Genomic DNA, 94772 nt, shown 5'->3' on the forward strand with positions numbered 1-94772 from the left:
ATTATAGACACGACGATTAATTTCTACAGGATCAGTAAGAGGCTCTAACGTAATTGGATCGGTACATTCCATTGGCAAATCCTCACCCAGTTTTTCTGTGATCTTCGCTGCTTTAGCTTTTAAAACTGCATCAGGAGAAGGGACATGACTTAAAGGACCAATTGGCGGTATAGGAAGTGCTGCCACCGGAATTTCAGGGCGATCTACTCGGATCACTTCCGGTTCTTGTTGAGGAGCTACTACTCTTGGTGGAAGTTGAGGATGTGGTTGGGGGGCAACAGGATTGGGGGCTGGTCGTACTTGTCTACCAGGGGGAAGCTGACGAGGTGCTACGGGCTTAGGATTTTTTCTTGGTAAGCTTGTATTCGATGGCTCATTTTTCTGGGCTACATTTTTTGGTGTGGATAGTGAACGGTAACGTGCTGCATAATCCAGATGGAGCATTTTTTGCATTTGTGGGGAAAGAGGATTCCTATTAAGTGGTTGTGGTGTATGTGGACGCTGCACTTCTTTAGTGGATTGTTTGGATTGATTTACCGTTAACGTTAAGGGTACAGAGCTTACCGGTTTTGCTATTTTCGGCAAAGCAATTGCTTGGTGAAAAGCGCCAAAGTAAAAATCTGCCTTGTGTATGGCATGGATAAATTCCATGCGTTGCTGAGGTATATCATAGCGATGGTTTCCTTCCATTTCTAATACAAGAAATCGTGAAGGTCGCTGCCCCGGTACATTTCTAATATACTCATTCACTTTTTCAGAATTGGTTTCGTAAGTAATGTAAGGGTTGAGTTCTTGTCTGGATTGATTTTTTGTTTGATGGAATATATCGAAGAGTTTGGGGGAAATAAAAGGATTAAACGACGTTCGTGCTGGTAAGTTTACGATGACGTATAGCATATTAAGCCCTCATTGTGATCAAAACTCGTAAATTGCCAACAGCCTAACAAAGAATTCTTAAGGTTTACTTAAAGGCGCGAACTTATTGGGCCAATTTTTTGCCCTGTTCAAAGATGCCAATTTGGATATGGCAAAATTTTTTGTCGTTGCGAACGAAGTGAAGCAAACTACAACAGATTTTTGTTCAAAGCGTGTACCTAGATTGCTGCGCTGACGCTCGTAATGGAGGCAATTTCGAAGTGTCTTTAAGGTAAGCTTGAAAATTAATTCATTGATCAATTAGATAATTTGTATTCAAATAATATTAACAGGTATTAGTGTTTGTTGATTATTAGATAAAATAACGTTCAATATGCTAGTAGTTTAGCAACTCAAAATCATCAACACAGGAGGTGTTTTGCAATGTGTGGTATAGCTGGTGAATTTCAATTCAATAAGAAAAGTATTCCTCTTCTTAATCTGGAAAACGCAATGCGAAGGCAGCATAGTCGTGGGCCTGATGATGGTCAAATATACCTTACCAAGGGGGTCGCGCTTGGCCATCGCCGACTAAAAATTTTTGATTTATCTGACCGGGGAATGCAACCCATGGTCGATTCAGAGTTAGGACTGGCCTTAGTATTTAATGGCGCTATCTATAATTTTCTCGAGTTGCGTCAGGAGTTGCAGGCGAAAGGCTATTCTTTTAATTCAGACAGTGATACCGAAGTGCTTCTTAAAGCTTACCATGCCTGGCGAAAAGACTGTGTTCATCGGCTAAAAGGGATGTTTGCTTTTGCAATCTGGGAGCAAGATACAGGGAACTTAATATTGGCCCGTGATCGTTTAGGTATTAAGCCACTTTATTATAGTACTGATACAATGAGTGGGTTTAAATTTGCCTCGACATTACCGGCCTTGATCGAGTTTGGCGATATTGACACAACGATTGATAAAATGGCGCTTCACTACTATCTGACTTTCCATGCTATCCCTGAGCCACTTACTATTTTATCAGGTGTAAAAAAACTTCCTGCGGGCTCGATCATGACTGTGCAGCCTGATGGAAAAATTAAAGAAGACATTTATTGGCAATTGCATGTAGATGATAGTAAAACCGAACAACAATATGATGAACAATATTGGATAAACCAAACTGGGAATGTATTAAAGTCCGTTACTCAACGCCAATTAGCCGCCGATGTGCCTGTGGGCATATTACTTTCTGGCGGTTTAGATTCCTCCCTGTTAGTAGCAGCGGCTTCGATGCTTGGACAACAAGAAATTCAAACGTTTTCCATCGGTTTTGAAAGTTCTAATGGTGAACAAGGGGATGAATTTTTTTATTCGAATCTGGTCGCATCAACATTTAAGACAAGGCATCAGGAAATTTTCATTTCCAATAAACAACTGGCTTATTCCCTGTCTGACTGTGTTTCTGCCATGTCAGAACCGATGTTAAGTCATGATAATATTGGTTTTTATTTGCTCTCTCAGGAGGTGGCCAAACAAGTGAAAGTAGTGCTTTCTGGGCAAGGAGCAGATGAGATTTTTGCCGGCTATCACTGGTTTCAAACTAGAAATATTGATCATCCACAGCATTCCCATGTCGCCCAGATCATTTTCGATAGAATAGCTGATCGCTCTTTTAAAGAATACCAGCAACTGGTAGCACCAGATTATCATACGACTTGTCATGCACTTTCATTTTTGGAAGAGCTTTGTCAAAAAAATGGTTCTGCTAACTTAATTGATAACATGCTTAACTACGAAAGTACTTTTGCATTGGCCAATGGGCCTCTAAGTCGGGTTGACAATATGACGATGGCCGCAAGCCTCGAAGCAAGGGTGCCTTTCTTGGATGAAGAAATGGTTAGCCATGCTTTTTCAATCCCTCTGGATTATAAATTACCTCAGGGTGGCAAATACATTTTAAAACAATTAGGACGGGCCATGCTTCCTCAACAAATTGTTGACCGCCCCAAGGGATATTTTCCTGTGCCAGCGTTAAAATACTTAGAGGGAAGCACTTTAGAGTTAATGCGAGAGGTACTTTCGCCTGAAAATATAAAGCAACGCGGTATTTTTAATAACAAAAGCATTGAGGGTTTATTTAGACAATCAGAAAATAATTTTACTCCTTCGGGAATTTCCAAATTATGGCAAGTCGGACTGCTCGAATACTGGCTGCAATGCCATAAGATATAAACAAGTCCATAAAAAGTTAGCGTAAAATAGCAATTTGGTGATTTTTGCACCATTTACGTATCTTTGTTAGAATGAAATCCAAATGAACAACAATGTGAGGGTAAGACCGGCATTTTTTATGTATGAAAAATTCTAATCTAACTATATGTGACGCAACAATACATCCTGGCGAAGTAGCTAATTTAGCCCTTCCGCTCCCAGAGTTATATTCATGTACTTCCTTTTATATGCCCATCAAGATAGTTCATGGTAAACAGGCTGGTCCCTGTATTCTTATCTTTTCTGCATTAAAAGGGGATGAGTTAAATGGCCTTGAAATCATTGACAGGTTGTTAAGCCCTGAAAAATTAAAAAATTTACACGGTACATTAATTGCGATTCCTGTATTAAATGTGCTGTCGTTAGTCAATCATTTAAAAACGTTGTCTTACGAAATTAATCTCGAGCGATGTTTTCCTGGTAAAGAATATGGAACCTACGGTGAAAGGATGGCCTATGTATTTACCAAGGAGATATTGTCTAAAGCGGATTATTGTATCGAATTGCAAAGCGGTTCATTGAACCATGACATTTTGCCGCAGATCTATTGCAATTTATCGGACCCAAAAAGTAAAGCGCTTGCGCAAGCTTTTGCTGCACCGGTAATTACCAATATGAAGCCCAAATCAAATTCTTTACGCCAAACTTCTGAAAAGCTCAATATTCCTTTGCTAATTTATCAAGCCGGGGAGGCTTTACGCTTTAACGAATCTGCAATATCTCTTGGATTGGATGGAATTGATAGAGTCATGCATGCACTTGATATGTTGCCTGCGTTTAGTCAACAAATCCCAGAGGGATTCAAACCTGTTTTTTCAGAAGATCAGGACTGGATTTATTCTCATATGAGTGGTGTACTAAAAAGTAAAGTAGAATTAGGACAGCGTATTCATAAAAAGCAAATTATAGGGTTAATTAATGATCCTTTTGGAGCAGGGAAAGTGGAATCAATCAAAGCACCATCGGATGGTATTGTGGTAGGTATCAATCGTCATCCTCTTATCCATGAGGGTCAATCTATTTTTAAGATCGCCTCTTTTATCGATAATAATCGCGCTGAAACTGCTTTAGAAGCATGGAGTGAAGCGTTAACTGACGAAATACTCTGAGAAATAGCATATGACGGTTCGCGGCACTATAATTTGGCTTATTTGTGCGTTTTTCTTTTTATATGAGTTTTTTCTGCGTACTGTATTAGGTACGTTTCAATCTTCTATCATCGAAGATTTGCACTTGTCTGCAGTACAATTTGCAATAATCAGTTCCACTGCTTATCAAATAATTTATGGATTGATGCAGTTACCGGTAGGGATTATTGCAGATCGCTATGGCTTAAAGAAAACCCTTTTATTCGCTGCCCTTATTTGTGCTTTATCCAATTTCGGGTTTGCTTTTGTCCATGAATATAGGATGGCATTAGTTTTCCGACTATCAATGGGGTTGGGTTCTTCTTTTGGGTTCGTTTGCTTATTACTAGCCGTTTATGATTGGCTACCACGGAAAAATATTGCTTTCTTTATAGGGTTATCTCAGTTTATTGGCACGTTGGGGCCAATGCTTGCTGCAGGCCCGCTAAATGCATTGCTGGAAACTAATTTTTTAGGGTGGCGGGAATTATTTTTAGCGCTTGCTTTAATCGGTGGGGTATTTGCCATTCTCGTGTTTTGCTTTGTTGATAAAAATAGAGAGGCAACCAATTCTTTTTATATTTTAGCAAGGCCGTCGTCGTTGCTTTCCAATTTGTATCAACTTATCCGGCAAAAACAAGTTTGGTGGATAGGTTTTTACTCCTCAAGTGTTTATTTTTCTCTGGAATATTTGTCGGAAAATGAAGGAACTTCTTTTTTAATGGCAAAGGGTCACTCTGCTACGTTCGCAGCTTATCTCATCACTATTGCCTGGTTGGGTTATGCAATTGGATGTCCTGTTTTGGGTTATTTGTCTGATAAATTAAAGCAGCGAAAACCCATTATGCTTTTTAGTATCTGTTTAGTGCTTTTAAATTTAAGCGCCATTATTTATTTTCCGCTTAACCAGTTAGGTATTCTGGGCTGTTTTTTTCTGCTTGGTATTGGTGCAAGCGGACAGAGCATAGGTTTTGCAATCATTAGTGAATATTGTCAATATAGTTATCTTACGATAGGACTTGCTTTTAACAATACCTTAATTATGTTTTTTGGCGCGATAAGTGCGCCATTAATTGGTGAAATGCTTGAAAGAGGCGCCACAACCTATTCGTTGCTTCTTAACTATCAAACGAATTTTTCAATCATGATAGCGTTCATTTTGATAGGATTTATTTTTAGCCTACTGTTAATTAAAGAAACTTTTTGTAAGCAGGTTCATGAGCTTACAATGTTGGCTTCCAAAGCTTGATTGACCAAGATTGAACTATTGCTTCTACCTTTTAAAGATGGTTTGTAGATAGGATTGAAGTTTGTCCCAGCGTAAAGGAATACTACGAAAACCAACAAACTGATCAGGACGGATTAAGTAAAGACATTCCCCAGCGGCACCATAGCGTTCATGAATTTTATTGTCCTTATCCACAATTATTTCAGCAAGCCCCGTATTTTCTATAGTAGACTCCTTATCCACTACTAAATAAGAGTTTATCCATGAGCCATATTGCATCTTGATATTCTCCAGGAGCTCATGAACTGTTTTCTTTAGGTCATCAGAAGGATTATTGCTGGTTAAAAAGATAAATAATCCATGTTTCCCTGCCAATCGTTTTTCAAAGAGCCACTGGGTAGTACCTTGTTGGCTAGTGGTTGCCGCATACATATTCGGAGCTCTTTCACCTGCGCGAGGCCCTTTCCCGAACTCTGCCCAAGCGAGCAAGCAAGAACTATTTTCTGATAAATGCTGCGTTGAAGACCAATGGATGGGTAGACCGATAAATTCATCCACGATAGGACTTTTAGTCATACGTATTTTAGTTTGCGATAATAAGCCACCGAAATATTTTTGGGCGGGTTCAAGTTGCATCATAAGCTCAGTAAGGTGATCTCGATATTCGCGTGAGATAATGCCTGTCATTGAAAATGATTGCTCATTCATATCAGATAACAGTTTCGCTGGTTTTATAGTTTGCTCCTGCTCCTTAGAGTAGCTCTCCAGTAATCCTTTAGCCGCCACCCCCTGACATTCCAAGGCCAGTTTCCAACCTAAATTCCGAGCATCAAGTAACCCTGAATTCATGCCTAAAGAGGTAAGGGGGCTTACTTGATGAGCGGCATCGCCGCACAAAATGACGCGTCCTTTTTGGCGGGTATTAACCGACTTTCTATAAGTATGAAAATGAGAAATCCAGCGTGGGTCGGATAGCTGGCCCGGAATGGGTGATAGTTCGTCAAAATACTGTTGCAACTCCTCAAGGGTAGGTTGTCGGCCTTTTTCATAGACTTCAGTTTTAGGCAATGAGACAAGCACTCCCCAACGGTTATCGGGTAATCCACTGATTGAGGCGAAGCCTGTTTTGGCCAAAAAGAAATACCAGTGTCCGGGATTAAAATCACCATGCACTACTATATCTGCCACCATATAATGCGAAGGATATTCTTTGCCTTTGCTTACAAAATTGCCTTTTTGGCGCACCACACTATGGGAGCCATCACAACCAATGAGGTAATTACAATGAATTAATTCGGTTTGTTGGCCTTGTACACTCGCCTCGATAAAATTCTCTTTATCGACATAATTTTTTAATTCTACTCCCCATTCAACATGGGCGCCTAATTGCTTTAATAACTGTTCTTGAAATTTTTCGACATAATTCTGACCTATTAGAAAATAACAAGGATATTTTGATTCAATACCTACCCACGGCGCATGAGTAATCAATTTATTTTCAGCATAGACGACAAGGGCATGTGTTGCATTACCTGTTTTTATAAAAGGCGTTGCATAATCAAAGTCATCAAAACCTTCAAGCGCGACAGACGAAATAGCAGTTGCTTTTATATGTTGGGAAGTCTCGCTTTTTTTATCAATAATGCGAAAGTTAATTTTTTGACGAGCAAGTTCTAAAGCTAGCATTAAACCCGTAGGACCTGCACCCACAATAAGCACCTCGGTAGCTGATTTCATCCTTTAACCTAATTAAGTAATCTAATACAAAGTTTAGATCATTTTGCTTTAACCAGAGCGAAGCAAAAAGAGCGCTAAATGCTATAATTGCAACAAACAAGGGATTGGATAGAAGCGATGACCAGCAAAGGAATGAAACCAATTGTTATTATCACCGGCTCCGCTGGTAATATTGGCTCTGCCTTAACAAGCCAGCTCAAAGATGATTATCACGTTGTAGGTTTCGATAGGGCCGGAAGTGGCAGTGACTTTGAAATTGATCTCACATCCAAACCTTCAATTGAATTAGCCTTTAAGAATTTCAGGGAAAAATATGGCAATCACATTGCCGCAGTGATCCATCTTGCTGCTTATTTTGATTTCACCGGCGAAAACTCTCCACTGTATGATGCAGTTAATGTCAAAGGGACACAAAAGCTTCTGGCCGTTTTGCAAGATTTTGAAGTGGAACGATTTATTTTTTCCAGCACGATGCTCGTGCATCAACCTGGTAAACCGGGTAAAACAATCAATGAAGATTCATCCATTGAACCTAAATGGGCTTATCCTAAATCCAAGTGGCGTACCGAGCAAATTGTTCAAAAAGAACATGGTCCTATTCCCTATCTCATTCTAAGGCTCGCTGGTGTTTATGATGATTCTAGCTGTATCCCCACTCTGGCTAATCAAATTACTAGGGTTTACGAGCGGGACTTTAAGAGTCATTTATTTTCTGGTGATATGGATGCCGGGCAATCGTTTATTCATCGTGAAGATATGATTAATCTTTTTAAGAAAGCGCTTGAATATCGCAATGAGCTACCAGCAGAGGAAATTGTGCTAGGAGGGGAGCCAGAGATATTTAGCTATGAAGAACTACAGGAGCGAATTACCTGTTTAATCCATGGCGAAAAAGGGGACATTTTAAATATACCTCCTCCCCTGGCTAAGGCAGCAGCAGCTATGCAGAACAAATTAGAGCCGCTAGTCCCCGATGATTTTGATGAAGGAGAAAAACCTTTTATACGACCTTTTATGATTGATAGGGCCTCGGATCATTATGATTTAAACATTGAAAAAGCACGAACAAAGCTGCACTGGGTGCCGAAGCATTCCATCTATGAAACATTACCGAAAATAATTAATGCGTTAAAAACAAATCCAAAGCAGTGGTATAAAAATAATGGTTTAAATTTACCGGATTGGTTGGAATCCTTACCACCGAAAATTGATGTTTCACGAGAACAATATGAAACACTTTTTCGCACCGAACATCAGCAAAATTTATGGGCTTATTTTATAATTATTGGTTTGGGTTTTTGGCTTATTGCCTCGCCTGTTAGTTTAGGTTATGAATCTAACGCCCTAATCATCAGTGACATTGTAAGTGGTGCGGCGGTTGCCATGCTCGCTTGTTTGGCATTATCGTGGCGACTTGCCTTTGCAAGGTGGTTATGCGCAGGCGTTGGCTGCTGGATAATCACGGCACCGCTAGTATTTTGGGCCCCCACGGCAGCTGCGTATTTGAATGATACATTAATAGGCTCATTTATCATTGGTTTTTCAGTGTGCCTGCGTCCATTTGTTGGTGTCGCCCCGAACGCTATGCTTACAGGCCCGGACATTCCGTCAGGTTGGGATTTTTCCCCTTCGAGCTATTTTCAACGTTTACCCATTATTGTCTTGGCTTTTATTGGATTATTTATTTCACGCTATTTGGCGGCTTACCAGCTTGGTCATATAGATAGGGTGTGGGATCCTTTTTTTGCAGGCGCATTGCCTGACAATAAAAATGGTACAGAAGAAATTATTACTTCTTCTGTTTCAGAAGCTTGGCCAGTCCCAGATGCAGGACTTGGAGCAATGGTTTATCTTCTTGAAATTGTAGCTGGAATAATAGGTGGCGTTAACCGTTGGCGTACCATGCCTTGGTTAGTCTTATTGTTTGGCATTTTAATCGTTCCGTTAGGTGTCGTCTCAATCACATTTATTATTATACAACCTATCGTGCTTGATACATGGTGTACACTCTGTCTCATTGCAGCCGTTGCTATGCTGATGCAAGTTCCCTATTCGTTTGATGAGCTGGTTGCAACGAGTGTTTTTTTATGGCGTCGATGGAAAGCAGGTCGCCCATTATTGCGCATTTTTTTAGTGGGTGATAGCGATGATAATCCAAATGATAAGAAGGAAATTCAGGATAATTTTGAGCAATCGCCCTGGAAAATAATTCGGCAAACGCTGGACGGGGGTGTCAGTTTACCCTGGAACCTTGTTCTATGTTTAATCATTGGGGTATGGCTAATGTTTACCAGGCTTACCCTGGATACCTCAGGAGGGATGGCCAATGCCGATCATTTAATAGGGGCATTAATTGTCACAGTAACCGTCACAGCCTTGGCGGAAGTAGCGCGGGCGATACGTTTCCTTAATTTAATTTTCGCCCTCGCTTTATTGATTACCCCTTTTGTATACGGGGCTAGTGGAATCGCAACCGTTGCTAGCTTAATGTGTGGCATATTGCTATTTGTTTTATGTATTCCACGTGGGAAAATTGTTTCATCTTATGGCGAATGGAATAAATTTATTGTTTAAAATCAATCTGGTTATCACATCTGTACTAACTAGATTGATTGAGAAGTTTTGAGGGGTTAAGGTTGTTTACCAACTAAATGTATAATGCGTTTCATTTCTAGGCCCCCAGCCGTTTATAACGCGGACTTCCAGTTTTTTTTCAGAGATTAAAGTAAACTCCAGCACTGAACCCCAATAAGGGTTATAAAAATTAAACTCCTTTGTGGGCTGCTCGGCAGCATAATCTAATTTGCAGTAAATGGTTCGTGGTTCTGGGGCACCGAGTCCATCGCCATAAGCCAAATCTAATTGAACGGACGCTAGGGAGTGCGTTGTCGCTGATATTCCGCTTAACCCGTTGCATTTAATGCTTGCAGATTGTGTGTATTGATTATTAAGTTTTAAGCAGCTTCTGTTGGGTTGGGTACAGGGTTTTGCAAAACTCATACTGGCAATGAATGTCATAGCAAAAAAAATATAAAATCGTGGCATAAGAAGTAGAATTTTTAGAGGTGGTTTTTTTTATATCATTTTTGTTAAGTTATTGTCAAACGTGCCGAATTTACTAAATAGAGTTTAGGGTAAATGCTGAGAAATGAATGAATAGATTATATACAGCGCTCTTTCTTGAGGGTTTCCAGTTTACTGAAGGTGTAAGATGGCATAACAATAACTTGTGGTTCTGTGATTTATGGGGGAATACGGTTTATTGTTTTTCTGAAAAAGCCGAGCTTATCGAAAAAATTGCTGTTGATACACCCGTTGGACTAGGCTGGTTATCTGATGGAAGCCTATTAATCACTTCTCTAAAAAATAGGGAGTTACTAAAATATAACAACAATGGTTTATCCCTTTATCAATCCCTGGCGATGGCTGCACCAGGCTATTGCCATGACTTTGTGGTTTCCAAAAATGATACCATTTATTTAAGCGCTTCAGGTTTTTATCCAGCACATCAAGTAAAACCAGTTAAATCAACTGTTTTAATGATTACGCCAGAGCATGAGGTTAAGGTTGCAGCCACAAATGTTGGCTATCCAAATGGCATTGTTATAACTCCGGATAACAAGCATCTCATTGTCGCCGAAACCTTTGCGGCCACCGTCTCAATTTTCGATATTGATAAAAATCATACCTTGGTCAACCAAAGGCCATGGGTGAAATTTGATAATTTGGGATTTCAAGTGAGCTTCGATGAAAATGGGGTTCCTGAAGATTTAAATCGCCATTACCCTGATGGCATCTCTTTTGATGAAAAACAAAATGCGGTCTGGATAGCATCACCTGGAAAAAATGAAGTGCTATGTATCGGTGCTAATAGCGACTGCCTCGCCAATATAAAAACGCTTTATGCCCCTTTCGATTGCGCTCTTGGTGGGAAAGATAATAAGACGATGTTCATTGCCTCTACGGATAACAGCCAAAAGCAGAAACCTGGAAAAATCGAGAAAGTGATCTTTGAGTAAAATATTTTTACTTGCCAAAATAATTTTACTCAATATAATTAAAAAAATTTCATTTTGAAAAACAATTAAACAACAAAGATTTTATAGGTCTAACAGGTAGGAGTTTTTATGTATCTTAATTTAAGCGGAACATTAAGAGATTTTTTTCAGACGCTTGAGCCTGGTACTTTAGAAAAGTATTTGGATAATCCTGAGATTACCGAGTTGGATTTAAGTAGAAATAACTTTGAGCAGTTTACAGAAGAAGAACTGCTATTTGTTTTTTCCAATGTTCGTCTGGATGTAACAGTTCTGTATCTAGGCCTTAATAATCTCCATTTACTACAGCCGAATCTGTTAAACGCTCTTAAGGATTCATTGCCTTCAATAAAACAGCTCTATGTGTGTGAAAATGAAATTTTAAAGATGCCTGAAACTAACAAAGAGGCATTCAATGCTATTTTCCCTAATCTTGAGAGGGTTTCTTTTTTAAATGATCTTCTAGAAGAACAGGATAGGGGCGCTGAGCTTGAACACCTAAATTATTGCCGCCATTTAGGATTTAAAACAGAAGTGCCTTCCTTACGTTATCAATGTGCTTTTTTTACAAAAGCAAACCAATCAAGCAGTGGCCTTGAAGGTTCACTTCCACAGGAATTAAGCACCTATATAGATAGTTTAAGTGTTTTCGAAACTGCAGAGATACTTGAAGCCAGTCGAACGTGTACCTTGTTCTAATAATTTTGCCGAATTTCCATGAGCTTTTGGATTAGACGCCAGATTAATCCACCAGGTGAAAATAAATCTTCGCCAGTGGGTGGCTGACGTCTCTATCTTTTTATTCTGCTTCTGCTGTAAGGGTATTCTTATTTATTATGGGAGAAGCATTAAGAAAATGTTGTAAATCTTCAGGAGTCCCTAACCCCCACATTTTATCCACCGCATACGCCTTAAATTTCATGCCATCAGCAATGCCTTCATTGTAAACGGGCGCAACATAAAACTCATTGTTCACGCGAATATTTTTGTCAATCATTTGCTTGGCGTAGCGGACATAATCTCTGCCGTGTGTCCAATAATAAATGCCTACGGTTGCTTGATTGGAGATGACTTCCTTTTCACGGAGCATATTTACATTACCATGTTCATCTAATCGAATGTAGCTCCATTTGGGATGAGTACTTTCAAACGTTAAAATGCCCCCGTCAATATTTGGTGAATTCATAGCATGGAAAAATGCGCCACTTTCCCATTCAATGTATTGATCAGAGTTGGCAATTAGCAAGGGAGCTTCATTGTCAATATACTCAGCGGCCAGTAGGGTGCTGCAACAAGCACCTTCTGTCACTTGATCGGTAATAATAATCTTACAGCCTGGTGCAATGATTTTTAGCATGGATTCCAAATTGTAGGTTTCATAATGATCTCGCCGCACAATAAAAATAAAATTGGCACGAACATTTAAATTTTCAACCACAAGCTGAATCATTGGCTTTTCATTAATGCTAATTAACGGCTTGGGAAAGGTAAAACCGGCATTCACAAAGCGACTACCTGCCCCTGACATTGGAATTAAAACGTTCAATGATTCGTCATGCCATTCCGCTGATTTAACTTGGCGTTGCATATCTTGATAAATTTTAGCAACAGTAACTTCTGCCGGGCTTTTAACTGCACACAAGTTTGCTCCCGAAGATATAGCAGCTGTACGACCAACATAAGAATCTTCAACAATCAATGTTTCTTTGGGCAAAACCTTCTCTTTAATCATTGCTAACCAATACATTTCAGGATGGGGCTTTGGAGAAATGACATCCTGATTTGATATAAAATAATCGACATATTTCATTAAATTCAGTTTTAACAAAATAAGCTTGACTGTTTCACGTATAGAGTTAGAACAGACATAAATCTTTAACCCATCCGCTTTAAGTTTTTTGAAAAGTTCTACAATACGCGGATTAGGTTCAAGTACTTCATCAATAACTTCAAACGTAAGTTGCTGTTTCTTTTCCCAGATAAAAGGATGTAACTGTCGGTCTAACCCACGCTGTGCTGTAAGGAGGTCTAATTTGCGCTGGGTACTCAACCCATCGAAGAGTTGTAAGTGTTCTTTAGGGGAAATGACATAACGATTGTCAACTTCAGCCAAGGCTCTGTTTAAAGCGAGGAAATGATGTTCTCTCGAATCAACCAACACACCATCCAAATCAAAAATTACTAGCTTTATATTCATCCTATTACCTCGTCAAGCACAGGAATTAATTCCCGGCAATGTTTCATTCGGCGTTCATGCTCAGGTGGTAAAGTCATATAATCGCCATACAATTGGCTTAAAATAACTTCGGCCTTATTAGGAATAAGAAATTCACCTGTCTCAAATGCTGCACGTTTTAACGGGTAAATGTCTTCACGAGTGACAAGATTAGCATTTACGCAATCATAGCCATAACCCAGATAGAGGCTATCACTAAGTTTTGCCTGCTCAATGAATTGCTGTAATTTAGCTTCCAGATAGGTCTTTGGAATTAGATTGGCGATCGCTGCATAAACCTTGGCATGATGCCCCATCTGAACAGCACTGTATTTGTGGGTTAATAAACGTAACACTCTTTTGGATAACCATTTCTCACGCTTGCGCTGTTGCGAATTTGCCGGCATGGCGTCATAAACGAATACATCGATAAAGATCCCTTGTTGATAAGGCTCCTTCCCTGTTTCATGAATTTCAATAAAACGACTGTTGCGATCCCTTATTTTAAGAGGCACAGACAGGTTAAAATAACCCGGATCACTTTTTGGGGTTTGTAAGTGCATATGGGATGGAATTTCAGAGGGAGCAAGCTTTAGGAATGCTTCAAAACTGGCCCGAGGCATAGAAATATCCAAATCATCATCCCAAGGAATAAAACCTTGATGACGAATTGCCCCTAAAAGGGTTCCCCCTTCAAGCCAATAGTCAAGTTTATACTTCTGGCAAACCTGGTCGATTACATGAAGCATATTAACCATTTTTAATTGGGCTTGTCTTAACCGGCCATCGCTTTGGGCGCGATGGATAAAGTTTGCATGTTTAGAATCTTGAGAAGCAGGCTGCACCTTACCCTTGCTTGTCATGAATATTCCTTTACCAATAAAAGAGGGGGAATTATAGCTTGAGTGAATTATTTGTAAAAGAATAGCTATAAAAACCTGTTATACGGCGTAGGGCCATGATCATTTTTTTTTCAGTTATGTTATACTGCTAGGCTTTCGGCTAAGTTAATCGCCGCAACAAACAATCGCCCCTGCACAATTTTAAAATCCTGCTAAACTTTAAAAAAAATTGGTGAACTATTATGTTTAGATTATTTGACAAAACAAACTCAAGAGAAGAACAAGAGCAACTTATTTTTGAATTGAGTGACTCTATTCAGGTAACGCTACATTTGGAAAACGCTCCCTTCTATTCGCGTCTTTATCTTTTGAAGGATGGGAAAGAGCTGACCAATGCCTCTATTTCTTATGAGGATACACAAAAAATAATGGCCTATCATAACCAGTCTCGAAATATGAAACAAAACAATGAGAGGTTGCTACAGGAATTAAATCAATTAGGACTGGGCAATTTTAATCGGGTACTTATTGAGCAAAGCACCGCAATCTCTGAAAATTCAAATCGATGTAGTTAATAGCTTAAGGGTTACTGCTACTGATTGTGCATGAGGAAATTTTATCGGCTATATATTATTAAAGACCCACAGGCAGGTTAAATGATGTTAAGCCCAAAAAAAACTCATATCGCAATTGTTGGTTCTGGTCCTATTGGACTATATACCGCCATTCTTTTAAAGGATAAGTATGGCGGTTCTATTGACGTTACTGTGCTTGATTCTCGCGTTAACAGCTATGAAAGACCAGGTATTATTGCCAAACAAGCGGTACAGATTATCAATTCTTCTTTTAAATCAAGAGAGATACCAGAAATATATGTACCGGATTCCAAGGGGGAGCCCGAAAATTCTGTTTTTATAGGGGACCTGCAACGCGTTTTACTTGAGTCAGCTAAAAGCTATGGTGTAAATCTGGTTGATAAATCATTTGCAGAACTGGAAAAAAACCAAATAAAAACAAAAGAAGGACTAACGCTTACTTGCGATTTGCTCATTGATTGTAGCGGTGAAAATAGGTCTGTTGCGCGATTTACCGCGGAAAAATTTGGTGGAGATTCTACGTTTGGGATTCAAAGGATTGCCGAAAATCCTATAAAAAATCATTTTATAGCCTATGTCCAGATGGATGAAGAAAACAGTGGGCGATGTAAAATATTGGATTTAAAAACGCGAGATCCACTTGTTTATGCCAAAACGATGGAAGATTTGCAACAAAAGTATGGATGGAAGGAATTTGCTGATCCCGAAATGGTCATTTCGAAGTGGACTACAAAAGGTGAAGGGGCTCGTTACTGTTTCTACTTTGAAATCCCAGAGAAAATAGCCCGAGAAGATAGTAGTGTACAAGAAGCCTATCTTAAGGACTTATTGCTGTTAAAAACAGGACAATCCATAGCGTTTACCAGAGAAGAAGGCCGGCTGAAATTTCTTCCCTTTGACGTGGACCCAAAATATGTACCTGATCCTGTTAATACTAAGAACTATGCCATTCCCGTGGTGCTATGTGGCGATGCGTTAATGAGCCCTGAGTATCGTTTTGGTACAGGTGTGGCCAATGGTGTGCGCTGTGCTACAGGGCTGGTGAATTCTATCCACATAACCCCATTGGAACTATCGGTTCATAAGGGGAAATTTGCGACAGAAACCGATCATATTGTCCAGGGTCACCTTAAAGAAGTAAGAGACAGCTATCAGTCTAAAAGAAATCAATTATCGGATAGAAATTTGCTGGAAGCGTACAGCATGTATCAAAAAGCGTTTACTCAAGCGAAAGAGGCTGGAGGTAAAGCGGTTGAAGATTTGGCAAAAGTAGAGCATGGATTATTTACTTTAGCTGACAGATTCAAGAAATCGGCTGATGAAAAATTTCGGGCAGCCATGGAGAAAAAACGACTGGGGCAGCATTTCAAGCCTGAGCTTGAGAAAGCGGAACTATTTTATAAATCTGCCTTGGAAATTTATGAAAATTACACACCCAATTATCAAGTCTTAACTGAATTACATGTGGAGAAATCGAAAATATATTCTAATTTGGCAAAAGTGTTTTTTAATACAGGAGGAATAAAGGAGACTATTCGGCATGCTGAAGTAGCATTAGAAACTGCGATAAAATATAAAGTCCCAACCGTAATTAAAAGTGCAGCAGTCACGCTTGAAACCGCTTACAAAAAGATTTTATCAGACTATGAGACCGATTTTCCTAATGATAAATATCTTGAAAAAATTGACCTTAATAAGAAGCTGGCAACTATTGCTACCAAATATCTTGAAAAAGATGCAACACCTTACCTAAAAGAAATAGAAAAATTTGGGCAAAAAGTAATCGAAGTGCAGGAAGCGATGAAACAACGAATGAGTGATCTAAAAATAGACACAAAAGAAAAAGATTCATCGCTGGATAAGGGATTGTAGTGTCTTATTTTAAACTTGCTAATGAAGATGAGATAACCTGAGTTATTTTTCCTCATAAGCACGTTTGAGCGCGGCAATATCCAATTTTTTCATGGACAAGAACGCCTTTGTTATCCGGTCAATTTGCTCACGCGTGCCATGTTTCATCATGTCATCAAGACTTTTAGGTGAAATTTGCCAAGAAAGTCCGTATTTGTCTTTTAGCCACCCGCATTGTTCTGCTTCGGGCACTGCAGAAAGCCTCTCCCAATAGTAATCTATCTCTCTCTGATTTTCACAGTTGACCATAAAAGACAGGGCTTCATTGAAAGAAAAATCATGCGCTTGAGCACTGTCCATGGCAGCAAACCATTGCCCTGCCAGCATGAAATCGGCAAACATGAGAGTCCCTTCTGTTTCCGATTTGTTGTCAGCGCCATAGCGAGTGATATTGCCATGCTTTGAATGTTCAAAAACAGAAGTGTAGAAGTTAATCGCTTCTTCTGCTTTGCCATTGATGCTACCTACGAACATGAAAAACGGGGTGATAAAAGGTCGTTTATCGGAATTGGAATCTGCAAGGAAGAGTTGCCAGGAAAGGCCGTATATGTCTTGTATCCAACCATAACATTTGCTGAAGGAGTATTCTTGAAGTGGCATAAGTACCGTTCCTTCTTGGCCCAACGCATCCCATAATTTGCGAAGATTTTCTTCAGAATGCTTTTCTTGCGAAGGATTAAAATTTAGAAGGAATGAGATTGAGGGATTAAATTTAAAAAAAGGACCCGCACTAATCGCCATAAACGATTGATTAGAAAGTTCAAAAGACACCACATCGCAATCTCCTGACGGAGTGTTGTGAAGGGTGGTGACATTGGTAACCCTGGAGTCAGGAAATAAGGAGGTGTAAAACTCGGCAGCTTCTTTTGCTTCCTTGTCGAACCATAAATGAGGGGTTATTTTTTGCATGATCTAAACTCCTTTCAATTCAACGGCAAGCCTTTAAATCTTTTGCCAATAATATCCTATTTTGATTACACAGAATATTACCGATCATCACAAGATCCATTTTTTTATTGAACAAAAAAAATTTTATTTGTTATTATAAATGACTTGTTTGGTTAAATGGTATACATGTATGACTGACATTATTTTTATTGGGGCTGGTCCTATTGGTCTTCTAGGTGCAATACAGTTAAAACTACGATGCCCAGAAAAAGAAATTCTCATGTTTGAGAAATATAACGATCCCATAAGAAATCATGCGATGTATGTTGAACAGAGCTCCTTTGCTGGAATGGATAGAAGTCAAGGCTTTGGGGAACTTCTTGATAATATTCCTACAAAAGTCATCATTAGTGATTTGGAAAAAACATTGAGAGAGTATGCAGCATTAATTGGCATCAAAATTGAATATCAAGAAATCAAAGACTTTAATGAACTAAAAGGGCGATATCCAGATACCAACTACTTTGTAGGCAGTGGAGGTTTGCGAGGTATTATTCATCCTCAGGTTTTTAATGCTGAGAATCAAGTGAATGAAACGTTGCGTTATGCTGTCGAAGTGAAATACAAGGTCTCTGGGGCAACACGTTCACTTAATAAAGTGACAGAACTGCCAGGCGTACTTGCTCATACCAAACATCTTGTCTCTGAGTATGTAGGTCGATTAAAAGAAGATCTTACACCGGTGTCTCTAAGAATTTTTATTGATGAATCTGCTTATGAAACCATGAAGCATGCGACCTTCAAGTCACCTTATACGTTGGTAGATAAAGATAAAATTCCAGCTGATTTATATCAGACTATTGCAACTTATTTGAAAGCAAGGGAGCATCTCGCCGGTGAAAACATCGATGAGGGTAGTTTAAAAATCTCTACTATCACCTTATCCATTTATGCGAGTAAAGATTTTTGTAGAGAAGTGGATGGGAAGGTTATTTTTCAAATCGGAGAGGAGGGCTTTGCCTGTCCTTTTTATCGAAGTTTTAATGACAATGCATCATGCATTCCCTTTTTCATTAAGGCGATGAAAGCATTGTTTGAACACAACAATGTTGAGTCGAATAAAATTGCGTCCAGCTCATTTTTTAGTGTTTCTGCTGTCGAAGAAACGCCTCTTGAATATTATCAGCGTAGTGTGCAACGATTAGTAAACAGTGAAATAAGGGTCATTCATTCCTTGAATTTTGGGATTAAAATGCTTGAAACCTCAGTTGCTTCATCCCAATCTATACCTAAACTGTCAGGGGCTAAATTGAACTTTAAAAAAGGAGGCAAAACCTTCCTGGATGAGGTAAAAAGGGAGGAAAAAGATAATAAAGCGCCTTCTTCATCAACATGCATCCTGATATAAAAAAATAGATTTAATCAGGAAAAATACCTTTACTCAGAACGAAATTTTTTATGGTTTTTGCCAACGACGTGAATTGGAGGAACCGAGATTTATTGCAGGAGATCAACTTTGTTAAAAAAAAATGTTAGACATAGTTGATTCTTCTGAACGGGGCTCTACGAATTCTCCCTTTAAATTCTTTGCCGATTATTTAGTTAGACTAAAAGAGCTTTCTCTGGTAGTAATGTGTAATATTGAATCGTCGTCGTTTTTTTCAACAAACTGCAATTCGTAGGTTGAAACAAATTTAGCAATAGTCAATTTAAATAAAATTTCAGTGACTGCGAAGGCTGGGCAATTGCGCTGGCCTACAGAAAAGGGGACGAATGGAAATTTACCCAATGTATGACTTTTATAGTCCCCACTTCCTTCTGTATCTAGCTGTTGTTTAGGTTGTAAAAAACGGATAGGGTCAAATTTTTCCGGATTAACCCAATATTCTTTACCTTTAGCTAAGGCTTCCAAATCAAAGATAACCATGGTATTGGAAGGTATGGTCATTGAATCCGATAAATAACCACGTTCGGTATATCGCGGTATGGCAATGGGTGCATCAAACCTCATGGATTCTTTGTAAAAAGCATCCAATAGAGGTAAAGATTTAAGAGTACTAATAGATACGTCTTCTTTTAAAATCTGGTTATTACTATTAATTTCATCTTGGAGCATTTTCATTTTATCTGGATCTGATGCAATTTGTACCAGACACAAAACAATAGCATCAGTTAGGTTGTCTGCGGCTTTTAAAATCATCGGTATTGATTGGACAATGGGATTTTCAAAATACCTTCTAATCGTGGCAATAGATAAAGATCTCAAAGCAGATAATAGATCTTTATCTGACAAGGTCGGATGTTCTTCTTTAAATAAACTTATGACTGAAGCAGCTATTAAATTAGCATTTACTGGATCATTTTCTGTATGCAGTACTTTAACTAGTTTTTCGAATTCTTGCTCTAAAATCCCTTTTGAAAAAGCCCTGTATACCTCTTTTTTTTGTCTCAAGCTTGGCATTAAATTAAGCAATTCAGGAAAAGGAAATGCCCCCCAGCGTTTGACATCATTTCTATACGACTCCATTACTTGATAAGTATTGGTTGGTAATTTGTTAATCCCTAATAAACTTTCTACCATGGCTGTACGGATAATGCCGCAGACAGTATGTCTAACCTGGATATCTGTGTTCCGCTCAACACTTTTTTCTATTTCGGTGACAATTGAGTTAATAAATCTGGATGGAGTAAGAAAACGGGATAGATTTTTTCTGGCTACCATTGCGGTATGACCCGTTTCAGAAATAATGAAAAAATCATTACCAGAAAAAAATTTAAAAGAGGCATGTCCTCGCCGAGATAATTTTTCCTGATCAAATTGATTGAGTAATTCAATAAGTTGCGTGTGAGATTTTGGTGTAATTACTGCATAGTTCCCACCTAAATATCCCAGGCTCACAACGCTATAACCTGCTTTATTGCTTCGCGCTGCAGCGGTTAATGTTTGAATCATGACTTTAGGATCACGAATAAACTCTTGGGTAAAGCCAAACCCTAGTCTCTCTATCTGGCGTAAAAATTCTATCGCTACGTCATAGGCTTGAGTGGAGTAATAGCGGATACTTAATACGATTGAGCTTTCAAATAAATTGGCAAACATGAGATTTTCAAAAAATGAATCAATGTGTTGAATTTAAATCAAGAGTATTTCACTGTAAACTGATTTTTAGTTTATATGGATTTACCACTGGCAAGTATGCCTAACCTTAAATAATAACAGCAGTAACCCCCTTTGATAAAAGCCTAAATATCTTTTGCATTAGGTGCTATTTTAAATGAAGTGGGAGCTAACATTTTTGCAAGTAGCTCGTAAGCATCGTTACACGGGACAAAAATTTTTGAATTATGTCACTGCCGCACCATTCTCACTCCTTTTTGGAAGTCGTCGCTTTCCTGCCGCTTCTTCCCCTGCGATTTTAGCTATGAAATTATTTTCTCAACCAACATTTCCTTTGCCAATTTATTAGAGGCAATTGACGTTAGATGCCCATTATCAAACGTTGTGATACCTTGTTTTTTATCTTTGCCAATATAGGTTAAACAACCCTGCTGATTACAAAAGAAATGAATCAGGTCTATAAACAAAATATCTTTGCTTTGCTTAAAATGTATCACCAACTGATTATTCAGGTTAATAATTTCTTGATTGATGCCAACCATAGTTCGCCTAGGTGTATTTCTCCAAAGATTTTTGGCAATAATCTTATGAAGTGCAGGGGTCCATTGTGGAACGGGACCTGTAAAAATAATTTTTTTTACTCCCCTTTTTTTAAGTTGATTAGCCACAAGAATCATCTTTGATAGAGAGTGCCCTTTCGCCTGTCCAACAATAACTACATCAGGTTTTGTTTTTTTGATGGTTTGCAATGTTTTCCAGTTAGATTGATCGCAATAATTCGTGGTTGAAGGTTTTGTAACCTCTGGATTAGCAGCGCAACCCGAACTAACACCCAATAAAATTTGCCAATCTTTAGGCAGGTTATTGACTAACCCGTAATAAAGTTGCTGTACATGGGAGTCTCCCCACAGCAATACAGAATGGGAATAGGATGAGGAACGAGTAAAGCAACTCTTGCTAATCGTAGAGCGGGGAATAGACGTAGCTCGCCCCAACCTATATTTATCTACATCATAAAAATCACAATCCGCACGATATTTTTCTAATATTTTCTCCCTTGTATGATAACCCCACTCTGGAAGGGAGTCCTCAAAATAAGCTGAGTATTCAGTTCGTTCGTCACTTTGTTTAAAAATATTCGATTTATAATCAATTAAACCTAGGGCAAGGATTATTACTAAGGTAGTAGCTAACGAAGCAGAGATTTTTAGAGAACCCGCCCTAATCGGTTTTTCTATAAACCGGTAGGTTAACCAGGCTAGTAAAATCGAGCTGCCAACAGCAATAAGCCTTAAACTATTTGAAACGTTGCCTTTGAGGATATGTAAGAATGACAAAAGAGGCCAATGCCATAGATAAAGAGGGTAGCTAATCAAACCTACCCAAACCATCAGCCTATTCGCTAATAGTTTATTATTCAACCATGAAGCTGGACCTGCTGCGAGTATAAAAAAGGTGCCTGTGGTGGGCAGTAATGCCCACCATCCTGGGAAATTTTTTTCCTTATTTAAGAGTATAAAACCGGCAAATAGTAGGGCGAATCCTAAAAGTGATTGCGTATTTTTAGATGTTTTGATGAGTTTAGAACAATGTAAAGTAGCATACGCTAACACTCCCCCTATCATCAATTCCCAAAACCTTGAAAAAGGAAGATAGAATGCGGCCATCGGTCGGCCACTTGCTATCAAATGGAGGTTTGCAATAAAAGAAACGAGGGCGATCACCACGGTTATTCTGAAAAAATTCCAATGATGTCTCCACACGAATGCTAGTAAGAGTGGCCAAAAAATATAAAATTGCTCTTCAACAGCAAGACTCCAAAAATGCAAAAGCGGTTTAGTTTCAGCAGAATTATCGAAATACCCACTTTCACGCAAAAGAATAAAGTTTTGTATAAAACCTGCACTAGCAGAGGTATGTTTCCCAAGCTGGGTATATTCATCTGGAAAGAGGACAATCCAGCCGATGACCAGGCAAGCGGTGAGCACCACTATTAGGGCCGGAAATATTCGCCTGACGCGTCGGGCATAAAATTCAATGAGGCTGAAACAATCCTGTTCCAGGCTTGAAAAAACAATCGGTGAAATTAGGAATCCTGAGATAACAAAGAAGATATCAACGCCGATAAATCCCCCTGGTAATATCGCAGGAAACGCATGGAATATAACCACTGCAAGAATAGCAATGGCACGCAGCCCATCAATATCGGCACGATAGGCTGAATGTACTAAAGAAGAATGCTTTGGGGACGCAGGATTGAGTGGTTTTTTAGACATTATTTAAACCATAGTCGAGTATAGGGCTAGCAAACCGCACTATTTTATCCAGATTATTTAGAGAGGCAATTACATTTAAGGTATTAGTTATGCGTTATCTACGTTGAGCTCAAGCAGGGGCTTACAGTGCACCCTAGCACCTACTCAGTTTTTACTTTGGTGATGTTCACGCAATTTTTTATCAAAATTATACTGGGAGAGAGAATAGACAGCCCATAAAGCTGCAGGTATCCATCCAATAAGCGTAATTTGCAAAATTAAGCATATTATACCTGCTAGGGGCCTTCCAATGGTAAAAAAAACAAGAAATGGCAAAAAGATAGCTATAAGAAGTCGCATTGATGTTCCCACTTAATCAACATTATTTTAATAATAGTAAAGGATTCTGAAGATGTTAATCAAATGCAGAATCCATACACAAGACTATCATTCCACTGATTGACTTAAAATTATTTAAGAAAGTTTAGCCATGAAATAATTATCAGATAATGGAGTCTGATTTGACTGTCTCCTAAGCTTATTAGTTCCGAGACTTAACAACACTACGACACATTGTTAATAGTCCATTCTAAATCGGAATGTCGAGAAGAAATTTTTTCTCTGTCTTAATTTTAATCAATTTAATAACCTATCTTATTTATCGCTTAAGGGTAAAATATAAACTATTACATCAAGCGCTTATGAAGGTGAATCCTTATAAGCGAACAATTTGGAGTCTATATGTTTTTTGCATCACCGAAAATAAACCGTATTAGCAAACACTTAGAAACTACTCTAGCCGAAATCTGCCAAGATCGTTGGGCTTATTATTTGACTGTTGTAGGTTCTGCCGCCACGATCCAATATCGAGATCACTTACAGACACCAGTAGATAAAGAAGCAATTTTTAATACCTATGCCATTTTTCGTGAGAAGGAGCATTTTTCCTGGCGTATACCCGTAGATGATATGAATGAAATTTATTATTACAAAGTACGTAATGCACAAAAACAGTATGAGTTCTATAGCGGTCTTTTAAGAAAAGCACGGCTTATCAATAATGAATTACAAAAAAAAGATCCAGACTGTAAGCTCGTTATAAACACCGCACGAGAAATCGAGCGGAGTAAAATGACGGTTCCGTCTGTTTTTGGTGGGGATCCAATCGAACTAAATGTAGGTATGTCGCTTGGAGGAAATATCTTTATTGATTTCTTTGCCGGATTTGGGGGATTAATTTATGCCCCTATCATGGGGTTTGTAGGCCTATTATGCATTACCCCCTATTGCCTGGGTTACTCAGGCTATTGTGGAAGTCCGACATTTTTTCTAGATACGGCAAGTTATTTATGTAGCTCAGCATTTCAAGCCATGCGTTCTATAGTATTCCCAGCGGCGATGATGTATTCAGCGTACACCACTAATTCCTATAATCCTTTTACGAAAGGGGAAGTGAAGCGTTCTGTAGAGGGTATTATTTCCCTGGTTGAGGATTTACAAAAACAATCTGAGCTATGTGAACTTACAGTTTAAATTCTTTTAAAGTGTAGAAATAATAGAAAAAATTGCCAATCAAGAACCATATTCATCGCTTAACTGAAGGCACTTGCTGCCATCTATGATTTTAAACAGTAGCCCGTTGCTTGCAGCCGGGCTACTTGCTAGGACTAAATATTAACAGGATTTGATTGATTACAAAGATGAATAAAATCCGATAAACAAGTGAAGTTTTTTTGCCAAAGGGTGAGGAAAGAATGCGCCTCTTTTTGTTTTATTTCATTCTTTGATGCGACAATCACCTCTGCTGACTTGTCCAGAGAGGGTATAAAATTAGCGGAGATTTTCTCGAAAGCGGCATAATAATCGCAGTCGCTAAGTGTTTCGCCCATAGCAAACAAATAGCGATTTTTAGAACTTATTTTTTCAAGAATAAATTGCTTAAATGATGTATTTTGCTCCCCCTGCAGAATTGATTTATCTGTGCAATTGAAGTCCATTAAAGCAATTTTCGCTTTCTTTTGATTTGTGGTTTCACTTAAGACTATTCCTAAATTGGCATCACTAAGATCAGTTAAATTTAGAACCACACTTAGAATTAATAATCCTGCTGTTGCTAGCTGATCGACACGAAAAATCGCTTCTCTTTTTTTAAAAAAGCCTTGATGAATGGTATATAGGTCAAAATCACTATGCGACAAGTTATCAATATCTTGATAACTATAGCTTTTACCCGTCTTTTTTGAGTAATTCATATCTGTCGACAACAAATAGGCATAGTCGCTCGTAAAAACAAGTCTCACTTCCGGAGTCCGTACCCCACATTTTTTTGCCAGTTTAAAAATAATAAAATCAGTTAACTCATTATTATTGTAATCATGTGGGTCATAGCGTTTTACAAAGGTTTTTCTAAAGCTTTTATCAATGAGAATGACACCAGCTTGATTCCCTTTTTCCTTGGGCATCCAAATTTCTTCTGAAATTAAATTGTGTTTGAGTAAATCGTTAAAACAAGCTTCCGAAATTGATGTACCATTGCTTTGCGTTTGTCTGCCTCTTTTCATTAAGTATCTATTAATGATCTAAATGATCAAAATATTAACATTTAACTCAAAAATGATCAACATGAAGAAGAATATTTGGTTGCTTGCTGCGACTTAAACTAATTTTTGAACGCATTTATTATAAGGGGCAAACGACTAAACTATTTGCTATGGTAAAATTGCTTTTAAAGTGTTCTGATTCAAATACATTGATTAAAGACAGGATCTACGCTGGTTCAAATAAATGGCATGTTAACAGTTCAGATATCAAAAATGTGGGACAAGCATTGACTTTAGGGATTTGCGCTTGTGCTTTAGAAACAAAACCGTGTTTTTCCGCATGGGATATGAAAGAAAATAAATCATCAAAATAACCATCAATATTTAAGAAGCCAATAGGTTTGTTTAAAACCTCTATTTTAATAGCATTCCATGTATCAAAGGCTTCTTCTAAAGTACCTAAGCCCCCTGGCATCACAATAAATGCATCTGCTTTTTGTTGCATTAGTATTTTTCTTTCTTGCATGGTTTTTGTGATAATGAGTTCGTCCAATGAGGCTAAGGGCTTTTCCTGGGTTATAAGACTCTCAGGTATTATTCCTGTAACCTGTCCTCCTAAATCCATTACACGGGTTGCCAGTAGCCCCATCAAACCTAAACTAGAGCCCCCATAAATCAAGCGGATATTAGAACGACCCATTTGGCTTCCCAGCTGGATGACTACATCTTTAAAGCGCTCAGAGCTACCAGATTTTGCTCCCAGATAAACACATATGGATTTCACATGAATAACCAAAAATTAAAAAAGACATAATAAAAGCGGCTTGTTACTATTTTAATTGCTTTTGCTCCTCGCTAGCAAATAGATAACTCATTGAGGCCCTCCTCAATGATAGAAAGTCCAATTTCCAAATCGTTTACGTCAGTAGAAAGGGGCATGAGGAGACGTATTACATTTCCATACCCTCCGCAGCTAAGAATGACCAGTCCATGCTCTAAACAAAATCTTGTTAATTTATCCGCCGCTTCTTTATTGGGTATCTTCGTGCTTTTATCGTTCACCAGTTCTATCGCCTGCATAACACCCAAACCACGAAAATCACCCACTATTTTATATTTTTCTTTAAATCTAGAAAGCTTGGCGTGCAGTACTTTCGAAAGGGTAGCGACATTTTTCAAAAGCTCTCCTTCTTCAAAGATTTTGAATACTTCAAGCGCTGCTGCACAACTCAAGGGGTTTCCTCCAAAGGTTCCGCCCAACCCACCCACCATTGCAGCATCCATCATTTCCGCTTTCCCTGTTACAGCCGCGATGACTGTTCCACCACCAAGCCCTTTTGCTGATGCAGTAAGGTCAGGATCCACTCCCATGGCCTTCATCGCAAATAGATTTCCAGTACGTCCAAAACCAGATTGAATTTCATCCGCAATCAAAACAATGTTGTTTGCCGTACAAAACACACGAAGTTTTTGTAAAAAGGGGATTGGGAAGGGTATAAATCCTCCTTCCCCTAACACGGGTTCTAAAATCACTGCAGCGGTATTTTCAATGCCCACGCGAAAATTAACCAGTTCAGAAAAATCATTGAAACACTCTTCCACACAATTTTTTCCCTGCCAACGATACTCATACGGTAGGGGAGCACGATGAACTTCTGAGAGGAATGGGCCAAATCCATGCTTGTAAGGTTTATTCTTTGCTGTCAGTGCCATAGCCATGTAGGTGCGACCATGGTAAGCATGATCAAAACAAATTACGGCTTGCTTTCCTGTATAGGCACGAGCAATTTTAATCGCATTTTCTACAGCCTCAGCGCCTGAATTCAATAAGATTGATTTTTTTTCAAAATCCCCAGGGGTATGATAATTTAATTTTTCACACACTCTGATATAGCCTTCATAAGGAAGGATATTAAAACTGGTATGAAGGAATTTTTCAGCTTGAGCATGAATTGCATTGATTATCGCATGGGGACAGTGCCCTGTATTTACCACGCCAATTCCAGAGGAGAAATCCAAAAATACATTTCCATCGACATCCTCTATAAAGGACCCCTTTGCTCGTTCCACAAAGATGGGGGTAGTGTGAAATGGACCTCGCGCAACATGTTTATAACGCTCCTCCATCAATTTTTTTGATTTGGGTCCCGGTATTGGTGTTTTAATAGTAATTTGATCCATTAGTACCACCCAATTGGTGCATCATCTAGATTAATATTCACTTGCTTGATTTCAAGATAGCTTTCGATTCCATATAAACCTAACTCACGACCCGATCCACTTTGTTTGTATCCGCCCCAAGGCATTTCATTATGTGTTGGGTGGTAGTGGTTTACCCACAGAATGCCGGCACGGATTTGAGAGGTTACACGATGGGCACGGGTAAGATCTTTAGTCCACACAGCTGCTGCTAATCCGTACTCCGTATCGTTTGCAATTTGAATGGCTTCTTCTTCCGTGTCAAAAGGGATGACTGTGAGTACTGGGCCAAAAATTTCTTCTCGAGCGATTCGCATGGTGGGGTTTACTTCATCAAAAATAGTGGGTTCAAAAAAATACCCTTTTTCAAGCGCTTCACCGGTGGGGCGTTTCCCGCCACAGATCAATTTTGCACCTTCATCTATCCCTATCTTGATGTAATGCTCTACTTTTTCGAGGTGGGTGCGTGAAACCAGTGGACCCATTTTCACGTCCTTGTCTAAACCATGGCCTAGCTTGATGTTTGGAATTTTTTCCAACATTCCTTTCACTATTTTTTGGTGAATAGAACGCTCAACGATCAAACGCGAACCAGCAGAACATACTTCGCCTTGATTGGCAAAAGCGCCAAAAAGGGCGCCATCAATGGCCATTTCCAAATCACAGTCTGCAAAGACAATATTTGGGTTTTTGCCTCCCAGCTCTAATGATATTCGTTTCAAATTTCCCGTTGCGGCTTGCATTATTTTTTTCCCGGTAACGGTACCACCCGTAAATGCAACTTTATCCACCATCGAATTAGTTGATAATTCTTCACCTACTTCTACACCAGGACCAGTAACGAGATTCACTACACCTGCAGGAAACCCGCATTGATCGATCAGTTTGAATAACTCAAGCGCCGTTATTGGTGTCAGTTCTGAAGGTTTTAAGATGACGGTATTTCCTGCTGCAAGTGCTGGAGCAAGTTTCCAGGCTGCCATAAGAAGTGGGAAATTCCAGGGAATAATTTGTCCGCACACACCGATGGGCTCACGGACCACATAACTAAAGGAGTTTGCTGGAACCGACATCGTTTCGCCATGAATTTTAGTAGCGAGGCCGGCGTAAAATTCAAAACAATTGGCTGCATCGGTCACATCAAATTCTGCTTCTGCCAACGGTTTTCCACAGTTTCGTGTCTCAAGCTCTGCTAACATTTTTGCATTGGCACGAATCAAATCTGCAACTTTAAACAATAATTTACTTCTATCAAGCGCCGATACTTTTCTCCACTCCCCTTCATCAAAAGCCTTTCGTGCCGCCTTTATCGCAATCACCACATCTTCTTTGCTACTTTCGGGGACTGTTGCAATCAACTTACCATTACCGGGATCAATAATATCGCGAGTTGCCCCGTTTTGGGCTGAAGTAAATTTTCCATCAATATACATTTCATAACGTTTCATTTATTAAATCCCTTTTTATTGAATGCAATGAAGTTATTCTGGATAAATTTAAACTGTAAATCTTTAGACTGCTAGTTGCTTGTTTCATCAAATATAGTATAGAAAACTAAAGCAATAAACGCATTGGCCACACGCTGAATTATTGCAGCTCACGATCTTATTATTTTTGTGAACTATACTAAGGTGAGGGAGTTCAGTTTAAACCGATAAAACTCTGGAGTGTTAGTAATATTTATACTTTAAGTAATTATCAATAGAGCTTCTATTTCAAGGGTAATTATGGCTAAATCGGTCACTCAAACAGTTTATAAAAATAAAATTCTAATTCTTGGATTCGGCAGTATTGGCCAAGCAATTTTACCTCTTTTGTTCCAATATTTTAAATTAAAGCCCTCGCAAATTCACATTCTGGCCAAACATAGTTTTGGTGCTGATGTGGCAAAAGAGTATGGTGTTTCAGTCAAAGAAATGGCTGTTACAGAAAATAACTACCAAGAACTGTTATCCTCTATTCTTAAACCTGGTGATTTTTTGTTAAACTTATCCGTGGGAGTGTCCAGTATTGATTTAATAAAATATTGCCAATTCAATAAACTGTTGTATTTGGATGCAGCCGCTGAATGCTGGGAAGAACGGTATAGCGATAATAGCCAACTGCTTTCTAATTACGCGTTGCGTGATGCTACCTTGCAACTTGAAAAACAAGGGCCTACCGCAGTATTAAGGCATGGCGCCAACCCTGGGTTAGTATCCCATTTCCTTAAACAAGCCCTATGGAACATGGCAAACGATAATCATTTGGATTGTGCTCTTCCACAAAAAGCCGTGGAATGGGCGCAATTGGCCCACGATCTTGGCATAAAAACCATACATATTTCTGAACGTGATACGCAAATTTCTTCTCAACCTAAAAAAGAGAATGAGTTTATAAATACATGGTCAGTAGATGCTTTAATTTCTGAAGCGGTTCGGCCTGCAGAGCTAGGTTGGGGAAGTCATGAGGGCCATTGGCCCCCTGATGCGAATCATCACACATTTGGATCGAATTGTGGCATATACCTTAGCCGACCAGGAGCAGAGACCCAAGTCCGTACCTGGACCCCCCACTCGGGTCCCATTAACGGTTTTTTAATTACCCACACTGAGTCTATATCCCTTGCAGAGTATCTAACGCTACACCAAGACGGTAAAGTCTATTACAGGCCAACAGTTCATTATGCTTATCATCTCTGTCCTGATGCTATTTTATCTTTAAAAGAGCTCGTGCAAAGAAATTACATTACTCAAAAGGAAAAGCGTATTCTTTTGAAAGATATAGTTGATGGCTACGATGAGCTTGGGGTCTTATTAATGGGCAATAAAAAAGGCGCTTATTGGTATGGCTCTTATCTAACCATCCAAGAAGCTAGAAAATTAGTGGATCACAATAATGCGACAAGCTTACAAGTTGCCGCCGGGGTTTTAGCGGGTATGGCTTGGGCTATTAACAATCCAGAGCGTGGGATTACAGAACCTGAAGACATGGACCATGAGTATATCTTGAATATAGCCAACCCTTATCTTGGTCAAGTCGGGGGTTATTATACAGATTGGACTCCTTTACAGGATAGGGACAATTCAAATAATACTGATCAAAAGGACCCTTGGCAGTTTATAAATATTCGCATTGATGAAGCGGGATAGAACATTTTTGGAAAGATTCAAGTCTATCCTACAAGTTTAGAACAATTCAGGCGATTTAAAACGCTTTGAGTTTGCAATATAGCCTCCAGTTAAATTGCAAACTCCCATGAATTAAAGTTACCATGAATCAGAATTGTCATAGGCGTGTAACGCCATCGGTAATATTAAATGAGTTGATTCGAAACATCCCTTTCTACATTGACCCCATAAAATCAATAGTTGATAAATTGGAAATTTCATCTTCAACTTTCATGATTGATTTCGATTTATTAATCGCAAAACTACCTAAGAAGGTTAAGGGTAAAAGTCGTTGCTTATTGAGTGCCAAGTAAATCTCGGACTCGGGATTTTGCATCAGTACTTTCAAATCATCCCCATTATTTTTAATCTTTAATACGGCGTCGATTATACCCTGAAGTTTTGTAGCACTATTCATCCAATAGGGATTCGTACTCTTTTTTCCTTCTTGTAAGCGAGCCATAGTATCCATAATTTTTAGGCCAACATTTCCCTGTTTGCTTAAAAAAAGTATCGCTTGACTATAGGAAATATCTTCGGGGAAACGATTAATTATTGGAGGGGTAAAAACAAGTTCATCAGTTTCCAACAGACTTGTAAATTCTTGGTGAAGCATCCCATATAGATCGTTGAAACTCCCATCTAAAAAAGGAAAGTGTGCTACTAATTCATTGAATAGGTAAGGGGATGCACTAAAATTGGGGAATGGGGTTGTCGATGCTGATTTGAAGAGTTCATTTAATTTCTCTTTTATCTCAGGTATAGCTGCTTCTTTTCCACCTTTTTTTAATTGTTCAATAATCTCTTGGAAAGAGGATAAAAATCCTATATGGGTTAAGAGAGCGGTAAAATTATTGTAGGCATCGCGAGCGGATATTTGCTGGTTTCCCACCTTAATGTTAATCGATGGAGAGATATCAACAGGCTCATCTGGGTTACCGTTCAAAAAAGGCATCAAGTTGTTAACGAACTCGGTAAATAATGGCATCAATTTTGGAAGGTAATGATCCTCGTGTAATAGCGCGGATATGATATAGTTGTAAGCTTTAATTTGCTCTAGTAATATTTCTAGGGTCACTGTATCAGAATGGTCCTTAAATTCTTTTACAAGTTGGCGTTTTTGTTCTTTACTTAAATCTTCATCGTCAAAAAAATTTAAAAAAGTTATTAAGTTAGATTCAGTGACCGTTGCTGGTAAAATGAAATGGAAATGCTTATTTTCCGTTTGACTTGATTTTTTTGCAGTAAGGAACGACAAATGTTTGTTGTGAGTGTAATGGGCAAAATCGTGCATTAATCCTTGGCCAATCGATAAAATTGAATATTGGCCTAATAGCTTTCCATATTTATTTTTAAAATTTTTTAATTCTGTTTGAGGGACATAAACGCTAATAAAGGGACCACTAATTTTAATTTTTTTAATAAGGGAATTTTCGGGAAATTTTTTTAAAAACATAGTCTAAGGCCTTGTTCAACAATAATATTGCGCAATATTAATTCAATTAGCTCTTGAATGCAACATAAGGATTATAAAAATACTACTTGGACAATCTGTTAGTTCCCGATATACGAAGATCTTGATTTACTCATTTGGATTGTAAGCGTAGCCTGGTTGCTTGCAACTGTCTCTTGATCACATCTCTCTGCCGACGCCCCGCGGCTTTGTCCGCGGGGTCAAGTGTTTTAGCGCACAGCATCTTGGATCCCACGGACAAGCTGCGGGACGTCGGAAATTAGAGTTGGAATGCGTTTTCAGAGATGTGTATAAGATTCGGTTGCTTGCAACCAGGTAATTCTAAAAAAACATGACACTGAATTACGGTGTTAAAAATAAATTATGGGCTTACTACAAAATAACACGAATAGGACTAAGGCCTTATTCGTGTGGGAGTTAATTCTTCGGAAGAGGTATAGTTATGTGGGTGAGAAGAAAAATTAAATCGATTGGGATTATTACTCAGCCCGAGTTGCTTTGCTTTGTCCACACCTAAAGCGAACCCTATCAGAGAACCAATACAAACATTTCTTGCAATCGACCAGGCACTAAGGGGTGAAGGATATAAAGTAGAGTTCTCATAAATTTTAGCTGCTAATATTAGGGCTTTCTTGGAGATTGGAGACTCACAACAAATTTCAGAAAAATAGATAGAATAATCATCTTCTACCGTACAATTAAATTGCCCTGCTTGGTCTTTAATAAATTCTTCTATTTCACTACTGTTTAAAAAATTAACGACATCAGAGGCGATGAGTGTGTATACGAGGCCATTGAAACCACCTAATAAAGCATTTGCAATAAGAATAACAGGCCTCTCAGTTAAACTAAGTTGTGCATCCTTTAAAAATTGTTTCAACAACGTGCTCCCAAAGCATGATGATCACTTTAATTCGCAAATTACTAGGAAAATTATATACGCATAAGAATTAATTTATCTAGCTTTTTAGTTCATTATTATAGCTATCTTGATTTTCGTTCGACTCAAACGCTTCTCTTGGCTGGTTGAAAAAAACAAATGAAGAATACGCTTGATGATGAGTTTGTGCTAATTCTTGTACCCTTTCGTTAACCAAAACTGGCGAGTGCAATTCATGAATGTCTTGCAGTAGGTTTTCATAGTGTGAACGCAGATTTAAATCGCTATTTTGAGAAGGTTAACAATTTCCTCGAAGGATAAACCAAATTTTCGATAAATGTTTCATGATCTTGGGCAAGCCATGCCAGATTTCTTGCTCCGCAGTTTTGACTAGCTATAGTAATAATTTGATTTTTAGTAAAACCGAGTTTACTTAAGAAAGTAGACTGTTCAATATAGGCGACAAGATTATAATTGCCTCCATTATGACTAGCTAATTTTACTATTTCATCAATAGACAATTGATAATTTTCAATTAATGTCTGAATGTTTTCGTTCACCTCCAAAAGATTACGAAAACCGCCATCATGATTGACCATCATAATAATTTGATCTTTGGTAAAACCTAACTTGATGAAGGAAGTAAAAATCAGCAAAAAAATTTGAGTGTTAAGTTCTCCACTTTGATGATTGACTACCTTTAACATTTCTTCTTCATTAAGGCCTAACTGTTTGAATTCAGCATAGTTTTCAACAAGTGTTTCACAATTCTTTTTCCCGTTAGGATGGCTATTGATTGTTTGTAGTTGCTTTTTAGTAAAATGTGATTGGACTTTTGTAAATGGACTCGTAATTGCGACTGCTACACCCCAAGATCCACCATCCTTACTCACAAGTTTTACAATAGTATTATGGTCCAGCTGATTACTTAATTGCTTATATTTATCTATCACAGCTTTGAGTGTGTAAGGACCTCCATGAGCGCTGGCCATTTTTGCTATCTGTGCAGTCGTAAAACCAAGTTTAATTAAATCCTGGTAATGGTGTTTAACCCCTTCAAGATTACTGACACCGCCTCGTTTAATAATTTGAGTAAGTTGTTCATGATTAAATGTAGCAATTAATTCTTTATGCCAATTTTTTAGATGTTGAACGGTTTTTAAACTGGAATGATTTAATAAAATGCAACGAATTTGCTTTTCACTATACCCTAACTGGTTTAAATTGGTGGATTCAGTTAAGAAAAAATCAGGTTTTATACCAAACTGAATCAATTTATCTTTAATAGTTTTCGATAACTCTGCCGCGTCAATAGTCTGTAACAGTTCTGGGGATAATTTGCTTTTTTTATTTCTTCTATTCTTTTGATCATCAATAGGCTTTCTTTTTCGGTTTGAATTTATTGGCGGAGTAGAGTTAGCAACCGATGACTCTGGATTGAGTAATGTCGGGTTACTAGTCATAAAAGGATAACAATAAGGCGTCAATAGAATGTAAATTTGGTTGGCAAGATAAGACGGATAAGTAGCATTTTCATCGCTAGATGCCTCTTGCATTTGTGCAAGAATATCATTTTGCCAACTGCTACAAAGCGTAGATAGTAGCTCCTTTGAAACTTTAGCGTGTTGTAACCAATTAGATAAAAGGTTCAGTGAAAAATTATGCGCTTGGTTTAGTTTGGGAAACCAAAGTTTTTTCTGCTGAATATCTAGGATGAATTTCTGCAATAACTGCTCGTCTTGCAGGGCATTTTCTAATTGAACAATAAAGTTAGCCATGAATTGAAAAAATAGGGGGAAATTTGTGGCAAAAGTATAAATGGAAGTTTAACAGGTAACGATAGGTAATATTACCCATTTTAAAATTTCAAGCGTGCTACAACTTACCACCGTGAAATACTGTTACAAAGCGCTGTTAATTATCGAATAATCAACTCAAATTCAGATTAATCTCTCAGTGTTCGAAAAACGCATCCTGGTCAATTAGGTTCTTCTCCACTTAAAAGTAATTCATCTATGCAACAAACTGCAATAAATGAAAGGGTCTTGCCATCGCTAAACCAGGACTTACTTAATTCCTTTTGAAGGAAATCAATACAATCGAAATAATTATCAAAAATGAAATCCCTAGCTCGCTATTGAGGCAAAAAGCAAGATCTGACCCCTAGACTCTGTGCTTAGACTCTGTGGCAGCAAGTAAAGTACTTGGTCGCCTTTGGCAACAATACCATTTGATGGAAAAGGTGGAAGTGGACGCAATACTTATTATAAACCAACCCATTTGCTGATGAGCTATTATCCTTCTGAGCATCAAAATAGAGATGAGATAACCTCATGGCAAATGGTAATGACCTCAATGCAAATAGTAGTCACTTACCTGATGATTTGCGAGAGGAATTGATCGATTGACTCCAAAGTCTCGTCAGATAAAGCCCGTCATTTTGAAATTATGCCAACATCACTCGTATTCTGCCGATCAAATGGCGACTATTCTTAATAGAAACGCGCGTGCTTTAAAGACGAAGCAACTTGTACCTATGTGTGAAGAAGGTTTGATAACTTGAGCTACAAGGGTTTATGATGGTCTTTGGTGGGCGGGAATGGTTTTAATAATTGGTGGAGGCGGCGGGAATCGAACCCGCGTCCGCAAATCCTCTGCCATCGGTTCTACATGCGTAGCCTTGTCTTTTAAGTTAACCGTGGTCACTCCGACAGGCAGGATTGAACACGGCGATTCCCTTAATTTAACACCTTAACTCGGGACGGGCCAAGATGCGAGCTTATCTTCTATGACCGTTGATTCGATACCGATAAGCGAGCTCGGTCAACGGGGCGCTGGTTTTATGGCAGCGCACGGTGCGGTTACACTATCAAAGCTTACGCAGCGATAGCTTCACCTGCAAAGTTTTCATCGTTTGCATTTATATTTATTGAGACTGATTTACGAGAGTGCTCCTTCTCGGCATGCTCCTCAGGTTTCGCAACCCGCGTCGAAGCCAGGTCGCCCCCTTTGTACAACTTATAGTATAACACAAGTCACAATGATCAATATGGGAATGAATAAAATTTTTTCAATCCTTTGATAAATCCGTTATGCAGGTTGACAGGTGGTCTGAGTACATCGTATCGCGGGTAGAATTTCCAGGACATGAGCCAGCCATTGGCCATTCCCAGAATGATTCAAGGTATTTAACCGCCCATAAAGCGAACTGTTTAACTTGCAACGTATTAAGGTTGCTAATGGTGCCGTGCAAGGGAGTTTAAAATAAGCTCTATTGCTGGTTGTCGTTTTGATTTTATGTAAAGCGAGCAACTTGCCAAAAGGGGTATTGCTATGTAGCACCGCCTTAATAACAGGATCGGGCAGGGCATTAAAATTCATGGTAATCAATGCGAATTCAACCGTGATGGTTTCATTTCTTGCCTGGGCGACAGACACGTCATTCCGTTTTTTATTGTTATCCATCACCATCAGAATGGCGCGAGAATAAGTGTTCTTCTTGGCATTCTTTTGTGCATGAATCACTTTAATTTGGCCGTTACGTTGATAATACTTTTCCAATCCTAAAGTCATTAACGGCTGGGTTAATAAAAAATTAAAAGGTGCTGGCAGCTCTGATTGTTTTATATCAACTAAGGGCAGTTTTTCTTTACCGAAAATTGGAGGATAGACAAGCGGTTGGGAAGCAGTCGAATCAGTTAATGCAAAAGAAAGATTTACAAATGCAAAAGAAAGACAAAATAAAGCAAACCACTTTGCAAAAAAGGGCATTTCAATCCTGGGGTTAAAGGGCATAGATGCTATGCCCTGATTTAGCGAGCGATATCATTATGCCGCAACAAAGCATCCACTGTAGCTGCTCGGCCACGAAATGCTTCAAACGCCTCGGCTGCTTTTTTAGAACCACCTACCTCCAGGATAGTATGCAAGAAATCCCGTCCTGTTTGTTCATTAAAAATGCCTTCCTCTTCAAAACGTGCAAAGGCATCGCTGGAAAGGACTTCTGCCCATTTATAGCTATAATAGCCAGCGGCATAGCCGCCACCAAAAATATGGGAAAAGCTATGTTGAAAGCGATTGTAATCCACCAGTGGGATAACGGTTGTTTGTTGACGGACTTCGGCTAACACCTTAGCCACAAACTCTTTATGGGACGCATCAAATTCTTCATGAATGCGGAAATCAAACAGGGAAAATTCCAATTGCCGCATCATGGCCATCGCTGACTGAAAATTTTTAGCCGCTAATAATTTGTCAAATAACGCTTTGGGTAGAGGTTCTTTGGTATCCACATGTTCTGCCAGCAACTTCAAGGCATCCTCTTCCCAACACCAGTTTTCAAAAAACTGACTGGGCAACTCGACCGCATCCCATTCCACGCCATTAATTCCAGAGGCACTTAAATAATTAACGCGAGTTAGAATATGGTGTAAGCAGTGTCCAAATTCATGAAATAAGGTGAGCACTTCGTCATGGGACAAGGTTGCCTTTTTGTTGGCAGAGGGTTTGGCAAAATTACAGGTTAGTGTGGCGATGGGTACTTGGAAGCTCTCATCTGCAAGTTGCCGTCTAGTCTGGCAGGAATCCATCCAGGCACCACCGCGCTTGTGAGGTCGTGCAAATAAATCGGCATAAACATAACCACGAACTTGCTGGTTCTCATCCGAAATACGGTAACATTTGACATCAGGATGCCAAATATCAGCATGGTTAACTTCATCAAAACTCATGCCATAAAGTTTTCTCACAATGGCAAATAAACCTGACAATACTTTATCTTGGGGAAAATAAGGACGTAATTCTTCTTGCGAAATCGCATAAAGCGCTTGTCTTTTCTTCTCGGAAAAATAAGCAATATCCCAGGGTGCCAGTTCTTTAATCGAATAGTTTTTTTCAGCAAATTCTTGTAACTTGGCAAATTCTTCTTTGGCCTGAGGATAGGCTTTTGCCGCTAAGTCATTAAGAAAGTCGCGTACCTGTGTTGGAGACTCTGCCATTTTAGTGGCAAGTGATAACTCTGCAAAATTATCAAATCCCAATAGCTGTGCTTTTTCGTGGCGCAGGGTAAGTATCTCTTGCATCACTTCTGAATTATCAAATTTTCCAGCAGAAGGGCCTTTGTCGGAAGCTCTAGTCACGTAAGCATGATACATTTCCTCACGCAAGGCACGATCATCGGCATAACTGACAATGGCCAGATAACAGGGAAATTCCAGATTAAAAACCCATCCGTCCAATTTTTTTTCGACAGCCAATTCATGGGCTGTATGAATAGCATGGTCGGGTAAGCCGCTTAGGCGTTTTTCATCCGTAATATGGATACTAAACGCTTGTGTAGCATCAAGCACATTGTTTTCAAATTGGTTGGATAAGGCTGATAAACGTGTCTGAATCGTTTCAAAACGTTCTTTCTTTTCTTTTGAGAGTGCAACTCCCGATAATTCAAAATCACGCAACGTATCCTCGATAATTTTTTGCTGGGCGCTATCAAGTTTTTCCTTATTGATAGAGTTGATTGCATCATAGAGGGCATGATTATGGCCAATTGCGGCATCATAAGCAGATAGTTTAGGCAAGCAAGCCTGATAACATTCTCGTAAGGGTTTTGAATTCATTACCGCGTGTAAATGGGATAAAGGAGACCAAAAGCGTTCAAGTTTGTCATCCATTTCCTCCAAGGGATACATTAAATTATCCCAGGTATACTCGGTCGTATGATTAAGGATTGCATCAATTTGCTCTAAATTTGTTTGCAGCAGATTATCTAACCGCCCTACAAAATTGCTGAGATCAATGTTGGTAAAAGAAGGTAAAGTCATTGATTTAAGCTCCAAATGCGACAAAGGCCATAGCATAGCATTGAATCAGCAAAGGCTCCATCAACAGGTTAGTTCATTATTCGTTGTAACAATGGGGGAAAAAAGGTCTTCTACCGTCGCCTCTTCCTGTAGGGTTTGGCTGGATGGGGCAAGGTTCCTCGCCTTGAAAAATCCTTTATCTTTTAATAAATCAGCATACTGTGGTTCGGCCAATTTCATAATTGGATTGACTGGCCGTTCTTTTTCTAACAACTGAACTTTGATGTAGGTTAGTAGAGTGATGGTAATAACGAGCGAGGCACCAATAAAAGGAATGACAGGGTTGGTAATCAGAGGTATGGCCAAGCACATTGCAAAAAATAAGCAGGTTACACTGGTCACATTGAGTAGTAACCGTTGCCATTCAAAATCAATATATTGCTGCAACTGTTGTTGATATTCCTTTAATTCTTCTAACTCTGCTGCATGCTCGCCGCCGGTTAGTTCAGCTTCTTTTTTCCGATAAAAAAACTCCAATTCTTTTAATCGTCTTAACTCAATAAAGGCACGAAGCCCGACCCAAAGTGCATCGAAAAGAGCAAGTGAAATGGCTAAGTACATTCCAAAAGGCGCTAAAGTCCCGGTGAATACAAAACAGTTCAAAAGGCTCCCGGCAAACCAGATACTATCATTCCCCAATTCAAACCAGCGTCGTTGTAATTGAGCTTGCAAACGGGCCATAAACGATAATTTCTTTTCTTCCTCGTTCATCCACTTTCCCGGAATGAGATGTTTTAACAGCAGCGCTATATTGACAGTTAACCGTGGAATGTAAAATAACCAGGAAAAATAAGCGATAGCTGGGCGGGCATACTGATCAGCAACGCTTATAAAGTGATAAAAATAATTTAAATCCTTAACCATAGGGATGAGTATTGCAGTAGCAAATACCCGCCGCGTTCTGGTAGCAAATAACCTCAGCCAATTAACCTCGGCTGTTTTCTCCCTGATTTTTTGGGCAAAAAATCCAGCTGTCTTCGTGGTGGGCCTGGTAGGCTGCGGGAACCTAAAATAGCGGTTGTTGAGCCAATTGCGATAAATCGCTTGCTCCGCTTCTAAACGCGCCACCTCTCGTGGTACCGTCAAATAATGTCGATAGAGATGCGCTAACAACTCTGAGAGGATTAAAGCTGTTGCTATCTTCTCTACGAGAATTTCGTTTGTTAAATGGGGCGTGGGATCCCGCTCGAGGGCAAAAATATCATGAGCAAGCTTGGTACAAAAAACACTGTATTCGAAATTTAAAACAGGGTGGTGACGAACGAACGGCTCAAAATAACTTGTATCTTGCTTCGCTAAAAAATGACTGAATTCCCACTGTGGCAATTCCTGTCCGACCTTCTCTGTAATAGTATAGCCAATGTGAGACTGTAATCTACGCAGTACCGCCGTCATACATCCCTGGAAGTCAATTTAATAAAGGAGCAATAATCCCAAAAAATAGACAAAAAGTAAAATTTGCATATTTTTTGCGGCTGGCCTTCTTTTTTTGTGTATTAATAGTACACTAAGTAGTACACTAACTTGCTGATTAATGCCTTCTGAGCGACAATAGACGCCCAAATGAAATTGCATAAGAGTACGCATGAGCCTTACTAACGATTTAGCCAATGCCATTCGCTTTTTAAGTATCGACGCTGTTGAACAGGCACAATCCGGACACCCTGGCATGCCTTTGGGAATGGCCGAAATTGCTACGGTACTGTGGACAAAATTTTTAAAACATAACCCTAAAAATCCGAAATGGTTTAATCGTGATCGCTTTGTTTTGTCAAACGGTCATGGATCGATGCTGCTTTACTCCTTACTCCATTTAACAGGTTATAACTTGAGCCTGGAAGAATTAAAGCGCTTTCGTCAGTTAAATTCAAAAACACCCGGCCATCCGGAGCACGATACCCCAGGGGTGGAAACAACGACAGGACCATTAGGGCAAGGGCTGGCTAATTCAGTGGGTATGGCTATTGCCGAGAAAGTGTTAGCTACGCGATTTAATCGTCCCGGTCTAGAATTGATTAATCACTATACCTATACCTTTGTTGGTGATGGTTGCCTGATGGAAGGTATTTCCCATGAGGCGTGCTCTTTGGCAGGCACATTAGGGCTTGGCAAATTAATTGTTTTTTATGATGACAATGGCATTTCTATTGATGGCAAGGTGGAATCCTGGTTTACAGATGATACAGCGACTCGCTTTAAGGGATACAACTGGCAGGTGATTGGCCCTATTGATGGCCATGATGCACAAGCCGTTGAGCATGCTATTGAACAGGCTCGACAAGAAACAAAAAAGCCAAGTCTCATTATTTGCAAAACAATAATTGGCTACGGTTCGCCCCTTGCAGGCAGTGAAAAATGCCATGGTGCCCCATTAGGTGCAGAGGGTGTGGCCAAAGTGCGCGAAATCTTTAATTGGGCGCATCCCCCCTTTGTTGTACCGGATTCATTATATGCCAAATGGAATCATGAAGAACAAGGCCAACATGACGAAGCACGTTGGTTAGCCAGTTGTCATGCTTACCAGCAACAACATGAAAATGAGTATCATGAATTTTTGCGCCAGATTAATGGTGATTTACCCGACAACTGGGATAAAAGCACAGGGGCTTTTATTGAACAATGCCGACTTCATGATAAATCGCAAGCCACACGTAAAAGTTCCCAACAATGTATTGAGCAGTTTGCTAAATTATTGCCAGAGATGTTGGGTGGTTCGGCGGATTTGACGGGTTCAAATAATACGGATTGGTCAGGAAGTAAGGCAATTACTGCGAGCGATTTTTCAGGAAACTACCTGTTTTATGGCGTACGGGAATTTGCGATGGCTGCCATTATGAATGGCCTGGCACTGCATGGCGGCATCATACCCTATGGCGGCACTTTTTTAGTTTTTGCCGACTATGCACGCAATGCAATCCGTCTCAGCGCTTTGATGCAGCAACGCGTTATCTACGTGTTAACCCATGATTCAATTGGTTTAGGCGAAGATGGCCCCACCCATCAACCCATTGAACACGCAGCGATGTTGCGTATGACGCCAAATTTATTGGTTTGGCGGCCTGCCGATTTAATGGAAACAGCTGTTGCCTGGCAACAAGCGCTTGAACATCATAATGGCCCTTCCGCCTTATTGTTATCACGCCAGAATTTACCAGCCCTTCCCCATGACAAAGCGCATGCGGAATTAATAAAGCGTGGCGGCTACATTCTTCAAGATTGCCAGGGTACCCCCGATGCAATTTTATTAGCGACAGGTTCGGAAGTGCAATTAGCCGTAGCCGCAGCGCAGCAGATGCAGGCATTGGGTAAAAAGATTCGAGTGGTATCCATGCCATGTTGTGAACGCTTTATTGCACAAGAGGATGCTTATCAGGAGCATGTATTACCCAAGGCGGTGCGCAGGCGTGTTGCTATTGAAGCAGCAGCTGCTGATTATTGGTATCGATTTGTTGGTTTGGATGGTAAAGTTGTTGGCCTTAGGCGCTTTGGTGTATCTGCACCAGCAAAAGATGCTTTTGAATACCTAGGTATTACTGAAGAGCAAGTAATTTCTGCCTTAAACACATTATTTTAAAACAGATTCGCGTGGACGAATCACGGTAATTTTCGGAGAGTAGTATGACAATACGAGTCGCAATAAATGGTTATGGCCGCATTGGCCGCTGTATTTTGCGTGCCATTTATGAGTATAAGCGCCAGGATGAATTTAAGATTGTAGCCATTAATGATTTGGCGGGTATTGAAACTACCGCGCATTTGACCCGCTATGATTCCACCCATGGGCGTTTTTCCAGTCAGGTGCAAGTGGAGGGCAATAATTTAGTGATTGATGGGGATGCTATTCGTGTGATTGCCGAACGTGATCCTAATGCGTTGCCCTGGAAAGAATTGGAAGTGGACCTGGTGTTTGAATGTACTGGCCATTTTACGCAGCGTGATGCTGCCATGAAACACATTCATGCTGGCGCTAAAAAAGTCTTGATTTCAGCACCTGGTAAAAACGCTGATGCAACGATTGTCTATGGCGTTAATCATCAAACGTTACAGGCGACGGATGTCATTGTTTCCAACGCGTCTTGCACGACAAATTGCCTGGCTCCCGTCGTTAAGCCTCTGCATGAAACACTGGGGATAGAACACGGTTTGGTGAATACCGTACATGCCTATACCAAAGATCAGATGCTCCTTGATGGTAGCCACAGTGATTTACGTCGTGCCCGCTCTGCAACTCAATCCATTATTCCTACCAAAACGGGCGCAGCAGTTGCCGTTGGTCTGGTTCTTCCTGAGTTAGCGGGGAAGTTGGATGGCTTTGCAATGCGCGTACCTACCTTAAATGTTTCTGTCGTGGATTTAACTTTTACTGCCAAGCGTGAAACAACTGCTGAGGAAGTAAACAATATTATGCGTCAGGCAAAAAATAATATTTTGCACATTAGTGATGAACCGCTGGTTTCTTGTGATTTTAACCATTATCCCGCTTCAGCCGTATTTGATACCACGCAAACAAAGGTGCTCGGTAATTTAGTGAAAGTCGTCGCTTGGTATGATAATGAGTGGGGTTTCTCTAACCGTATGCTGGATACCGCTCAATATATGATGAATCGTTAAGGATGGATGAATGAATCTGCTTAAAATGTGCGAAACCAGCTTGAGTGGCAAACGCTTACTGATTCGCGAGGATTTAAATGTTCCTATTAAAGATGGCCTCATTACCAGTGATCAGCGCTTGCGAGCGGCTTTGCCTACTTTGCAGGCCGCTTTGGATGAAAATGCTGCCGTCATGGTTTTGTCTCATTTAGGACGGCCAGAAGAGGGCAAAGTAGAAAAGCGTTTTTCCCTGCAACCGGTTGCGGATTATATGGCTGCCAGTCTGGATTATCCCGTCCGCTTCGTTACCGATTACTTAGATGGCCTAGAGGTAAATCCAGGCGAACTCGTCATTTGTGAAAATGTACGTTTTAACGTGGGCGAAAAGGCAAATGATGATGTTTTGGCCAAAAAATTGGCTCGCCTTTGTGATATTTTTGTGATGGATGCCTTTGGCACCGCCCACCGTGCACAAGCTTCAACCCATGGCGTGGCAAAATATGCGCCAATTGCAGTAGCAGGTCCACTTTTAGTAAGTGAACTGGAAGCCTTGGAGCATGTGCTGAAAGAACCCGAAAAACCGATTGTTGCCATTGTTGGCGGGGCTAAAGTATCAAGTAAGCTCACCCTCCTAAAACAATTAGTGACGATGGTTGATTATTTAATCCCTGGAGGAGGTATTGCCAATACTTTTCTTAAAGCGCAAGGTTATGAGATTGGTGTGTCCCTTTATGAAGAAGACTTAATTGAAGAGGCGCGCACTATTTTAGCATTGGCAGCAGAAAAGGGTTGTGAAATTCCTTTGCCTATGGATGTAGTTGTCGGCAAGTCTTTCAGTGATAGCTGTCCTGCGTTTAACAAATCGTTAAACAGCGTGGCCAGTGATGACATGATTCTGGACATAGGGCCTGATACCGTAGGGCGTTATGTAGATATCATTGAGGAAGCAAAAACCATCATTTGGAACGGACCAGTAGGCGTTTTTGAATTTCCTCAATTTGCTTATGGCACACGGGCATTGGCCATTGCCATTGCCGACAGCGATGCCTTTTCTATCGCTGGTGGAGGGGATACTTTGGCTGCTATTGATCAATATGATTTAACGCAGCAAATTTCTTATATATCCACTGGTGGCGGGGCCTTTTTGGAGTTTCTTGAAGGGAAAAAATTACCTGCTGTAGCTATCTTGGAAGAGCGTGCCAATGCTTCGTCGAACTAAAATTGTTGCAACTTTGGGTCCTGCTTGTAGCGAGGCGTCAACACTACAAGCGATGCTCGCTGCAGGCGTAGACGTATTACGCATTAATTTCTCGCACGTTGACAGCAGCATTTTTCAAATTGTGGAAAAAGCCAGGACAATAGCCCATGAACTTAACCATCCTTTAGCGATTATGGCTGATTTGCAAGGTCCTAAGCTTCGCATTGGCCGATTCAAAGATAATCAAATAACCTTATTAAATGATCAACATTTTACCTTGAATTGTTCGAGCCAGGAGTTAGGCGATGAGCATTCCGTTTCTGTAGCTTACACGAACTTATGCTACGAATTAGCCGTTGGTGATCATCTGTTATTGGATGATGGGTTAATTGAACTGAAAGTAGATAGCATAGAGCCGCCCTATATTCACTGTGTGGTGGTTGAAGGTGGAGTGCTGCGTAATAATAAGGGTTTGAACCGCAAGGGTGGTGGGCTCGCTGCCAGGGCATTGACTGAAAAAGATAAAAAAGATCTGCAAACGGCGATTGATCTGGAGGTGGATTATCTAACGCTTTCTTTTGTAAAAGACGCACAAGATATTAAGGAAGCTAGAGATTTACTGAATGGGAAAGCTATTCCTATCATTGCCAAAATAGAACGTACGGAAGCATTGCATCACCTGATAGAAATTATTAATGCAACGGATGCAGTGATGGTTGCCCGTGGCGATTTGGGAGTGGAGATTGGTCCAGCTGAAGTCCCTGCTATTCAGAAAAAAATTATTGAGCAAAGCCGACGCCTGGATAAAGTTGTCATTACCGCGACCCAGATGATGGAATCAATGATTTATCAACCACAACCTACCCGAGCCGAAGTATCGGATGTAGCGAATGCCATTTTGGAAGGTACTGATGCAGTGATGTTATCCGCGGAAACTGCAACCGGCAAATTTCCGGTTAAAGTCATTAAAATGGTGGATAGTATTTGTCGAAGTGCGGAAAAGCATGCTGGGTTTTTTTATAATGTGGACAATGAAAGCTGTCATTATCAACGTGCCGATCAAGCTATTGCTATGGCCACGATGCATGCAGCCAACCATTTCCCGATTAAGGCCATTGTGGCACTGACTGAATCTGGAGCAACAGCCATTTGGATGTCTCGTCAACAAAGTATTGTGCCGATTTATGCGGTAACAGCCAACGCTCGAACAGTCGGCAAGTTAAGTTTGGTTAATAATGTCTTTCCCATTTATATGGATTATCATTGTTTAGAAGACAACACCGTTAATGAGCAAGTCCTCAACTATCTGATACAACAAGGTTTTCTTGAAAAGAATGCCTTTGTTTTACTCACTCGCGGGCACACAATAGGTAAGCCAGGGGGTACCAATTGTATGGAAATTGTAAGAGCCTAAAATAGGCTCTTAGTCCTCTTAGTCGGTAGTCTCTTGTTGTGCTTTACGCGATAACCCTAATTTTTCTTTTAACCTGGCAACGGCATCTGGATCAAACTGCCTTGATGGTTTATGTTTTACCACAACAGCAGCCCTAGGGGGTGGAGTAACTGGATTTTGTGCGCTGAAAGCAGGTGCACGTTCGGGAAAATAGGGCAAATTCGTCTCTTGTGATTGCACGGAAGGTCTTGCATTTGAGTATGTAGTTGGCTTGATAGAAGAAAATTGTTTTCGCGAATTGCGTACACTTTTTTCGACCCGTTTTTTAATTTTTGCAGCGGCTTTTTCCGCCTCTTCTTCAGTAACCATACTAACAGGGTTACCTTGCAAATCAACACGCATTTCGCGTGCTTTAAGGCAGGTTAAATAATCTATCCGTCGGGTGAAAATAACGACTGCTTCACGTAATTTGCTTTTGGAAATTCCGCACGCTGCCGCTTTATCAGCTAAAGCTAAAATGTCATCCATAATCCCTATTTTTAATGGACGAATACGCAGTGTATTATCAAACGCTTGCGGAAAAGTGGTAGCAAGCCATGATAATGCGTCATTACGGTTTTTTTTAGATTGATTTTTTTGTGTCTTATTAATTATTACTGTGCGTGGATGAAGTTCTTGCCTTCTCATGCTGTTACCTTTTTTCTAAAAATTCAAAGTGGGCGTGAAGACGACACTGTTTTAAGCTATAGGTAAAATGATTATACGAGTTGTATCTTGCCATATATTAAGAAAACAGGTTCTTTTGAAATGCGCATACAATGTACAGCGTTTAATGCCTATTTGCAAGTGCAACTTTTTATAAACCACTTAATTCCTAGATGTGCCTAAACTTAGTGTCAGTTGTTTCGCATGACCACATAAAAATTTGTCCTGAGTATCCCAACAACACTGTGGCAAACATCAAAAAAGACGACCGTCATCCCGTAGTGAGGAATCTCCTTTGTATCAGGGGATGTCTCTCTACGTTCGACATGACGTACGGCTTTGGGAGCAAAAGCTTGCTTTGTTTTAAAAGTAAGACTGTTTTAAATTAAAAAAAGAAGGATATACTGTAAATAATAAATATTATTATCTTTTATTACTAAATAGGTAGGTCATTGGCAATGATTAGTCGACTCTTCTGGACATTTCTTGCTATTTTTTTCCCCTGGCTTGTTCTGTTACTCGATGATAATCCAGGTGGTGCAATCGTGGCTTTAGTGATGCAAGCGACCATTATAGGCTGGATCCCCGCTTCTTTTTGGGCAATCCGTATCTTGCAGGAGAATGCCGAAGCTTCAAAGGAAGAAAAGAAAAAGTCAGAATAAAAAATATTTAAGTTATGGAGCTAGTATGGCTATTCGTGTAATTGTTAATGGTGCCCAAGGTAAAATGGGGATACTTGCGTGCGAAACAATAAAAAATCACCCTGATTTTGAACTGGTTGGTGGATTGACTCGTCATGATAATCTTCGTGATTCCATCATTACTCTTAAAGCAGACATTGTGGTCGATTTAACCCGTGCTGATTGTGTATATGAAAATAGTCTTGCGATTATTGAAGGTGGTGCACATCCTGTTATTGGAACAAGTGGTTTAACCATGGAGCAAATCCATACATTAAAAGAGCATTGTGACAATAAACAATTAGGCGGTATTATTGTTCCCAATTTTTCAATTTCTGCTGTTTTAATGATGCGATTTGTCGCCGATGCGGCGAAATTGCTCCCGGATGTAGAAATTGTTGAAACACATCATCAACAAAAATTTGATGCGCCCTCAGGCACGGCAATGAAAACAGCAGAAATGATAGCCAGGGCTCGCACGCACAATCCCCAAGCGATAAAGGGACATGAATTAGTTACAGGGGCTCGCGGCGGAACGCATGAAGGTGTGAAAATCCACTCCTTACGTCTTCCAGGAGTAGTTGCTCGCCAACAGGTGATTTTTGGTACTACGGGTGAAACCTTAACTATCATGCATGACAGTATCGACAGGATTTCCTTTATGCCAGGAATAATTTTAGCCTGCCAAAAAGTTAAAAATTTAGAGTCACTTTATTATGGTTTAGAGCACCTTTTGGAGTAAGGGTTATAAAGGTAAATTAAAAGTAATTTTTGCTGTCATCCTTGTGAAGGCAGTAGTTGGGTCGTTTTCGACCCAACACACCAGCATCGCTTTGAGTTAAATGACGCCCCCATTCTTACCACTTCATGATTCTAGCCATCGCTTAACAATCAAACGCCTAATATTTAGTGGGGTAGAAGACTGAATCCGATCTGGAAAGCTTGGAAGTTGAAACCTTATCTTTATCAAAAAAATTAAGGAAAGAACCTAATTTTTGTGATCTTGGACGTCCTTTGGGGGTTCCTTCAGACCCAGAAGAGGGCTCAGGAGGAGGAACAATCCAGTTTGCAAAAATCTCTTGCAAGCCACTAATTAGTGATTTCAAATCATTAATTTCTTCGTCTCGTCGCTTAGCTTCGGTTTTAAGCGAGTTAACTTCGGCCTTTAGACTGATAATCTCCTCTCGATTCCTCAACGTTTCTTGCTGCAAATCAGAATTTTGACGCTGGACACTTTTTAGATGCACTGAAGCATGGGTTGACAAGAGTTCTGTCTGGCTTACTTTTTTTCGTAATGTTTGGGTTTGCTCTTGCACCTTGGTTTTAATGGATTTCTTACTGGAATACAACTTGGTTTTTGGACTAGACATTGCTATAGCGGGGGCAGCGGTTTCCTCTTGGTTACTATCATAAATAATTTCCCTTTCACTGAGTGTTTTAAGCGAACTAAGAAATAGTTCAACTTTTTCATCCAGGGAATAAACCTTGCAGTCTTTGACTTTGCCATTGGTAGAGAGTTCATAAACTTGGTTACTGTACATCGTTGCTGCATGTTTAATCGTTTTAGAATCCCAGCATTGAATTTCGTTTTGATAACGAAGCGTCAACGATCGGGCAAATAATTCAGCCATTTTTTTTGCATGATCCGGATTTTGCAAAATTGCTAGAATATTTTGCATCCGCTTATCTTCAAAATAATCAAGCACGCCTTCGCCTAATTCATTTAAAGTAAAGGAGGCAACTGTATCCAACAAAGCACCAACAATAGGGACACTACCAAGTAAACCGCCAATCAAGGAGGAAGAAAGCCCCACCATTTTTTTTCCTGCTCCCGCTTTCTTTTCCACCAATTGACTAAAAATTGAAATAACACCAATAATTTTTGCCCACAGTGCAATATAACTGGTGTTATAAAATAGATTGCTTTTTTCGTCTTCGCGGATTTGTTTAAGCGTGATTAACTTTTTGGTTTTATCATCCAGGTATTGCTGAGTTAATTCATGAGGGACAGTCAATTTCCCAGAAATTTCATTAAAAAAACTCTCTTGCTCCTGGTGAATAATTGCACTTAATTTAACTTCAAGATCACTGACTAATTGAGTATAGACATCTCCGTGCATCAGCTGGTTAAACAGCTCGAGAATATTTTCCTGAATAAGCTGTGACTTTTCCTCAATCTGTTTTTCGATTTCAGCGGATAACTCCCCTTTCTGTGAGTGCAGGGTAGTTTCCAATTCTTGCATCTTAAGACGCAACGTATCGATTTCCGGTGATTCGTTTAAAGTGAATTCACAACTTTCTACTGTTTGTAGATAGAGAAGTGATTGCGCTTCCCGCTCTTCTTCCCGTTCGATAATGATGGCTAGCCAATTCAGTAAATTACTATTTTCTCGCTGCAACAAAGCATGGTTGCTTTGCAGCATTAAATAATTATCTTCTGACTGTACCTTGGTTTTTTTGATTAATTCAAGCTGGTAATTTAATAATTGTGAGTGTTCTTCTAATACGTTGTTCCCTTGTTTTAGCTGTAGGTTATTTTGTTTTAATAATGTAAGTTCTTTTTTTAACAGCTCATTTTCCTGCTTAAGACAAGTGTTTTCTTGTTCGTAGAGCGATTCTAAACTAGTAGATGTAGACTCTTCGTAGGGTGGTGGAGGGTCATTAATGTAAAGATCATTCTCATTGGTTTCAAATGGCATAAAGCACTTCCTTGCTTACTACAACGTAATAATTACTGCCAAAAATAATCACTATATATAAATATCTTTTATTGAGCAATTGGAAATTAAAAATACGAAAAGCAGATTTTTTAATGAAAAAAAAGCCAAAAAGAGCGTAGGCTAAGAGCAATAATTAAGCTACCAACAAGAATCATGAGCAAGTTGGCAGGTAAAATACGCACCATGTAAGCTGAGATAGGAGCAGCAATAGCCCCTCCTGTGATTAATCCAAGAAGGGCTTGCCATTCAGTAATTTTGATAGTAACAAAAAAGGCAGCAGTTATACTCATAGTGACTAAAAATTCAGCTAAATTAACCGAGCCAATGGTATAACGCGGTGGCTCGCCTTGAGCCAGGAGTGTGGAATTAACAATAGATCCCCATCCACCGCCGCCTGCTGCATCCAAAAATCCGCCTATAAAACCAAGCGTGATTAAACGAGGCATTTTTTGCGCTGGCTTTTCTCTTTTTAGTAAAGTATGAACTAAATAATCATAAATCTTTTCTGATAATTCCGTTCTTTGAAATGATTTATAAAGCACATAAATTCCCATTATCAAAAGATAACCCATTATAAGAGGTTTGATAATGTTGATAGGAGCAAAACTTAAAACTTGTGCACCGACAATCCCCCCAAACATGCCTGGGATGGCCAGGCGGCGAAACAGCGTCGGATTAATATTCTTGAACATCATATGGGACAGACCTGAAATACCTGTGGTAACAATTTCTGCCGCATGTACACTGGCACTTGCCAAAGGTGGGGCAATGCCTAGAGTAAGTAATACAGTCATGCTAATAAGGCCATATCCCATTCCCAAACCGCCATCAACTATTTGGGCTCCAAAACCTACCAGCGTAAAAAGCCAAAAATCACTCACTATGGTGTCCTTATTACTGCGAGTACACAGAATTCTCGTTAAATGCCATGAACTTGGTTTTTACTAACAGACTGATAGTATGTTGAGCTTTTTCTTGAGACTCCTCTTCGCATAAATCAAGCAAGGCTTGATAAAGTTTCTGAATTGCCGGGGCTCGAGTCCAGCTCTCTCGAGGCCGTTGTTTAATTTCAAAAATAATTTGGGCAAGCTTATAGGCATGGGCTGCGTCATCATTGCCAGGACAACCTAAGATAGGTTTGATTTTTTCGAATCCTTTAGGTGCTGGTGATGAAATAAAAGGAAGCTTCCAGGTTCTATTGCTTAGAAATTTTTGCTCACCACATAATATTGCAAGCTCATTGAGAATGGCTTGTCGTAGTTCTGATGATAATTTCAAACTTGCCAGCATACACTCTGCAAACCTAGGCTTTACTAATCTCGGTAAATCTCCAATACGTCCGACTTCATTATTCGTGGCTAAAATATCACTGTTGCGAAGAGCGTGCTCACCTGCTTTTTTGCGAATAGCTTCGGCTATATCTGCTGGCCAATATTTTTCAGGTGTTTTAATTCCATCCGAGCCGGGTGCATTTTGCCCTGCAAGCTTATCACCATGCCCTGAAACGACTAATGTTGCTACAAATTCTACAAAATCTGCTCGCTCATGACCTTCATCTTTCAGACTTGACCATCGTCCTTTTTGATCTCGATACAGTTCCTTCGCAAATATATCTTCTGTTTCTATTTCTTCACGATCTTTGCCGCTGACACAAGTACTTGTTGCTTTGCCTTCTGCTTTCATAAATATAAGATTTTCGATGGAGGCTAAAAAAAGTTCTCTTCCATGATAATCAAAGACAGTCGCAGTACCATAAGAAGAATTTAATACAGCATGATATTCCTCCGCAAGCATCTGTAAATCCAGTAAATTAGCCAGGTAACTGTCCAGTTCTTCTTTTTCTGTATAAACCTTTCTTAAGTGCAAATGTTGGCTAAGCAACTGTTGCCAGCCAGGAAATGATTTAAGCAATGGATAATTTTCGCTGAACAAAGCGACCATATTTTTTCTAACAAGCTCACTTTTAGCATCCATTTCTAACGAAAAATAGGAGGTTTCTTTGTTTTCGTGTTTATATTCAACTTCAGTAAAAGCTTGGGCTATTATTTGCTCGATTTTTTTTAAATCCCAGGAAAGATCCAGTTCCTGTACTTTATTAACCAAAAGAATAATCTGGACCATGTTATATATAGCCATACAAGCAGGATCATTGGCTTGGGTATAGTAAAGGTATTTTGCCATGTTAAGAGGATGATTAGTTGACAAAATAATACGATTGGTTTCTTTCTGAAAATGGCTTATCGTTTCTTGGCGCTCTTGATCCAAATAGTAGTCGGGTATTAGACCATCAAGCAATTTAACAGGACTAATCAATGTTTGGATTAAGATAGGTTGCTTCGCTTCAGCAGTGCTAATAATTCTCGCTAAATTGCGCGATGCATGAAGTTTTTTAACTTGTGGAGGGAGCTTAATTACATCACGAGAAGCCAAATGACTTGAGCGCGTTCGGGAAGGATATCGTTTAACAACCTCCCCTTTCTCTGTAAGGGTTAAGCAGTTACTTTCGCAGAGGTTTGCCGTTAAAGGGATGCGACGTTGACGACTGGGTACAAAGGAAATCGCATCTTCCAAAAGCTCGTGGCTGTCTAATGCTTTTTTAAGAAACTGTTGTTCATATTCTTCTAGCACGACAAACCAATAGGGAAGTTTTTTTAATACTTCCAGCTCTTGTGCATTAAAATGACTATTCTTTGCTGGTGCTTTAGTTGCTTCTACCGTCCAGCTTTGAATTTTATCGCTAAATTCCTTAAGTTGAGAATCAATCTCTTGTATGTTGAGTTTAGAATCAAAAAACAGTTTAAGTAATTGTTGATCATGGCGAGGTAAACCTGTAAACCAAGTGGGAAATTTGTTACCCCGGATAGCCTCTAAATCATTGGTCAAACTTCGATAGTTTTTAATTTCAGCCCATTTAAGCATAAATTGGTTTAAAGCAAACTTAAGTTTGGAAAGTGTTTCTTCATTGGATTCAATGACAACATATTGTGGAATACAAGAATGCAAATAAATTTGCATTAGGTAAGGTAATTCACGAAACCAGACGGGTGTGGTAATTAAGCGTTCCTGTTTTATCGCATTAAATTCTTGAAAGGTTTCCGGCAGATATGGAGCTAATGGCCTTTCCCAACGTAATACATATTCTGTTTTATCATTAATTTTTAAAGGAATGAGTGTTGCTATACTCGCTCGGCCTTCTTTCATAATGACATATTGTTCTGCCTTGTTTAAAAGCTCAGTGGCTAATTTTATTTTATCACGTGAACCAACTGCATAGGGATAATAATCGGTAAGGGCATTGACTAGCAGGCCAGTATATTTCGCAAGGATTTCCTGATATTTATCAATGGGTTCCCCTTCGGGCAATAGGCACAAGGATTTACACCACAAGAGATAGTCTTCTAATGCGCGCCTTTTTGTCGTAAAAGCAGGAATTGTGTCTAAAATGTATAAAAATGATTGGTGTAAGCTATCGATACGCCGTTGGTAACTGCATTTTAAATCAGGAACTTTCGGGTAGTACTCTACTTCGAAGTCGCCAATAATTTTCTTTAGATTTTCTTCTAATAGTGAAGGGAGCTTTGGTTTTTTCTGAAGGTGCGCAGTTTCTTCCTTTAATTCATTCTCAAATCCAGAAAATTTAGTGCCTTCGGCCAGGCGCAATATTGTTTTTTTTCCCATGTTCCTTTTTTCCTTGCCTGCATTGATTGTTTTATTATTAAATAAATCCTTGTAGTTAACAATTTCTTCTAGATTATTTTAAGTAAGATATTCAATGCTGTTCATGCTACACTGAGTTTCTTTATTTAAGGATAAAACATGAAAATAAAAACAGGGGATTATACTGGCTCTTCTAATATTGGTATAAGTGAAGCGATTGCAAATGCCTTAACCAAGGCCGGTGAACCTGCCAGGATTGAAATCGTTGAAACACGTAGTTCCCATGTTGGTGGAGATAAACGTTATTATCAGGTATTACTAAGCACTTATGCTGACTAAATCACATCTTAAAAGGAGTTTTCAAGATGAGTTATACCGTCCCTCATTACTTTGGAGGTAAGCCATGGACTGTTACCTCTACCAATTCGCAAACGCTCTATAATCCTGCGCTAGGAGAAGCCATAGGCCAGGTTTATTTTGCGGATAAAGAAACCTGTGATAAGGCAGTTGCGGCTGCAAAAGCCGCTTGGCCTGCCTGGGCAGAAACTACCCCTTTAAAAAGAGCTCGAATCTTATTCAAATTTAGGGAGCTTCTTGAGAAACATCAACTTGATTTGGCACGTATCGTTACGCGCGAACATGGAAAAACGCTGGAGGATGCCAAAGGATCTGTAGCGCGCGCTATAGAAGTCGTGGAGTTTCACTGTGGTTTGGTAGCCCAATTACAAGGTGACTTTTCCGCGGATGTATCCAACCATATTGACTGCTTCACGTTGCGACAGCCTTTGGGTGTATGTGCGGGCGTGTCCCCCTTTAACTTTCCTATAATGGTGCCTGTCTGGATGATGATTCCCGCCATTGCCTGTGGCAATACCTTTATTTTAAAACCTTCTGAGCAAGACCCTTCGGCACCAGTCCGCCTATTGGAATTTTTAACAGAGGCTGGGTTACCAGATGGGGTTGCCAATTGCATCCATGGCGATAAGGCGGTAGTTGATTATTTACTGACACATCCTGATATCCAAGCATTTACGGCAGTCGCTTCAACCCCCGTTGCAGAAGCTATCTATACGAAGGCAACGGCGCACGGTAAACGGGCCCACACGTTTGGTGGTGCAAAAAATCATTGTATTGTGATGCCTGATGCAGATTTGGATCAAGCGGCGAATGCTATTGTCGGTGCAGGATATGGCTCAGCCGGTGAACGGTGTATGGCTATCTCTGCCATTATTGCGGTTGGTGAAAATACCGCCGAAAAATTATTGGATAAATTAATACCACTCATTCAAGCCATCCGCATTGATAATGGCGAAGTTCCTAGCACCGATATGGGGCCTTTAATTAGTAGCGCCCATAAGCAACGAGTACTGGATGCTATCGATAAAGGGGTTGCTGAAGGTGCGCGGCTTGTTGTTGATGGTCGTAATTTTAAGCATAGAGACTATCCAGAAGGTTACTTCGTTGGTCCTTCGCTCTTTGATCAAGTGACGGAGTCAATGTCAGTTTATCAAAACGAAATCTTTGGGCCTGTGCTGGTGGTATTACGCACCTCTGATTTTGAAGAAGCGTTGGCTTTAGTAAATAGTCACCAGTATGGTAATGGTACCGCTATTTTTACGCGGGATGGTTACACCGCCCGAGAGTTTAGTCGGCGAGTCCAAGTGGGTATGGTAGGCATTAACATTCCAATCCCGGTACCTATTGCCAGCCATCCCTTTGGCGGGTGGAAGCGTTCTTCATTCGGGGATACTAATATGCACGGTAAGGAAAGTATAGATTTTTATACTCGCCGTAAAACCGTGACCAGCAAATGGCCAGTGACGAATCTTGACGAAAGCGCCTTCACTATGCCGGTCCACAAGTAAAGACTCGTCTTTTCAGGAGAAAGCAATGGCACGGATTGGTTTTATCGGTTTAGGTCATATGGGGTTACCCATGGCTATTAATTTACTGAAGGCAGGCCACACTGTAACGGGTTATGATATTCAACAGTCAGCACTTAATCATTTGCAAGAAGCAGGTGGCAAGGTTGCACAGAGGCTGCCAGAAGCTGCATCAGGCCAGGAAGTTATTATCACCATGCTACAAACAGGCGGGCAGGTACGCGAAGTTTGCTTAGGTGACAAGGGCTTGTTCATTCTAGCTCAGCCACAAACTGTCTACATCGATTGCTCCTCCATTGATGTTCCCAGCAGTCGTGAAATCCACCAACAAGCAGTATTGAAGCAATTATTTGTCGTTGATGCCCCGGTTTCAGGGGGCGTGGCTGGTGCTCAAGCAGGAACCCTAACCTTTATGGTGGGCGGGGGTGAAGAGGCATTTACCAGGGCAAAGCCGATATTGGAAGCGATGGGAAAAAAAATAATCCATACTGGTGCTGCAGGTAGCGGGCAAGCTGCCAAGATTTGTAACAACATGATTTTGGGTATTTCAATGATAGCTGTTTCCGAAGCATTTGTTTTGGCTGAGCATCTTGGTTTATCCGCGCAAAAATTATTTGAGGTCGTCACAAACTCTTCTGGACAATGTTGGGCAATGAGCCAATATGCGCCTGTCCCGGGAGTATTGCCCCACACGCCTGCGAACAATAATTATCAACCAGGATTTACCGCAGCAATGATGCTTAAGGATCTTAATTTAAGTCAAAATTCTGCGACTGCAATGAATGTAGAGACACCTCTTGCCGCGAAAGCAACCGCTATTTATCAGCAATTTAATGAAGCAGGTTTTGGTCATCTGGATTTTTCGGCCATTATTAAGGCAATCGTAAAAGAACAGGTTAATTCATGAAAAAGTCTAATTCTAATAAAGATAACATTGAATTGTTTTGGGATAAAATTGCCCGTCAGTTTATTAACTGGATGGAACCTTGGGATAAGGTGTTACAGGGTGATTTCACCACCGGCGATATCAAATGGTTTAGCGGCGCTAAATTGAATGTTAGCGTCAATTGCCTCGATAGGCATTTACCAGCAAAAGCAAAACAGATTGCGCTTATCTGGGAAAGTGATGATGGGCAACAAGCGCAAAAGCTAACTTTTGCCGAATTGCACCATGAAGTCTGTGTTATGGCCAATGTACTTAAGTCATTAAAAGTTGCTAAAGGAGACAGGGTCGGTATTTATTTACCGATGATACCGGAAGCTGTCATTGCCATGCTTGCTTGTGCAAGGATTGGCGCTGTCCATACGGTGGTATTTGCTGGTTTTTCACCTCATGCTTTAAGACAACGTCTTGAAGCAGCGGGTTGTAATTTATTAATTACAGCAGATGGTTATCACCGTGGTGGAAAACATTTTGCACTTAAAGAACAAGCGGATGAAGCAATTGATAAACTTTCTATCTCAACACTGGTTATAAAAAGCAGTGGTGAACCTATCGCTTTTCATGCGGAAAAAAATCACTGGTGGCATGAATTAAAAACACAGGCCAGTGCACAGTGTCCGCCAGAACCGATGGAGGCAGAAGATCCATTTTTTATCTTGTACACTTCAGGAAGTACAGGGAAGCCTAAAGGGTTAGTACATACGACGGGTGGTTATCTCACTCAGGTTGCTTTCAGTCATCAACATATTTTTAATTGTCATGACAATGAAGTATTTTGGTGTACAGCAGATGTGGGGTGGATTACAGGACATAGTTATGTGGTCTATGGCCCTTTATGTAATGGTGTTACCTCGTTAATTTTTGCCGGTGTTCCTACTTGGCCGACCCCAGCCCGTTGTTGGGAAATTGTGGATAAGCATCGTGTGAGTGTTTTTTACACAGCGCCTACGGCCATTCGCGCTTTAAAACGCGCAGGGGATCAATGGTTGGAAACAACGAAACGTGATTCTTTGCGTTTGTTGGGGACGGTCGGTGAACCGATTAACCCTGAAGTGTGGCAATGGTATCGTGAAAAAGTTGGTTATGATCGCATACCGGTAGTTGATACCTGGTGGCAAACAGAAACAGGCGCTATTATGATTTGCCCGCAACACGAGTTAATGCAAGCAAAACCTGGGGCTGCCAGCCAGCCTTTGCCTGGTATTTTCCCCATATTGCTAGATGGGCACTGTAAAGAAATCACTGAGGCAGGTGAGGGAAGTTTAGCGATAAAATATCCTTGGCCTTCTATTGCAAGAACCATTGCCGGGGATCATGAGCGTTATCGCGAGACTTATTTCAAACAGGGTTACTACATTACCGGTGATGGTGCTCGTCGTGATAAAGATGGCGATTATTGGATAACAGGGCGAATTGATGATGTTTTGAATGTTTCAGGACATCGTCTGGGGACTGCCGAAATTGAAAGTGCTTTGGTGACGCACCCCAAAGTAGCAGAGGCGGCAGTAGTTGGTATTCCCCATGAAATTAAAGGTCAAGGAATCCATGCATTCATCAGTTTGCAGCATGGGGAAGAACCTTCAGAAGAGCTCTATCAGGAATTAGTGGAGACGATTAAAACCGACATAGGTGCCATTGCAAAACCCGATGCGATAACTTGGGTTAATGATTTACCCAAAACACGTTCGGGCAAAATCATGCGGCGAATTCTAAGGCAAATAGCTAGTAAAAAAGTAGGCGACCTTTCTGAACTGGGTGATTTATCAACACTTGCCAATCCCCAAGTGGTTAAAGAGCTTATTCACAGCAAGGATTCCAATGCATAGAGGGGACTCTGCCTTACTCTTCTTGTACAGGCCAGCGGAACCACTCATTTAATTTTAAAATTAATGCTTCAATGCCTTCTTTTTTCAGGGAAGAAAAGGATTGTACAGTGATCAAGTCTGGCATTAATTGATAATGTTTACGCACTTTTAATACGGTATTTTTAACCTCACTGCGAGATAATTTGTCTGCTTTGGTTAATAAAATATGAACGGGTAATCGGCGGGCTAAAGACCAGTCAATCATCGTTTGATCCAATTCTTTAAGGGGGTGGCGGCAATCCATTAGAAGAATCAGCCCGTGCAAACACTGACGAACCTCTAAGTAATGTGCAAGATGTTGTTGCCAGTCTTGCTTAATTTCTTGCGCTACCTTCGCATAACCATAACCCGGTAGGTCAACAAGTCGGCGCTGTTCATCAAGCTGAAACAAATTTATCAACTGTGTGCGCCCTGGCATCTTACTGGTGCGGGCAAGTTGTTTAATACCCGTTAAACAATTCAATGCGCTGGATTTACCCGCATTTGAACGTCCCGCAAAGGCGACTTCAATCCCTTCGTCCGGGGGTAACTGGTTCACTCTGGCAGCACTTTTTAAAAAACTTGCACGTGAATAAGGGTTTAGCAACATTATTTTCAATTTCATTTTGGGATTTTAGCTAAGCAGTGTACCATTAAATAACGTGAGTTCGACATAACTAACAGTGAATACGTATTATGTCTTTAACAAACATTATTCCGAAAAATGCGTAGCATTTATTCGGGATCGCGTCTAATTAAGATAGAACCCTCGGATAAAGAATGAAAAAAATTGTATTTGCTCTTACTGTGTTCTGCACCTTTATGAGCAATGCCGCAGAACAAACAGTGGTACCGCCAGCCAAAACGGCTGTTTGCGTCGCTTGTCATGGACAACAGGGAGTTAGTTTAAATCCTGTATGGCCCAATATTGCAGGGCAACATGCCAGCTATATTCTAAAGCAATTGCAGGATTACAAGAAAGGAACTACCCGCAATGCACCAGAAATGACAGGAATAGTTGCAACGCTAAATGAGTCTGATATGGCTGAGTTAGCGACTTTTTATGCCAAGCAACCGCTCCCTGAGGGTGTAACACCGCAAAAATACTTAAAACGTGGTGAGCAACTTTACCGAGGAGGGGATTTTGAAAAGCATATTGCTGCTTGTATCGCTTGCCACGGTCCGCGTGGAACAGGAAATGCCCAGGCAGGATTTCCGGTGGTTTCAGGACAGCATGCGCCTTATACCATACAACAATTACAGGCTTTTAAAGAAAACAAGCGCTCCAATGATTTAAATTCAATCATGAGGGACATTAGTGCCCGCATGAGTCAGGAAGATATGGAAGCAGTGGCTTATTATATGCAGGGTCTACATTAATTTTTAATATAAGAGAGACTTACTATGTTAAGACGTTTATTGTTAATTATTTTGTTATTACCAACGCTGGTTTTTGCGGATGAATTTGTAGCGGGAAAAGATTACGAGCTTGTTGTAGGTCCTGCTGCTAATGCCAAATCCTCTAAAATTGCAGTGACTGAATTTTTCAGCTATGGGTGCCCTTGGTGCTATCGTCTTGAACCTGCCCTTATGACCTGGCTACAGCAGCAAGGCAGTAAAGTACAATTTTCACGTGTTCCGGTTGTTTTTAATAAGGATTGGAAAGTTTATGCAAAGGCCTATTACACTGCACACCTTTTAGGATTAGAAGCTAAAATTAATCCAGCTTTGTTTAAAGCGATTCAAACAGAGAGACGCAATTTGGCTAATAATGATGCTATGGTTAGTTTTTTCACTGCTGAAGGTGCTGATAATGCAACGGTTAAATCCGCGTTTGAAAATTCAACCATGGTTGATCTCCAGATAGCACAGGATGCCGCTTTAATGTCCCATTATCATGTTAATGGCGTACCTGCCGTAGTCATCAATAACCAATATAAGACAGATTTGCAAATGGCGCAAAACCAGGAGCGCTTCTTTAAGATTTTAGACTTTTTGGTGAATAAAGCTCATCAAGGATAAAACCTACAAAGTTAATGTGATGCACTGCAAGTTCTGGGTATTCAATTAATCATTCTGAATTTAATCACTCATGATTAAATTCAGAAATCCCTGGATTTTCTAAACTTAAAATTCCTGTATTAAAATCGTAAGCAAAAATTTCAGCATATCGTCCCCAATCAATCATAGTGCGAAGGACACGATCGGCCTCTTTTTCACTTAAGTAATCCTCAAGCTTACTTAAAAAACGCTCTTCTGAAACACGGTGCCCTGTTTTTTCATCCAGTACACGCCGAATATAACGAGCCAGAGGAACTTTCTCAATTAAGCAACAGGCAAAAATTTGCTTGCGAGCCTGAAGATCGGCCTCTGAAAATTGTTTGCCCAATTCACTCAATTGAATATCCCCATCTGAAACTTTGGCAAAACCTAAAATTTCCAAGGTTTCGAGGATAGGGAATAAATCATCGATGTTCATCATAAGTTCATCGGCGAGTTCTGGTAAATCGATTTTTTCCTCAAAAGATTTCATCGTTTCAATTAAACCCGATAATTCAGAAGGTTCTACATCGGGTAGGCGGTAGCCTAAACCAATTTGCCGTTCTCGTTGGGCGCGTTTGGCTTTTTCCTTTGGACCTGTCGTCATGAGTCTGTAGATTTTATCAACCAGGTCGCGAAATTCCGGTGTTTCTGGATCGCGTGGTTGTTGTAGTGCGACTTGTAATTCGGCACGGATATAACCAGGGTCACTGCCAAAAATAACAATACGATCGGCAAGTGTGGCTGCTTCTTCAATGTTGTGGGTGACTAATAATATGCCATTGGTATTGGTTTTCTTCTCCTTCCATAGCTCCAATAGATCTGACTTTAAATTCTCTGCCGTTAATACATCAAGTGCTGAAAAAGGTTCATCCATCAATAATACATCAGGATTAATAACCAGGGCGCGTGCAAAGCCTACGCGTTGACGCATTCCCCCCGATAACTCTTTAGGGAAAGCCGACTCAAATCCATCAAGACCAATCGTATCAATGGCTTCAATAGCACGGCGTCGCCTTTCCTCACGGCTTACCCCCTGGGCTTCCAATCCCAATTCCACATTTTCAAGGACAGTCAACCAAGGCATTAAGGCAAAGGATTGGAAAACCATAGCAATGCCTGGTACTGGTCCTGTAACGGATTTACCACGGTAAGTTACTTTACCAGCACTCGGCGGAACTAACCCTGCAATAATTCGTAATAAAGTGGATTTACCAGAACCAGATTTACCTAGCATGGCAACAATTTCGCCTTCCTTTAATTGGAAATTCACATCTTCAAGAACGAGTAAATCTTGATCAGATGCCTTCTTAAATGATTTACGGCAATTTTCGATGGCAATGATTGTTTCTGACATAGATGCCTCTGTTCAATTGAAGTGAAAGCGTTCTTCCGCTAAGCGATAAAGTGGACGCCAAATTATATGGTTAAATACTAATACATAGATACACATCATTGCCGTACCCAATGCAATCTTAGGAAAATTACCGGCAATGGTGCTTGCTTGAATATAGGCTCCCAAGCCGGTTGCTTTTAAAGTGGTATTCCCCCAACTTACCCACTCAGCCACAATACTGGCGTTCCAAGCTCCTCCAGCGGCAGTAATTGCCCCAGTAATATAAAAGGGGAAAACGCCAGGTAATGCCAGGCGCTTCCACCATTGCCAACCCCTAACTCCAAAATTATCGGCTGCCAGATAAAGCTCTCGCGGAATATTGGAGGCGCCGGCAATTACATTAAATAAAATATACCACTGGGTACCGAGAATCATGAGGGGTGTTACCCAAATTTCAACGCTTAAATTAAAGCGGACAATAGCAATTACAAATAAAGGATAAAACAAATTGGCAGGAATTGCGGCGACAAATTGGATAATGGGTTGGATTTTTTGCGCCAATCGAGGCCTTAATCCAATCCAGACTCCTATTGGGATCCAAATGATGGAGCTCACAATAATCAATACAATAACACGTGTACCAGTCGCTGCACCCAAAAGGAAGACATGAAAAATTTCATTTACTGCAAGTTGGGTAAGGATAAAATTTAATAAAAGCCAACCACCACTGAGTATGGCGATTAATACGACAGTATTCCAGATCCAATCCATATGTCTTTGATGACGATAATCAATTTCTTTAACTACCTTGGGTTGGCGACGACTAAGCCACTGGGCGTTGACAAAACGATCTTTAATTGTAGCAAAACGATTACTAAAGCGCTTTATTAAACGACTACCGCGGATTAGATCGATTAACCACGATTGATATTCTTCTTCGTCTGGTGACTGTTCCATTTTAAATTTTTCTGACCATGCAATCAGTGGTCGAAAAAGAATTTGGTCATAGAGAAAAATCACAATCACCATGGTGAGAATAGCATAGCCCACCGCGTGTAAATCGCGACGTTCAATCGCTAAAGCAATATAAGAACCTACGCCCGGTAGACGGATATCCTGATGTGATACAGCAATGGCTTCTGATAGTACTACGAAAAACCAACTGGCAGACATCGACACCATCATGTTCCACAATAGGCCTGACATGGAGAAAGGCACTTCAACCTTCCAGAAACGCTGCCAAGCAGAGAGTTGAAACATGGCTGCTGCTTCTTTTAAATCTGCAGGCAAGGTCTTTAAGGATTGATAAAAGCCAAATGTAATATTCCAAACTTGTGCTGTGAAAATGGCAAAAATTGATGCACATTCAGGACCCAGTAAACTCCCAGGAAACAAACGAATAAAGCCGGTGACGGTAATGGATAAAAAACTCAATACAGGAATGGATTGCAAGATATCAATCGCAGGAATAACAATTTGTTCTGCCCGTCGATTTTTAGCTGCCAGGGTCCCGACAATAAATGTAAATAGGATGGAGAAAGCCAGCGCAATAAACATGCGCAGTACGGTGCGTAAGGCATAGAATGGTAGTTTGGCCGGATCCAGTGAAATGGGAAGAGGTTCCCCCAGCTGATAGGGCGTTGCCATTTGCTTGCCGGCCCATCCCATGAAAAAGACAACGGAGAATATAAGGATTATTAGCAACAGATCCCAGCGATTAATATAACGGCTGACATTTTCACGATTAGCAAAGTAAAAGCGATTGTTGCGCACCAGGTTCCCCTTTTTGTTTTTTTAACCAATTGAAAAATATACACAGTCAATTGCGTATAAAGGGCGGGGATTTTAAAAGCACCCTATTTGAGTAGATGAGACCCCAAACCGCATAAAATACCATAAAAGCGGCTTTATCGATATAACTCTATCAATCTTTCAGAAGGTATGACAAAAATCGGCTATACCCTAATCTTTCCTGAGACATGGCAAAAAACTTATCATGCCCGCGCAGACGGGTAACGTTATAATGGGGTTTTTTTATTCATTAAAGCTGTTTAGAATGAGAAGTTTAACCGGGGATTTTAATGTACAAAACAAGAATTTATTATCTGCTCATTTTGCCGATACTCTCCATTAAAAGTTTTGCTGCACCTGATAATACCCAGTTAGCAGTGTGGGCAAATGAAGCGATTGTGGCTACGTATACCTTTGACTATAAAAATTTTTTACCACGCCAAAAGGAAATAGCCAAGTACTTTACTGCTGCAGGTTGGACTGCCTATAGCACGGCACTTAATGCTTCCAAGCTGCCTGAAACGGTGAAAAAGAATTATTATACGGTGAGTGCTGTTGCTACCTTGCCACCTACTCTCAAAACTGTCAATGCGACTCAGTGGGAAGCTACCATGCCTTTACTGGTCCTCTATAAAAATCCCCAATATCAACAAAAACAAAATCTGCTAGTAACCATTAATTTTATACAGGCGCCATCAGGTCAGGGAGTACGTGGTTTAGCCATTGCAAGCTTACAATCAAAAGTTACTCAACCTGCCTGTGTGTGTCAGCCTCAAAGTGAAGAAGCGGCGACTACAGAAAACGATAAGCAATAATAAAAAGATGTAAAAAAATTAGCGCCATTAGCAGGATGAGAATAAATGTCAGTTTACGTGGCATGGTAATATCAAGCACTGCTTCACGAGGATTATAAGGGTTATAGTAGATGTTAATGGCTTCATCTTTTTCATAGGCCATGGCCGCACGGTATGCCACTTTTCGAGCATATTTACTGTTTAAATTAATATGGGCTGTCTCTGGAAAAAAGCGATTGCCGTGTATTTCTTCATCCAGAACATAGAAAGAATATTCAATCTTTGGCCATAAACGGTAGCTTTCCTGTGTCCATAAAAACTGGGTGATTTTTCCCATTGTCACATGCCAGGCTTGAATTTTTATAAAATATTTCCTGTCTTGCCAAAAATGCCACAATAAGACCAACAGAAATGTAAGCCAAAGCAAATCAAGTAGCCAACGCCAGGATGTTATCCATTGAGTCACACAAATTCCCTATTGCCACAATTATTCTAATCGTAGAGGAATTAGATAGGTTAAGCAAAAAATAAATAAAAAATTCCTTGGTTATCCTATTTTAGGTCTCGCAGGATAAATGCTTAGGGACCAATATCTTGACCAATAGTGATGGGTCCTTCGGCTGTTCGAAAAATATTAACATTGGTTCGTTTAATTCTTCGATCTGAGGGTTGGCGTATTCCCCAGGCGCCGGCGATACCTACCTGTGTTACCGCTTGAGCCCTCAAGTAGCTGTCACTAATAGAACCCGTATTTATGACGGAACTATTATTGGTAATACTTATTGCTTGAGCCAGTGGGCTAGAGTTTCCAGCTCTTGCTCTAGCGATAATTTCCGATAATCTTGAGATTTTAAAAGTGCTCGCCCCATTGACAACAATACCTTCAGCGCTCATGAGAGGGGCAGTCGCAGTATTTCCAAGCTCCGCTATCGTTTCCACCGTGTTATTAACCATTTCTAACGCGCTTTGACCATTAAGTTCTATTCCTCTTGCAACCACAGGTAGATGGGCTGTTCCAACCGTTCTGGCAACAACAGATATGGTATTTCCTATCGAACGAAGAGTAGCATTATTGGTACGAATACCGGTTACTCTTCTTGAATTATTACTTTCCATGAAAAGACGTGAAGTGATTAAATTGACTGTAGGGCGTGAGCCATTACTACTCACAATATCAATACCTAGCTCATAGGAGCTATTAAGGCCGATGGTCACATTTCGAATAGTTGCATCGCCCCTTACAATCTCGGCAGTGGATTGGATGGTTTGTTGGGCTGCTAGCAAACTTCTTTGATGTGAAGACAGTGCCAAGGCTTCTATTTGATTATCAATAAAAATGTTACTAACACTATTAAATCCCGGCAAAACAAGGGCGCCGATTAAATTTGGCCTTCCTTCGCCAAACGCTGGTTTGACAAAATCAAAGGTTTTTCCTTCAATGCTTTGTCCCTGATTTAATTCAAGCAACCCATCGCCTGTTGGATCCAGTAAATAAATTCCCGTAGCTAAGGCCAATGTGCTGTTCGCATCAAGACTGTTGATAGTATCAACTTTAAACTGTGTTAATTCGGTATTAGCGCAAGGATCCTCTGCCGTACAATTGGCTAAGCCTTTTGCCGGATCAAAGATTTTTCCGCCTGGTTTGAAAAACCAAATATGATCTTTTTCAACAAGGTTAGCGCCACTATCAATCCATGCACGTTCTGTTGGAATACTAGTACCACTGTCGAGTGTTCCTAAATTACGGCGGATAGGTTCTAGCATGCGTCCTTCTTGCGGATTGATCGCGCCAAAACGTAAGCGCACGGTTAACATGAAGGTATTGTTGTGCAGATTGTCGTAAGCATCTTGCGCTAGCACGGTCACGCGGTCATTGAACGGGTATTCAATGGTGCCAATAACACCGCGCATGTCATTCATGTTCTGGAAGTTAAAATAGTAACCACCTAAGGCTAGTCTCACATTGTTAAATGGCAAAACCCGATAACCTACTTCGGCATCAACACCTCGGCCTGCCGTTTCGGTATCTACTAAAATATGGTCAAATTGTTTATGGCCTGAGAAACTGACGAAACGATAGTCGCCCAGTTCGTCTGCCCAGGCACTTCGAAAGGTTTTGCTACGTGAACCGACGGGAAAATAGCCATTAAGATGTGCATCCCATTGGGCATTTATCCCTTCGAGACCAGGATTTAATGACCAGAAATGCTTATTGCTGGATGATTCACTGCGATCAGCAAATAAATAGCCACCGAGAATGTAAGGCCCAAACGTTTGACGTAACCCACCGGCAATGCCGCCAAACCAACTGTCATCACGATAATATTTTCCTTGCACATCGCCGTACACTATTCCACGCCCACTTCCAAAGAGTGGTAACATTAAATCACCGCGAGTACCCGCAGTAGTTCCTGCTGCGCCATCGCCTAATAAACGTGCGGGAAGTGGAAAAATCTCAGTAGCAGCAAAACTGGAAAGATTTAGAAAAAACAAACTGAATAGAATGGGTATACGAGCGTGTGAAGAAATCATCAGATATTTTATTTTATGAATAAATTAAAATATCCGTTACTTAATCAGTTAAGTCAATCAATTTAAAGTAATATTTATTATTGCAAAAAGAATTGCATCCCTAAAAAAGATAGCGTGAGCACAATAGCAATGATGGGAAAAATAATAGGCAAAGAAAAACTGTCTGGCCTTTTCTTTTCAGTACATTTAATTTTAATAAGCGAAAGATGTATAGCTATAAAAATGCCAAGAATGATGCTACTGGTTAATTTTGCCAAAGTGGTGATGGGTAAAGCATAAGCAAAAATTAAAATAATCCCGATAACCAATAAGGTTGCGTAGACGGGGGTATGGGTTTTTTCATAAATTGTTGCAAATAATTTAGGTGCATTTTCCTGTCTGGCCATGCCGTAAATCAATCGCGAAGCCATAATAATTTGCACCAAGATGCCGTTGGTAATTGAAATTAAAGCAATGATGGAAAATAAAAAGGCTGATTGCCCCTGTTTAGTAATAATGGTTACCAAAGGAGTGCTAATGTGTTCTAATTCTTGCACCGTTAAAACGCTAATGACGACCCAGGCAATTAAAAGATACAAAATCGTAGTAATGGAAACTGCTAAAAAAATTGCAAGAGGCATATTTTTTTCAGGATTGATCGTTTCTTCAGCAGTATTCACCATGTCTTCAAAACCAATATAGGCATAAAAAGCAAGGAGGGCCCCTATAAACACCCCGTTAAAAGAGGTTGGTAAACTGAAGTGGGTTAAATCAAGCGATTGGAAGCTATGACGACCGTAGAAAATAATGAGAACTAAACCGCTTACTTCTATAATTGTCATTATCATAATAAGCGTGGCCGATTCCCGAATTCCCCAGATGGCAAGTCCGCCTAAAATTAGAACTAAAACGGTAATGCTGAAATAGGGGGAAATAGGGAAAAATAGTTTAAAATAATTAGCAAAGCCATGAGCAATAGTGGCTGCAGAAGTGACTCCCGTCAGTACCACCACCCAACCAATTAACCCGGATAGCCAGGGAGTATCAAACGCTTTACGCACATAAAGTGCAGAACCGGCACTTTGTGGAAAACGCGCACTCAGTTCAGCATAAGATGCTGCTGTAAATAAGGCGATAATTGAAGCAATCAAAAACGAAAGAGGAGTAAATCGCTCGGCTTGTTTGGCCACTTCTCCTACAAGCGCATAAATGCCTGCGCCTAAAATCGTTCCTAAACCATAAAAAGTTATTAATGGTAACGACAATGTCCGCTTCAAAGCCATGGCAGAATCCTTGTGCAAAATAATTTAAATGTTATGCCATGTTACGGAATGCCGGTACCACATTGCAATGTTACTATTGGCCAATAGTTGTTGCCGCAATACTATTTATACTTACGAGGGGAAGGTAATTGATGGGCATTTAAGGTCGATGTCGCATTTCAAGTTTTCTTTGTTTATCAACTACATCAGCAACACTGCCAAGCATTTCGGCGAGTAAATCAGTCATATCATCTAAGGTAATGATGCCTATCAATGTATTTTCATCATCGACGACAGGCAAGCGACGAATGCCTTTTTTGCGCATGAGGGTGAGGGCGTCAAAGAGGCTTTCGTTTTCATGAGCTACAAGCAGTGAGCGAGTAACAATATCTCCAGCGGCAAGTTCAGCAGGATCCAAGTCCGGAACCATGACCTCAACAACAAGATCACGATCGGAAATGATGCCAACAGGAACTTTTTTACCTTGCTTTTCCTCTACAAGCACAATGTCCCCAACATGTTTGGAGCGCATGAGTTCTGCAGCAACTTTAACTGATTCATCACTTAGCATTACTACTACTTCGCGATTACAAAATTCACCCACGCGCATAATTCCTCCTTAAGATTGCAGTTGGAGCCTGGCTTATTAATCCATTCACTTGGAATTAACGCTCAACTGATTCAACATACACTGTGCTGGCAACTGTTTCGCCGGCATTCTCAGCCTCGGCAAAACGTACTCGATCCCCTACTTCAAGTTTTGTAAAATCGTAGTCAATCACACTTTGACTCGTAAAACGAATTTGTCGTCCATCCGGTGTTTCGATGTATCCATAATCCGCAGGCGGATAAACTTCAAGCACATGCCCGTAAAGTGGTATTTCATGGTGTTTCACGTGACCACGGCGTTGATCCACATAGGCTTGTAGTTGTCTTTTGATTGCATTAAAAGCATCACGGATGGCTACATAGACATCTTCATGTGCATGATGTTCTGATGGCTCACGGCTAACTACCAATTCAGCATCTGGAACCGTTAAGTCAATGCGGACATGGTAGAGTTTTCCTTTCTGATGATGCCTATGAGGCGATTCAATGACGATACGACAACCCATTATTCGGTCATAGTAACGTTCCAGTTTTCTGGCAAGTGCAAGGGCTCTTTGTTCAGCTGCAGTGGAATGATCCATGTTGCGAAAAATCACTTGAATAGGAAGTTTCATTTCCTCCCTCCTTGTGGAAGTGCTGAATTAAGCGCCTTTTTTGATCTATAGTCAAAAAAGTTTACACTTGCAATTGAATACGACAGTTTGCAAGCTAAGTAAAAAGATTTTTATGTAAAAATTTCTGAAAGATTTTATAATCTAAAAATGAGGGACAGGGCATTTTTTATCCAAAAGTAACTGGTGCATGAATAGTTACTGTTAAAATGGCGCATTGCCCTTATTGTTTTGGTGACCCTGCCAGTAAACGGCGCAGATTTGGAGAAATAATGCTCTATCTATGGCTTAAGTTGATTCATATTATAAGTTCAACGTTGCTCTTTGGTACGGGCTTGGGATCAGCATTTTATATGTTTATGGCCAACCTTAAACGGGATAATTTGCTTCATTTGCAACGTACAACCAGAAACGTGGTGATTGCTGATTTTATTTTTACTACTCCAGCGGTGATTATTCAGCCTTTAACCGGTTTGCTGATGGTTTATTTAGCCGCTTTCCCTCTGACAAGCTTTTGGATTTTAGCGTCCTTGTTACTCTATCTACTTGTAGGGCTTTGCTGGATTCCAGTTGTTTTTATTCAAATTAAATTAGAAAAATTAATAAGTATAGCGATTACAAATCAACAAGAACTGCCTTCTGACTATTATCGATTATATCGGATTTGGTTTATCTTAGGATGGCCGGCATTTATTGGCGTATTGTTAATTTTTTATCTTATGGTAATTAAAATTGTCTAAAGCATTTATTCCATGCGACCTAAATAAGGCGTCTGTTTGGTAACTGTTTGGTCCTTGTGTTTGATTTGTTGGCTTTTTATCATTTTTTAGTGCACTTTGTGATAAGATATAAACTTTCTTAGGCTGAGTCTGAAACAAAATGGTTTGTTTTTTCAAAACGAAAAAAATTCAATTTCGTAGTGCAATAACGATCAGAGTTTATATTGAAGAAAAAATTGAAGAAAGAATTTTTGCTGAGGACGCACTCTACTCTTTGAAGTCGCAGCAGCAGTGTCAAAAAAATCCAGAATGTAGTCGCTTAATGATGAGACGATATCAGGCCTTATTTACTGAATTAAGTGGTTATTTTAATGAAGAGCCGTGGTTAAATAGATTTGAATATTTGGCATACCTCTATCTGCTTAATTCAGAGTCATTAAAGCAAAATTTAATACAGTTAACGCCAAGAAATCTAAATAATTTGAAAAAGGCACTTGTTGCTCTATTCATTAAATATTATAGGCAATTTGAATCCCGTGTGGCGGGAGAGACTCCAGAGAACAGTGACCCCGATTTATATCAAGAAAGAATTAAAGCCTTTAAAATGTTTTACATCCAAACTAAAAGTCTTGTGCTCTCTGCCAGAACGGTTTCTGGGGTTATTGCAGCGGTGGCAATGGCAGCAGAGTTGGCTTACCAACAACCAGAAATTGCTGAATTGTCGCTTAATTGTGTCGAAGAGTGTGCTCCTCTATTGAAAGATAGTTTGACGATGCGCCCTGCTGTTGTAGAAGAGGAACACGGTGCGGCCTTTAAATTTGAACAATTCCGTGAATTAGTTATCAAAAAATTGGAGAGTTATTTAAAAACGAGGGCTGAGCGAATTGAAACCCAACGTTCGGGTAACTATTTTACGCAAATTTATCTGCCTATTGATAGAGGCGTATTTTATAATAACCGTTTGCAAGATGCGCGGATAGAATTGGCAAGCAAGCTATTAGTTCAGCTGCAATTTATGAGTGAGAACGGAAAAGATATTGATAGTCCAAAACATTTGTTGCAAATGGTGCAAAAAGCAAAAATTGAGAATGAACATCTTTATTGTTTATATGGTCGGATTATTGATAAACAAGGGGACCTGGCTCAACTATTAGATACAATGCAAGGGGCATTAAAAGCCGCTTACGGCTGGCAAGAAGATAATTTAAAGAGGGGCAGCCTGCAGGCTATCCGCTGAATAACCCAAAAGTTTATTATGTGGCGATAATCAGCATCCACTCAAAAAACAAACGATTCGCTTTTTTAAACATGTGTTGTATATTTACACAATTTTTATTTCTATATGTTATGATTTGCTAATTTCTTTTTCCAAGAGGTGAAACCAATGTCCGGCTTTTTTTGTTTCCAGCAACAAACTTATCATGACAATGTATTAACTATAAACCTTTCATTGTTGCCTGGCAGCTTATACAGAGATACCGCTACCGAGGCACTACGGGAGCAACAAGCGCTAGAAGGTCGATTAGTAAGATTAAAGTCACAAAATGAACCTCAAAGAAAGACAGGGGCAAAAGCAAACACGATTGATGTGGCGCGAAAATTGATAAGCGCTGTTTTAACCGTTAATAAACAAATCAACATCATTTATAAAGATAATATTAATCTCGAACAGATAGCAATTGATCAAGAAAAAAATGGTGTTAATCGACTTTATTTTGAAGAAATTTATCTTGCTAATGAAGAAACATTGTCTTCGCAATTTAAGCATATCACCACAGATGATTTGAATCGGGTTAAGCGAAGTTTACTCGAGAGGCTATCCTTCTTTGATAAAAATTTTCTTCAGAAAGAAAGTAGTGGAGTTCGCAAAGAATTGGATAAAGCAGGGAAATTGAAGGCTTGTCAGAAAGTTATTCAACAGACCATACGTATGATTGCTTGTGCAAAAACTTTGTCGGCTGTTCTTGCTACGGTGGCAGTGGAAGCGGATTTATTGGCGCAGTTGAGCCTTGCCAAAGATAAGGATACATTTTTTGATCGTGGAGTAAACAGTGTTGCCGATTTATTCATTGACTGGTTGCCGGCCGCACTTAGTGAAACACTGCAACGAGCAACATTTGGTTCAAGTTTGAATCGTATTGGGTCCGCTTTTCAGCTTGAAAAGGCTCGAGAATTATTTATATCCAAACTGGAAAGGTATTTGGCAAGTCGAGCGCAGCTTGAAAATTGCACCCATGATGATAGACAAGTCACTTACCGTTACCGTCCCATGAATAAAGGAATCTTTTTTAACAAACCACTGCAGGAGGCTCGAATCGAAGTGGCTGCAACTCTGCTGGCAGAATTGAAGGCCATGCAGTTAAGCGGTAAGGATAAAGATAACCATAAGGAAGCTATTAGCCATCCTCAATTCTTTGCGGTAGCTCTTGCGCATGCTACTGAAACAAATAATACCTGTTACAGCAAACTTGCCAGAACCTTGCCTGGGGGAATTTTTATTGATGGTGAAGGCGAGTTGGCGGTAATTCTAGAAGAAATGCGTCAGGAAATGAAATCTATCTACCCTTATGATGTTCGCATTAACAGGAGTGGGGCTGGATTGTATGATCAACTAGGTTTGACAACTACTTCACCGCAACTTCAATAAAAGAAAAACCTGGTTATTGCTGTCACTGTGCAAGCAACTATACCTAAGGCAATATTTTTAGTTACAATGATCCTCTCTTTTTTAGCTGGAGGATCACATGCCTTCTTTTGATATTGTCTCAGAAATTAATAAAGTTGAGTTACGTCATGCTGTAGAAAATGCGCAGCGAGAAATGGGAACCCGCTTTGATTTTCGTGGTGTTGATTCAAGTATAGAGCTCAACGACTTGGTAGTAACTCTTAAGGCAGAGTCTGACTTTCAGGTTCGACAGTTAGAAGACTTATTCCGCAATCATTGTACAAAACGTGGGGTAGATGCCAGTGGTTCTGATATAGAGGATGAACCTGTACACAGTGGCAAGATATATTCCTTGTCTATGACATTCAAACAAGGGATTGATCAACCCACCGCCAAAGACATTGTGAAGCTAATTAAAGACAGTAAATTAAAGGTTCAAACGGCAATTCAGGGCGATAAAATCCGAGTTACTGGTAAAAAGCGTGATGATTTACAAGACGTTATCGCTTTGTTAAAAAAGTCCGAAATTAAATTACCACTCCAATTTGAAAATTTTCGCGATTAAGTCTTGCATAACATGAGGCGCATTAGCTCATCAAGCCTCTTGTTTATGGTCTAATATAAATATAGGTGATGACTAATCCTGGCTGAACCAGTTTTACTTTCAGATTAGGAGATTGTTGTTGACGCGTGGTGTGTATTCTTGAGGTATGAAGGAAACCTAAAACGTGTCATAGATCGCCACCTTGGTCTTTCTAGCGGCTCAGATGCGCAGGTGGTCGTTACCTTGCTTCATCCTGTCATGATCTTTTTCATTTTCTAAAAGAATCCATTGAGCTTTATCGTTAAAACACCCTTCCTTTTTGTCTAAAACAAAAACATGTCGTATAATTTAAAAACAAATACATAAGCAAGGATGTGCTTTATGAAGAAGTTAATTATTGCTTGTCTGCTGTTTGTACCTTCCCTTTTGTTATCAAGCTGCACGGTAACCACTGCCAATTATTATCCTGCGGGCTACAGAAATGACTTTGTTTATTCTGTTGGTTATTATGGCTATCGTCCCTATTGGGGAACAAGAGCTTATACAGGATATCGCTGGCCTGGCTATTGGGGTTATAGAGGAATTTATAGCTATCCACGAGCATGGTATGGTTACGTCCGCAGATGGTAAAATCTGCGGATAAATCATTACGAATTAACTAAGTGTGATTACTGGAAAGAAGATTAGTCTTATTTTCAAGTTCTTGTTGATAGGTTTCAACAAGACTTGTTTGCAGGGAAGGTCTTGGTCCATGAGTAATCGTACCTTTTGCCAAATGACTCCCCAAATCCTTTATTATTCCTTCAAACACAGAGGCAGCGTGTTGCGGGGCAGTAAGAAGTAGGGTTTCCAGTTGTATCGTCATGTCTGCTATAGCCTTGTCAAAAACATTTCTAGCTAGTTTGGGAAGTCGTGGATCTCTATTCGTTCGAACATTCAAGGGATTAGGTTTGGAGCCAAAATTTTGGTAGGGGCTAATAATTTTTTTGTGATTATGAGACATTTGTTGGATTTGCTCTTTGGCAACAGTATGTTCAGGTTGGATATTTATTACTTCTTGATACAAATCAAAAGCAATAATCAGGCTGTTTCTTTTTGGAATTCCAGGGTGTTTGGCCTTTGCAAAAAAATCAGCGGTTAATGACAGCAAATTAGCGAGGTATTTAGGAACAGGTTCCTTCGGAATAATGGAATTAAGGCCTGCGATAAGCGCATCACTCAAATGTGATAACTCTACTGTGGGTTGAACAGTTGGATATATGGGAAGTATGGGTTGCGCTTGTTGCCCTGTTGTTGGTGATACAGGATTAAAAAAGCTCAACCGATTTTCTTCTGAAGAACAAGAGGGTACAAAAAAGTTATGAGGTTGGGGTGATACAGAACCAGATGGCGCAACGGGAGAAGTTCTTTCAAATGAGCAAATTTCAAGTGATTCGGGAATATCAGCAGGTATCGAACCATAATCCATCGACTGGATGTCTTCTTCTATTTCAGGGCTCATCATCACCATAGAAGCAGTCGTTTCTAACGCTTTAGTCAATGTATCGCTGCCCTCATAATCGCTGACTCCTGAGGCTTCTTGAACATGAAGGGAAGGTTGTAATTGTATAAAATTTAATAAATCGGTAATGATTTGACTGTCTCTATCTTCTTCGGGGACTAATGGATAAATTTCTTGGCATGAAGCTGCAAAAGCTTCAATATTTTGATGTTTAACGATTGCTATACGTATTACGTAGCTAAATAATTCTAATTTTTGTAAGGGTAAAGTAATTTCTTTGTCTAATAATGCTTCATCTTCGATATAGGCTTCCATGAGATGAAGCATGGTTTCATCCTGAGTATATTTATAGTGTTGCTCTAATAAATTCAGATAGCCTAAATGGCAAGAAAGCTCAACAGATTGGCTTGATTTTTTACGGAAGTTAATGGCATGTTGCATCCATGCTATTGCTTCGGCGACTATTTGTTGTTTGCTCTGTTGATCCTCACCGTTAGTAGAGGATTGCTCACTTACCTCATCTTCCAACGTCTCAAAAATTTCATCACTAACTACTTCACAAGCATCCGCTAGCTTAGCAAAACAGTCCTGCAGTAAGTTTTTGGTGATTCTAATATTCCTTTTGTCTTTAAGTTCTCTGTTATATACCTCTTCCATTTCACGAACCAAGCCGGGAATCATTTGCCAGAGGGTTTTAACTGTATTTATCTCATCTGCCTTTTCCTCGAAAATTACTGCAACAGTCTCCAACGTATCTTTTACCGCATAGGTAAATGCATCATAGAAATCAGTATGTAAACGTATACCAGAGCTGGCATAACGGTTTAATGTTTCAAGCGCGCGTAAGTAATAGGTCAGGGCTTCTTCGTAATTTTTTTGATTGTAGGCGTGATCGGCATTTCTTTGATCAGGGCTATTAAAGTAAAATCGCATTAGAACGCTCAGCTAATTATGAAAATATCATTTTAACCAGATAGGTGTTTTTTAAGCAATAAGAATTTTAATTAATTTAAATGTATAATTTTGAGGCTTTATGATAAAAGGTTGGATTTTATATAAACGTAGCTTGCAAGAGTTAACCAGCAATGATCATGGTGTTAATCGCTTATTGTCAGCAGCAAAGCAATTAAATATTGAATTGGAAGTATACAAGCCAGACCAGTTTGAGCTTGTGGTTACCAGAGAGGATAAAAAAAGCATTCTTCTTAATGGTGCTCGTGTTTTTTTACCTGATTTTTTAATGCCACGTTTGGGTGCTGAGACCAGTTATTTTGCAATGGCCATTATTCGCCAGTTGGAAAAGTCTGGTGTCTATACTTGTAATAACGCGAGTGCAATTGATGTTGTTCGGGACAAAATGCTACTTAGCCAATTATTTGCTCAGAGCGATTTACCTTTTCCTAAAACCATGCTGGTTAAATTTCCTGTACCGGTCTCTGTTGTCGAGAAGGAAATAGGGTTTCCCTTAATTATAAAAAATATTTCCGGTGCACGGGGTGTCGGCATTCATTTGTGTGAATCAGCAAACAGTTTTCGTGATTTAATGGATTTAATAGCAAGCCATAGTGGCAATAACCAAATGATTTTGCAAGAGTTTATCGCTACAAGTTACGGTCGTGACCTGCGTGTCTTTGTTTTGGGTAATAAAGTAATTGGTTGTATGCAAAGAACTGCTAAAGATAGTTTTAAAGCAAATTATTCCTTAGGAGGAGAGGTTGCTCCCTATCCCATCAATGCAGAAATCGAACACTGGGCAATTGCTTGTGCTAAGTTATTTAATTTGGAAATTGCAGGTGTTGATTTATTGTTTACTGAAAATGGTTTTAAGATTTGTGAGGCTAATTCATCGCCTGGTTTTAAGGGAATGGAATTGGCTACTGGTAAAGACATTGCGCTGCAGATTTTGCAACATATTAGTAGTGAGGTGCAGAAAAGGAAATAATTACTGGGTTTTTTTACGCCATAAAGGGAGCTCGACAGCATCCTCGTAGTACTCTTCCTCCTTACCAAAATTACTACCATAGCAGCTCGTAAAAGACCCCAAAAAAGTTCCTACTGTTGATAAAGCTGTTTTATACACGGATTTAGTCAGATAGGTGGCTATCTGTGGATAATTTTTGCTATCCCAGTAAAATTGACGACTGCTGTGAGGATATAATGTAAACCAAAAATCAAGTTCAACGTCAGACATTTCGTCAAAAGCGTTAAGCAAGGCCGTTTGCTCTGATAGCGTTAATAACTCGTAGGGCCGTGACAGTAATTGTAAATCATTATAGGCCGCAGCTATTTTTTTTAGGGCAGCAGATTCCGCTGATAGGGTGGGGGAAACAAGCGTTTCATATCGCTGTTTTATTTCCGTATAACTCACACCAGGAGTGAGCTGCAATACCTCAAAAGCATTGTTAAAGTTAATTGCAGCCATCACTCCTTCTCCTTATTCTTTGGCTCGAGATACGTATTCACCTTTGCGAGTATCAACCTTGATTAATTCACCGGTCTGGACGAAAAGAGGTACACGGACTACCGCCCCTGTTTCCAAAATAGCGGGCTTTCCACCACCTCCTGAGGTATCACCTTTGAGGCCCGGATCAGTTTCAGTAATTTCAAGAATGACAAAATTGGGTGGCATCACTTGAATGGCTTCATTGTTCCATAACGTAACTACGCAAAGATCTTGTTCCTTAAGCCACTGTTTTGCATCTGCTACTGCCTCGGGACTTACTGCATACTGTTCGAAAGTATCAGGAACCATAAAATGCCAATATTCACCATCATTGTATAAATACTGCATTTCCACATCGGCGACATCTGCTGAGGGCAAGGTTTCCCCTGATTTGTAGGTACGCTCAACGACACGGCCTGTTTTTAAATTGCGGATTTTTACGCGGGTAAAGGCTTGTCCTTTCCCAGGTTTAACGAATTCACAGTCAACAATGCTACAAGGTGCATTATCAACCATTATTTTTAAACCATTTTTAAATTCATTGGTGCTATAAATTGCCATCAGTGCTCCACTGTTGAGATTTTGTTCTAATTTCGTTAGAGTTCACGCAGTTTAGCAATTTTGTATAATTAATGCGAGATACTCTGTGAGTTGGCAAAAAATTCTGGCTCAAGGTTTTGCCTCAGTCAATGAATTACTTGAATTTTTATCTCTACCTCAAACTGCCGGTAGTGTTAAAGCTGAAAAAATATTCAAAACGCGTGTTCCGCGTGGCTTCGCTGCACGTATGGAGGCAGGTAATCCTAAAGACCCGTTACTTTTACAGGTACTGGCTGTCGATGAAGAACTTCATGAAGTAGTAGGCTTTGAAACAGATCCTCTGGCTGAAGAAGCTGCAACCTGTCAACAAGGATTGCTGCATAAATATCAGGGACGTGTATTGTTAACCCTAACGGGTGTGTGCGCAGTGAATTGCCGGTATTGTTTTAGACGTCATTTCCCCTATCAAGCGAATAATCCTGGATCAGAAGGTTGGGAAAGTGTTCTAAACTATATTCGAGACAACCCAACAATACATGAAGTCATTTTAAGCGGTGGCGATCCTCTATTGGCAACCAATGTTGTTTTACACCGCTTATTAAGTCAACTAGAACAAATACCACAGGTAAAAACACTACGTATTCATAGCCGCATACCTGTTGTGCTTCCGGAACGAATTGATGAGGGGTTGTTAGAGCGATTATCCGCAAGTCGCTTGCATAAAGTGATTGTAATCCATAGCAATCATGCACGGGAGTTGAATGATTCAGTCTTTAATGCTTGCAAGGCATTAAGGGAGGCGGGTTGTCATTTACTGAATCAATCTGTTTTATTGAAGGGAGTTAATGATAATGTTGAAAGCTTAATTGCTTTGAGCGAGCAGTTATTTTATTGTGGCGTGCTTCCCTATTACCTGCATTTATTAGATAAAGTCCAGGGGGCTGCGCATTTTGATCTACCCTTGGAGAATGCCTTAACACTATATCGCCAGATACAAAAAAAACTTCCAGGTTATCTTGTACCACGACTGGCTCGGGAAGAGCCTGGTAGGGAAAATAAAACCTTGTTAATTTAGGTAACGTCCATAAAGTAAGTCTTTATTTTAAACCTAGATTTCGGATAAATAGTCTCAAGATAAATCTTCGCCACTTTTAGTATAAAGCTCCAGGAGCTTTTCTTGTGCGCTGTAGCTCCCGCGAATCACGGGTTTATAACTGCCATCCGCCTGCATCTCCCAAGTGCTGGTATTGTCTTTAAGATAATTTTTAAAAATTTCCTGTTTAATTCGTTTTTGATTGTTTTCATCCAGAATGGGAAACATTACTTCAATACGATTATAGATATTGCGTTCCATTAAATCAGCGCTTGCACAATAAATGCGCTCATTTTCTTGTATACGAAAATAATAAACGCGATGATGCTCTAAGAAACGCCCGACAAGTGACAGAACACGAATATTATCGGAAACATTGGGTATCCCCGGTTTAAGACAGCATACACTACGCACGAGCAGATTAATTTTTACGCCTGCCTGAGAAGCCCTGTAAAGTGCTTTAATCATGGTTTTGTCGGTTAGGCCATTCACCTTGATATTAATTTCTGCCTCTTGTCCTGTCTGGGCGGTTTGAATACATTCTTCAATTAACTGGAGTAAGTTTTTTTGTAATGTAAAGGGCGAATGGCACAAGGCTTTAAGTTTAACCGCTCTGCCCAGTCCAGTGAGCTGTTGAAAAATGGTTTGTACATCGGAAGTAATAGTGGGTTCACTGGTGAGTAAACCAAAATCGGTGTAACGTTTTGCAGTTTGTTCGTGATAATTTCCCGTACCCAGATGGGCATACCGTTTGAGTTTTCCATGGGCCCTTCGTACTACTAAAGTCATCTTTGCATGTGTTTTATAACCCATAACGCCATAGAGCACCAACACACCAGCCTGATGTAAATGGCTAGCCAACCTTAAATTAGACTCCTCATCAAAACGGGCACGTAATTCGACTACTGCTGTTACTTCTTTACCGGAACGGGCTGCCTCCACCAAGGCCTTTACCATAATAGATTCCGAGTGGGTACGGTAAAGCGTTTGTTTGATGGCAAGCACATTAGGATCAGAGGCAGCCTGACGCACAAAGTCAATGACAACATCATAGCTTTGATAAGGGTGATGTAACAAAATATCCTGTTCATCCAATGTCGTAAAAATACTGCGTTTTTGATGAATCACAGCAGGGTATTGCGTACTAAGGGGTGGATAATTTAAATCGGGTTTATCAATGCGGTTAATGACACTGAAATACCGTTGAAAATTAACAGGCCCATCACAATGATAGGCATCCTCATGGTGAAGATGATGTTTTTGTAACAGGAAGTCAACAATATGGGCGGGACAGCGTTTGTCCACTTCGAGACGTACAACGTGACCATAATGCCGAGAGAATAATTCACGTTGAACCGCAACTGCTAAATCTTCAATTTCTTCTTCACGCAAGAATAAATCACTATTCCGGGTTAAACGGAAAGTATAGCAACCATTGATTTCCATGCCCGGAAATAAACTATGAATATGGGTTTCAATAATCGATGACAAGTAGACAAAACGGGTGCTTCCCGCGTCACAGAGCTCGGATGGTAAATGAATAAGACGCGGTAAAGAGCGAGGTGCATGAACGACCGCATAATCAATGTTACGATCAAATGCATCTTTACCACGTAAAGAAATAATAAAATTTAAACTTTTATTAAATAATCGTGGAAAGGGATGGGCTAAATCAAGAGCGATAGGACTAACAATGGGCAGAATTTCATTTTTAAAATAATGTTTTGCCCAAAGATGGATGTCGTCAGTCCATTCTTCGGCGGTTAGGAAATGAATATTTTCCTTTTTCATAGCAGGAAGCAATTGCTTGTTAAAGATGTGGTAGAGTTCATCCGTTAACAAGTGCACTTTTTTACTTAATTGACTAAAAATTTCATTCGCTTGCAAACCATCAATGTAGGTTTTGCGGGAAGAAAGGGCAATTTTCTCTTTTAGGCCAGCAACCCGAATCTCAAAAAATTCATCAAGGTTGCCACTGCAAATACACAGAAAGCGCATCCGCTCAAGAAGAGGTACACGCTCGTTTTTAGCAAATTGCAATATCCGCTCATTGAAAGCTAATGCGGTGAATTCGCGGTTTATATAATATTCAGGATTGTCTAAATCGTCACTCAAGCCAAAAACTCCAGACTTTTATTGCTATAGGCCTAGGTTAGTGTACCTTGTAATTTCTAGCAAGAGTCTTAGGTTTGTGAAGAGAACCCTAATGTACCAGAAAAAAGCAAACACCAATAAAAGCAATAAACCCCCAAAAGGGCGACAATTGTAAATAAGTCAAACCTAAAAAGAAAACAATGCAAGCCAAAGCTAGCGGCAAAGAGTAATAGGAATTAATGACCCCTTGTGCAACTGAAAAGGAGGCCGCGGCCAACAGGGCCAGTGCTCCGTATTGAACAGCAACCATGATCTTACGGGCAACAGGTCCATTGTAACTGGTTAAAAGTTGGTAACCTAAAATAGCTGTAAGTAATCCTGGCAAGTTAAGGCTAATTACTGCCAAAATTAAACCAGCCAGACCAGCCGCCTTATAACCAATTAAAGCAGCCAGTTTAACCGCCGTAAGTCCTGGAAACAAAAAGGTGGAGCCTACCATCTGTACAAACTCTTCTTCACCTATCCAATGACGGTAAGTGACAGCTTCATATTCTAATAATTTCAACATGGAATTACCGCCGCCTAAGGAAATAATACCGATTTTGCCGAAGCTAAATATAATCGCTAAGAAAGTTTGAGTCATGGTTTTACGAATTGCTTTAAGAAACTTACATAGTCGCAAGAAACGTGGCCTGGCAGCAAGTGCTTTGCAATATGGGTTACCAGTGTTTTGGAACGCCCTTCAATGCAGGTGCTAAAAAAAACGTTATCTTGGATACAAAGTCTTGCAAGCTCAAGTTTAACGCTCGGTACTGTAGGGAATTTGTGAATTAAGGTAATTTTGCAAACAGTGACCTGTTTACCTTTTTTGTGAAGCATGTCCGGCTGTAAATCAACTGGAGACGACGCATGGTAGAGATCAATTTTTTTACCAAAACCACGAATGTTATCTTGTTCTTGCAGTAAAGGTTTGTATTGTAATTCCTCTCGTCGCTTCTTGATATTGAAATCATTGTCAGTCAAAAGAAGATAGTGATCTTCTCGATGTTTAATCTCGTATTGTCTCAAATCCAAAAAACTGTCATCCAGGCCAGTTAAACAAATAATCTCATGGTGGGACCAAAAATATCTCGCTTCCCATTTGATATCCTCCTTTTCATAATGGGGTAAGCTCTTTATATCCAATAAAGGAGTGGTATTAATTTCAAAATTCCAGACAAGACGTTGGTTCATAAGCTGAAACATTTCCAAAAAGAATAACGCTAGAGGATTCATAAGCTGAAAGCAAGTTAAATGAATTTTTTATTAGCTATCCACATGCATGGCTCGCAAAATGATAGCAGTCAGGTATATACTTGTTTCTATTTGGACCTCACTCAAAGGGAAAAAGGAAGGTATTGAGATGGCTACACTTTTATTTCTTGTTTATCTCGGATTTACATTGGTCGTACTCTACCGAGGTTTAAATCCTCTCATTTGGGAAATTGGCAGTGCGGTGTATCTCTTAATTGCCACTTTCTTTGTCGGCATGCATTGGCTTCCTGGTATTCTTATCTGGTTAATCATTCTTGCTACCGTATTGGTAATTCGCATGGAGCCCATTCGCTTTGCCATTAGTGATTTTTTATTTGCTCGAGTTGGCAAATCAATCCCCAAATTATCCAAAACAGAAGAAGAGGCGCTTAATGCAGGTGATACTTGGTTTGAGCAAGATATTTTTACGGGTACACCCAATTGGGACAGATTAGCAAAGGTTTCATCGGAGCTAACTGAAGAAGAGCAGGCATTTCTTGCGAATGAGACAGAAGCGCTTTGTGACATGCTGGATGAGTGGCAAATTAGTCAAGCAGGAGATTTGCCTGACGGGGTATGGAATTTTATTAAAGAAAAAGGCTTTTTTGGCTTGGTAATTCCCAAGGAGTACGGTGGTAAGGGGTTTTCAGCACGGGCACATTCCGATGTGGTAATGAAGATTGCAAGTCGCTCGGGTGTTGCCGCAGTGACTGTTATGGTACCTAACTCTTTAGGTCCAGGTGAATTACTTAATTACTATGGTACTGACGAACAAAAAGCCCAGTATCTACCCAATTTGGCCAAAGGAATAGATATTCCCTGTTTCGCGCTCACAGAGCCTGGTGCTGGAAGTGACGCTACTTCTATTCAGTCTGAAGCTGTTGTGGTGAAAAGAAAGGTTGCTGATAAAACAGTTCTTGGTCTGGATATTACTTTAAACAAGCGCTGGATAACCTTGGCCCCAGTGGCAACACTCATTGGTTTGGCAGTCAACTTGAAAGATCCTGATGGGTTGCTTAAGGGCGAAGGAGAAGAAGGTATCACTTGTCTTTTAATTCCCCGTGATACAGAAAATCTCGAAATTGGTAATCGTCATTTACCTGCCATGCAACCCTTTATGAATGGGACATTACGCGGTAAAAATATTTTTGTCCCCCTAAGTACCATTATTGGCGGACAGAAAAATGCAGGTCGTGGCTGGCAAATGTTGGTAGAATGTCTGTCAATTGGCCGCTCTATTTCTTTACCTGCTTTAGGGGCGGCGTCTTCAACCATCGCTTACCTGACAACAGGGGCTTTTGCAAGAATTCGCCGACAATTTAACTTAGAAATCGGCCAATTCGAAGGCATCGAAGAAAAGCTTGCGGAAGTGGCTGGCTTAAACTATTTAGCGAATGCAACACGTCTTCTCACTGTTGCGGCGGTTAATGAGCACAAAAAGCCTTCTGTGGCCTCAGCCATCACCAAATATTTTAATACGGAATTTGGAAGAATAACGGTAAATAATGCGATGGATATCCATGCTGGACGTGCCGTGGTTGTTGGGCCGCGCAACTATTTATCCAGTTATTACCTTGGGGTGCCTGTTTCGATTACCGTAGAAGGGGCAAACATAATGTCCCGCAATTTGTTGATTTTTGGTCAAGGTTCAATGGCCTGTCATCCCTTCGTCCGTGACGAGTTTTATGCAATATCTCGCGATGACAAATCTAGCTTCAGAACAATTATTTGGCGACACATTAATTATTTCATGCATAATTTTGCAAAGGCAATTTGCTCTGCATGGACAGGAGGGGTGTTGATAGCCACGCCCCATACTAAGTTAAGACGTGAATATCAGCGCCTGGCTCGTTTAAGTTATGCGTACGCCTGGCTCGCTGATTTGTCATTAATTTATCTTGGCGGTGATTTAAAAAGGAAAGAGCGTTTATCCGCAAGATTAGCCGATGGTATGTCCTATCTTTATATGGCTATGGCGGCTTTGCGTTATTATCAAAAAAATGAAGAACATGCTGAACAAAAAGTTCATGCAAAATGGGCTGTGAGCTACTGCTTCTACCATGCGCAAAGAGCCATGATTAGTTTATGTCAAAACTTTCCTTCGCGAATATTAGGAGTTTTGGTTCGTTTAATAGTTTTTCCTTTTGGGCAAACCATGCATTATCCCAGTGACCGTTTGGATCATCAGTTAGCACGATTGATGATGTCCAATAATCACTACAGGAATGGTATAAAGAAATCGATTTATTTAAGCGGCGATCCCAACCAACCTGTAGATAGAATGGAAGAAGCATTGCAATTAATTATTAAGCATGGGGATTTATATAAGAAAGTGCCTGATTTAAAGCGACTTAAATTTAATGAATTAAAAGAACAGTTGGCGTTAAAAGTAAGTAAGGGGGAGTTAACCCAGCAGGAAATGGATGCGCTTGTGTCAGTCGAGAAAGCCCGCTGGGATGCAATCCAGGTAGATGAGTTTTCTTTTGATTCGATGAAAAAGAAGTCCTTTGCTTCTGTGACAGATACTTTTCCCAATCCTTTAGATAAATAAATCCTGATGGCGTGATGTTTCTAAACATCACGCCAGATGTATCACAATTCTAGGTAGATTATTTTTACGCTCTCTTAACAATATACTGAGAGGGTATCTATCTATATGAAAGAGACTTTTTGCTATAATCATTTAAAAATATAATTAGACTAGCTAGTTATCTATCATAAAAGCATCCTTTTGAGAGTATAAGTTATGACTTTAAATTACCGATCTAATGAAGCGATTACTCTTCCAAGCAAAGATGACTTAATTAAAATCAAAGAAACTGTAACAGATCATGACGTCGGCCTTTATATGCTAGATCACTTTATGGATCGACTTGCCGCTGCAAATAAAGTCGAAGAAGGAAGGCCAGCATATGAGAATATGTCTGCATTTGTAGACTTGTTAGCATTGCAAAGCAAAAATAGAGGCGATCCGTGGGCAGGTATACCTGGGCCACTTAATGACTTTCAGAATCTGCAGCAAAATAGGGCGGAAGAGGCAGCGGAAAAAGCAGGGCCTAAAATTGAAGGAAAAACGCTTGTTGTTGAGGCTGCTGTCAGCGATAAAAGTCAGATGGTCAGGGCCTTTTCGACATTGCAAGAAGACGTGAAAACAGGAAAATTAAAGAAAGAAGCGCTTGATCCGGAGATTAGACAAGAGCTTGATAAAATGATGCAGGCAGCTCTTGCTGAAGAAAATTTAATAAGTAAAGGCAGTGTGATTTATCAAGGCGATGAAAAAGGGCAAATTCGCCGCGATTCAAAGGGGGAGCCTTTACTGGCCGATGTTGAAAAGGTAAAACAGGTGATTAACAACTCCGCGAAAAACTTGGAGGGCTATTTTAAACAAGCAGGGAAGAATAATATTGATGTCCAAGTTAAAGAGCGCCCTTTTCCTGAACAGCCTAAAGTGGCAAAAACCCAGGCTCCAGAAAGTGCTCCTGCTGCTACGCCAGAGGCGGCCCCTGAACCAAGCCATTCAACGCCGCAAGCTTCAGGCCCTTCCTCTTAAATTGTTAAGGTATTGGCAAGCCGTAATCGTTCCGGCGAGCCAATATCTATCCACAATCCTTCGTAAAACTCGCCGGCCGCTTTGTTCTCGTGGGCTAAACGGCGTACTAATGGAATGACTGAATAGCGCCCTGCATGGCAATGATGAAAGGCCTCAGGACGATAGCAGGCAATACCTGGAAAGGTATACGTTTTTTCATTCGTCAAACGCTGCTGCTGAAGACCGAAATCACCTTTACAATTATGTGCAGGGTTCGCCACCAAAACCAGTTTCGCCATGGCGTTAGCAGGGAGTTGTAGTGCATTAAAATCATAGTCGGTAATGATGTCTGCATTGACCGTTAAAAATGGCTCTTTGCCTAACAAGGGCAGGGCATTATAGATCCCACCACCCGTTTCAAGGCCACCAGGGGGTTCTGGTGCATAACAAATTTCAATATTCCATTGACTGCCATCGCGCAAATAACGGCGTATTTGACTTCCCAGATGAGCATGATTAATGACCAAACGTTCAAAGCCACATTGAGCAAGTCTGGCAACATGGTATTCAATCAGCGGTTTATTATGTACTTTGCACAATGCCTTAGGTATATAATCGGTCAGTGGTCTTAATCGCTCACCTCTACCTGCAGCTAAAATCATCGCGGTTTTCATGGTAAACGTACCCTCTTTTGCATAAATTGATAAAAAGGTCCTAACTCTTTATAGCTTTCAAGACAAGCCATGACATAATGAAGTGTCAGTGGCAAGTCCTTTAAATAATTAGGTTTGTTATCGCGCAGGTACAAACGAGAGAAAACACCTAAGACTTTTAAATGCCTTTGCAAGCCACACAAATCGAAAGCATAGATAAAATCATTCAACGTGCAATGGGTTACTAAGGGGGATTGTTCATAAAAAGCTGTAACCCATTTAATCACTTGTTCGCGCGGCCACTGAATGTAGCAATCCTTTAAAAGGGACACCAGATCATATGTAAAAGGTCCAAACATCGCATCCTGGAAATCGATTATACCTAATTGAATATCGTCCTCGGTATTATTTAGAACCATGATATTTCGCGAATGATAGTCACGGTGAATAAACACTTGTGGTTGGTGTGAAATTTCATCAGTTAGCCAAGCAAATGTGGTATTTAAGAGCTGCTCTTCTTCGGTGCTTAACTGAATTTTTAAATAACGGTTAAGAAACCATTCCTGAAAATTACTGATTTCTTGCAGCATGAATTGTTTATCAAATAAAGGTAAATGGGCTGTATTTGCAGGAGGGCAACGTTGCATGATTAAAATAATTGCCATGGCTGCCTTATAAAATTTGTTGGCTGTGGTGGGTGATAGATGCTTCAGCAACAGCTCATCTCCAAAATCATCCAGAATAACAAATCCCTGTGCTGTATCTATCGCATGAATACGGGGTGCTTTAATCCCCATGCGGGTTAACATTTCACAAACGGTTAAAAAGGGTTGAAGAGCTTCTTTATCTGGAGGAGCATCCATAACAATTTGAGTTATTGTATCTAATTGCAAGCGAAAATAGCGTCTAAAACTGGCATCACCTGCTAAAGGGTTGATTGAGTATAAAGCGGAAGCGAGTGTTTTTTCCAACCACTTGTGAAGTGCGTTTTGCCGATTTTGCATGCTATACTCCAAAGCCATATTCTTGCTTAGAGGTTTGACAATTCCAAACCCTATAGTATTAATTATTGTGCACTTTGTGCATACGCATCATAAGGTATTTTGGTGGCGCTGAACATAAGGTTGAATTCAATAACTCAAAAAATAAATAAAATGATGTGCAGTCGCTATGCATCTGCTGTCTGCTTAACTGTGCTTGGTACAGCAGCTGGTATTTATCATCTGAAGAGCTATGCTGCAAATACAATGGTGGTAGAGCCAGTGCAAGCCTGTGTTATAGCACGTGATGTAGATTTAACGGATGCCATTCGTTCGCGTTTTGCCCAATGCCTTGGCTGGGAGTCCCAGCTTGTTTCACCAATTTCGGTATGTCGCGGTATCTATCAACCTCTGCAAGTTACACCCTTAGCTGATCCCAATGAAATACGAATTACCGCAGATGATGTGTCATTTTATAATGAGGGACGGTCTCAGTTAACTGGCAATGTGGAAGTCCAACAAGCACAACGCGTTGTCAATGCTCAAACCGCCTATGTCTATCGCGATGCCAAATCCAATCAGGTGACGAAAATTGAATTGCTTGGAGATGTACATTATTTAGAGCCTGATCGACTCATGATAGCCAGAAAGGCAACTATTTTTCCACAGGATAAATCGGGTACAGTTGAAGATGTGTTGTATCGCTTTAATTCACAACGCCCTGGAGCGACATTGCCTGCCTGGGGGAGAGCCAGCTTAATAAAGCGTTTTGCTAATCAGGATTATTTATTAAAACGTGCCACTTATAGCAATTGCGCGCCTCAAGATAAAGCTTGGCAAATTGAAGCAGAAAGTATAACTCTCGATGACTCAGAGTCTACGGGTGTCGCACGGCATGCCAAACTTCGTATTTATGATGTTCCTGTTCTTTATACACCCTATTTAAGTTTTCCAACATCCAAGGAACGTAAATCTGGTTTCTTAATGCCTACTATTGGTACATCAAATGTAGGTGGTTTTGATTATGCACAACCTTACTATTGGAACATTGCCCCTAATTATGATGCTACAATTATTCCTCATTACTACGCCCTACGTGGATTAATGTTAGGAGGTCAATTTAGATACCTAACGCCTTATTCATCGGGGGTTTTTAATGGGCGCTTTTTGCCAGGTGATCGCGCTTTTAAAGACTATATTCAGGACCATCAGCAACGCTATCCAATATTGCGTGGCCTTTCCACGGATCGGTGGTCAGTTCAGGTATTAAATAATACCTGGTTAGCCTCTAATTTACATTTAGGAATTAATTTTCAACAAGTGTCTGATGATTATTTTCTCCAGGATTTTAGCAGTAATTTTGCTGTACTAACGGAGCGACAATTATTGCGTGAAGCTAATTTAAGTTATACTACGGAGCATTGGTTATTTCGCGGAATGGTGCAAAGTTATCAAACACTTCATCCAGTTAACCAGACGCCAATCGCAGACATTTATCAGCGCTTACCGCAGCTCTTAGCCCATGGTAATTATGATACATTACCCTTTAATGGGAATTTGTCGATTTTGAGTCAATATGATCAATTTAAATGGCCTAATGATCCGTCGCTAAAATCTTTGCGAGTAGTTAATCGACGACTCGTTAAGCCCGAAGGTCCGCGCTACCATCTAAATCCGGTATTAGCTTTTCCACAAATTAAACCCTGGGGATTTTTTACCCCTTCTGTGGAGGTCGTGGAAAATTATTATGATGTTAGTCGAAATAATTATGCTTCATTAAATGACAGTAATCCGTTAAATGATTATGGTTTTCCAGTTGCTGCCAAGACCAATAATCATTATAACCGTACTATTCCTCGTTATAGTGTTGACAGTGGACTATATTTTGAGCGCTCCACCTCTTTTTTCAATCACGATTTGACACAAACGCTGGAGCCGCGTCTTTATTATTTATATGTACCCTACGCTGATCAAACCCCTATTCCTGTTTACGATTCAGGATATATGATTTTTAGTGTTGATCAGTTGTTTCGCAAAAATCGTTTTTCTGGATTTGACAGAATAGGGGATGCTAATCAGCTTTCCTACGCGGTTACGTCTCGTTGGCTCTCTGATGAAACAGGGGCAGAAAAAGCAAATATATCACTAGGTCAAAGTCGTTATTTTGCGGATAGACGCGTGCAACTTTGTCAAAATCCAGCAGGGCCTTGTCGGGATAATCCCTTGACATTAGGCTATTTATCCCCCATTGCTGAGTATTCTCCTGTAGCAAGCAGAGCCATGTATCGCTTTAATTCCAAATGGAATGTAACCGGTGATTACGTCTGGAACCCTTACACACGCTCTACGAATAATGGGCGAGTGAATTTGCATTATCAACCAGGACCTAACAAGATTATTAACATTGGTTATTCCTATCTCGTTAGTGGTGATATAACTCAGGTTGATCTTAGCAAAGTAAATGTAAACTCGTTAAATCAAATTACGTTTTCCTACGCTTGGCCTTTATCAGATAAATGGAGTAGCTTGGGAGGGTATAATTACAATATTAGTAAAGACTATGAAATGATGTCTTTTTTAGGCGTACAATATGATAGTTGTTGCTGGGCTGTAAGATTAATTGGGGGACGCAGTTTCCAGAGCTTAAATGCCGGCGCACAACCTATATATAACAACAATGTATATTTGCAAATTTTATTAAAGGGACTTGGTTCGGTGGGTAACAGTGATCCCGCGAGCACAATACATACTTATTTGCCGACCTATATTGATCAATTTCATAATAGCTAAGCTTTGATTTAAAAATTGTCAAAGTCGCTTGTATTTTCATTAAGAATGACCTAAATTGCGGAAAAAATAAATAGGGGATAATTCACATGTTAAAGAGGATTGCACTCTTAATGCTGATGTTATCAGCGCTTTCTGTTACAGAAGCTGCTCAGCCTTTAGATCGGGTGGTAGCTGTAGTTAATGAAGGTGTAATTACCGAGAGTGAATTGAATGCACAAGTTGAGATTTTACGTCAACAAATTGTGGCTAAAAATATGCAGTTACCGCCTGAAGTCACGTTGCGTAAGCAAGTTCTGCAACATTTAATTGATGTAGATTTGGAGTTACAGCTGGCAAAACAACATGATATTACAGTCGATAATACGGAGCTCAATGATACAATCAATAAAATAGCTGCAGCTAATAATTTATCGTTAACGCAAATGCGTGAAGAAATTGTGAGACAAGGACTAACCTGGGAAACTTATCGAGAAAACATTCGCAAAGAGATGTTAATTAGTCGGTTGCAGCAAAAAGCGGTGGGTAAAGACATCAATGTTACTCCTGCTCAAGTGGAAGATTATTTAAAAAATGCCCAGCAGGATGATAAAAGCCAGTTAACTTATCACTTGCAAAATATTGTTATTCCTGTACCAGAAGATCCTACAACGGAGCAAGTTAACAATGCGCGTGAAAAGGCCAAAACGCTGCTGGGTAAAATAAAAGGTGGGGACGATTTCAACCGTTTGGCAATAGCTGAGTCCAGTGGTGAGTTTGCCTTGGAAGGGGGCGACTTAGGTGAACGTCATCTTGCTGAGCTTCCTGAAATTTTTGCCAAAGAAGTTGTTAAAATGAAACCTGGCCAGGTCGTAGGGCCAATTAGAACGGGTAATGGTTTTCAACTGATTAAACTGATTGCCATTGGTGGGAACAATCAACATCATGAAGTTACCAAAACCCACGTGCGCCATATCCTGCTAAAGCCAGATGCCAGTATGACGGCTGAAGAAGCAAATCGACAAGCTTACAATTTATATCAGCAATTAAAATCAGGAAAAGATTTTGCCCTAATGGCTAAGCAGTATTCATTAGATGCTGCTAGTGCTGTTAAAGGAGGGGACCTTGGTTGGGTTAATCCAGGAGAGCTGGTTCCTGAATTTGAAAAAGCAATGGATGCATTGCCTTTGCATAAAGTAAGTAAGCCGGTGAAGACGGTTTTTGGTTGGCATTTAATTGAAGTGCTTGAACGCAAAAAAATAGACGATTCAGAATCATTCAAGCGACAACAAGTACGTCAGTTTCTACAACAGCGTAAATTTACGGAAGCAGTACAAAATTGGCAACAACATTTACGTACTACTGCATACATTCATATTGTGGATAAGGACTTGGCATAATGAAACCACTACTGGTAAGTAGTGGTGAGCCTGCGGGGGTGGGGCCTGATTTATGCCTCGCCCTCGCTGATCATGAATTACCTGTAGTAATCCTGGGCGATAAAGAATTATTGCAGCTGCGAGCTCAGGAGTTGAATCTACCCTTGACCTTTTTAAATTACCAACCCCATGCCACACTCTCAATGCGCCGTGGCCATTTAACAGTACTATCTGTTCGCTGTCCGGCAAAGGTAGTGCCTGGAAAACTAAATCCACAAAATTCATCCTATGTGATTGAAATGTTAACATTGGCCGCTGACAAGTGTTTAAAAGGCGAATTTGCTGGTTTAGTCACAGCGCCTGTTCACAAGGCTGTAATAAATCAGGCGGGGATACCCTTTACAGGCCATACTGAATTTTTGGCAACTCATTGTAATACAAGTAGCGTAGTCATGATGTTGGCTTGCCCCACAATGAAAGTTGCTCTAGTAACAACACATCTACCTTTAAGGGCTGTAGCCGATGCTATTTCTATTCCTACGGTTAAACAGGTTATTCAGCAGCTCAATCATACATTGAAGAATGATTTTAATATTGTAAAGCCTCGTTTATTGGTGGCTGGTTTAAATCCCCATGCAGGGGAAGGTGGTTATTTGGGTCGAGAAGAAATTGACGTTATTACTCCTGCCCTGGAACAACTAAGAGAAGAAGGTATCCATGTGTATGGTCCATTTCCAGCTGATACAATGTTCACACCACACAATGTAGAGAGATGTGATGCTTTTGTAGCAATGTACCATGATCAGGGTTTATCGGTTTTGAAGTACGCTGGATTTGGTGAGGCGGTGAATATCACTCTTGGTTTGCCTTTCATCAGAACGTCAGTGGATCATGGTACAGCACTGGAGCTAGCTGGTACAGGCAAAGCCGAAGTGGGTAGTTTGTTGGCTGCAGTAGAAATGGCACATTCTATGGCAATCGTAAGAGAAAAAGTATGACCATTATAAGTCTTATAGCAGCTGTTGATGAAAATTATGGTTTGGGTAAGGATAACCATTTGTTGTGTCATCTTCCTGCTGATTTAAAGCATTTTAAAAAGTTGACCATGGGAAAGCCGATTATTATGGGTAAAAAAACTTTTGACTCTATCGGTAAGCCTCTTCCAGGACGATTAAATATCGTACTAAGCAAACAGAGTAAGCCAATTGAAGGTGTTGAAGTAATGGATTCTTTCGATAAAGCATTGGCTTTGGTATCAGATGCGTCTGAGGTTATGATTATCGGCGGTGCTATGATCTATCAGCAGACTCTTTCCAAAGCATCAAGGATGTATCTGACAATGATTCATCATCAATTTCATGCTGATGTTTTTTTTCCTGAATTTGATAAGAGAAACTGGCAAGTGAAAGAAGCAGTTTTTTTTCCAAAGGATGAGAACAATAGTTATGACATGACCTTTTACCAATATGAGCGCCTGGCCAGGTGAGATTCCCGGAAAAAGCTTATCCGGGAAGACAGTTTAGTTACATTGAATACGGTTAAATCCATCTACTTTGCATCCTCTGCCACATCGAACTTCATTAAAGCTATTGATAACACAATTTTGTCCGGGTTGATTTGCACAGGCTACCTTTAAAGGTGATTTGACGCAGCCATAGCCGCAAGCAATATGTCCAAAGTTATCAGATACGCATTGCTGATCGGGGGAAGATGCACACGCAACCGAATTAATTGAGGTCACGCAATTATAGCCACAAGCAGTTTTACCAAAAGGGCCTTGCAGACACTGTTGTGCACGTTGACTCGGATGGCCGTGATGCGGGCGGTAGTCACGAGTTTGTGATTGCCCATGAGAATGCGTGTTGTTGCCTTCATATTGTGTAAGGAGGCGATAATTATCAGTAATTATTTCTTGTCCACCATATGAAATATTACAATGGTGATAACCTGGCCATGTTTTCCCTGGTTGCTTACTTCCTTTGAAATAGGCTTGACATAAAAATAATGGATTACCATTGGTATCTCTCCCTACTGTTATCGCAATGCCAGTATTTGACCAGGAACTATTACGAAACATTTGGCGAGAAGGAATTTTAAATTGATCTACAATATATTCCTTTCCACCATATGGGACATTACAGCGATTATAGCCTGGCCATGTTTTTCCCGGTTGAGTACTATTAAGTAATCGGCCTAGACACAAAAATAAAGGCTTACCATCGGTGTCTATCCCGACTCTGAAGGCATTAGTAAAAGGGGAACTATCGTGACTATGATAATGGGTCTGAGGCATAGCCCAAGCCATCTTCAAGAAGAATGCCATTAAAAGGAAATAAAAAGTACGCATTAGTTAATCCTCAGCACAAGTGTTAATAATTTGCGCACATAGGATAGCTCAATGCAAAGCGGGAGCGCAATGCACTAGATATTAATAATTTATTATTAGGAGGAAGTGGCTTTATTTGGTGAGCAATAATTTTGCATAGTGATAAAAAATAACCTACACTAGTTAACGTTTGTGACATCAGTTTTGATAGATATATTGCAACCCGGGGCTATTAGTTGTAAATCTTGAATAAAAGCATTGACTGCGAACTCCCAAACTATTGACTTCATACACTTATATGAGTGAAGTCCCAACCTGAAAATTAGGTCTGGTCAAAAAATTATTGTATCGGTTAGCAAACTCTAGTTTTGCAATGCAGTCATGTCTAATTGGTCTAAACAAAAATTTTAAGAATAGAAAGAGATTTTAAAAAAATAATAAAAAAGTGTTTGACAAGGAAGTGTAGATGAGTAGAATACGCATCACGCCTTCGGGGCGGTTTC

At 40.1% G+C, this 94772-nt stretch carries 77 protein-coding genes and 1 other RNA gene (1 of these 78 only partly in view); 37 read left to right on the forward strand and 41 right to left on the reverse strand.

The features are described from left to right. Positions 1-897 carry the 5' portion of a U-box domain-containing protein gene (locus Ljam_RS10430; protein WP_058449966.1) on the reverse strand. It extends 246 nt beyond the left edge of the window, so only the first 897 of its 1143 coding nucleotides appear in the window; its start codon is at positions 895-897; the stop codon falls past the left edge of the window. 402 nt (positions 898-1299) lie between these two features. Here Ljam_RS10430 and Ljam_RS10435 point away from each other — a divergent pair, with 402 nt between their 5' ends. The 3 genes from Ljam_RS10435 (at position 1300) to Ljam_RS10445 (ending at position 5499) form a co-directional block, all read left to right on the forward strand. Beyond that, positions 1300-3084, forward strand: coding sequence for an N-acetylglutaminylglutamine amidotransferase (locus Ljam_RS10435; protein WP_058449967.1), 1785 nt, complete (start codon positions 1300-1302; stop codon positions 3082-3084). A gap of 122 nt (positions 3085-3206) precedes the next feature. After that, complete coding sequence (locus tag Ljam_RS10440) at positions 3207-4232, forward strand: succinylglutamate desuccinylase/aspartoacylase family protein (protein WP_058449968.1); 1026 nt, start codon at positions 3207-3209, stop codon at positions 4230-4232. A gap of 10 nt (positions 4233-4242) precedes the next feature. Then, positions 4243-5499: an MFS transporter gene (locus tag Ljam_RS10445; protein WP_058449969.1), complete on the forward strand. Its 1257-nt coding sequence runs from the start codon at positions 4243-4245 to the stop codon at positions 5497-5499. 24 nt (positions 5500-5523) lie between these two features. Here the strand turns inward: Ljam_RS10445 and Ljam_RS10450 are convergent, their stop codons facing one another. Then, positions 5524-7215, reverse strand: coding sequence for an FAD-dependent oxidoreductase (locus Ljam_RS10450; protein ID WP_058449970.1), 1692 nt, complete (start codon positions 7213-7215; stop codon positions 5524-5526). 117 nt (positions 7216-7332) lie between these two features. Between Ljam_RS10450 and Ljam_RS10455 the strand changes: the two genes are divergently transcribed. Continuing rightward, the gene (locus Ljam_RS10455; RefSeq protein ID WP_058449971.1) at positions 7333-9789 is read left to right on the forward strand and encodes a vitamin K epoxide reductase family protein; all 2457 of its coding nucleotides are present in this window, start codon (positions 7333-7335) and stop codon (positions 9787-9789) included. A gap of 66 nt (positions 9790-9855) precedes the next feature. Here Ljam_RS10455 and Ljam_RS10460 read toward each other — a convergent pair whose 3' ends face one another. Beyond that, a complete protein-coding gene (locus Ljam_RS10460) occupies positions 9856-10260 on the reverse strand; it encodes a hypothetical protein (RefSeq protein ID WP_058449972.1) in 405 nt (134 codons plus the stop codon). A 107-nt stretch (positions 10261-10367) separates the two neighbouring features. Here Ljam_RS10460 and Ljam_RS10465 point away from each other — a divergent pair, with 107 nt between their 5' ends. Then, a complete protein-coding gene (locus tag Ljam_RS10465) occupies positions 10368-11234 on the forward strand; it encodes an SMP-30/gluconolactonase/LRE family protein (RefSeq protein WP_058449973.1) in 867 nt (288 codons plus the stop codon). Between the two features lie 108 nt (positions 11235-11342). Next, positions 11343-11951, forward strand: coding sequence for a hypothetical protein (locus Ljam_RS10470; protein WP_058449974.1), 609 nt, complete (start codon positions 11343-11345; stop codon positions 11949-11951). Positions 11952-12051: 100 nt separating this feature from the next. Here Ljam_RS10470 and Ljam_RS14970 read toward each other — a convergent pair whose 3' ends face one another. Beyond that, positions 12052-13449, reverse strand: coding sequence for an HAD-IA family hydrolase (locus tag Ljam_RS14970; protein WP_082651618.1), 1398 nt, complete (start codon positions 13447-13449; stop codon positions 12052-12054). Continuing rightward, the gene (locus tag Ljam_RS10480; RefSeq protein ID WP_058449975.1) at positions 13446-14330 is read right to left on the reverse strand and encodes a LicD family protein; all 885 of its coding nucleotides are present in this window, start codon (positions 14328-14330) and stop codon (positions 13446-13448) included. The genes Ljam_RS14970 and Ljam_RS10480 overlap by 4 nt, the downstream gene beginning before the upstream one ends. Positions 14331-14551: 221 nt before the next feature. Between Ljam_RS10480 and Ljam_RS10485 the strand changes: the two genes are divergently transcribed. Further along, on the forward strand, positions 14552-14884 hold the full coding sequence (locus Ljam_RS10485) for a hypothetical protein (RefSeq protein ID WP_058449976.1): 333 nt from the start codon (positions 14552-14554) through the stop codon (positions 14882-14884). 81 nt (positions 14885-14965) lie between these two features. After that, on the forward strand, positions 14966-16777 hold the full coding sequence (locus Ljam_RS10490) for an FAD-dependent oxidoreductase (RefSeq protein WP_058449977.1): 1812 nt from the start codon (positions 14966-14968) through the stop codon (positions 16775-16777). A 42-nt stretch (positions 16778-16819) separates the two neighbouring features. Here Ljam_RS10490 and Ljam_RS10495 read toward each other — a convergent pair whose 3' ends face one another. Then, a complete protein-coding gene (locus Ljam_RS10495) occupies positions 16820-17725 on the reverse strand; it encodes a VOC family protein (RefSeq protein WP_058449978.1) in 906 nt (301 codons plus the stop codon). 169 nt (positions 17726-17894) lie between these two features. Between Ljam_RS10495 and Ljam_RS15530 the strand changes: the two genes are divergently transcribed. Beyond that, complete coding sequence (locus Ljam_RS15530; RefSeq protein ID WP_238583717.1) at positions 17895-19112, forward strand: hypothetical protein; 1218 nt, start codon at positions 17895-17897, stop codon at positions 19110-19112. A 186-nt stretch (positions 19113-19298) separates the two neighbouring features. Here Ljam_RS15530 and Ljam_RS10510 read toward each other — a convergent pair whose 3' ends face one another. The 3 genes from Ljam_RS10510 to Ljam_RS10525 all read right to left on the reverse strand — a co-directional run bounded on the left by Ljam_RS10510 (position 19299) and on the right by Ljam_RS10525 (position 23437). Continuing rightward, on the reverse strand, positions 19299-20804 hold the full coding sequence (locus tag Ljam_RS10510; protein WP_058449979.1) for a cytochrome P450: 1506 nt from the start codon (positions 20802-20804) through the stop codon (positions 19299-19301). Between the two features lie 320 nt (positions 20805-21124). Continuing rightward, on the reverse strand, positions 21125-23098 hold the full coding sequence (locus Ljam_RS10520; RefSeq protein WP_082651619.1) for an acyltransferase family protein: 1974 nt from the start codon (positions 23096-23098) through the stop codon (positions 21125-21127). A gap of 144 nt (positions 23099-23242) precedes the next feature. Then, entirely contained in the window at positions 23243-23437 is a 195-nt protein-coding gene (locus Ljam_RS10525; protein ID WP_058449981.1) for a YqaE/Pmp3 family membrane protein, read from the reverse strand. 381 nt (positions 23438-23818) lie between these two features. Between Ljam_RS10525 and Ljam_RS10530 the strand changes: the two genes are divergently transcribed. Further along, positions 23819-24610 carry a hypothetical protein gene (locus Ljam_RS10530; protein ID WP_058449982.1) on the forward strand — a complete coding sequence of 264 codons (792 nt, stop codon included), beginning with the start codon at positions 23819-23821 and terminating at the stop codon, positions 24608-24610. A gap of 134 nt (positions 24611-24744) precedes the next feature. Here Ljam_RS10530 and Ljam_RS10535 read toward each other — a convergent pair whose 3' ends face one another. From Ljam_RS10535 to Ljam_RS10550, 4 genes are all read right to left on the reverse strand, one after another. Beyond that, entirely contained in the window at positions 24745-25638 is an 894-nt protein-coding gene (locus Ljam_RS10535) for a hypothetical protein (protein ID WP_058449983.1), read from the reverse strand. A gap of 205 nt (positions 25639-25843) precedes the next feature. Next, a complete protein-coding gene (locus Ljam_RS10540; protein WP_065235538.1) occupies positions 25844-26401 on the reverse strand; it encodes an LOG family protein in 558 nt (185 codons plus the stop codon). 71 nt (positions 26402-26472) lie between these two features. Then, positions 26473-27798, reverse strand: a complete 1326-nt coding sequence (locus tag Ljam_RS10545) for an aspartate aminotransferase family protein (protein WP_058449985.1) — start codon at positions 27796-27798, stop codon at positions 26473-26475. After that, positions 27798-29264, reverse strand: a complete 1467-nt coding sequence (locus Ljam_RS10550; protein ID WP_058449986.1) for an aldehyde dehydrogenase family protein — start codon at positions 29262-29264, stop codon at positions 27798-27800. The genes Ljam_RS10545 and Ljam_RS10550 overlap by 1 nt, the downstream gene beginning before the upstream one ends. Before the next feature lie 279 nt (positions 29265-29543). Here Ljam_RS10550 and Ljam_RS10555 point away from each other — a divergent pair, with 279 nt between their 5' ends. After that, entirely contained in the window at positions 29544-30947 is a 1404-nt protein-coding gene (locus Ljam_RS10555) for a saccharopine dehydrogenase C-terminal domain-containing protein (RefSeq protein WP_058449987.1), read from the forward strand. A gap of 193 nt (positions 30948-31140) precedes the next feature. Here Ljam_RS10555 and Ljam_RS10560 read toward each other — a convergent pair whose 3' ends face one another. The 7 genes from Ljam_RS10560 to Ljam_RS10585 all read right to left on the reverse strand — a co-directional run bounded on the left by Ljam_RS10560 (position 31141) and on the right by Ljam_RS10585 (position 40572). Next, positions 31141-32421 (reverse strand): hypothetical protein, encoded by a 1281-nt coding sequence (locus Ljam_RS10560; RefSeq protein ID WP_058449988.1) that lies wholly within the window; start codon positions 32419-32421, stop codon positions 31141-31143. Positions 32422-32833: 412 nt separating this feature from the next. Beyond that, a complete protein-coding gene (locus Ljam_RS10565; RefSeq protein ID WP_058449989.1) occupies positions 32834-33319 on the reverse strand; it encodes a hypothetical protein in 486 nt (161 codons plus the stop codon). 284 nt (positions 33320-33603) lie between these two features. Further along, the gene (locus Ljam_RS10570) at positions 33604-35097 is read right to left on the reverse strand and encodes a TAL effector repeat-containing protein (RefSeq protein WP_058449990.1); all 1494 of its coding nucleotides are present in this window, start codon (positions 35095-35097) and stop codon (positions 33604-33606) included. Positions 35098-35932: 835 nt separating this feature from the next. Further along, positions 35933-36327, reverse strand: a transfer-messenger RNA (tmRNA) gene (gene ssrA / locus Ljam_RS14795). 82 nt (positions 36328-36409) lie between these two features. Next, positions 36410-37090, reverse strand: coding sequence for a hypothetical protein (locus Ljam_RS10575; RefSeq protein ID WP_238583718.1), 681 nt, complete (start codon positions 37088-37090; stop codon positions 36410-36412). 41 nt (positions 37091-37131) lie between these two features. Beyond that, entirely contained in the window at positions 37132-39138 is a 2007-nt protein-coding gene (locus Ljam_RS10580; RefSeq protein ID WP_162262922.1) for a M3 family metallopeptidase, read from the reverse strand. A gap of 60 nt (positions 39139-39198) precedes the next feature. Next, positions 39199-40572 (reverse strand): hypothetical protein, encoded by a 1374-nt coding sequence (locus tag Ljam_RS10585; protein WP_058449992.1) that lies wholly within the window; start codon positions 40570-40572, stop codon positions 39199-39201. A 190-nt stretch (positions 40573-40762) separates the two neighbouring features. Here Ljam_RS10585 and tkt point away from each other — a divergent pair, with 190 nt between their 5' ends. From tkt to pyk, 4 genes are read left to right on the forward strand one after another with little or no spacing between them, the layout of a single operon-like run. Next, entirely contained in the window at positions 40763-42751 is a 1989-nt protein-coding gene (gene tkt / locus Ljam_RS10590; RefSeq protein ID WP_058449993.1) for a transketolase, read from the forward strand. A 44-nt stretch (positions 42752-42795) separates the two neighbouring features. Continuing rightward, positions 42796-43788, forward strand: a complete 993-nt coding sequence (gap, locus tag Ljam_RS10595; protein WP_058449994.1) for a type I glyceraldehyde-3-phosphate dehydrogenase — start codon at positions 42796-42798, stop codon at positions 43786-43788. 10 nt (positions 43789-43798) lie between these two features. After that, positions 43799-44986 (forward strand): phosphoglycerate kinase, encoded by a 1188-nt coding sequence (locus Ljam_RS10600; protein ID WP_058449995.1) that lies wholly within the window; start codon positions 43799-43801, stop codon positions 44984-44986. Then, positions 44970-46379, forward strand: a complete 1410-nt coding sequence (gene pyk / locus Ljam_RS10605) for a pyruvate kinase (protein WP_058449996.1) — start codon at positions 44970-44972, stop codon at positions 46377-46379. Before Ljam_RS10600 ends, pyk begins: the two co-directional genes overlap by 17 nt. 18 nt (positions 46380-46397) lie before the next feature. On the opposite strand, the gene Ljam_RS10610 is transcribed toward pyk, so the two are convergent. After that, positions 46398-47045: a ProQ/FinO family protein gene (locus Ljam_RS10610; protein ID WP_058449997.1), complete on the reverse strand. Its 648-nt coding sequence runs from the start codon at positions 47043-47045 to the stop codon at positions 46398-46400. 476 nt (positions 47046-47521) lie between these two features. On the opposite strand from Ljam_RS10610, the gene Ljam_RS10615 reads away from it, so the two are divergent. Further along, on the forward strand, positions 47522-47725 hold the full coding sequence (locus Ljam_RS10615) for a hypothetical protein (protein ID WP_058449998.1): 204 nt from the start codon (positions 47522-47524) through the stop codon (positions 47723-47725). Between the two features lie 25 nt (positions 47726-47750). Then, positions 47751-48485 carry a 4-hydroxy-tetrahydrodipicolinate reductase gene (dapB, locus tag Ljam_RS10620; protein ID WP_058449999.1) on the forward strand — a complete coding sequence of 245 codons (735 nt, stop codon included), beginning with the start codon at positions 47751-47753 and terminating at the stop codon, positions 48483-48485. 157 nt (positions 48486-48642) lie between these two features. Here the strand turns inward: dapB and Ljam_RS10625 are convergent, their stop codons facing one another. The 3 genes from Ljam_RS10625 to sidP all read right to left on the reverse strand — a co-directional run bounded on the left by Ljam_RS10625 (position 48643) and on the right by sidP (position 54141). Next, positions 48643-50442: a hypothetical protein gene (locus Ljam_RS10625; RefSeq protein ID WP_058450000.1), complete on the reverse strand. Its 1800-nt coding sequence runs from the start codon at positions 50440-50442 to the stop codon at positions 48643-48645. A 110-nt stretch (positions 50443-50552) separates the two neighbouring features. Then, positions 50553-51344, reverse strand: a complete 792-nt coding sequence (locus tag Ljam_RS10630; RefSeq protein ID WP_058450001.1) for a sulfite exporter TauE/SafE family protein — start codon at positions 51342-51344, stop codon at positions 50553-50555. Between the two features lie 13 nt (positions 51345-51357). After that, positions 51358-54141: a Dot/Icm T4SS effector PI-3-phosphatase SidP gene (gene sidP / locus Ljam_RS10635; protein ID WP_058450002.1), complete on the reverse strand. Its 2784-nt coding sequence runs from the start codon at positions 54139-54141 to the stop codon at positions 51358-51360. A 138-nt stretch (positions 54142-54279) separates the two neighbouring features. On the opposite strand from sidP, the gene Ljam_RS10640 reads away from it, so the two are divergent. From Ljam_RS10640 to acs, 4 genes are read left to right on the forward strand one after another with little or no spacing between them, the layout of a single operon-like run. Next, positions 54280-54459, forward strand: a complete 180-nt coding sequence (locus Ljam_RS10640) for a hypothetical protein (protein ID WP_058450003.1) — start codon at positions 54280-54282, stop codon at positions 54457-54459. Between the two features lie 26 nt (positions 54460-54485). Next, a complete protein-coding gene (locus Ljam_RS10645) occupies positions 54486-55985 on the forward strand; it encodes a CoA-acylating methylmalonate-semialdehyde dehydrogenase (RefSeq protein WP_058450004.1) in 1500 nt (499 codons plus the stop codon). Positions 55986-56010: 25 nt separating this feature from the next. Further along, complete coding sequence (mmsB, locus tag Ljam_RS10650; protein WP_058450005.1) at positions 56011-56910, forward strand: 3-hydroxyisobutyrate dehydrogenase; 900 nt, start codon at positions 56011-56013, stop codon at positions 56908-56910. Then, on the forward strand, positions 56907-58772 hold the full coding sequence (gene acs, locus Ljam_RS10655; protein ID WP_058450006.1) for an acetate--CoA ligase: 1866 nt from the start codon (positions 56907-56909) through the stop codon (positions 58770-58772). Before mmsB ends, acs begins: the two co-directional genes overlap by 4 nt. Before the next feature lie 13 nt (positions 58773-58785). Here acs and yihA read toward each other — a convergent pair whose 3' ends face one another. After that, on the reverse strand, positions 58786-59400 hold the full coding sequence (gene yihA, locus Ljam_RS10660; RefSeq protein ID WP_058450007.1) for a ribosome biogenesis GTP-binding protein YihA/YsxC: 615 nt from the start codon (positions 59398-59400) through the stop codon (positions 58786-58788). A gap of 212 nt (positions 59401-59612) precedes the next feature. Between yihA and Ljam_RS10665 the strand changes: the two genes are divergently transcribed. Further along, complete coding sequence (locus Ljam_RS10665) at positions 59613-60170, forward strand: c-type cytochrome (protein ID WP_238583749.1); 558 nt, start codon at positions 59613-59615, stop codon at positions 60168-60170. 24 nt (positions 60171-60194) lie between these two features. After that, the gene (locus Ljam_RS10670) at positions 60195-60812 is read left to right on the forward strand and encodes a thiol:disulfide interchange protein DsbA/DsbL (protein WP_058450009.1); all 618 of its coding nucleotides are present in this window, start codon (positions 60195-60197) and stop codon (positions 60810-60812) included. A 64-nt stretch (positions 60813-60876) separates the two neighbouring features. Here Ljam_RS10670 and Ljam_RS10675 read toward each other — a convergent pair whose 3' ends face one another. Beyond that, on the reverse strand, positions 60877-62187 hold the full coding sequence (locus Ljam_RS10675) for an ABC transporter ATP-binding protein (protein ID WP_058450010.1): 1311 nt from the start codon (positions 62185-62187) through the stop codon (positions 60877-60879). Positions 62188-62199: 12 nt separating this feature from the next. After that, complete coding sequence (locus Ljam_RS10680; protein WP_058450011.1) at positions 62200-63939, reverse strand: ABC transporter permease; 1740 nt, start codon at positions 63937-63939, stop codon at positions 62200-62202. 308 nt (positions 63940-64247) lie between these two features. Here Ljam_RS10680 and Ljam_RS10685 point away from each other — a divergent pair, with 308 nt between their 5' ends. Further along, complete coding sequence (locus Ljam_RS10685; RefSeq protein ID WP_058450012.1) at positions 64248-64772, forward strand: DotI/IcmL family type IV secretion protein; 525 nt, start codon at positions 64248-64250, stop codon at positions 64770-64772. Here Ljam_RS10685 and Ljam_RS10690 read toward each other — a convergent pair. From Ljam_RS10690 to Ljam_RS10710, 5 genes are all read right to left on the reverse strand, one after another. Then, entirely contained in the window at positions 64750-65217 is a 468-nt protein-coding gene (locus Ljam_RS10690; protein WP_065235541.1) for a DUF3592 domain-containing protein, read from the reverse strand. The genes Ljam_RS10685 and Ljam_RS10690 overlap by 23 nt on opposite strands. 113 nt (positions 65218-65330) lie before the next feature. After that, positions 65331-67283, reverse strand: a complete 1953-nt coding sequence (locus Ljam_RS10695) for a hypothetical protein (protein WP_058450013.1) — start codon at positions 67281-67283, stop codon at positions 65331-65333. Positions 67284-67360: 77 nt separating this feature from the next. Continuing rightward, the gene (locus tag Ljam_RS10700; protein ID WP_058450014.1) at positions 67361-68545 is read right to left on the reverse strand and encodes an APC family permease; all 1185 of its coding nucleotides are present in this window, start codon (positions 68543-68545) and stop codon (positions 67361-67363) included. 139 nt (positions 68546-68684) lie between these two features. After that, complete coding sequence (locus tag Ljam_RS10705) at positions 68685-69134, reverse strand: CBS domain-containing protein (protein WP_058450015.1); 450 nt, start codon at positions 69132-69134, stop codon at positions 68685-68687. Between the two features lie 55 nt (positions 69135-69189). Continuing rightward, positions 69190-69747 carry an HPF/RaiA family ribosome-associated protein gene (locus Ljam_RS10710; protein ID WP_058450016.1) on the reverse strand — a complete coding sequence of 186 codons (558 nt, stop codon included), beginning with the start codon at positions 69745-69747 and terminating at the stop codon, positions 69190-69192. 269 nt (positions 69748-70016) lie between these two features. Here Ljam_RS10710 and Ljam_RS10715 point away from each other — a divergent pair, with 269 nt between their 5' ends. From Ljam_RS10715 to Ljam_RS10735, 5 genes are all read left to right on the forward strand, one after another. Then, positions 70017-70484, forward strand: a complete 468-nt coding sequence (locus tag Ljam_RS10715) for a DUF2269 family protein (RefSeq protein WP_058450802.1) — start codon at positions 70017-70019, stop codon at positions 70482-70484. A gap of 301 nt (positions 70485-70785) precedes the next feature. Further along, complete coding sequence (locus Ljam_RS10720) at positions 70786-71700, forward strand: hypothetical protein (RefSeq protein ID WP_131762251.1); 915 nt, start codon at positions 70786-70788, stop codon at positions 71698-71700. A gap of 147 nt (positions 71701-71847) precedes the next feature. Further along, positions 71848-73110, forward strand: a complete 1263-nt coding sequence (locus Ljam_RS10725) for a hypothetical protein (RefSeq protein ID WP_058450018.1) — start codon at positions 71848-71850, stop codon at positions 73108-73110. A gap of 97 nt (positions 73111-73207) precedes the next feature. Further along, entirely contained in the window at positions 73208-73693 is a 486-nt protein-coding gene (locus Ljam_RS10730) for a YajQ family cyclic di-GMP-binding protein (RefSeq protein WP_058450019.1), read from the forward strand. A gap of 360 nt (positions 73694-74053) precedes the next feature. Then, positions 74054-74302, forward strand: coding sequence for a hypothetical protein (locus Ljam_RS10735; protein WP_058450020.1), 249 nt, complete (start codon positions 74054-74056; stop codon positions 74300-74302). A 28-nt stretch (positions 74303-74330) separates the two neighbouring features. Here Ljam_RS10735 and Ljam_RS10740 read toward each other — a convergent pair whose 3' ends face one another. Next, the gene (locus tag Ljam_RS10740) at positions 74331-76106 is read right to left on the reverse strand and encodes a hypothetical protein (RefSeq protein WP_058450021.1); all 1776 of its coding nucleotides are present in this window, start codon (positions 76104-76106) and stop codon (positions 74331-74333) included. A gap of 100 nt (positions 76107-76206) precedes the next feature. Between Ljam_RS10740 and Ljam_RS10745 the strand changes: the two genes are divergently transcribed. Beyond that, positions 76207-77115: an ATP-grasp domain-containing protein gene (locus tag Ljam_RS10745; RefSeq protein WP_058450022.1), complete on the forward strand. Its 909-nt coding sequence runs from the start codon at positions 76207-76209 to the stop codon at positions 77113-77115. On the opposite strand, the gene Ljam_RS10750 is transcribed toward Ljam_RS10745, so the two are convergent. Further along, positions 77116-77595: a hypothetical protein gene (locus tag Ljam_RS10750; RefSeq protein ID WP_058450023.1), complete on the reverse strand. Its 480-nt coding sequence runs from the start codon at positions 77593-77595 to the stop codon at positions 77116-77118. It abuts the gene before it with no gap. 12 nt (positions 77596-77607) lie between these two features. Further along, positions 77608-78177: an elongation factor P gene (efp, locus tag Ljam_RS10755; protein ID WP_058450024.1), complete on the reverse strand. Its 570-nt coding sequence runs from the start codon at positions 78175-78177 to the stop codon at positions 77608-77610. An 85-nt stretch (positions 78178-78262) separates the two neighbouring features. Between efp and epmB the strand changes: the two genes are divergently transcribed. Beyond that, the gene (epmB, locus tag Ljam_RS10760) at positions 78263-79231 is read left to right on the forward strand and encodes an EF-P beta-lysylation protein EpmB (protein ID WP_238583719.1); all 969 of its coding nucleotides are present in this window, start codon (positions 78263-78265) and stop codon (positions 79229-79231) included. A 54-nt stretch (positions 79232-79285) separates the two neighbouring features. Here epmB and ppk1 read toward each other — a convergent pair whose 3' ends face one another. From ppk1 to Ljam_RS10775, 3 genes are all read right to left on the reverse strand, one after another. Beyond that, the gene (ppk1, locus tag Ljam_RS10765; protein WP_058450026.1) at positions 79286-81364 is read right to left on the reverse strand and encodes a polyphosphate kinase 1; all 2079 of its coding nucleotides are present in this window, start codon (positions 81362-81364) and stop codon (positions 79286-79288) included. Positions 81365-81452: 88 nt separating this feature from the next. After that, the gene (locus Ljam_RS10770; protein WP_058450027.1) at positions 81453-81986 is read right to left on the reverse strand and encodes a chromate transporter; all 534 of its coding nucleotides are present in this window, start codon (positions 81984-81986) and stop codon (positions 81453-81455) included. Then, positions 81983-82576 carry a hypothetical protein gene (locus tag Ljam_RS10775; protein ID WP_058450028.1) on the reverse strand — a complete coding sequence of 198 codons (594 nt, stop codon included), beginning with the start codon at positions 82574-82576 and terminating at the stop codon, positions 81983-81985. Before Ljam_RS10775 ends, Ljam_RS10770 begins: the two co-directional genes overlap by 4 nt. A gap of 169 nt (positions 82577-82745) precedes the next feature. Here Ljam_RS10775 and Ljam_RS10780 point away from each other — a divergent pair, with 169 nt between their 5' ends. Next, positions 82746-85187 carry an acyl-CoA dehydrogenase gene (locus Ljam_RS10780; RefSeq protein WP_058450803.1) on the forward strand — a complete coding sequence of 814 codons (2442 nt, stop codon included), beginning with the start codon at positions 82746-82748 and terminating at the stop codon, positions 85185-85187. A 195-nt stretch (positions 85188-85382) separates the two neighbouring features. Next, a complete protein-coding gene (locus tag Ljam_RS10785) occupies positions 85383-86186 on the forward strand; it encodes a hypothetical protein (protein WP_058450029.1) in 804 nt (267 codons plus the stop codon). On the opposite strand, the gene murU is transcribed toward Ljam_RS10785, so the two are convergent. Both murU and Ljam_RS10795 read right to left on the reverse strand, forming a co-directional pair. Beyond that, positions 86183-86839 carry an N-acetylmuramate alpha-1-phosphate uridylyltransferase MurU gene (gene murU / locus Ljam_RS10790; RefSeq protein WP_058450030.1) on the reverse strand — a complete coding sequence of 219 codons (657 nt, stop codon included), beginning with the start codon at positions 86837-86839 and terminating at the stop codon, positions 86183-86185. The genes Ljam_RS10785 and murU overlap by 4 nt on opposite strands. Then, positions 86836-87822 (reverse strand): aminoglycoside phosphotransferase family protein, encoded by a 987-nt coding sequence (locus Ljam_RS10795; protein WP_058450031.1) that lies wholly within the window; start codon positions 87820-87822, stop codon positions 86836-86838. The genes murU and Ljam_RS10795 overlap by 4 nt, the downstream gene beginning before the upstream one ends. A gap of 153 nt (positions 87823-87975) precedes the next feature. On the opposite strand from Ljam_RS10795, the gene Ljam_RS10800 reads away from it, so the two are divergent. The 4 genes from Ljam_RS10800 (at position 87976) to Ljam_RS10815 (ending at position 93429) form a co-directional block, all read left to right on the forward strand. Beyond that, the gene (locus Ljam_RS10800; RefSeq protein ID WP_058450032.1) at positions 87976-90588 is read left to right on the forward strand and encodes an LPS-assembly protein LptD; all 2613 of its coding nucleotides are present in this window, start codon (positions 87976-87978) and stop codon (positions 90586-90588) included. Positions 90589-90674: 86 nt separating this feature from the next. Beyond that, complete coding sequence (locus Ljam_RS10805; RefSeq protein ID WP_058450033.1) at positions 90675-91964, forward strand: peptidylprolyl isomerase; 1290 nt, start codon at positions 90675-90677, stop codon at positions 91962-91964. After that, on the forward strand, positions 91964-92941 hold the full coding sequence (gene pdxA / locus Ljam_RS10810) for a 4-hydroxythreonine-4-phosphate dehydrogenase PdxA (RefSeq protein ID WP_058450034.1): 978 nt from the start codon (positions 91964-91966) through the stop codon (positions 92939-92941). The genes Ljam_RS10805 and pdxA overlap by 1 nt, the downstream gene beginning before the upstream one ends. Beyond that, on the forward strand, positions 92938-93429 hold the full coding sequence (locus Ljam_RS10815; protein WP_058450035.1) for a dihydrofolate reductase: 492 nt from the start codon (positions 92938-92940) through the stop codon (positions 93427-93429). Before pdxA ends, Ljam_RS10815 begins: the two co-directional genes overlap by 4 nt. A gap of 33 nt (positions 93430-93462) precedes the next feature. Here the strand turns inward: Ljam_RS10815 and Ljam_RS14800 are convergent, their stop codons facing one another. Beyond that, positions 93463-94290, reverse strand: coding sequence for a DUF3421 domain-containing protein (locus Ljam_RS14800; protein ID WP_065235542.1), 828 nt, complete (start codon positions 94288-94290; stop codon positions 93463-93465). Positions 94291-94772 lie beyond the last annotated feature (482 nt).

The sequence above is a fragment of the Legionella jamestowniensis genome (assembly GCF_001467745.1).
Taxonomy (GTDB): domain Bacteria; phylum Pseudomonadota; class Gammaproteobacteria; order Legionellales; family Legionellaceae; genus Tatlockia; species Tatlockia jamestowniensis.

What these genes read in the sequence shown, in the direction of transcription:
- Ljam_RS10435 (WP_058449967.1), top strand. Translation starts at nt 1,300, where the DNA reads ATGTGTGGTATAGCTGGTGAATTTCAATTCAATAAGAAAAGTATTCCT.
- Ljam_RS10440 (WP_058449968.1), top strand. Translation starts at nt 3,207, where the DNA reads ATGAAAAATTCTAATCTAACTATATGTGACGCAACAATACATCCTGGC.
- Ljam_RS10445 (WP_058449969.1), top strand. Translation starts at nt 4,243, where the DNA reads ATGACGGTTCGCGGCACTATAATTTGGCTTATTTGTGCGTTTTTCTTT.
- Ljam_RS10450 (WP_058449970.1), bottom strand. Translation starts at nt 7,215, where the DNA reads ATGAAATCAGCTACCGAGGTGCTTATTGTGGGTGCAGGTCCTACGGGT.
- Ljam_RS10455 (WP_058449971.1), top strand. Translation starts at nt 7,333, where the DNA reads ATGACCAGCAAAGGAATGAAACCAATTGTTATTATCACCGGCTCCGCT.
- Ljam_RS10460 (WP_058449972.1), bottom strand. Translation starts at nt 10,260, where the DNA reads ATGCCACGATTTTATATTTTTTTTGCTATGACATTCATTGCCAGTATG.
- Ljam_RS10465 (WP_058449973.1), top strand. Translation starts at nt 10,368, where the DNA reads ATGAATAGATTATATACAGCGCTCTTTCTTGAGGGTTTCCAGTTTACT.
- Ljam_RS10470 (WP_058449974.1), top strand. Translation starts at nt 11,343, where the DNA reads ATGTATCTTAATTTAAGCGGAACATTAAGAGATTTTTTTCAGACGCTT.
- Ljam_RS14970 (WP_082651618.1), bottom strand. Translation starts at nt 13,449, where the DNA reads ATGAATATAAAGCTAGTAATTTTTGATTTGGATGGTGTGTTGGTTGAT.
- Ljam_RS10480 (WP_058449975.1), bottom strand. Translation starts at nt 14,330, where the DNA reads ATGACAAGCAAGGGTAAGGTGCAGCCTGCTTCTCAAGATTCTAAACAT.
- Ljam_RS10485 (WP_058449976.1), top strand. Translation starts at nt 14,552, where the DNA reads ATGTTTAGATTATTTGACAAAACAAACTCAAGAGAAGAACAAGAGCAA.
- Ljam_RS10490 (WP_058449977.1), top strand. Translation starts at nt 14,966, where the DNA reads ATGATGTTAAGCCCAAAAAAAACTCATATCGCAATTGTTGGTTCTGGT.
- Ljam_RS10495 (WP_058449978.1), bottom strand. Translation starts at nt 17,725, where the DNA reads ATGCAAAAAATAACCCCTCATTTATGGTTCGACAAGGAAGCAAAAGAA.
- Ljam_RS15530 (WP_238583717.1), top strand. Translation starts at nt 17,895, where the DNA reads ATGACTGACATTATTTTTATTGGGGCTGGTCCTATTGGTCTTCTAGGT.
- Ljam_RS10510 (WP_058449979.1), bottom strand. Translation starts at nt 20,804, where the DNA reads ATGTTTGCCAATTTATTTGAAAGCTCAATCGTATTAAGTATCCGCTAT.
- Ljam_RS10520 (WP_082651619.1), bottom strand. Translation starts at nt 23,098, where the DNA reads ATGTCTAAAAAACCACTCAATCCTGCGTCCCCAAAGCATTCTTCTTTA.
- Ljam_RS10525 (WP_058449981.1), bottom strand. Translation starts at nt 23,437, where the DNA reads ATGCGACTTCTTATAGCTATCTTTTTGCCATTTCTTGTTTTTTTTACC.
- Ljam_RS10530 (WP_058449982.1), top strand. Translation starts at nt 23,819, where the DNA reads ATGTTTTTTGCATCACCGAAAATAAACCGTATTAGCAAACACTTAGAA.
- Ljam_RS10535 (WP_058449983.1), bottom strand. Translation starts at nt 25,638, where the DNA reads ATGAAAAGAGGCAGACAAACGCAAAGCAATGGTACATCAATTTCGGAA.
- Ljam_RS10545 (WP_058449985.1), bottom strand. Translation starts at nt 27,798, where the DNA reads ATGGATCAAATTACTATTAAAACACCAATACCGGGACCCAAATCAAAA.
- Ljam_RS10550 (WP_058449986.1), bottom strand. Translation starts at nt 29,264, where the DNA reads ATGAAACGTTATGAAATGTATATTGATGGAAAATTTACTTCAGCCCAA.
- Ljam_RS10555 (WP_058449987.1), top strand. Translation starts at nt 29,544, where the DNA reads ATGGCTAAATCGGTCACTCAAACAGTTTATAAAAATAAAATTCTAATT.
- Ljam_RS10560 (WP_058449988.1), bottom strand. Translation starts at nt 32,421, where the DNA reads ATGTTTTTAAAAAAATTTCCCGAAAATTCCCTTATTAAAAAAATTAAA.
- Ljam_RS10570 (WP_058449990.1), bottom strand. Translation starts at nt 35,097, where the DNA reads ATGGCTAACTTTATTGTTCAATTAGAAAATGCCCTGCAAGACGAGCAG.
- Ljam_RS10575 (WP_238583718.1), bottom strand. Translation starts at nt 37,090, where the DNA reads ATGCCCTTTTTTGCAAAGTGGTTTGCTTTATTTTGTCTTTCTTTTGCA.
- Ljam_RS10580 (WP_162262922.1), bottom strand. Translation starts at nt 39,138, where the DNA reads ATGACTTTACCTTCTTTTACCAACATTGATCTCAGCAATTTTGTAGGG.
- Ljam_RS10585 (WP_058449992.1), bottom strand. Translation starts at nt 40,572, where the DNA reads ATGACGGCGGTACTGCGTAGATTACAGTCTCACATTGGCTATACTATT.
- tkt (WP_058449993.1), top strand. Translation starts at nt 40,763, where the DNA reads ATGAGCCTTACTAACGATTTAGCCAATGCCATTCGCTTTTTAAGTATC.
- gap (WP_058449994.1), top strand. Translation starts at nt 42,796, where the DNA reads ATGACAATACGAGTCGCAATAAATGGTTATGGCCGCATTGGCCGCTGT.
- Ljam_RS10600 (WP_058449995.1), top strand. Translation starts at nt 43,799, where the DNA reads ATGAATCTGCTTAAAATGTGCGAAACCAGCTTGAGTGGCAAACGCTTA.
- pyk (WP_058449996.1), top strand. Translation starts at nt 44,970, where the DNA reads ATGCTTCGTCGAACTAAAATTGTTGCAACTTTGGGTCCTGCTTGTAGC.
- Ljam_RS10610 (WP_058449997.1), bottom strand. Translation starts at nt 47,045, where the DNA reads ATGAGAAGGCAAGAACTTCATCCACGCACAGTAATAATTAATAAGACA.
- Ljam_RS10615 (WP_058449998.1), top strand. Translation starts at nt 47,522, where the DNA reads ATGATTAGTCGACTCTTCTGGACATTTCTTGCTATTTTTTTCCCCTGG.
- dapB (WP_058449999.1), top strand. Translation starts at nt 47,751, where the DNA reads ATGGCTATTCGTGTAATTGTTAATGGTGCCCAAGGTAAAATGGGGATA.
- Ljam_RS10625 (WP_058450000.1), bottom strand. Translation starts at nt 50,442, where the DNA reads ATGCCATTTGAAACCAATGAGAATGATCTTTACATTAATGACCCTCCA.
- sidP (WP_058450002.1), bottom strand. Translation starts at nt 54,141, where the DNA reads ATGGGAAAAAAAACAATATTGCGCCTGGCCGAAGGCACTAAATTTTCT.
- Ljam_RS10640 (WP_058450003.1), top strand. Translation starts at nt 54,280, where the DNA reads ATGAAAATAAAAACAGGGGATTATACTGGCTCTTCTAATATTGGTATA.
- Ljam_RS10645 (WP_058450004.1), top strand. Translation starts at nt 54,486, where the DNA reads ATGAGTTATACCGTCCCTCATTACTTTGGAGGTAAGCCATGGACTGTT.
- mmsB (WP_058450005.1), top strand. Translation starts at nt 56,011, where the DNA reads ATGGCACGGATTGGTTTTATCGGTTTAGGTCATATGGGGTTACCCATG.
- acs (WP_058450006.1), top strand. Translation starts at nt 56,907, where the DNA reads ATGAAAAAGTCTAATTCTAATAAAGATAACATTGAATTGTTTTGGGAT.
- yihA (WP_058450007.1), bottom strand. Translation starts at nt 59,400, where the DNA reads ATGTTGCTAAACCCTTATTCACGTGCAAGTTTTTTAAAAAGTGCTGCC.
- Ljam_RS10665 (WP_238583749.1), top strand. Translation starts at nt 59,613, where the DNA reads ATGAGCAATGCCGCAGAACAAACAGTGGTACCGCCAGCCAAAACGGCT.
- Ljam_RS10670 (WP_058450009.1), top strand. Translation starts at nt 60,195, where the DNA reads ATGTTAAGACGTTTATTGTTAATTATTTTGTTATTACCAACGCTGGTT.
- Ljam_RS10675 (WP_058450010.1), bottom strand. Translation starts at nt 62,187, where the DNA reads ATGTCAGAAACAATCATTGCCATCGAAAATTGCCGTAAATCATTTAAG.
- Ljam_RS10685 (WP_058450012.1), top strand. Translation starts at nt 64,248, where the DNA reads ATGTACAAAACAAGAATTTATTATCTGCTCATTTTGCCGATACTCTCC.
- Ljam_RS10695 (WP_058450013.1), bottom strand. Translation starts at nt 67,283, where the DNA reads ATGATTTCTTCACACGCTCGTATACCCATTCTATTCAGTTTGTTTTTT.
- Ljam_RS10700 (WP_058450014.1), bottom strand. Translation starts at nt 68,545, where the DNA reads ATGGCTTTGAAGCGGACATTGTCGTTACCATTAATAACTTTTTATGGT.
- Ljam_RS10705 (WP_058450015.1), bottom strand. Translation starts at nt 69,134, where the DNA reads ATGCGCGTGGGTGAATTTTGTAATCGCGAAGTAGTAGTAATGCTAAGT.
- Ljam_RS10710 (WP_058450016.1), bottom strand. Translation starts at nt 69,747, where the DNA reads ATGAAACTTCCTATTCAAGTGATTTTTCGCAACATGGATCATTCCACT.
- Ljam_RS10715 (WP_058450802.1), top strand. Translation starts at nt 70,017, where the DNA reads ATGCTCTATCTATGGCTTAAGTTGATTCATATTATAAGTTCAACGTTG.
- Ljam_RS10720 (WP_131762251.1), top strand. Translation starts at nt 70,786, where the DNA reads ATGATGAGACGATATCAGGCCTTATTTACTGAATTAAGTGGTTATTTT.
- Ljam_RS10725 (WP_058450018.1), top strand. Translation starts at nt 71,848, where the DNA reads ATGTCCGGCTTTTTTTGTTTCCAGCAACAAACTTATCATGACAATGTA.
- Ljam_RS10730 (WP_058450019.1), top strand. Translation starts at nt 73,208, where the DNA reads ATGCCTTCTTTTGATATTGTCTCAGAAATTAATAAAGTTGAGTTACGT.
- Ljam_RS10735 (WP_058450020.1), top strand. Translation starts at nt 74,054, where the DNA reads ATGAAGAAGTTAATTATTGCTTGTCTGCTGTTTGTACCTTCCCTTTTG.
- Ljam_RS10740 (WP_058450021.1), bottom strand. Translation starts at nt 76,106, where the DNA reads ATGCGATTTTACTTTAATAGCCCTGATCAAAGAAATGCCGATCACGCC.
- Ljam_RS10745 (WP_058450022.1), top strand. Translation starts at nt 76,207, where the DNA reads ATGATAAAAGGTTGGATTTTATATAAACGTAGCTTGCAAGAGTTAACC.
- Ljam_RS10750 (WP_058450023.1), bottom strand. Translation starts at nt 77,595, where the DNA reads ATGGCTGCAATTAACTTTAACAATGCTTTTGAGGTATTGCAGCTCACT.
- efp (WP_058450024.1), bottom strand. Translation starts at nt 78,177, where the DNA reads ATGGCAATTTATAGCACCAATGAATTTAAAAATGGTTTAAAAATAATG.
- Ljam_RS10770 (WP_058450027.1), bottom strand. Translation starts at nt 81,986, where the DNA reads ATGACTCAAACTTTCTTAGCGATTATATTTAGCTTCGGCAAAATCGGT.
- Ljam_RS10775 (WP_058450028.1), bottom strand. Translation starts at nt 82,576, where the DNA reads ATGAACCAACGTCTTGTCTGGAATTTTGAAATTAATACCACTCCTTTA.
- Ljam_RS10780 (WP_058450803.1), top strand. Translation starts at nt 82,746, where the DNA reads ATGGCTACACTTTTATTTCTTGTTTATCTCGGATTTACATTGGTCGTA.
- Ljam_RS10785 (WP_058450029.1), top strand. Translation starts at nt 85,383, where the DNA reads ATGACTTTAAATTACCGATCTAATGAAGCGATTACTCTTCCAAGCAAA.
- murU (WP_058450030.1), bottom strand. Translation starts at nt 86,839, where the DNA reads ATGAAAACCGCGATGATTTTAGCTGCAGGTAGAGGTGAGCGATTAAGA.
- Ljam_RS10795 (WP_058450031.1), bottom strand. Translation starts at nt 87,822, where the DNA reads ATGCAAAATCGGCAAAACGCACTTCACAAGTGGTTGGAAAAAACACTC.
- Ljam_RS10800 (WP_058450032.1), top strand. Translation starts at nt 87,976, where the DNA reads ATGTGCAGTCGCTATGCATCTGCTGTCTGCTTAACTGTGCTTGGTACA.
- Ljam_RS10805 (WP_058450033.1), top strand. Translation starts at nt 90,675, where the DNA reads ATGTTAAAGAGGATTGCACTCTTAATGCTGATGTTATCAGCGCTTTCT.
- pdxA (WP_058450034.1), top strand. Translation starts at nt 91,964, where the DNA reads ATGAAACCACTACTGGTAAGTAGTGGTGAGCCTGCGGGGGTGGGGCCT.
- Ljam_RS10815 (WP_058450035.1), top strand. Translation starts at nt 92,938, where the DNA reads ATGACCATTATAAGTCTTATAGCAGCTGTTGATGAAAATTATGGTTTG.
- Ljam_RS14800 (WP_065235542.1), bottom strand. Translation starts at nt 94,290, where the DNA reads ATGCGTACTTTTTATTTCCTTTTAATGGCATTCTTCTTGAAGATGGCT.